Source organism: Amycolatopsis sp. NPDC114505 (genome assembly GCF_055633615.1).
In genome coordinates this window covers 278,281-393,623 of record NZ_JBVKDV010000006.1, presented here as the reverse complement: position 1 = coordinate 393,623, position 115,343 = coordinate 278,281, and the positions used below count along the sequence as shown (strand labels likewise).

The following is a 115,343-nucleotide window of genomic DNA, read 5'->3' as shown; positions in this document are numbered from 1 at the left end:
GGCGAGCAGCGCGACGGTGCCGGGCACGGCGTCGATGTTGGCGGCACCGGCGCCGACCGAGTCGGACTCCTCGGCCTGGCTGCCGAGCGGGATCAGCCCCGCGTCGTGGTTGAAGCTCGACGCGAGCCCCCGCGCACCGGCGAGCGCCACCTCACGCGTGGCTTCGCTCTTCCCGGTCAGGTGTGCGACCCCGGCGCCGTAGAAGAACAGGAACCCGCGGAACGCCGTGTCCGAGCTCGCCCGGACCGTGAGCCGCTCGGCGACGTCGTCGGCCAGCCGCGCGTACCGCCGCACGCCGGAGTCGGCGGCCGCCAGCCCGAGGAGGCCGCCCCAGAAGCCGCCGGTCCAGAATCCGTCCGCGCTGCGGGTCCACTCGCCCGTGTCCGTATTGGCGTAGTTCGGGAAGCCCGTCGCCACGTCGGCCGCGGTCTCGTCGATCCGCAGCAGCATCCGCTGCGAAGCTTCGTCCCACCGCCCGCTCACGACGGGTCTCCGCTCACCAGCACCGGCTTGAGCGTCCGGCCCGCGCGCATGTCCGCCAGCGCCTCGTCGGCGCGCTCCAGCGGATAGGCCGTGACCAGCCGCTCCAGGTCGAAGCGCGCGGCGAGATCGGGCAGGGACAGCACGTAGTCCAGGTGGTTGCGCGGCGAGAACGCCCAGCTGCCGAGCACCCGCAGCTGCTTACGGGTGATGTGGTGCGGGTTGAGCATCGTCGGCCCGTGGTCGGTGTACTGGCCGACCACCAGGTACGTGCCGCCGCGCCGGGTCATGGCCATGCCCTCGGCGACCGCGGCCGGCACGCCGGTGGCCTCGATCACGAGGTCCGCGCCCCGCCCGTCCGGCGTCTCCGCCAGCACCTTCGCGAGCCGGGTCTCCTGGTCGGTTTCGGTGAAGATGTCGAGGTGCACGTCGCCGACGCCGATCTCCCGCGCGACTTCGAGCCGGTTGGCCGGCCCGCCGACGATGATCACCTTGCTCGCGCCGGCGACGGCGGCGAACATGGCCGCCGCCATGCCGACCGGCCCGCTGCCCTGGACCACCACGACATCGCCTTCGCGGGGCTTGGCGATGTCCAGCACCGCGTGCACGACGGTCGGACCGGCACAACCGAGCGCGATCACCTGCTGCGGCCGGATGCCCTCGGGCAGCTTGACGATGGTGGAGCCGGGCTGCAGGTAGATCTGCTCCGCCCAGCCGCCGGACAGGTGCGGGGGCTGCGCACAACTCTGGTTGATGCCGTAGACCTTGCGGGTCTCGCACAGCGACGGCTCGCCCGAGGTTGTGCAGTGGAAGCAGGTGCCGCACGGGATGTTCGACGCCCAGGACACCAGGTCGCCTTCGCGCAGGGGCGCGCCGGTGGCGTCGGCCGACACCCCTTCGCCGAGCTCGCGGACCCGGCCGACCGCTTCGTGGCCCAGCACGACCGGCAGCGGGATCGCCATCCGGCCCTGCTGGAGGTGCATGTCGGTGCCGCAGACCCCGGCGTGGGTGACGTCGGCCACCACCGCGCCCGGTCCGGGCCGCACCCCGGGGAACCGGGTGACCTCCAGGTCGGCGCCGAACTCCTTCAGCACCAAGGCCTTGCGCTCGTTCATCGGGATTCTCCTCGCTGGGTTCGTTCGCTCGTCCTCATCGGACGGCTCCGCTCGCGCGCAACCGCGCGAGGTCGTCGTCGGTGAAGCCGAATTCGCGCAGTACCGGTTCGGTGTGCTCGCCGACGTCGGCGACGCCCCGCCTGGTCGTGGCCGGGGTCCGGGACAGCTTGACCGGGTTGCCGAGAATGCGGGTCGTGCGCCGCCCGCCGACCTCGACCTGGGTGATCGTGCCGTTCTCGAGCACCTGCGGGTGCGCCAGTGCCTCCTCGAGCGTCAGCAGCGGCGCGGAGAGCAGATCGGCGGCGTCGAACCGCGCGATCGCCTCGTCCGTGGTGAGCGAGCGGACGGTGTCCCGCAGGGACTCGTTGGCCTGGTCCTTGTTGCGGGCCTGCAGTTCGGCGGTGGCGAACTCGGGGCGACGGCTGAGGTCCTCCACCTCGAGCGCCTTGCACACCAGGTGCAGTGCGTTCTCCCGGAACAGCCCGAGCACGGTGACCATGCCGTCACCGGTCTCGAAGATCCCGCTGTACCAGTCGGTGACCCAGTTCGTCTCACGCTGGTACATCAGCAGTGACGCGCTTTCCAGCGTCTGCAGCGCCAGCGCGGTGTCGAGCAGGTTGACGCTCACGTGCTGGCCCCGGCCGGACCGTTCACGCTCCAGCAGGGCGGCGAGAATCCCTTGTGCCAGCGCCATTCCCGACGCGTAGTCGACCACGGGAACCGGCAGGATGTGCGCCGTCAGGTTCGGGTCGCCCACGGTGCGGGCCATGCCGCTCAGCGACTGGGCGAGCATGTCCTGTCCCGCCTTGTGCGCGTACGGTCCGCTCTCGCCGAAGCCGGAAGCCGAAGCGTAGACGAGTTTCGGGTAGCGCTCGGCGAGTTCTTCGTAGGTCAGGCCGAGCCTGCGCACCGCGGCCGGCCGGTAGCTGTGCACCAGCACGTCGGTCTGCGCCAGCAACCGGTGCAGCGCGTCCATGCCCTCGCGGGTCTTGAGGTTGAGCGAGACGCTGCGCTTGTTCCGGTTCACCGCGACGAAGTAGGAGCAGGGTTCCTCCGCCTCCGCCGACTCGCGGTCCAGCGACCGCATCATGTCGCCGCCGATCCCGCGCTCGACCTTGATCACGTCGGCGCCGAAGTCACCGAGCACCTGCGCCGCGAGCGGCCCCTGCATGATCTCGCCGAGGTCGAGGACGCGGATTCCGTCGAGTACCCGGTTCACGACCGCACCTGCCCGGCGTAGACGTCCTTCGCGATGACCAGCCGCTGGATCTGGTTGGTCCCCTCGTAGATCTGGGTGATCTTCACGTCGCGCATCATGCGTTCCACCGGGTAGTCGCGGATGAACCCGTAGCCGCCGTGCAGCTGCAGGGCGTCCGTGGTCACCGACATCGCGTTGTCGCTGCAGAGCAGCTTGGCCATGGAGACCCGGGACCGCGCCCGGGGGTCGCCCGCGGTGATGAGCGCGACCGCGTCGTGGAGCAGCGCCCGGGCGGACTCGATCTTCACCGCCATGTCGGCGACCATCCCCCGCAGCAGCTGGAACCGGGACAATGCCTGCCCGAATTGCCGGCGGTCGCACGTATAGGCGACGGCGGCGTCGAAGGCGCCCTGAGCGATTCCGAGTGCCTGCGCGGCGATCAGGGCCCGGCTGACGTTGAGCTCGCCGTTGATGTAGCGGTAGCCCTGCGTCGGATCGGCCACGACACGCCGGCCGGGGACACGGCAGTCCTCCAGGACCACGTCGGTGGTCGGGCTGCCCCGCATGCCCATCTTCTTCTCGTGCGGGCCGAAGGAGATCCCGGCGTCGTCCTTGTGGACCATGAAGACGCCGAAGTCCTTCTCCCCGGTCCGGGCGAGCACGGCGTACCACTCGGCCCACGGGGCGTTGCTGATGAACCGCTTCTGGCCGTTGAGGACCCAGTCGCCACCATCCCGGGTCGCGGCGGTCCGGATGCCGGACAGGTCGGAGCCCACGGTCGGTTCGGTCATGCACCAGGCGGCGCCCACCTCGCCACCGGCGACCTTCGGCACCACTTCGGCGCGCAGCTCGTCGGAGCCATGACTGACCACAGTGGACGTTCCCGCCCAGTTGACCAGCAGCACGAGCGCGGAGCTGGCGCAGGCCGCCGCCACCTCCTCGACGGCGATCACCTGGGAGAGCAGATCGGCGCCGGAACCGCCCAGCTTCTCGTCGTAGGGCAGGCCCGGCAGGTCCGCCGCGCGCAGCGCGGCCCAGGCCTCCTCGGGGAACCGCTCCTTGTCGTCGACGTCCGCCGCGTGGGGCGCGATCTTGTCCGCCGCCAGCCGGCGCACACTCGCCCGGAAGTCCTCGTACTCGGTGTTCATGTTCTTCCTGTTCCTCAAGGCTTTTCGAAGTACCGGTTCACATCGGTGGCCAGCGCAGGCCCGTGACGGCGCTGCCGTCGCGGGCGCCCGCCGCCTGGCCCGCTTCCTCGGCGGAGAGGCCGAACCGCGCGAGCACCCGCTCGGTCGCGTCGGCGGTGTCGGTCGGCCCGGGCGCCGCGGCGGTCCGGGAGAACACCGGCACCGCCGGCACGGACTGCGGGGCGAATCCCTCGTAACGCTCGGCGATCTGCGGGAACCCGGCCAGCTCGTGTGGTTCGAGAACCGGCGTGACGCACGCGTCGACGTCGGCGAAGAACTTCGTCCACTCCGCCATCGGGCGCTGCCGGAAGGCGTCGCTCAGCCGTGCCTCGATCGCGGCGAAGTTCGCCGGGTCGAAGTGGTCGGGCACCGCACCCAGGTCGAGTGCCTGCCAGAGGTTGGCGAAGAACGCGTTCTCCAGCGCGCCGACCGCCACGTACCGGCCGTCGGCGCACTCGTAGCAGCGATAGGCCGGCATCGCCCCGGCGAGCACACCCTCGCCGCGCCGCGGCAGCGCACCCCGGCCCCAGTCGGTGAAGTTCATGCCCATCATGGACAGCACGCCGTCGACCATGGCCGCGTCGAGGTACTGCCCGCGGCCGGAGCGCTCTCGTTCGTAGAGCGCACCGACGATGCCGAACGCGGCGAGCAGGCCGCCACCGGCGAAGTCGGCGACCAGGTTCAGCGGGGGCACCGGTGGGCTCCCGGCCGGCCCGAAGGTGCCCAGCGCACCGCCGATCGCGAGGTAGTTGATGTCGTGGCCCGCCCGCTGCGAGAGCGGGCCGGTCTGGCCGTAGCCGGTGACACTGCAGTAGACCAGGCGCGGATTGAGCGCACTGAGCTCCGCGTACCCCGCGCCGAGGCGGTCGGCCACCCCGGGCCGGAAGCCCTCCATGACCACATCGGACTCGGCGACCAGCCGGTGCAGGGCGGCACGGCCCTCGGTGGTCTTCAGGTCGAGCGTGACGAATTCCTTGCCCCGGGAAAGCGCCGGCACCGGCAGGCCGGACCGGCCGCCGCCGATCGCGATCACCTCGGCGCCGAGATCGGCCAGCAGCATGCTGCCGTACGGGCCCGGAGCGAGCCTGGTCATGTCGAGCACCCGGATTCCGGCGAGCGGTCCGGCCGCCCGGCCGGTCATCGAGCACCCCCGGCAGACCGGGAAAGAACTGCGGAATGAAGCAAAACTGTCCTCCTCAGCGAGGTCGCGGGTCGCCGCGATGGATCGATGCTCACCCGGGGCGCCACGACGCCGGTACCTCCAGCTGGAGGTACCGGTTCCGGTGGACCGCCGGTGATCGTGAGGAGCCACGGATTCCCGTGCAGCCGGAAACTTCCGGCCATTCGGCGAGCAAGAGGAGCGATGATGCCTGCCCCCGCGACCGCGGACACCCCCTGCCAGGAGTACGAAAAGGTGCTGACGGCAGCTCAGACGGCCGCCCCGGTGCTCGCGGCGATGACCCTGACCGAGCGCGCCGGGTTGCTGCGCGTCGTCGCCGGTGCGCTGCGCGCGCAGGCGGACGAGCTGGTGCCGCCGGCCGACGCGGACAGCTCCCTCGGCGTGCCGCGGCTCACCGGCGAGGTCGAACGGACCGCCGGGCAGCTCGAGATGTTCGCCGACGCCGTCGAGGAAGGCTCGTGGCTGGAGGCGATCATCGACCGCGCCGGCCCGGATCTGCGGCGCATGCTGATCCCGCTCGGCCCGGTCGCGGTGTTCGGCGCGAGCAACTTCCCGTTCGCCTTCGGGCTGGCCGGAGGCGACACCGCCGCGGCGCTGGCCGCCGGGTGCCCGGTGGTCGCGAAGGCCCACCCCGCCCAGCCCCGGCTGTCGGATGCCTACGCGCGGGTGGTCGTCGACGCCCTGCGGACCGCCGGCGCACCCGAGGGCACGTTCGCCGTGGTCCACGGCATGGAGAACGGGCGCAAGCTGGTGACCGACGCCCGGATCGCCGCCATCGCCTTCACCGGCTCCACGGCGGGCGGACGGGCACTGGCCGACCTGGCCGCGGCCCGGCCCTCCCCCATTCCGTTCTACGGGGAGCTGGGCAGCCTCAATCCCGTGTTCGTCACCCGCGAAGCCGCCCGGGTCCGCGGCAAGGAGATCGCCGACGGCTTCCTGGCGTCGATGTCGCTGGGCGCCGGCCAGTTCTGCACCAAACCGGGCGTGTTGTTCATCCCTGCGGGGTACGGGCTGGAGGACCTGATCGCCGCCAAGGCGGCCACGGCGCCGATGCGGTTGCTGCACGAGGGCATCGGCACCGCGTTCCGGGCCGAGGCCGCGCGGCTCGCCACCCACCCGGCGGTCCGGCCGCTGAGCGTCCCCGAGCAGGACGCCGCGGACGAGTCGGTCGTCCGGCCGGTCTTGGTCAACACGACCGCCACGGAGCTCGCCCGGTGTTCCGGGCAGTTGCTCGTCGAGTGTTTCGGGCCGTTCGCGCTGATCGTGACCTACACCGACGACGCCGAGCTGCCGGCCGCGGTGGACCTGCTGGAGGGCAACCTCACCGCCACCGTGCACGGTGAACCGAGCGGTGACCCGGTCGCACCGGCCCTGCTGCGCACCTTGACCACCCGGGCCGGCCGCGTCATCTGGAACGGCTGGCCGACCGGCGTGACGGTCGGCTGGGCCCAGCACCATGGCGGCCCGTACCCGGCGACGACTTCGGTGCACACCTCGGTCGGCGTCACCGCGATGCGCCGGTTCCTGCGCCCGGTCGCCTACCAATCGGTGCCCGACGCGGTGCTGCCAACCGAGTTGCGCGATGCGAACGACCTCCGCATCCCGCGGCGGGTGGACGGTGCGCTCACCGCCGCGTCGCTTACCGCGCCCCGGTAGCGGCCTGTCCTGGGTGAGCACAACCGGGGCCGCCCGGACATGTCCGGTGGTACGCACGGCAACAGCACGGGGTCGCGCCTGCTTGGGCACGACCCCGTGCCGAGTGCATCCGCCGAACACGCCTCGGCTCCCAGCGGATGTCCGGCTCGACCGGGAAGGCCATCGTTCGCGGACTCCTCAGGCGGTCCAGCCGCCATCGACGGTGAGCGTGCTCCCGGTGGTGTAGGCGGCGGCGTCCGAAGCCAGGCAGACCGCGGCGCCGCCCAGCTCGGGCGGGCTCGCGATCCGGTTCTGCGGGATGCGGGCCAGGATTCGCTCGCCCCCCTTGCTCGTCACCAGTCCTTCGGACGGGTCGGTGTGGAAGTACCCCGGGGCGAGCACGTTCACCCGCACGCCGCGAGGCGCCCATTCGACGGCGAGGACACGGCTGAGCGCCTCGACCCCTCCCTTGCTGGCGGCGTAGGCGGCGACACGGTCGAACCCGGTTCGTGCGTGCACCGACGAGACGGTGATGATGGAACCGGAGCCCTGCTCGAGCATGTGACGTCCGGCGGCCCGCGCGCAGTAGTAGTTGCCGGAGAGATTCACGTCGTGTACCTGGGCCCGTGCAGCTGCCGCTGTTCGAGATCCGGATCGTCGACGACATCGGGCGTGAACTGCCCTGGGACGGCCAAACGATCGGCGAACTCGAAGCCCGTGGCCCGTGGGTGACAGGCGCCTACCTCGGTGCGACCGGCCCGTCCGTGTCCTTCCACGGCGGCTGGCTCCGCACCGGCGACGTCGCGGTCATCTCCCCCGCCGGCGCGCTCCGGATCGAGGACCGCTCCAAGGACCTGATCAAGAGCGGCGGCGAGTGGATCTCGTCCATCGAGCTCGAGAACCACCTCATGCTGCACCCCGCCGTCGACGAGGCCGCGGTGATCGGCGTGCCGCACGAGAAGTGGCACGAACGCCCGGTGGCCTGGATCGTGCCGTCCGCCGACGTCTCCGACGACGAGCTGACGGACTACATCGGCGCGAAGTACCCGCGCTACTGGGTGCCGGACGCGTTCGTCCACGTCGAGACGATCCCGAAGACCTCGGTGGGCAAGCTCGACAAGATGACCATGCGGGCTCGGCAGGCAACGGGCAGAACAGAGCGTCAGAACACCGGCGCGCCTGCGATGCTCAGGGCGTAACCGCCGTACTGCGCCGCGACGTCGGCGGCGGACAGCTTGCCGTCGTCCCGGAACCACCGGGCGATGCTCACGCACATTTCCCGGATCGCGAACGAGGCCAGGGCCGGCGAGTCGACGCGGAAAGCTCCCGACGCGGCTCCCGAGGCGATGATCGCCCGGAAGGCGTGCTCATGCTCGCGGCGCCGGCTCTGCAGGTGGCTGCGGTGGGGCTCGTCGAGTGAATCCGTGTCGCGGTTGACCACCAAGGCCTCGCGCCGGTGGGTCGCGTGCCTGTACGCGTAGACCCGGGTGGCCTCGCGCAGCCGCGTCTCCCAGTCGCCGTCGGCGGTCGCGTGGTGGAACTCCTCGAGCACGGTCGCCGTCGTCTCGTCCACGATCGCGCGCAGCAAGTCCTGTTTGGACCGCATGTGGTTGTACAGGCTGGGGGTGCGGATGCCGAGGCACTCGGCGATCTGGCTCAAGGCGGTGCCGTGAAATCCCCGCTCGGCGAAGAGGGTCAGGGCGACATCGAGCACCACGCTCTCGCTCACGACCGGGCGGAGGTCGGTCACGGCGTCACCGCGGCGAGCCAGGCGGCCGCCTCGTCCACGGTCCGCAGCCGGTTCGTCAACGGTGTCACCACGTCGTCGGCATCCGCCACGAGCACCGGAAGCCCGGGCACCCGCGCATGCACCTCTTCGAGCACCCTTTCGGCCGCGGCCCGGTCACTGTAGGGACCGTCGCCGCCGGAAAACGGCCCTACGCCGAGGATGAAACGGCCGTCGCTGAGGTAGTCGAGGGTTTCGGCGGCATCCGCCACGAGCGGTGCGTCGCGGGAGGTGGTCAGGCAGCCGACGCGGACCCGCTCGGTCAGGACGGCCGCGGCGGCGCAGGACGTGAAGTCCTCCTCGAAGAAGATCGTGTGGCAGCCCGCTTCGTCGAGTACTTCGCAGGTGCGCCGCAGCTCGGCCGCGGGCCGGTCGCGCAGCCGCAGCACGACGCCGCGGCAGTTCACGCCGGCTCCGGACCGGTGGCCAGCTCGTTCGCCGCGGCCTCGACGGCGTCGACGATGCCCGCGTAACCGGTGCAGCGGCAGATGTTGCCCGACAGCTCTTCGCGGATCCGTGCCCGGCACGGCCGCTCCTCGCGGTTGAGCAGGTCGAGCGCGGACATCAGCATGCCCGGGGTACAGAAGCCGCACTGCAGCCCGTGGTGGGTCGAGAACGCTTCCTGCAGCGGGTGCAGGGTGCCGTCCGGGCCGGCCATGCCTTCGATCGTGGTGACCGACGATCCTTCCGCCTGGACGGCGAACATGAGGCACGCGCGAACCGGCTCGCCGTCGACCAGGACTGTGCACGCGCCGCAGACTCCGTGCTCGCACCCGACGTGGGTGCCGGTGAGCCCGAGGTCCTCGCGCAGAGCGTCGGCCAGGGTGCGCCGCGGTTCGACGTCGACGTCCTGGCGATCGCCGTTGACCGTGAATTCGACCTTCATGCTGCGACACGCTCCTTCTCCTGGACGAGGGCACGGCGGACGAACTCCGCGGTCATCGCGCGCCGGTAGTCGGCTGAGGCGTGGATGTCGGAGCTCGGTGACGTGGCGGCCGCGGCCGCCGCGGCGACCTGCTCCACGGGCGCGCCCGCGTCGAGCAGCCGTTCGGCTTCCTCGACGCGCAACGGGACGCTGCCGACCCCGCCGACCGCGATCCGCCAGTGCCCGGCGACCTCGGCGGCGGCGACCGTGACCAGGCCGAAGTCGCCGTGCCGGCGGGAGAATTCCGCGAATCCCCACCGCTGGGGTACCGGCATATCGACGGCCGTGACCAGTTCGTCCTCGGCGAGCGTGGTTTCGAGGGCGCCGGTGCAGAACTCCGCCGCGGAGCTCGTGCGGGTGCCGCGCGGGCCGGCGATGTGAATGGTGGCTTCCAGCGCCGCGGCGACCACCGGCAGCTCGGCGGCGGGGTCGGCGTGGGCGATGCTGCCGCCGCTGGTGCCCCGGGAGCGGATCGCCGTGTGCCCGATCCACCGGGCGGCTTCGGCCAGCATCGGGTGCCCGGTCTGCTCGACCAGGCGGGCGTGGCGGACCAGCGCGCCGATCCGGACGGCACCGTCGACGGGCACGATCGTGGACAGGCCGGGAATCCGGTTGATGTCCACGAGCACCTTGGGCCGGGCCATGCGCAGCGCCAGCACGGGCGCCAGGCTCTGCCCGCCGGCGATGATCTTGCCGTCGCCGGCCGCGTCGGCGAGGGCCTGCACGGCGTCCCGGACGCTGGTGGCCCGGTGGTAGTCGAACGGTGCGGGTTTCATGACGGACCTTTCAGCGCCCTCGGAACCGCGGGGCGCGCTTTTCGGCGTGGGCACGCCGGCTTTCGGCGAAATCCTCACTGCTCCAGCAGGATTCGAAGAGCTCGTCCAGTCGCGGCTCCTGCGGCCGCGGCTCGAACAGCGACTCCAGCGCGGTCTTGGCGTACCGCAGCGACAACGGCGCGAACTCCGCGATCTCGCGGGCCCACGTCATCGCGTCGGCGACCGGCCCGAGCCGGTCCGCCAGGCCGCACGCGTGCGCTCGCCGGGCGTCGAGCCGGTCGGCGCCCAGCAGCATCGCCCGCGCCGGTCCCCCGCCCGCGAGCAGCGCGAGCCGGCGGACGGTCCAGGGGTCCACGGCGAGGCCGTTGCGCGCGGTCGGGACGGCGAAGACCGCGGTGCCGTCGGCCACGCGCAGATCGCAGGCGATCGCGAGCTGCGTGCCGGCACCGATGGCGGGGCCGTTGACCGCCGCGATCACCGGCACGGGCGCGGCGGTGATCGCGCGCAGCGCGGCGTAGAGCGCTGTCCGGAAGCCGTCGCCGTAGACGCCGTGGAGGTCGGCGCCGGCGCAGAAGCTGGTGCCGGAGCCCGTCACGACGATCGCCCGGGCCGAGCCGGCGAGCTTCTCGACCGCGGCACGCAGCCCTTCGAGATGTTCGACGTCGAGCGCATTGCGCTTTCCGTGGCGGTCGAGCACGATCAGGCCGACGCCGTCCTGTTCCTCGGTGGTGATCATCGCAAGGCCTCCCAGACCGTGGCGGGTGTCAGGGGCAGGTGCGTGATCCGCACGCCGAGGGCGTCGGCGATCGCCCCGGCCAGCACGGCGTTCGGGCCGAGGGTGCCGCCCTCCCCCACTCCCCGGACCCCCAGCGGGTTGTCCGCGGGATGGGACACGTGGTCGATGACGAGGTCCGGGATCTCGGCGCTGGTGGGCATCAGGTAGTCCATCAGCGTGCCGGTGGACAGGTTCCCGGCCTCGTCGTAGATCAGGTGCTCGTACAGCGCGCCTCCGAGGCCTTGGGCGATGGAGCCGGCGATCTGTCCCTCGACGATCTGCGGGTTGATCACCGTCCCGGCGTCCTCGACGCAGACCCACTTGAGGATCTTCAGCGCACCCATCGCCCGGTCGACCTCGATGACGGCCGCCTGCGCACCGGCCGCGAACGCGCCGCGGACCGGGTCGTAGAACTCCGTGGCCTCCAGCCCGAGCTCGATGCCCTTCGGCAGCCGGTTGGACTCCAGGTAGGCGACCCGGGCCACTTCGGCCAGCGTTCCGAGCGGCTTCGGGTCGCCCGTGACCCGGATTTCGCCGGCGACGACTTCCAGGTTGGCCGGGCCGACCTCGTACAGCTCGCTCGCCAGCCTGAGGATCTTCTCGCGGACGGCGTGGCCCGCGCGGTGTGCCGCGCCGCCGCCGATGACCGCCTGCCGGGACGAGAACGCCCCGAAGCCCCACAGGGATTCGTTGGTGTCCCCGATGCGCACCTCGACGTCGTCGAACGGCACGCCCACGGCGTCCGCGACGATCTGCGCCACGGTCGTCTCCAGGCCCTGGCCCTGTGAGGTCACCCCGGACAGGACGGTCACCCGGCCGTCGGGGTCGACCCGCACCGTGCAGGCGTCGTGGCCGGTGCGGAACGGCATCCGCGGACCCGCGGACGCGGCCCGGCCGAGGCCGGTGAGCTCGTTGTAGCAAGCCATCCCGAGGCCGATCGGGTTCTCCCCCGCCGCGCGCCGGCGCCGTTGCTCGGCGAGGAAGTCTTCGTGACCGATCGTCGTGATCGCCTTTTCCAGGCACTCGCCGTACCAGCCGGAGTCGTCGACCAGCCGGGACGGCATCCGGTACGGGATCTCCTCGGGCGTGACGAGGTTGCGCCGCCGGATGTCCAAACTCGACAGTCCCAGCCGGACGGCGGCGTCGTCGAGGAGGGTCTCCATCGCGAAGACGCTCGCGGGCCGGGCCACCCCACGGTAGGGCCCGGACGGCGACGTGTTGGTCGCGACGCCGCGGACGGTGCAGCGGTAGTGCTGCAACCGGTACGGCCCGGACAGGAGCCCGCCGGCCATCAGCGGCTCGATCCCCGCCGTCCAGGGGTAGACCGAGTACGCCCCCACGTTGCAGGTCACGTCGGCGTCCAGGGCCACCAGGGCGCCGTCGGCGGCGAACCCGGCCCGCACCAGGTACCGGTGGTCACGGGCGTGGGTCGCGGCGAGCAGGTGCTCGGCACGGTCTTCGACCCACTTCACCGGGACGCCGGGCATCTGCCGGGCCACCAGGCACACGGCGACGTCCTCGGGGTAGAGGACCGCCTTCACGCCGAAGCCGCCGCCGACGTCGGGCGCGATGACGCGGATGGTGCCCTCGGGGACGCCCAGGAGTTCGGCGAGCATGTTCCGCGCGATGTGGGGCACCTGGGTCCCGGACCAGAACGTCAGGCGCTCGCCGTCCCAGACCGCCGCCCCGGCCCGGCATTCCATCGGGTTGCCGGCGTGCCGGTTGGTGATCAGCTCCCGTTCGACCACGATGTGCGCCCCCGCCAAGGCGTCCGGCACCTCGCCGGTGTCGAAGGTGCGTTCCAGCAGGACGTTGTCGGGCGCGTCGGCGTGCAACGGCGCGGCCGGCTCCGCCCAGGCCGTGACCGTGGCCGGCAACGGTTCGTAGTCGACGTCGATCAGCTCGAGCGCGTCCTCGGCCTGGTACCGGTCGTCGCCCACCACGACGGCGACCGGTTCACCGGCGAACCGCACCTTCTCCCGGGCCAGGATCGGCTGCTCGGTCTCCACATAGGACGGCAGCGCGGACTGGGCGCGCAGGCCGATCGCCGCGAAGGCGGGGTGGTCGCCGCTGAACACCGCCCGGGCCGCGCCCTCGGCGGCGGAGGTGTCGACCGCCTTGATCCGGGCGTGGCCGTACGGGCTGCGCAGGAAGGCGATGTGCCGCATTCTCGGCAGCTGCAGGTCTGAGACGTACCGGCCGCGTCCGGTGATGAGCCGGGCGTCTTCCTTGCGGCGGACGGTCCGGCCGACCGCGGGCTCGGCGTCGTGGGTCTTCTCGGGTGTCGTCATGGCATCGTGTATCCGCCGTTGACCGACACGATCTGTCCCGTGGTCCAGGACGAAAGCGGCGAGGCCAGCAGCAGGACGGTCGGGCTGATGTCCGCCGGGGTGCCCAAGCGGCGCAAGGGATACGCGGAGAGGATCTTCTTCATCTTGGCCTCGTCGGCGTTGCCGGTGTGGGCGTCGAGGCTCTCGGTCCGCACCAGCGCGATCGAGACGGCGTTCGCGCGGATCCCGTGCCGCGCCAGCTCCTTGGCCAGGGACTTGGTGAGGCCGACGGTGGTCGAGCGGGTGGTCGCGGTGACCAGCAGCCGCGATTCGCCGACCCGGCCGGAGTCGCCCATCAGGCTGACGATCGAGCCGCCGCCGTGCTCGGCCATCTGCCGGGCCACGGCCTGGGTGACGCGCAGCGTGCCCGCCACCGTGACCCCGATCTGCGGTGCCCAGTCCTCTTCGGTGGTCTCGAGGAACGGCTTGCTCTGGGTCGCGGCGGCGTTGTTGACCAGGACGTCGATCGGGCCCAGCTGCTCGGCGACCTCGGCCACGGCCCGCGTCACGGACTCGCCGTCCTGCAGGTTCGCACCCACGGCGATCGCTTTGACGCCCAGCGCGGCCGCTTCCTTGGCGCCCTGTTCCGCGCCGTCGGCCGAGGAGTTGTAGTGGAAGGCGACGTTGGCGCCTTCGCCGGCGAAGGCGAGCCCGATCGCGCGTCCCAGGCCCTGCCCGGCGCCGGTGACGAGGACGTTCTTACCGCGGAGCTGGAGATCCATGCTCATTCCTTTTCGAGTGGGGTGAAGCGGCGCTCGCCGTCCACGGTGATCAGCCGGCCGGGAGGGAAGTGCGCGGCGGCGAGGAGGTCGGGCTGGTCGGTGACGGCCCCGACGAGGTCCGCGCGAACCTTGCGCGCGGCCACCGGGTCGAGGTCGAACACCGCTTCCCAGGCGGGATCGGTCAGTTCGACCGGGGCGTGCGCGACGTCGCCGAGCAGCAGCGCCCGCTCACCCTCGCTCGACACGACGTAGACCGCGGTGCCCGGGGTGTGCCCGGGCAGGTGGCGGACGTCGAACCCCGGCGCGAGGGTGGTGTCGTGCTCGAACGTCTCCAGCCGCTCGGTGAGCGGGGAGAGCTTGCGCACCGCGCCCGGGTCGGCGTCGGGGCTCTCCACGAAGTGGGCCCAGTCGGCCCGGTGGACGCGGTAGGTCGCCTCCGGGAACACGACCTGGCCCTTCTTCGTGGCCCACCCGACGTGGTCGAAGTGCAGGTGGGTGAACACGACGTCGGTGACGTCCCAGGGATCGACGCCGAGGGCGCGCAGGCTCTCCAGGAACCGGCCACCGTGGTACTTGTCGTTGTCGATCGTCCCGACGCCGGCGTCGACCAGGATGACGCGGTCGCCGGTCCGGACGAGGAACCCGCCGAGCTCCAGGCGCAGCCGGCCCGACTCGTCGAGCAGGTGCTCGTGGCACGACCAGGCGTCGGAAACCCCGGGCCGGGTGAGCACTTCGCGGGCGGGTTCCCGGCCGTAGCCGTCGTAGACGGGTTCCACGCTCAGGGCGCCGACCTTCACCGGGCACCCTCCGGCACGACGAGGGTGCGGATTCCCTTGCCCGCGGCCATCTCCGTGAGGGCGGCCTCCACATCGGACAGTTTGCCGTGGCCGGTCACCATGGCCGCCAGGTCGAGGCGGCCGTCCCGGATGTGGTCGAAGTAGCGCGGCAGGTCCTGCTCGGCGTTCAGCGAACCCGCGACACACCCGACGAGGGTGCGCGCGAAGTGGAACAGCTCGAGTGCGCTGAAGCCGACCTGGTCGTCCTTGCCGCCGATGCCGACCACGCACGCGGTGCCGCCGCGCCGGGTCATGCCCCACGCGTCGCGGATCGTGCGGGCGGAGCCGACGCAGTCGAAGGCGAAGTCGACGCCCTGCTTGCCGGTGAGCGCGCGGACGGCCTTCTTCGTCTCGTCGTCGGCCGGCACGAAGTGGTGCGCGCCGAGCCGGGCGGCCAGGCTTGCCTTGTCGGGGTTGCGGTCGACGGCGATGATGTTCGTGGCGCCGGCGAGCCGCGCGCCTTGCACCGCGGCCAAGCCGACGCCGCCGAGGCCGACGACCAGCACCGACGAGCCGGGCGTGACCGCGGCGGTCTTGGTGACCGCGCCGACGCCGGTGGTGATGGCGCAGCCCAGCAGTGCCGCGTCGGCGGTGCTGATGTCGTCGGGAACCTTGACCGCGGCCGCGGCCGGGACGACGGTCTGCTCGGCGAAGGAGCCGACGGTCAGCCCCGGGTAGACCGGTTCCCCGGCGGAGTCGAGCGCGTAGGGCTCGGCGCCGCGGGCCGAGCCGGTGACGCACAGGTGCGGCTCGTCGCGGGCACAGCTGACGCAGTGGCCGCACGGGGTGATCCACAGCAGGATGACGCGGTCGCCTGCACGCAGATCCGTGACGCCCGAGCCGGTTTCGACCACGGTTCCGCAGGCTTCGTGTCCCAGTACCGCGGGCAGCTGCTGGGCGAGCACTCCGCGGGCGAGGGAAAGGTCCGAGTGGCACACCCCGGTCGCGTCGATGCGGACCCGGATGTCGCCCTCCCCCACGTCACGCAGCCGGATGCGTTCGACCGCCATCGGCTTGTCCGGCGAGCGCAGCACGAGCGCATCGACCTCGACCTGGTATCCGTCCGTCACAGCTGCACCGCCTTGGTCTCGAGGACGTCTTCGATGCCGAAGTCGCCGATTTCCCGGCCGATGCCGGACTGCTTGTAGCCGCCGAAGGGCGCACGCGGGTTGAACGGCGCCGCGTTGACGTCGATCTGGCCGGTGCGGATCCGGGCCGCCCAGTCGAGCGCGCGATCGCTGTCCCCGAGCCACAGCGCGCCGCCGAGCCCGTAGATCGAGTCGTTGGCCAGCTCGATCGCGTGGTCGTCGGACTCGGCCGGCAGGATCGACAGGACCGGGCCGAAGATCTCTTCCCGCGCGAGCCGCGACGCCGGGTCGACCTCGCTGAACACCGCCGGGGTGACGAAGTACCCCTTGTCGGGCAGCGGGAGGTTCTCGGTGACGAGCTTGGCGCCCTGCGGCTCGAGGAAGCTCTGGACTTCCTTGCGCTGTCCCGCGGAAATCAGGGGGCCGAGCCGCTGTCCGGGGACGTACTTCGCCGCCGCGGCGGCGGCCAGTTCCTCCACCTGCGCCAGCCGGGCGGCCGGGACGATGAGCCGGGACAGCGCCGTGCAGGTCTGCCCGCCGTTGAGGAAGCAGTTCGCGACGGTCACCTTGACCGCCTTCGCCAGCAGCTCGTCGGAGACGTCCGACAGCACGACGCTCGCCGACTTCCCGCCGAGTTCGAGGGTGACGCCCTTGACGGTCTCGGCCGCGGCCGCGGCGACCTGCCGGCCCACGGGGGTGGACCCGGTGAAGGACACGTGGTCGATGCCGGGATGGCGGGACAGCAGGTCCCCGACCACCCGGCCGCCACCGGTGACGAGGTTGAGCACGCCGGGCGGGAACCCGGCGGCCTGGAAAGCGCGCGCCAGCTCGAAAGCCGCCAGCGGGGTCAGGGCGGCGGGCTTGAGCACGACCGTGCAGCCGGCCGCGATCGCCGGGACGACCTTGACGATCACCTGGTGCAGCGGGAGGTTCCACGGCGTGATCGCGGCGACCACCCCCACCGGTTCGCGCAGGATCACCGAGTTGTCGCGGTTCTGGCGGAAGGGGAACTCTTCCAGCGCGTCGGCGGTGCGGGCGATGACCGCGACCGGTACGTCCACGTGCAGCTTCCGCGCCACCGGCGGCGGCGAGCCCTGCTCGCGGGTGATGAGGCCGGCGAAGACGTCGGCCCGCTCGGCGATGACGTCGTGCAGGCGGCGCACCGCGGCGGCGCGGTCCCGCACGGAAGTCGCGGCCCACTTCGGGAACGCGGCGCGCGCGGCCTCGATCGCCTGCTCGACGTCGGACGCCGAGCCCTGGGTCACCACGCCGGTGACCGCTTCGGTGGCCGGGTTGTCGACCTCGCTGTCCTCGCCGTGCCCGGCGACCCAGTCGCCGCCGATGTAGAGGGCGGGTTCGCGGATCAGCTCGTCGGTCATCGGACGGTCTCCTCGGGGTTGGCCCGGCCGGCCAGGACCGGGAACGACAGGTTGAGCACGACGGGCGGACCGGCCGGCGCCGGGCCCGGGCGGCCACCGCGGTTGCGGAGGAGCAGGATCCCGGCCAGCAGGGCCACCAGGCCGCCGACCACGGGCAGGGCACGCTTGGCGATGAGGCCGCCCATGCCGGAGAACACGTCGAGAGCTTCGACGTCCTCACTCGAGGGCGTCGTCCGGGCGACCGGCGGGCCGTCGGTGGACGCGGCGCCGGGGGCGAACTCGGCCTCCAGCCGCCGCACGAACTGCCCGATCAGCTTGTTGGTGACATCGGAGATGACCCCGCGGCCGAACTGGGCCACCCGGCCGGACAGGTCGAGCTGGGTGCGGACGTCGACCTTGGTGCCGGAGCCCTGCTCGGCCAGGCTCATCGTCACCGTCGCCGCGGCGTTGCCCTGACCGCCCGTGTCTTTGCCTTCGGCGCGGACCACCGCGCGGTACGCCTTGTCGTCCTTCTCCGCGAACCGCGCGGTGCCGCGGTACTGCGCCGAGACCGGACCGACCTTGATCTTCACCGAGCCGCGGTACACGTCGTCCTCGACGCCTTGGAGCGAGGCTCCCGGCAGGCAGGGCGCGACGCGCGGCAGATCGGTCAGCACCTTCCACGCGTCGTCGACGGGCAGGTTCACGGTGAAGGTGTTGGAGAGCTCCACGGGGACCACCTTACTAATTAACGTTAGTTTGTATGCTACGGGCAGCGCGATGCCGGGTCAACAGCACCCGCGTCTCACCCGGCGGGCGCCGTCAGCCGCTTCTGCAGCAGGAACCGCTGGATCTTCCCGGAACCGGTGCGGGGAATCGCCTCGATCTCGACGACCTCGGCCGGGATCTTGAACTTGGAGAGCTCCCGGGCGCAGCCGCCCAGCAGAGCGCCGACGTCCAGCTTCCCCGGCTCTTCCGCGACGACGAACGCCACCGGCACCTCGCCCAGGTCGGGGTGTTCGCGCGCCACCACGGCCGCGTCGCGGACCTGCTCGGACTTCAGCAGCACGGCCTCGACCTCCGCGGGGTAGATGTTCTCCCCGCCGCGGATGATCAGCTCCTTGGTCCGGCCGCTGATGGTCACGAACCCGTTGGGGTCACGCCGTCCGAGGTCTCCCGTCCGGTACCAGCCGTGGTCCAGCACTTCGGCGGTGGCGTCGGCGCGGTTGTGGTAGCCGCGCATGACATTCGGCCCGCTCACCCACAGCTCACCCTCTTCGTCCACGCCGACGTCCTCGCCGGTCACCGGATCCACCAGGCGCACCCCGACCCCGGGCATCGGGAGCCCGCACGAACCCAGCACGCGCCCGCCGTCGACGGTGTTCATGGTGACCATCGTCGAGGTTTCGGTGATGCCGTAACCCTCCAGCAGCTTGACCCCGAACACCGCTTCGAACTCGGCGTTGAGGGCAGCCGGCAGGATCGCGCCCGCCGAAAGGCACAGCCGCAGCCCGCCGGGGTCGACGGTGCGCTCCCGCGCGGCGTGCACGAGGTACTGGAACATGGTCGGCACCCCGGGCAGGACGGTGAACTTCTCCTCGGCCAGGAGGTCGAACACCCGAGCCGGCGAGAACCTGGTCATGATGCGCTCGGTCGCTCCCGTCGCGAACACGCCGAGCACGCACAGGACCAGCGCGTAGGAATGGAACAGCGGCAACGGGCACAGCACTTCGTCCTCTTCGGACAGACCCGCGATCGGCGCCCAGCAGGCTGCCACCACCCACAGGCACGAGCGCTGGGTCAGCAGCACGCCTTTCGGCCGGCCGGTGGTGCCGGACGTGTAGAGCATCCAGGCGACCTCGTCCAGGCCGAGGTCGTCCCGCGGCGGCCCGGCGGGCTCGGAGGTGGCCAGCTCCTCGTAGGACCGCGCGTCATCGACCCGGCCGGGGTGGACCACCAGCACCGTCGCCCCCCGGGTGCGGGCGAGCTCGCGCGCGTGCGCCACGTGGGCCCGGTCCGTGATGATCACCGACGCGCCGGAGTCGAGGAACATGTACTCGATCTCGGCGGGGGCGGCGTCGGCGTTCACGCAGACCCCGACCAGCGAGGCCCGGGTCGTCATGAGGTAGGCCTCGGCGATGTCAGCGCCGTTGTCCAGGTAGATCAGCACGCGATCGCCCCGGGCAGCTCCCCCGGCGACGAGGTGACCGGCCACCCGGCGGGTGCGTTCGGCGAGCTCCCGGTAGCCGACCGAGCGGCGGTCGTCGCGGAAAACGATCTTGTCCCCCCACCGCTCGGCCTGCTCGGCGAGCAACTGCGGCACGGGACGGATCAGCTCGACTTTGAGCATGAGCACTCCTGACGTTACTAACTAATGCTCGTTAGTTTCGTGAGACTAGCGCCAACCTCAAGCGCGCACAAGGGTCAGTCGGGACGCCTGGCCGACCGGAACGCCTCAGTCAGCTCAGGCCGGCAATGCGGAGCGCGTAGCGGCTGTAGGTTTCGGCGACCGCTTCGGCGGACTGCGGCCCGTCCTCGCGGAACCAGCTGGCGATGCTCACGCACATCTCGAGGATGCCGAAGGCGGCCAGGGTGGGCTCCTCCTCCGTGAACCGGCCCGCGGAGATACCCTCTTCGATCAGGTCCCGGATGGCGTGGGCATGACGTCGCCGCAGTTCGAGCACATCCGAGCGCACCGGCTCTTCGAGACTGGCGACGTCCCGGTTGACGATGAGCGCCTCGCGCCGGTGGGTGGCGTGCCGCAGCGCGTAGACGCGCGCTGTCCGGCGCAGGCGCTCGACGACGTCGCCGACCCCGTGCACCGCCTGCTCATGCTCCGCCCACACCTGCTCGCTGGTTTCCAGGATGATGTCGCGCAGCAGGTCCTGCTTGGCCTTCATGTGGTTGTACAAGCTCGGCGTGCGGATGCCCAGCGCCTCGGCGATCTGGCTCAGCGCGGTGCCGTGGTAGCCCCGTTCGGCGAACAGGGTCAGCGCGGCGTCCCGGACCGCGCCCGGGCTCACGGTCGTCTTGGCCTCGCCACGCGCCGACGTCTTGGAACTTGCCACCTCACGATGATAGGCACTCGCCGACCCCGTTCGGCGACGGCGTCCCCGCCGACGGTCGATGATCAGGTCGATGTCCTCGACCGTCGTGCGGCGGTTGGTGACGCATGCGCGGAGACTGTGCCGACCGTCGGGTTACGGGCGCTCACCGACCGACGCGGCCGAGACCGTCTCGCTCGACCATTGCTGACACCGGCTCAGCTCATGGCCCCCGTCAGCGTGTCCATCTTCGTGCCCACCGGCGGGATCCTCGGCAGGAAAGTTCTCGGCGGCAGCGGGCTCGGCCGCCGCGAGCCGCCTGGCGACGTCGGGCGGGACGACGAGCACTGCCAGCTCCGCCCTTTCGCTGAACCGGTGGATCACACCGCGGATCGCGTCTTCGTCGCCCCGGACCAGCCGCGCGATCGCCGGGACGGTGTTCCCGCCGGCTGACGCGAGTATCACCATCGCCCGGCGCAGCCGCACCGCGGAGCAGTTCCTCTTCGCACGATCTGCCGCAACCGCTGACCTTCATGATCGGTCAGCCTCCGCACCCGGACTGGATCTGCCATCCACCGAGCCTGACGGCCAGTCGATCACCGGCCCCGAACGCTGAACGAGTTGTACAGACTCCGGACAGCTGCTCGGCCGGGAGCGCCGGGCACGTCGCTCGATGGTGACCACCCGCTCCCCTGCAGCACCATCCGCAATACCTGTTCCTCGCGCGGCGACAACTCGACCTCAGCCGTGGTCACCGGCGCACCACGATCCGAGCTCGGACGACCGCGCGACCGGACCGGTGAGAGCCGGCGCCATACACCTGCAGAAGCAGCCAGGTCGCCGAGATCCTGTAGCCGCAGGACCGATATGAGGCTTTGCTTCACGCAACCCTTTGTGGCGCTTACCCAGGCGGCTGGTTCTTGAGACCCTGGTCAGATCACGCGTTCTCACGGCACGGGGAGGGAAAGGCGGGCATTCGTGGAATTGAGGCCGGGTTCGCGGCATCATCTGATCGTGGTGGCGGACATCGAGGGGTTCGGGCACCCGTGGGGCGTGCTATCGGGCTTGCAAGGGCGACCCACGGTCGTCGCGTCATCAGCGGCAATGTGGTTCGATGCTGAACGGGTCAACCTACTGCGATCTGGCGAGGCCGTACTTGTCCGTGGACCGGAGCTTGCCGGCGCCCGCGGCGAACTAGACAAACTGACTTCACATCATCCGATGGCGACGAAACTGACCGGCACTGCAGCGAGCGTAGAGTCGGTGTTGCATGCCATGGAAGGTGCGACGCTCGTGCACATCGCTGCCCACGGCGCCAACGAGCCGGAAAACGCTTTGTTCTCTCGGCTCGAATTGGCCGACGGCGCTTTGTTCGGACATGAAATGTCCCGCCTGCGACCGCCGCCGCAACAAAGTTGTTTTCAGCTCATGCGAGCTCTCCATGAGTCATCTCCGGCGCGGCGACGACCCAGTCGGGTTTGCCGGGGTGCTCTTGGACGCCGGGGCGCGCACAGCCATCGCGCCAGTATCCCGGGTCGGCGACATCGCCTCCGCCGTCGCGATCGACGACTACTGCCGGGCCCTCTCCGGCGGAAAGCGCCCTGCTCAGGCACTCGCCGAAGCGATCGCAATCGACCCCTTCCGTCGGTCATTCCTGTGCCTCGGAGCCGGTTAAGCCGAAATGCCCTTCGGTGGCCCTCCGAATGCTTGCACGCGGGCAACCGGGACGTCAGACACGGTGCAGCCCAGCATTCGCGTTGCCGTACCGCTACAGACACTGGCAGCTGACCATGTCGGTATTAACCCCGAAGGCATACCGTCCCTGCCGGCAGGGACGGGCGCAGGTTTACATAAGTAGTCACGCACAGTGAGCACTTTTTGTGTCGTCAAGACTCGTCGCGGTGAACTCGCAGCCCTCTAGACCCGGCGCCTGCACGCGAATCGTGTCGCAATCTGTCGTGGTTCGGCCGCTGCAGGCTTGCGGCGCAATCTGGGCGTTTCCGCAGATTCGCCCCGCGGAGCGAGTCGAGTGGCCCGAGGAGCGCCGCAGTACGGCCCGGTCCCCCTCGACAGATCAACTGCGGCAGTCTTCTGCACCATTCCCGCCGAAGGCATCGAGCCACTGCTGCGCTCGCTGCGCCGTGAGGGTCCCGGCAACCTCCGGGGTTGCCATCTCGAAGACGAACTCGGTCAGCTCGTCTTCGAAGCCCTGCTCGCGGCCGATATCGTCACGCACCTCGAGCGCTTCCGCCCAGCGCTGTGCCTCCTCAGCGCTCAGCGCGCCGGACAGGTAGTCCCGAAGCACGCGTGTTGCGTCAGTACGAGTCAGGTTGACCAGTTCGACGTCGCTGTCCCACGTGTGCCCAGCGAGTACGGCGAGCGCATCTCGGACGGGCCTGCGGCGTTGCACCAGGTCGCGAAGCGCGTCCACTCGCTGTTCCTTGGGCGTGGCGTGCTCGTTCATCTCGGCATCTTGTCCTTGACGTGGGCAATGGAGCCATCGGGCAGTCTAGTTGTTTTCGTGTACCCGACCGTCGAGCCGTCCTCGGCCACCACTTTCGTGTAGGTGGCCGACGAGCCGGGTACCCGGCCGGGAACTCGACTTTCGAACTGGATCGACCCGTCTTCGAGCTGGGTGATCTTCGTGGTCTCCGCTCCTGCCGGAAGCTTCTTCTCGTAGCGGCCGAGGTTGGCCTGCTGGCTCGGCGACAGCTCATGCGATCCGACCGGCTTCCCGCCGCCGCTCGAACCGGTTGTCGCGCCGTCTCCGTCGCCCCCGCGGCCGGTCCTGTACGGCTCGACATGATCCTCACCTGCGGCGCTGACCGCCATCGTGGCGAGGCCCTGTGCCGCGAGGCCAGCGCCGGCAGCCATGCCCGCCGCAGAGACGGCGTTGACCGGAACACCCACGACAGCACCGACACCGGTCGCGTCGAGCACAATGCCGAATCCTTCTCCGGCCGAGCTGGCGATCGTGAGCCCGATGCCCGCCACGGCCTCGATGAGATCACCGGGATGGTGGAGAATCGCCGAGCCGAAGGAGGCCAGGCCGTTGAGCAGGTGGCCGCCGACGTCGGCGACGAAGTGCCCGAGGTCGTCCAGCCAGCTGGATGACTCCGGTGCCGCTGCGGTCTGCGCACGTATCGTCTCTGCCGCACGATCACCTACTTCGGCGAGCTGAACCCGGGCGCGGCCGAGGATGTCTTGGGCTGATCGGCGGCTGCTCTCGCCCGGGTCGGTGAACGGCGGTGCTGGCTGGTTGGCGGCTGCGGCTTGGGATACAGCCGTGTCATGATCAGCCCGCGCCTGCTGGGTTGCGCTGTCGCCTTGGTCCCACAGATGGATTGCCTCCTGGGCCTGAGCTTGCGCCCACCGCAGGGTGCTGCCGTAGTCCTCCAGCACGCTCGCGCCGGACTCCAGCGCATCGCCCGCCGCGAACCATTTCCCGGGTTCGTAGGAGAATTTGTCGTGGAAGGCGCGCGCGGCGGGGCCTTCCCAAGATCCCGTGTCAATGGCCTGCAGTCCTTCTCCGGCCCAGGTCGCTCGGTCGGCTCGCGCGCGGAGTACGCGCGCGTTCTCCTCCACGGCTGCCGGTTTGCCTGGAATCAGCGCGGTCGGATCGTGGGTCTTGCCGAGTTCAGTCACCGTCGACGGCTCCGGCACCGGGATCGCCGCTCAGGGCGCGAGCGGCGTTTTCGTCGATGGCTCGGTAGGCCTCTACGGCCTTGGTCAAGGCGTCGCCGATCGCGCCAGCGTCGTCGGTGAGGGTATCCAGGCCGCCGCTCCACCTGTCGCAGTAGTCCATCAGCACGTCATGCAGGCCGGTATGGCCGTAGACGCCGGCATCGCCACATAAGCTCCGCAGCTCGAACTGGTGCTGGTCCTGCACGCTCTCCCGTACTCCACGGGCGGCTTCGTCGACCGCGTCGACATCGACGTGAAATCCTGGGCCATCCAACACCTACGTGCACTCCTCTTGACGAACGGCGGTCGGCCAGCCAACGAATGTGGTCGCGTCTTCGTTTTGCCAGTAGAGCGATTGTCCAGATTTGTCATCAATATCCGCAGCATCTGCAGCGCACAACAGCTATGCAGCACCGGACGACTTGACCAGTGCGAGCGGATCAAATCCACCGCACTTCTGCGCTCAGAAGGGCTACAGGGGGCAGCGACGATGAAGCAGACAGGCCGCTGGCTGCCCGGACGGCCAGCTCGTCGCACCGACCACCCACAGTTCTCATCGTCGCCGTTACGTCTGCTACGCACCGGTGTCACTACTCCAGTCGGTCACCTTGCCGATCAACTTCGTTTCCTGTCGAGGACAGTCGACCAACGCACCGGAGACGTTACGGTCGCACCGAATCCGCGGTAGGGGGCGCAGCGGCCAAAGGCGCGCTCGAGCGCTGCGCCAGCCGCCACCCGAACGTATGAACAAATCCGAGATTCACACCGACGACGGCTACACAACGTACCTGCAATCCAGCACGATGGTGATCATGGCAGGCAGTGCGAGCCACCCGAACATCATCGCGACCTTGGATTCCAACCGGGCGAAGTCGCGATTCGGTATCGCCTATGTCCGCGCCGTGTGCAGCCAGGCCGGAGTCGGATTCGAGGAGACCGAGGCTGACCAGGACGTCCTCGCCGTCGACGGGAGCGTGGAGTTTGAGATTGCACCCGCGCGTGTCCAGGTGAAGTGCACCGGACAGTTCCGGCTGAAGTGCCGGCAAACAGCAACCTGGCAGATCGAAGAGTCATGGCGGCAGCGTTGGACGCGCTCCTGGGTACCGGTGTACTTCGTGCTGGTGATCGTCGACCCGGTGTTGTTGCCGGTGACGGCCAGCACCCGCCCGGTGATCTTCGCGCCGGCCGGATCATGTTCGCGGTCGTCTCGTGCCCGGCTGCGAGCAGCAGAAAGCCCGTCGCCGCCAGCGAAGCTCGCCGATAGCCACCGTCCGCGCGGAGCTTGACGATCTGCCGCCCGAGCAGATCGTCCGGCGCGTGGCGGTCGTGGTCGAACCGCACTCAGTTCTCGCAAGTCAACACCGACCTGGCCAAGGGACTGGACGGCGCTCACATCATGACGCGGGCCGACGCCGACAAGCAGGTATTTGCCCTGTACTGGATCCAGAAAGGGACCTTCTGGCACATTCGTCCACGACAGCCCGACTGGACACCGGAGAGCACCGAGGACGTCGAATACGCGCTGGAGATGATCTCCGGCGACGTGCCTTTGAACGCCTGGCAGGAACTCCGCAGGGCAGGTCCTGGAGCGTTTCGAACGGAAGTTCTGGCCTCAGCCGAGCGAGCCGACCGCCGCCATCGCCTGATCGAGCGCTTCGTGCAGGGGTCCGCCACTCGCCGCGACCGAAGCGTGGGCCGCCGTCAAGCAGGCGAACGCCGAACCGACCAACGCCAGCGGGGCCGGGTCGGCGTCCTTCCACGGCCGGCCGGCTTCGTGTGCTCGTGTCCGGGCGGTGTCGGCGATCCGGGACTGGTTGCCGAGCATCCGGTCGAGGTAGGCCGCGCGCAGCGAGGCTGAGCCGTTGATGACGCGCTGCAGCTCCGCCGCCCCCGCGGCCTGCACGGGATCGGTCATGTAGTCCACGACGTCGTCGAACATCCGCCGCAGCGACGTCCACAGTGGCTCGTCCAGCGGCCTTGCCTCGAGGGCTTCGACGAACTGGTCGCCGAGACGCTCGTGCTTGCCGAGGATGACGTCTTCCTTGCTGCCGAAGTAGCGGAAGAAGCTGCGCTTGGACATCCCTGCCGCCGCGGCTATCTCGTCCACCGTCGTCTGCTCGTAACCGTGCTTCACGAACAACGCGAGCGCAGCATCGAGCAACTGCTGGCGCACGGCCAAGCGCGTGCGCTCCCGCAAGGACGGTGGTTCCACCCGCTCAGGCTAGCATCACACGCCGAACTTGACACCGAGTGACAGGTTGGGCGTACGGTGACAGCAACGGATTCGTCGAGCGTTGGAGGCACACGACTCATGCCCAAGACCTGGTTCATCACGGGCACATCCCGCGGCTTCGGGCGCAGCTGGACCAAGGCCGCCCTCGAGCGCGGCGACAAGGTCGCCGCGACCGCACGCCACACCGACACACTCAAGGACCTCGCCGAGACCTTCGGCGACGCCCTGCTGCCGATCGCGCTGGACGTGACCGACCGGGACGCCGCGTTCGCCGCTGTCAATCAGGCCCACGATCACTTCGGCCGCCTCGACGTCGTGGTGAACAACGCCGGCTACGGCCACTTCGGCTTCGTCGAGGAGATCACCGAGCAGGAGGCCCGCGCGCAGATCGAGACCAACGTCTTCGGTGCCCTGTGGGTCAGCCAGGCCGCCATTCCACTCCTGCGCGAGCAGGGAGCCGGCCACATCGTCCAGGTTTCCAGCATCGGCGGCGTCGGCGCGTTCCCCAGCCTCGGCATCTACCACGCGTCCAAGTGGGCCCTCGAAGGCTTCTCCGAGTCGCTTTCGCAGGAGGTCGCGCCGTTCGGCATCAAGGTCACCATCATCGAGCCGGGCGGCTACGCCACCGACTGGGGCACCGCCTCGGCGGTCCGTTCCGAGGCCAACCCCGCCTACCAGCCGATCCGTGACGCGATGGCCGCCCGCCGAGGCGCCGCCCAGTCCCCCGGCCCCGACGCGACCATCGCGGCGGTACTGGCGGCCGTCGACGCCGAGAACCCGCCGCTGCGCCTGCTGCTGTCCAGCACTGCCTACGACCTCGCGCAGAACGTCTACAAGGGACGCCAGAAGGTGTGGGCCGACTGGGAGTCGACCTCCCGTTCTGCCGACGCCGGCTGACTCTTTTCCGCCCGGTGGCAGGGAAACACCGCCACCGGGCACCGGGGCTGCACTACGCCATAGCGGAAACCAACTTGCCGCGTGCTCGTACCTGATCTCGACGAAACCAACAAGCGCCTGCTCTCTGTCCACGAGCGAGACTGGGACGACGCGGCTCTGGCTGTACCGCTCGGTGGCCAAGTGGCTGACAACGTCGCCGTCCTCGCGGCGAGCGCAGGCGGCACCTGCGGGACGACGACATCGGCGGCCTGTGCGGGCTGCAGGCCGGGGGTAGAGCGCCCGGACGTCTGCCCTGGCGACAGCGGCAGTCCTAGCCGCCAGACGTCACGGAACGGGTGGAACTCAGCGCCAGCAAGTTCGCGTTCCAGCAGGGCGGGGATCTCGCGGTCCACCCGCGGAATCCCCTCGAGGACTGCCAGCTGACGAGGATGGACTCGCCAGGCCCGCAAAATGCCCTGCAGCCGTGCCGCCACTGCGGCTGGTGCCGAGGTCGCGATGTCGGACTGGATGCACAGCACGAACTCCCGAGCATCCGAGGCGCGCTTCTGGTCAGGCAGGTCGAGAAAGACGTCATCGCAAATGCGCGTACCGCGGCCCAGCAACTCCATCGACAGGTCGTCGCGGACGTCGATCACGTCGAAACGGTCGACAAGCCCCCGAAGGAGGTCCGCCGCGTCGGACCTGAACGGCAGGAAGCCCTGACCGGTCATGACGGTGGGTGCACCGGACCGCTGGGCGGCGGCTTGGAGACCACCGGCCGCCAGAGCGACGCCAAGACCGCGCGGCGGGAGGCCAAGCGGATCCGCCGGGAAATCGAAGGTTGACGCGTATCCTGGCCGGACAGCCTCGACGGCGCGGAGGCAGGCGCAGCGAGACTCGCCGGTCGCGGCGCCGGGCGGGCGCCCAGTCCCCACCTCGGCGGCTGCGACTTACGGGCGGTGTCCCTAGAGATCCTTCGTCACCGAAACAGTTGCTCGCGCGGTGGTGCGGACCCTGGTCCGGCCCGGCAGCGCGGCTCATTGCCGCCGAGGCTCTGCCGTCCTCACGACCGACCCTGGCTTCGACCCGGACGGCCCAGGCCACGAGGCCAGTGCCCGCCTCACCGCAACGAGCGTCCGCAGCGTCGGGATCGCTGATCAAGCCATCGCAACGGAAGCAGGGTCTAGCGAGTTGAGGCTGTGACGGTCTGGTCGCGGCCGCGATCCTTCGCGCGGTACACAGCGTCGTCGACGGCCAGCAACACAGTGGTCAGGTCATGGCCATGGTCGGGGAACATCCCGGCGCCGACCGACGCGGTCAGTGTGACCGCCGCGTCCTGCCCGCTGCGGCGGTCAGTCGCAGTGAGGGTGATCGCGGCGATCGCGGCGCGGACCCGGTCGGCCGCAGCCCGCAGTCCTGCCGGGTCGAGGCCGGGCAACAGGACCACGAATTCCTCTCCGCCCCACCGGCCGGCCAGGTCCGGGCCGTGACCACGCACGCAGTCGCGCACGGCGTCGGCCACGGCGCGCAGCACGGTGTCACCGGCCAGATGCCCGAACCGATCGTTGATGTTCTTGAAGTGGTCCAGGTCCAGCAGCAGAACCCCGACGTGATCGCCGAGACGGCGGGCCCGGTCGAGTTCGCGCTCGGCGACCTCGTGCCACCAGGTGGGGTCGGCGAGCTGGGTACGCCGGTCGGTGCGGGCGGCATGCTGGAACTGCGGCAGCAGCAAACCGAGGTGCAGGCCGATGACGAGGACCAGCACGAACACCAGCGTCCACGGCCGGGTCACCGCGACGAGGGCATAGACGTAACCCAGGCCGATCGCGGCGGCGATGATCAGCTGGTCGCTGGCCGGGCCGAGCGCGCGGTGGGCGGGCTGGTCGCGGTTGTCCATGATGATCGCGATGACAACCAGCCCGTAGTTGACCAACCGGTAGATCGCGCCGGCCAAGACGATCGCGACCACGCCGCGAGGGCCGTCGAGCACGGTGATGTAGGGCGCCGCAGCGGCCGGGTAGAGCGCCGAGAGCGCCAGCGTCGCCCCGGTCACCCCGAGCATGACGGTGGAGGCGGAGAACACCTTCCGGTGCACGGGGGCACGGCGGGCGAACACGCGGAACCACTCGCAGGTGAAGGTGACGGCGATGAGGATGAACTGCAGCGGCAGGGGCAGCAGGAGCAGCCCGGCGACGTTCCAGGTGGACTGCAGGTGGGTGTAGGGCATGCCCTCGGGCAGCTCCCGGATCCGCTCCAGGCCCTGGGTGAATTCGAGGTGCGCGATCGTGCAGGCCAGCAGCAGCCCGAGCCACACCCAGCTCGACGCGGTGATCGGGATGGTGGCGGCGGTGACGGCCACCACGACCAGGGTCAAGCCGACGACCACGCTCACATAGGCGATCAAGCCGTGGGGAAGGGCGAGGAAGGCACGCAGCGGGGACTCTCGATCGTGTGACGATGCCCGGCCCACGATGTCCCGCCCTCCGTCCTCGGAACAGAATATTCACTGTAACCGGATGGCGACGCTCGGTCGTGAGTCATCCGGGTGACCGCATCCGGGCCGTCGTGCCCGCGCCACCAGGAGGTACCTCGTGTTCATCACCCGCACCCACGCCCAGCCGACCCGTCATCCGCGTCCCGGCCGCCCCACCGAGTGGAACCGCTGACCCATGGCGAACCTGGGGTCCGGCTCACCAAGCAGCTCTCACCGCGGGCCGGACTCCGAACTCGCCTGCTGGATCAGACTGAGGCGCGCCGGGTGATCGCTGGCTACTCTGCCGTCCGGTCAGCGCACCAGCGCACGAGGGTCAACAGTCAAGGCGAACGGCGAGATTACGCTCAGCGACCGTTCGTCGATGCCGTCAACTGTGTAGCTCTGCGCACGCAAATCTCCGACACCGGCAGCGAGCACGTTCCCGCCGCGTTGGCCGCAGCAGCCGAGCAGAGTCCGTCCAGCCGCTGCCGCGTCCGGGTCACCGGCCGATGAGCGACGACGACCTCGGCCGCGCCGTGACGCTGGTCTACCGGATCACCCTCGCCACCGGCGGCTCCCGTCGCCGCGCCGAGCGGCTCTGCGCCCGACTGGCCTTGAACCCCACCGAAACACCTCGATTTCTGGCCCGGCGGATCCACACGGCCCTCAGCCCGATGACCGACGGTGCGGTGCTCGACCAGGCCGTCGCCGACGCGCTGCTCACCGACACCGTCGAGGACACCGGCCGGACCGGCCACCAGATCCACCGGCTCCTCACCTACGCCCTGCTGTCCGTCCACAACGGCCGCCCGCACCGCCGGGAAACCGAGTCCTGCGGCGGAGAGTCCCGCGTAACCGCACGGTAAGGATCACCGCCGACGATCCGTGTGAGACTGAGGTGATCCGACGAGGAGGTCACCATGACCCGCAGTCACGCACACCGATCACCGATCACCATCCGTTGGACACGCGCGGGAATCGCCGTGGTCTTCGCACTGGTGGTCGCGGCCGGCGCGAAGGGAGCCTTCGAGCTCAGCAACACCATGATGACGAACATCGCGTTCGTCGGCGCCTGGATGATGTTCGCCCTCGGCTTGGCCTACGCCGGCGTCCGGCTCCGCCCCGACATCGGCGGCGCACTCCTGACGGGCTTCGGCATGGGTGCCGTGCTGGTCGTCGTGTTCGGCGGCATGCAGATGTTCATGTGACTACCCCGTTGACAGCAGCCGCCCCACACTGACCTTCACACCGAACTCGAACGGAGCCTACGGATCCTCTACCACGCAGGACAAAGAGCATCCGTCTGCCTCCCGTCACCACGTCCGTCAGCCGACTCACATATGCTCGGCACGCGCTCTACTGGTCCTCAGCCCGCGCCCAGGCAGCCCTGTGCTCGACAACGCCGCCGGCACCGACCAGGTCACCGTTTGTCGAGCATCTCAACGGCGTCGGCCGCCAGGTCGCCGACCTCGGACAGCCGGTCGGCGAGCTGCCATGACCTCGTTGGCCTTGGCAGTCCGCAGACCGCGACCGAGGCGAATCGTTGCGCCAGCGAAGTAACTTCGAACCCCCTCACGATTCACCAGCCGCTGTAACCCTGACGACACCGGCGACGACTCATGGCCGTGCCGTTCGTGGCGCGTGGACGAGGGATCAGGTGAACGGATGACGGAGATGGCCAGTCCGGAGCGAGATCCGGGAGGCCGGGAACTGCCGGCCCAGGTGACGATCGAGATCGCGGACCTCGCGCGGGAAGTCGTCACCCAAGTGGCTCCTGACCAGCTGCCCTATCTCGCGCTGGTGACCGCCGAATGGGCAGCGGGCAAGGATCCCCGCAAGCCTGCGGGCGGCTGGTCCGGCGGCGAGATCGGCTCGGGCACCGGCTTGTCGGTACTCAGCGACGTCATCCTGCAACTGCTGACGGGAACCGCCGCGCAGGTCCTGGGCGCAGCTGGCTTCGCGGGCTTGCAACGCCGCCGGTGGTGGCGCCGTCGTTCGCGGACGGCGAGACCGGAGCAGCTCGCCTTGAACGTCGATCAAATCGACGAGATCCGGGACGCGTGCATCGGCCACGCCCAGACGCTCGGCCTGAACACAGCTGAGGCGACCTTGCTGGCCGACGCCGTGCACGGTGTCCTGCGCCGTGCGGCGGACGGTGGGCAACGGTGAGTTCGTCCGTTCTCCCCGCCGCGGACCAGTCCCAGCCCGGGCAGCACTTGCTTGCCGTGCCCGCCCCGGCCCGCCTGTGGTGGGTCTACGTACTGGTCCTGCTCGCACTGGCCACCACCGGCGCGGGCGCCGCCGAGGCCCTGTTCGTCACCCACGACGTCGGCGACTACACAACGGCACAGGCCTGCCTGACCCGCAACGGGATATCGGTGTCCGACGCGCTGCCACCGGTTTCCGCCGGCCCGGTCTACTCCGCCTGCATGCACGACTACGACCGGCAGCTCGCGGTCATCAGTCTCGCCGGGGCCGTCGCGCTGCCCGCCGCCGCGTGGCTGCTGATGATCGTCAGCGGCCTGGCCACACGCCGGCGGCTGCGTGCACGCCGCCTCGCCGACGTACCGCGATCCGACCTCGAGCTGCTCACCGCACGTTTCAAGACCTTGTGCGCCAGCCAAGGCTTGACCGCGCACCGGCGGCCGAGGCTGGTGCTCGCGCCACCCGCCGCGGCGGTCACCGACGCGTTCACCTCCAGCCTTCCGGGCGGTCGGCCTTGGGTTGTCGTCCCGCAGGCCTACGCCCACATCGATCCGGCCGCGTTCGACGCCGTCGCGCTCCACGAACTGGGCCACGTCCGTGCCGGCGACGTACGGTGGGCTTCGGCCGCCTGGTGGGCAGGCTGGCTGGCCCTTCCCACACTCGTCGTGGCCCTGGTACCGATCCTGAAAACGCCTGCGACAGCGTGGAACTTCTACGGCGGATCGCTGATCGTCGCCGCGGTCACCGCCGTCGCGTTACTCGTGGTCCGCGCGGCACTACTGCGCCGACGCGAGCTGGCAGCCGACCAGCACGCAGCACAGGTGACGGGCGCCCCGGATGCCATGGCCATCGTCCTCGGCACCGAAAACCTCCGACGTCCGTGGGTGCGCCGGGTGTTCGCCACACACCCGCCGGCGTCGGACCGGCTCGCCCCAGGCGAGCGCGACGAACAGTGGGACAGCGGATTCGTCTTCACCACCGCCGCCGGCGTCGTGGCGATGCTGACCTATCACGTCGTCTACGCCGTGCTCGTGGACCTGGTCGGGCCCGAGGGCGTGGACCCACGGCTGTCGGCCGACGTCGCGCTGGCGGTGGCGGCATTGCTCTGGACGTCGGTCGTGCTGCCCGCGTGGACCCGTCGGGCGACGTTGCCCGAACCCGGATGGGCACTCCCCTGGGCGGGTGCAGCGCTCGGGCTGGTCGCCGGGTTCTGCCTGCAAGTGCCGGGGCGACCGCGGCGATCACCCAGTTCTTCGCGCCGGAACGACCGTTGCTGGTCCTCGCCCTGACGGCGACCGCGTTCGCGATCAGCGTGCTGACATCGGCGATCGCGACCCGTCTCGCCGCGCCCGCCGACGAGACCTGGCGCCGACGACTGAGCGGACTCGGCGCCGTCCTCGCCGTCGTTGTCGCCTTCACCGCGGCCATCAGCGGGACCGTCTCATCGCTGACCACCTATCTCCTGTTCCACGATCCGGCCCTCGCCCGCGGTCACGTGGTGGGACTCGGCAGCGATCGGGCGTGGCAGCACGCCCCGCTCCTGATCCTCGCCGGCCTCACGCTCCTCCTCGTGCGGCAACGGTGGCGCCGGCCCCGACCGGTCGTCGTTGCAGTGGCCGTGGTGACCGCGGCGGTCGGCGGCGCCGCGGCAGCACTGTCAGCTCTCCTTCGCCTGCAGAACGGGCAGAGCGCCGACCTGCGGTACGTGCTGGCCTACCAGCGGTGGTGGATCTGCGCGTTCGCCGGGCTGGTCGCGGCCGTCGCGGTGCTGCTCGCGAACAGGCGTCGCGGCGCCACCCTGGCCGGCGCGCCGACGGCCGTGGTAGCCGGGTTGTCGGTCACCACGGCCGCCGGGATCATCCAGTACACCGCCGTCCGGATCGCCGGGTACGCCAGGGAATCGACGGTCATCCAGCAGTCCGTGCAGGTGCCCGGCTGGCTCTTGCTGATCGCGCTGATCGGCACGCTCCCGCTGACCTCGCCGCTCGTTTTCGCCTGGTCACACCGAGCCCCGCGACGCCGGACGGCGCCTTGGGCCCTGGGCGCCGGCGCCGTCACCGTCCTGCTCGCGGTGACCTTGACCGGCGGTCGGCTTTCGGCGGTGACCGTCGCAGAGCACGACTACGACGCCGGGCAGGCAATCGTCGCCCTGGCCACGCCGTCGCAGGAACCGGCCACGCCGGTCGGCCCGGCAACCCCGCAGGACCACGGCCGTCCGCTGGACGAACCGGCAGCCACGGCCGCACTCGCGCATTTGCCTGCGCTCCTTCCTGCCGACGCACGGCTGGAGGAAGATGCACCATCGGCGTCGGAGACGGTCACTCCACCGGACTGCGACGACGCCCAAAAGGCGCTCGCCGCCACCGAGAAGGCCATGCCCCGGACCGCAGATGTCGAGCACAAGTACCAGTTCGCCGCGGACGGCACCGCAGGCGGCCACCTGTCGGCGTCGGTGACGTCCTACCGGGGTGTCGAGGACGTGTTCCCGGCGATGGACGCCGCCGCGCGAGTATGCGCGCGTTTCCGCACTCCGCAGAAGATCTACGACGGCGGTCACCTGGACGGCGTCCTCACACCGGGACCGTCGCTCACGCTTCCCTACCCGGCACGCACGAGCGCGCTCTCGCTGACCGGACGTTTCCACGGAAAGACCGCCACAGTGATCATCCATGACTCTTATGTCCACATCGGACACAACTTCGTCCACGTCCAGATGTTCTGGGGCTATCTCGAGACACCACCCACGCAAGAGACCCTGCAGCGATTCGACCGGCTCATGACCGACGTGGTGACCGAACTCGCCGGAACCCTGTGAGCCATGGATGTTCGATCCGCGCCGCGCTGCACTCGCCGTGACGGCCTTGAGGCACGCGGCCCGGCTCAGCGACGTCCCCGAGGACCGGTGCCCGATCCCGCCCTGCGCGGAGAGTTGGCGCTCACCGACCATTCGGGACTCGCGGTCGAGCTGGAGCTGACGGCGACCGCGCCGCTGATAACGTCCGCCCCGGCCGCGGACCGCGAGGAAACGCTCTTCTGAACCTGGGAGCTCGTGCCCGGCCGCCACCGAGCCGCCGAGCACGAGGACCCACCGGGTGACCGTCGCCAGCGAACCGGCCTTGCGAGTCGGCGCCCGCGTCCTGCTCCTCAACCGCGACGACGAGGCCCTGCTCACCCACGCGCACGACCCCGACGCCCCCGCCCATCACTGGTGGGAGCTGCCCGGCGGCGGTCAGGACCCCGGTGAGAAGCTCGAGGACACGGCCCGCCGCGAGATCGCCGAGGAAACCGGCCTGGTCTTCGACGAGATCGGGCGCAAGGCCTGGACACGCGAAAGCCGCTTCACCCACCGCGGCCGCGAGCACCACCGCCTCGACCACGTCTACCTCGCCCGCACAGACCCGACCACGCCGCAGGTCGCCGTCCGGCACACTGCCAACGAGCGCGCGGCCCCATCGAACGCCGTTGGTGGCCGATCTCGGCACTGGCAAACTGCGCGGACAAGCTGCTCCCGGCCGAGTTGCCGGAGCTGCTCGAAGCGCTTCTCGACGGTCGATTCCCCGCCTTTACTCCGGCGCTCACCGCCTGAAGTCGCCCACGCCACGGCGACTCACGATGGTATGGCGCAGCGCACGGTGATGCGACCCAGCCAGCGCGGGATGCGCTGGTCATCTGCACCTGTCCGCGACACCGAACTCGCCATGATCACGGTCGTCGATCCCGCCCTCGGCCTCGGCCACCTGTGCCGCCACAGCACCCGGTTCGTCCACGTAAGCACGTTCGGAACTCCCGCCCCTCGGAGCCTCCGGGAAAGCCGCCGTCAGCCGCGCTTCGCGGTGATCGCCGCGAAGCGCGGCTGACCTTCTTGACCGATGTCCGGCAGCCGCACCACGCTCACTGCCCCGGCCACGCCGAGCACGGCGAGGCAGGCGAACATGGCGAAGAACCCGCCTGCCGCGAGGAGCGCCGGTGCCACGAACGGCACGACCGCGACGGGCAGCGTGCTCGCGATGTTGAGCACCGCGAAGTCCTTGCCCGCAGATTCGGGATCGGGCAGCATGCGCAGGCAGAGCGCGAAGTCCGTGGCCAGGAAGGTGCCGTAGCCCAGCGACATGATCGCGGTGCCCAGGTACACCACGGGAATACCGGGCGCGAGCGCGACCAGGACCAGCCCGGCGGCGAGCACGAGACCGCCGAGGCACACGAACGGCTTCTGCCGTCGGATCCTGTCGGAGAGCCAGCCGGTCAGCCAGGCGGTGACGGCGACGCAGGCGATCCCGATCAGGGTCAAGAGGAAGATCATCCGGGGCACCTCGTCGGCCGGCACGGCGAACCGCTGGGTGAACACGAAGGCCAGGTAGCTGTTGGCGGCCCACGCCGCGGTGATGAGGAAGCGCACCGCCCACGCCCAGCCGAACGCGGGGTGCCGACGCGGGCTGACCCAGTACGAACGCAGGATGACCGCCGGGCCGAGGCGCGGTTCGTCCGCCGGTCTCCGGTGCCGGGGATCACGCACGAGCAGGACGGCCATGAGGACGCCCGCCGCGCTCAGCACGCCGACCACGCCCCACTGCAGCCGGGGGACGGCCGGCATCGCACTCACCACGGCGAAACCCACGGCGGGGCCGGCCAGTGCCACGAAAGCCACCACTCCCGACGCCGCCCCTCGCCGTGCCGGAGCCACCTGGTCCGCGGCCAGCGCGGCACTGGCGGCGAGCTGGAACATGACCAGCGTCGTGATGAGCGCCCACCCCAGCGCCACCTGCCAGACCTCGGTCGTCCAGCCCATGATCGCCAGCAGGATGGCCGCGCCGAGGCCGCCGGTGAAGATCCAGGTGCGGCGCCGGCCGAACCGGGTGACCGTGCGGTCGCTGATCCGCCCGCCGAGCGGGTTCGCCAGCAGGCCGACGAGCCCGCCGATCCCGGTCACCAGGCTGAACGCGGACGTCGCCGCGGCGCCGGCGATCGCGGTGAGGTGGGTGACCAGCAGCAGGTTCATCGGCACCGCGATGCTGATGTAGCCGGCGGCGTTCGTGCCGACCAGTGCTCCGATGAGACGCCCCTGCCCGGTGGCGCGGGTGGCCGTCCCGGCCGGATCCGCCTCGGTCCGCGGGACCACCGCGTCGGGGATCATCGCCGACCGGCCGCGGCGTCGACGATCTCCAGGATCGCCTCGCGCACCACCGCGGGATTTTCCTGCGGCATGAGGTGTCCGGTGGCTTCGACGACGTCCACGCGCCCGTCCGGCACTGCGGCCATGAGTTCGGCGGCGACCCTGTTGAGCACGGGGCGGCGCCGGGACATCCCGCGGTCGACCCGCCCCGCCTGCAGGCAGAACGTGGGAACGTCCGGAGTTCCGGCTGCCTGGAGACGGCGCATCGTCGCCAGTGCCGGAACCACCTGTGCCGCCTCGCGGCGCCCGGCGCGCATCGCGCGCACGCAGGCGTAGTCGCGGAACATCACGTCCACATCGGACGCGGCGATGGCGCGGGACACCTGCGGCACGGTCAGCTTCCGGATCAGGTTCCGGCCGCCCAGCCGCGCGAGCACCGCCAGGACCCCGAACGACCACGACAGCATCCGGGCGTCACGGCCGCTCATGACCTCGGCGACGGTCGCATCGACGAAAACCAGACCGGCGACCCGGTGGGGCCGGCGTTCGGCGAACAGCCGGATGACGGGCCCGCCCCAGCTGTGCCCGACCAGGACGACGGGCCGGATCTCCCCGAGGCCGTCGAGGAGGCCGGCGAGGTCGTCGGCGAGCCGCTCGATCGTCCGGTCTCGCGGGTCCGGGTCGCTCCCGCCGTAGCCTGCCCGGTCGTAGGCCACCGTGCGGGTGCGGGCGCCGATCTCGCGCTGGGTGTGCACCCACGACGCGGCCGGCGCACTCATGCCGGCCTCGAACACGACCAGCGGCCCGTCCTCGTCACCGGCGATGACGGCCCGCAGCCGTCGTCCGTCGGGTAGCACGACGAACTTCTCGGTCAGCCCGTCACCGGGATCGAGGTGGCCCCCGGTGAGGTGCGTGTGCGTTTTCATCAGGCGTCGCCTCTCAGTCGTCCCAGCAGGACGGATGGACGTCGTTCCACAGAGCGGAGCTTTCGAGCTGCGCGCCGAGGGCGAGCAGCGTGGCGTCGTCACGCCGGCGTCCGACGATCTGCACGCCGTACGGCAGACCGTCGCCGTCGAGATGCGACGGCAGGGACATCGCGGGCCGGCCGGTCAAGTTGGCCCACGGCGTCGGGGCCGACCAGGCCAGCATCGCGTCGGGGATTCCCGCCACCCCGTCGGCGTGGAAGTGCCCCAGCGGGACCGGCGGGCCGTTCGTCACCGGGGTCAGCGCTACGTCGAAGCTCGCCAAAACCGTCTCGAAAGCGCTTGCGTAGTGCGCCAGCACCCGTTGCGCCGCAAAGAGGTCACTGCCGGAGAGCGCTTCCCCTTCGGCGTACAGGTACCGGGTGTACGGCAGGAGCAGCTCCCGGCGACCGGGCGGAACCAGCGACTCCACGGCAGCGCGGACGGAGGCGGCGAAGTGCGTGCGCAGCGCCAGGCGCACCGGGTCGTCGCAGGCCGCCGGGATCTTCACCTCGCGCACCTCGTGTCCCAGCTCCCGAAGCAGGGTCGCGGTCCGCTCCACCGCGCGGACCACCTCCGGATGCCGGCGAACGTCGTCCAGGCCCGAATCCGTCCAGACGGCGATGCGCAGCGGCCGCCCCGGTGACCGCTTGACGGCGTCGGCGAAGCTGCCGTCCACCCGCCAGCCGTCGGGATCGCCGTTCCAGGGTTGCGCGAGGACGTCGAGCAACAGCGCGGCGTCTTCGACGGTCCTGGCGATGGGCCCTTCGATGGTGGTGCCGGTCAGCGAGGTCAACGGCACCGAGGAGCTGACCAGCCCCCGGCTGGGCTTCACGCCGACGAGGTGGCAGGTGGCCGCGGGCGTGCGGGTCGACCCGGCCCCGTCGCCCGCGTGGGCCAGCGGCACCAGCCCGGCGGCGACCGCGGCGGCGGCGCCTCCGCTGGAACCACTCGCGTAGCGCGTCCGATCGTACGGGGTGACGGTCGTCCGCCCCGTCACTTCGTTCTCGGTGTAGCAGGTGGCTCCGAACTCGGCGGTGGCGGTCTTGCCGACGAGGACCGCACCGGCTTGCCTCACCAGCCCGACCGTCCAGGTGTCGGCGGACGGGGCGAACGCCGCCGGCGCGGCGGAGCCGAACGTCGTCCGGACGCCCGCCGCCGAGTACAAATCCTTGATCGCCAAGGGAAGTCCCAGCAGGGGCGACCACTCCCCCCGTGCGATGCGCTTGTCCGCGCGAGCGGCTTCCTCGTGTGCCAGGTCCGGTGTGACGGTGGCGAAGGCGCCGAGTCCGTCGTCGAGCTTCTCGATGCGTCCCAGGTAGTGCTCCGTCAGCTCACGAGAGCTCACGTCGCCCGCGCGCAAGGCCGCCAGCTGCGCCGCGGCCGAGAGCTCGTGCGGTTCGCCGTTCACGGCGCCACCGTGGTCCCGGTCAGCACGCCGTAGGCCAGGGCGGCGAGTGCGTCGAGGTAGTCCGGCGTGAGCGGTTGGCGGCCGAGCATCCGGCGATGCATCAGCGGCCCCTCGATCAGGTCTCCCACGAGGGACAGGTCGGGGGGTTCGCCGATCTCGCCCCGTCGCACCGCCCGGGTGATGGCGTCGCGCAACGGTTTCCCCCTGCCCTCGGCCATTGTCCGGAAGGCGAGCTCGGCGTCGGGTTCGTGGTGCAGATCGGCGACGAGACCCATGAGCCCGTCGATCCAGGACGAGGACCAGGAAGCCGCGAAGTCCTCGACGATGGCCCGCAGGTCCGAGCGGAGTGTCCCGGTGTCGGGGTCCGAGACCGGCGGCAGGTGTTCGACTAGCACGTCGACGACGAGCTGCGCCTTGCTCGACCACCGCCGGTAGACATCGGTGCGGTGCGCGTGGGCTTGCGCCGCGACCTCGGTCAGCTTCAGCGCGTCGTATCCCCTGCTCTGCAGCAGCGACCACGCCGCGGCGGTGAGCCGCTGTTCGAGATCGGGATCTCGGTGACGACCTGGCATGCTCGCCTCCATTACGCTACAAGTTGTAGCTTATTGACAGGTTAGGTCGACTCGGCCACCTGCGCAAGATGTCGTCGACGCCAAGAGGCCTCCTGCCCGGCGACGGCCGAGAGGGTCAGAGCTCCCGGACGTTCAGGCGCCGTCGAACCTGGTTGCTGCTCAGCGCGTCGACCACCGTCGCGGCGCCGATCCAGGTGGCCCCGGCGTCCTCGACGAGGAGGTGGGCGCCTTCGGCCTGGCCGCCGGTCTCGCTCCAGTCGTCGACGAACAGCACGCGGTCGCCACTGTCGACCCGGGTCGCTGGAGCACGCCGGCGAGCGCCTCACCGAACATTTCTCTCGGAGACATTCCCGACCGGGTCCGTGATCGCCTCATGGCCGCGCGGTCCCGTCACCGGATCAGCCGAGTACGGGCGTCTGCTGCGCGCCATGGGGTGACCGGGTCAATGGGGCGGGTCGGTGCTTGTGGTGACAACGCTGCGATGAAGTCGTTCTTTTCGTTGCTGCAAAAGAATGTTCTCGTCGGTGGCGCACCCGGGAGGAACTAAGATTGGCGATCGCGTCCTGGATCGAGACGAAGTATCACCGCAAGCGCCGGCAACGCACCCTGGGCAAGCTCACCCCGGTCGAGTTTGAGACCATCTACACAACCGCAACAGCGGCCTGAAAATAGTCAGTCCCGGTGTCAACCGAAGTCTGCGCAGGCCCACGGCATCTCGGGCACATCCAGGTGCCCCTGAGACGGCCAGCCATGCGTCACAGAGTATGACTATCGTCGCCGTTGTCTGAGGACTCCGCGAGGACCCCGCCCGCTACTTCCGGCTACGCATCAGGCGATGGTCAACGCGACGCGCCCGTACTCGGCGACGATCGGCGACCAATTCCGCGACAGGTCGTATGGGTGAGGACATCCGTTACTCCCGCTGGTTGCGGCGGATCTACTTGCAGGCTGCAGTCTGGCCAGCCCCATAGGCGGCCTGGGCCTTCGTGAAGCCGTCACCCGCCGACGATGACAGCTGCTGCTTCAACCCCGAGCAAGAGAACGACGTGAAGCTCAAGTAGTTCTCCGCCGACTTGACCGCCTGCGCGTTCCAGTCCACCGACAGGCTGTCGACGGCCTGAGTCGCCACATCCTTCGGGAACCCGTCGCCGGCCGACGAGGACAGCTGCCGGATCAGGCCGTTGCGCGAGAACGCCGTGAAGCTCAGGTAGCTCTGGGCGGAGGCGCGGGCCTGCTCGACCTGCGGCGGGAACTTGGGTGCTTCGCTCGTGGCGGGTGCCGGCGGCTCGACCGGAGCAGTGGCCGCGGCCGAAGCGGCGGCGTCGTTCAGGTTGGGGCTGGTGGTCTGAATGTGGTCGGGCGCGGCGACCGAGCTGGTCAGGGCAGCGGCGGGCATCCCGTTGGCGGCGTCGTTGACCGCCTTGCCGAAGGCCGCGGTCCAGAGCACGCAGATGACCAGCCCGATCGCCGACAGCACGACGGCGGTGACGGCCAGCCCCTTGTTGCTCGCCTGGCCCCGGTTGGCGCGCAGCGTCCCCACGATGCCGAAGATCAGCCCGAGGATCGTCAACGGCCACGCGACGATCCCGATGATCGGGATGAACGCGAAGATCAACCCGATCAGGCCGAGCACGAACCCGGCCGTGCCGAGGCCGTTCTTGGGCTGGTTCGCCACCGGCATCGGCACCGACGGCGGCATGGGGGCGTAAGACACGGGGCTGCCTCTTTCGGTCCAGCGGCGACGCAACGGAACGCGTCACGCTCTGTGGCGTTCGTCGACATTCACATCCCGCGCGTAACAGTGCCCGAAAGCCGCTTTCGGTCACGAAAAGGACTCAGCCGACGATGTTCACGATCATTTCCGCTGGTTACCGCAGTGAGCGACTGACTCACCACCGTTACCTAGGGTAATAAATTGAAACTTCAAGTTCACTCGTTCGGAGCAAGAGGAGACGTAGGACGTCGGCCCCGAGCTGAGTTACGACATGAGCGCTGACTGTCACTGGCTGGCGGCGAGCCTGCGAGACGACGACCCACCCCCACCTCCGGAGCTGCGGAAAACGCGTGCATCGGGAGCGCCGATGACGCGTTGACTCCGCTGATCGGATGAACCGCTCAGAGCGCGCCGTCATGCCCCAACGGCCGCGACATCCGTCCAGCGTGATCCCACCGCACCCGCCCCCGCGTTACGTGACCGCACCACCCGCCGGCACGGCCGACCTGTTGGCGCAGTGGATGAACAGCAAGAAGCCGACAACCACCACTGCCCGCCCCGACCACGGCAGTGGCTTGCGGTTCGCCTTCTACGGCCGGACCTCGACCGCCCGCCATCAAGACCGCGTCCCATCACAGGGCTGGCAACGCGACATGGCCGATGAGCTGGTCGGGGGCCACGGCCAGGTCGTCGCCACCTACTTCGACGTCGGCACCTCACGCCGCGTCCCGTGGCACCAGCGACCGCAGGCTGCCCAGCTCATGACCGAGACCTCCAGCCCGGAGTCCGCAATCGATGCGATCGTGGTCGGTGAATACGAACGCGCCCTCACCGGCACCCAGTTCGCCACCCTCTACACCTGGTGCACCCGACACGGTATTCAGCTCTGGCTCCCCGAGACAGCCGGGCCGGTCGATTTAAGCAACCGCGATCACCGGGCACTGATGTCGCTGCTGGCCACCCAGTCACCGCGCGAAGTCCTCCGCGCCCGCCACCGGGTACTGGCGGCGATGCACAACCAGGCCACCCAGCAAGGCCGCTACCTCGGCGGCCGACCACCCTACGGCTACCAACTCGTCGACGCCGGCCCCCACCCCAACCCCACCGACGCCCGCTGGGGCCGACGCCTCCAACGCCTCGCACCCGACCCACGAACCGCGCCACACGTAGCCTGGATGTTCCGGCAACGCCTCGCCGGGCACAGCGTCACCAGCATCGCCCGACGCCTCAATGAGCGTGGTGTGCCCTGCCCATCGAGCGCCGACCCGGACCGCAACCGGCACCGCACCCGCGGAGCCTGGACGCTGCGCACGGTCGCCGTGATCCTGGCGAACCCGCGCTACACCGGCCGCCAGACCTGGAACCGCCGCGCCACCGACACCAGAGGCCCAGCCGCAACGCCGGCCCTGTCAGCGAAGGCCGCCCATCTAGCGCTCGTCACCGAACAGGACTTCATCACCGCGCAGCAGATCCGAGCGGCGCGACCAGCCAGTGACGGCCGGGCTCGCCGGTTCGCCTTGGCCGGCCTGATTCACTGCGGTGTCTGCGACCGGCGGCTGGACTCGCACTGGAACCACGGACGTGCGACCTACCGCTGCCGTCACGGCTACAACAGCACTCAGTGCGCGGGCCAGTCGCGGCCGAAGACGCTTTACATCCGCGAAGGCTACCTCGTCGAGGAGATCAGCATTCGACTCGGAGAAGAAGGCAACGACGGCCACGACACGCCGGAGCTTGACCGACCACGACACAGACGTGTGGCCGCGGCGCTGCGCGACTCAAAAAAGATCATCGTCTATGACCACGCCGGATGGCGCCTGAAGGAGATCGATTCGAGCTGAGCTACGATCATCCCAGCGTCAAGATCGCGTTTCGCGATCCGTGGGGTAATACTGTGTCCGAGGACTTGAACCCCCGCACGTGGGATATCTCCCGTCTTTAGGGGGATCATGTAGCCGAGGCTGCACATCCGCCGGGCACCCCGGCTCGGGACGTCGGCTGAACCCGTTGTCCCGAGCCGGTGATGTCAGTAAGGCCGCACGGCCTACGCGCCCATGGTCCACTGCTGGCTGAGGTTGCCGGGCTGCGTAGTTGCGATGACCACTGTGGTGCCGGCGGCGTTCGAGCCGATGTCCATGGCGAGTCCGTTGTAGTTGCGGATCGTGCCGTCGGGCAGCACGCGCCACTGCTGGCTGACCCAACCGCCCGGTTGGCAGGTGGCGGTCCCGATGGGCGTGCCGGGGGCGTTTGAGCCCAGGTCGAGGCATAGGCCGTTGTGGTTGCGGATCGTGCCGTCGATCGGTGCGGTCCACTCCTGGCTGGTCCAACTGGCCGGCTGGCAGGCCGCGATGACCATCCGGGTGCCGGGGGCGTTTGAGCCCAGGTCGGCGCACAGGCCGTTGTGGTTGCGGATCTTCCCGGTCACCGCATGCAGGTCGCCCACGCTCCACTGCTGGCTGGTGTTGCCAGCGACGCAGGACGCCGTGCCGACCGGTGTGCCGTTGGCGTTGGCACCGATATCCACGCAGAGGCCGTTGTGGTTACGGAGGGTGCCGTCGGCCGGCACCTGCCACTGCTGACTGGGGTTGCCCGCGGCCACCGCGGCGGTGACCACCAGTTCACCGGGGTTGTTGGAGCGGACGTCGATGGCGAGCCCGTTGTAGTTGCGGATCGTGCCGTCGGGCAGCACGCGCCACTGCTGACTGGTGGAGCCGGCCTGGCAGGTGACGGTGACGACCGTGGTGCCCGGGGCGTTGGAACCGAGGTCCAGGCACAGGCCGTTGGCGTTGCGGATGCTGGTCGTCGCGACCTGCTGCTGCCGGATCCAGTCGGTGATGTTGTCGACGCGGGCTTCGGTGCTGCCTTGACGGGTTTCGTGGTTGAGCAGGCAGCCATGTTGCCATGTCGTGCTGTGCAGCGCGACAAGTTCCAAGGCGCCCGCCCGCTGCCGGAGGGCAGGGCCGCCCGCGTCACCCTGGCACGTGTCGGCGCCGTCGGCGCCGGTCAGGGCGGCGGTGGTGTCGGTGGTGGCGTTCACCGTGAACGGCGTGACCCTGGCCTGGGCGGGGACCCAGGTGTCCGCGGTGCGCCCGTAGCCGACGGCCAGCAGCGTTTCGGCCGCGGCGGGTGCGGTGGTGCTCAGCGCGACCGGCGTGATCCCGGGAACCGGCGCGTTCAGCAGCCCCAGCGTTACATCCCGGTCGGCTTTCGGTGCCACGTAGGTCACTTGGGCGGTGTAGCCGGCGTTGGTGGCCGTGCGGCCCAGGGTGACCGTCGTCGGCTTGGGCGGGGCACCCGCTTGCAGGTCCGTGGCACCGAAACAGGACGTCGCTGTGACGATCCAGGTGCTGTCGACGAGAGCGGCACTGCACCCGCGGCCGTCGAGGCCGGGCGTCCCGACCTCCAGCCGGCCGGCGAACGCGTAGGTGCTGTCGGAAACCGGAGTACCGCCACTGAGCGCGGACGCGGGCGCGCAGGTCAGCAGGCCCGCACCCAGAAACGCGGTCAACGTAGCGGTGACAGCTCTGCCCCGATGATGAAGAAATGGCATGGGATTCCCCTCCGTGGACAAGTCGTCGAAACGGCTTTGATCAGGCGGTCGCGGTGAGCTGAAGCAGCGTGGTGGGCGGACTGCCCGGCTTCGTGGCTACGCCGACCGGTGTACTGCGGCTGGGGTTGACGTTGACGGTGGTGTGCTGTCCGGCGTCTGTGGTGAGGTCTGCCTGCACGGTGTGACCGGTGCCGTCGATCTGACCGTCGCCGCGGATTTCGTAGACGGCGGGAATCCTGAGTTCGAGACGTCCGGGTGTGGCCAGGATCTTGAAACAAATCCGTCCTTGCCCGTCGGCGCCTTCGACCGCTGTGGTGACTACGGTCAGGAGGCCGATATTTCCTTCCGGCGGCGTTGTGCAATCGGCGAACACGATGTGTCCATCACCGGAAATGAGAGTCACGTTGTAAGTAGATTGGATCGTGTCCGCGCCGGGGTATACATAATCTTCCACAGCCGACGACTGAACGTCGCCGGCGACTTGAGCGGACGGCGTCGCCGCGTTGGCTGTCCACGCGCCGACCGCGGCTGCCGCGAACACTGTTGCCGCAAGAAGCACGAGCCCTCGTCTGAGTCGCATTTCGTCCTATCTGTCCATTTTGGCGAGAGAATCGCTTGATTCGCCAAAGTTTGTCTGAATGCGCGCTCAGCTCGTTACCGCAACAGCATGTGATCCACGGCACGTTTTACGGAGGCAGGCCGTGTGACTAGTGTGTGAATTCGCACCTGTGCGGTGTTCATCAGGGGAGCTTCAAACTGTGCCGCGAGAGCTGATTCGGCGCGCGCGATTATCGTGGTGTTTTCGGGGAGGGGTTCGGTTGAGGAAAATGGCGCGCTCGTCCGGCATTCCGCGGCGAGGATTGGTTTTGCTGACAGTGGCGAGCCTGGCCGGGGGGCTGGTCGCGGCGCCGGCCGCGCTGGCTGACACCGCCCCTGCCGCGAGTGCTACCGACCGGGCGCATGTGGTGTCCTTGTGGCGCTTCGGAGGACCGACGGTCAGGGCCGACGCCGAACGTGCTCTAGTCGGGACCGACGCGGACATCCAGGCCTTCTTGACCACGCAACTCCCGCGGGATCAGAAGATCGACCAGCGGATCAGCGTCGACCGGATGGTCGCCTCCGGCGGAGAGACGGTCCAGGCCGCGGCGCAGCAGGCCCTCGACTCGACTGATGACACCGCACTGCTGTCGTTCTTGGAGACCGGCTGGAAAACACCGGCCGGCCACGACCTGCGTATCCGGGTCGACCAGATGCTGGCCTCTGCGGGCCCGGAGCTGCATAAGACCGCACAGGCCGCACTCGACGCCAACGATTCCGCTGCCTTGCAGACTTTCCTGCAGACCGGCTGGCAGCAGCCATACGCCACGGACCAGCGGGTCCGCGTCGATCAGTCGCTCGCCGCAGGTGGCCCGGAGGTGCAGAAAGCGGCGCAGCGCGCGCTGGATGCCTGGTCCGTCGACGCCTACACGCAGTTTCTCGACCATGACCGGCAGATCGCCGAGGCCCGGGACCAGGAGACGACGACGGTCGCCCAGCTGGCCGGAGCCGCCAAAGATGCGGGCGACGAAGCGGCCCGCGAGACCCAGGCCGCCAAGGACGCCTCGGACCGGGCGGTGCGCGAGGCCGAACTCGCCAAGGAAGCGGCACAGGCCGCAGAGCAAGCAAGCATCGATGCCAAGAACAACGCGGCCATCGCGGCCGGAGCTGCGGCTGCGGCGGCAGCCGCAGCGAGCAAAGCATCTGCCGCGGCGAAAGAAGCCGTGAGCGCGGCGAATGCAGCCAGTTCCGCCGCGCGCGTTGCAGCCGGAGCTGCGGCCCGGGCCGCCACCGCGGCGACCATGGCCGGTGATGCCGCGACGCGTGCTTTCACCCAGGCCGGAGCAGCGGCTGTCGATGAACACCGCGCTTCCGATGCCCGCGACGCCGCCGTCATCGCCCGTGCCGTCGCGCGACTCGCGCTGACGATCGCGGACGAGGCAGCGGTGGCCGGGGCGGCGGCGGACCGGGCCAAAGCAGCAGCGGACGCCGCGGGCTCGGCGGGCAATCACGCCGCAGCAGCAGCCACTGCGGCCGCCAACGCAAGCACCAACGCCACCAACGCCGGCGCGGACGCGCGCACCGCGCGGCAAGCGGCCGCGACCGCCCGCGCGGATGCCTCACGAGCCAGTCGCGCAGCGCAAGCAGCCAGCACTTTCGCCGCGGCCGCGGCGGCGGCCGCCTACACCGCGCGAGACGCGGCAAGCCGGGCCGCCGCGGATGCGAATACCGCTGCCGACGCCGCGGACGAGGCCGCGGCCCACGCCGGTCAGGCCGCTGATGCGGCGAACCAAGCGACCGCGCACGCCAACGCCGCGACGCAGGCCGCGCAGAACGCGATCACCACCGCGAATCAGGCCAAACAGGTCTACGACGCGGCCCGCGTCGCCGATGATCAGCGCATCGCGACCTCTGAAGCCCAGGACGACGAAGCCGCGCTGGCTCTGTCCGCCGCGGCGACCCAGTTGAAGGTCACGCACGCCTGGGAAAGCGCCCAAGCGGACTTGCGCAACACCGAGACCACCCGGCTCATCACCGAAGCTACCGCGCCGGGCACCGACCTCGCGACCGCGGTCAGCGACGCGCGCAAGGTCGCGCTCACCTTGAGCGTCACCGGCGGACCATGGACGCAGGCCGCCGCGAACTTCACGCTGGCCGGGCCGGACGCGCTGGCGATGGACTTCGTCCGGCGAGGACTCGGCGTCGCAGCCGGGCAGGATGACCGCACGACCGTGGCGAACCTGGCAGACACCGGTACCGACGGGTTCCGGACCGCGGCCAATACAGCCCTGGCCGGCACCGACGCCGACGTGCAGGCGTTCCTGCGCAGCCAGGACTACCCCGGCCGGACGACCGACGACCGGATCGCCGTCGACCAGATCCTCTACGCCGCCCAGCAGAATGGCGGCCCTGCTCTGCAGGACGCCGCGCAGCAGGCCTTGGACGCCAACACCGACCAGGCCCTGCGGCAGTTCCTGACCAGGAACCAGTACATCACCGCCGGGCACGACGAACGGATCAAGGCCGACCAGATCCTCTACGCCGACGACAGCGGTCCGGAACTGAAAGCCGCCGCCCAGGTCGCCCTCGACGGCACCACGGGCATGCTGCACCAGTTCGTGACCGTCGGGCAGTTCGCCGCAGCGCAGCGGGACCAGGACAGCGCAGCGCACAACGCGCAGATCGCCGGGTATCTGGCCCAGGCCGCCGAGACCGCGAACACCGCATCCCAGCACGCCAACGAAGCCCAGGCAGCGGCGGCGACCGCCCGGGGTGCCGCCGCGGACGCCGCAGGCTACGCCCAGCAGGCACGCAGTGATGCGGGCCAGGCGGCGACCTACGCCCAGCAGGCGCACCAGTCCGCCCTCGACGCCGAAGGCTCGGCGACCAAGGCCGCACAATCCGCATCGACCGCGCAGAACGCCGCCACCAGCGCCAATCAGTCCGCGCAGAACGCTTCCCGGTCGGCGATGTGGGCGACCTCGTCGGAGCGCCAGGCCGCCGGTTTCGCCGTCAAGGCCTACGGGTACGCGCATGACGCGTTCACCTCGGCGCAGAACGCCGGTTCCGACGCCAGTGTGGCCGCGGACGCCGCCAACGCGGTGCTCACCGACGTGCTGCACAAGGTCGCTGACGAGAAGCTGGCCGTGAAAGCGCAGCAGTACACGGACTGCGATCAGTACAAGCAATTCGGAGACAAGTACCAGGATTGCCTGCATCTGGTGTTCCAGTCGGACTACGACAACCGTATTCTGATGCTGCAGAACGGCGCGATGTGCGGCAAGATCGACGCTGTCGGCAGCGATCAGTACAAACAATGCGTCAGCGACGTGCTCAGCCCCAGTTTCAAGGAAGACCAGAATCTCAACATCATGGCCGATGCGTTCGCCAGCATCGCCAAGATCGAGACGCTCTGGGGTGGCGCCGTTCTCGGCATGCTCTGCGCCGCGGCTGAACCCTGCGGGGTGCTCCTCGCCTCGGTGGTCCCCGAGGGCACCGCATTCATGTCGTGGATGACCGCGGCCGGTGTCGATGCCCTCGTGTCGACCCGCATCGCGGCGATGTTCGAAGAGTCCTCGGTGCAAGGCGTCTCCGACGACGCGGCCTACTCCGACCTGCTCGCCGGGCTGGCCCGCATGGTGTGCCCGAACAGTTTCAGCGGGGACACGAGGGTGTTGCTCGCCGACGGTGGCACCAAGCCGATCAAGGACGTGGCGATCGGCGACCAGGTCGCCAACGCCGAACCCGACAGTGCGCGACTTGAGTCGCACGCGGTGACTGCCGTGCACGTCACCGACGATGACACCGATTTCGACGGGCTGACCGTCGGATCCGCTTCCGGGTCCGAGACCATCACCACCACCGCTCACCATCCGTTCTGGGACGCCACCACTCACGCCTGGGTCGATGCGGCAAACCTGAAACCCGGTGACCAGCTCAACACGCCCGGCGATGGCCACGTCACCGTCGTCGCCAGCCGTCGCTACGTCGACCACATCCGCACCTTCAACCTCACCGTCGACACGATTCACACCTACTACGTCCTGGCTGGTGACACACCGGTGTTGGTGCACAACACCGAGGGATGTGGTCCCGCGACGTACTATCACGGTTCGGATGTGGACTCACTCGTCGATGTCTTGAACAACGGTCTCGACGCGAGCAGGGCAGCGGCGAACTACACTGATGGGCCCGGCGGGTTCTTCGTAGCGACGCATGAGGGTGACGCCTGGTTCTTCGCGGCCAGGAACGGAGGTAAGTACGCAGTGATCAAAGTGTCCATCTCGGATAGTGCGATGAATCAGCTTCGAGACGCCGGGGCCGTAACGAGGGTGATTCCCGTCGGCGCGAAGTCGCCGACGTTCGAAGGCGATGAGTTTCACATCCCAGCGTCGGCGTTCGATCTGTTTAACCGGCTCCGAGCGGATGGTGAGATCGTTGTTTCACCCTGAGGATATTCACCTGGGTGACGTGCGTGATTACGCGCGCAGAGAACAGAGTCGCTTCTTTCGGGGTGGGCGCTACGACCCCTATGAGGCCGCATCGATGATCGCTTTGGAGGCGATGCTCGGAGGCGCCGAAGACGTGCGCATCAGAGTGTCCGACGGATGGATTTGCGTCTGCTCTGATGTCGACTGGCTGCAGGGATTCGAGGCGGAGGCTTTCAGTGGATTTGCACCGTTCAAACCAGGTGGACCGAATGGTGTCACTTCGGATTTCTTCCCTGTCGTTTTTTCGACTTCGGTTGCCACGGCGACGCACTCTGAAGTCCAGCTCATCAAAGGCGATTCTGCGGGACCGCTCGACAGTTTGGACGGCGACTGGGAGCGCGTGGTCGCTTTCGAGGTGACAACGAGTCAGTGAGCCGCCTCGGACAAGGGTAGGGCAGGGCGCCCGGAAATGCCGCGAGGCGGGTGCGTGGTGGCCGGCGCATGCCGGTGAAGAACGTCTGCGCTCGGATCCCATTGTCGCGGCGACTGGCGAACGTACCAGGAGACCGTCGACCAGTTGCCGCTCAGGGTGCGCCGATGAGTCTGCGCTCAGCCGTCCGCAAGGCAAGGACGACCAGAAATCTCAACATCGTGGCCGATGCCTTCGCCGGCATCGCCAAGATAGAGACGCTCTGGGTGGTGCCGTTCTCGGCGTGCTCTGCGCCGAAGCCGAACCCCTGCAGCTCGAGTGAGCGCCGCCGACGGGCAGACTTCGTAGCGCGAACGACAGCACCATTGCTGACCACTTCCCAAGACCCACGCGGGCCACGGCACCGATCGGTCGGTCCGGGGATCCAGCAGTTTTACTATCAGCCACAGCCTGAGGGCCAAGACCGCCGAAGTCGACTTTGAGCAGACCACTGGCGAGCTTTTACCTGCTACCAGCATCGACGCCGTTCATCGGCAAAGTGAACTCACGGAGTCGGCCGCCCTACGGCTACCGTCTCGCCGATGCCGGCCCGCACCCGAACCGGGCCCACGCGAGCTGGGGCCGCCGCCTGCACCGCCTGGAACCAGATCCGGTCACCGCACCGTGGGTACGGTGGATCTTCGAACAACGAGCCACGGGGCGCAGCGTGGCCGGGATCGCGCGGGAGCTCAACGACCGCAGTGTCCCGTGCCCGTCGAGCGCTGACCGGGACCGCAACCGCCACCGGACGAAACACGAGTGGATCGTCCGGACCGTGGTCGAGATCCTCGAGAACCCTCGATACACAGGGCGGCAGGCGTGGAACCGACACGGCACCAGAACAGCCGGTCCTGCCTGCCACGGTGCTCCAGCCCAATCGCCAGCAGCACGAAGCTGGGCCGAGTCGAAGAAGGTGACGCACCCTGCTCTCGTGGACGAGACGACGTTCCTGGCAGTCCAGGGCATGCGCGCGGCCCGGCCAACGCAGCACGGTGACACGAGGACGTACGTGCTAGCGGGACTCGTGCAATGTCAGCTGTGCAGCCGTCGGCTGGATTCTCACTGGGTGAACGGCCGCCCCGGCTACCGCTGTCGCCACGGCCACACCAGCGCCCGCAACCGACCACCAGAACTCGCGAAGAACGTCTACCTCCGCGAAGACCACTTACTTGACGATCTCCGCGTGCGATTCGCCGAGACAGTCGGTGATGATGGGGCCGCGCTCGCCCGCTACCTGAGGTCAAACGACCTGACGATCATGTGTGGCGGCCCGACTGGAGAAGTCAAGGCAAGCGGCCCACAATGCGCATTTACCGCGCCAGAAGAGATCGGCGACGACCAGTTGCTGTTACTCTGACCCAGCCGCGCCGCGCAGCTCCATGGGGCAATTGAGTGTTCGAGGACCAAGTTGATCTATAACCCCCACCCTGAAGTTCGCCACTGACCTGCAGCTCAAGTGACCCGCCTATGCGCGGGAGAGTTCCGACGCACGCGGCTTCGATGCCAGGAGAAAGAGCGGCTCATCCACCAGTCGCCGGGGGCGTCTGAGTCGGTGCTCGACCAGAACTCCACGCAGGCGCAGGTGAATTCCTCGGCGGTGAGGTGGCCGTCGCCGTCGGTGTCGGCGATGGCCAGAAGGTTCCCGGTCGGGGAAACCGGTTCCTCATTCTCGTGTGGACAGAAGGATGTGCAGGGCTCGGGGCGCGAAATGAGCCCCGCGACACCTTCGCGCGGCCGGAACTCAGTCGGATCGAGCCGGCCGCGGATGCACGGAATCCGCGACCGCGACCAGCGACTGCATCATGGCTTCCGAGGCCGGGCTCAGCCGGCGGCCGCCCGCGAGGGTGATCCCGACGCGTGCGCCGACGAGGTCGAGCGAGATCGGCAGCGCGGTGAGCCGGGGGTCGCTCGCGCCGATGAGTTCCGGGAGCGCGGCCACCATGTCGGTCTCCACGAGGAGCTGGCGGATGGTGAGGAACGCGGTCGTCTCGACGCGGTCGGGGGGCAGGGAGACGTCGTTGCGGTGGAAGAACTCCTCGAGCTCCGTGCGCAGCGCCGTCTCCACTCCCGGCAGGATCCACGGGTAGGCGATCAGCTCGTCGAGCGGGATCTCGGTGCGTGCCGCGAGCGGGTGGCCGCTGCGCGCGATCACGCGGATGGTCTCCGCGTGCAGCGTCTGCTGGATCGTCCCCTCCGGGGGGACCGTCGCGAGGCGACCGATGATGAAGTCGATCTTGCCGGCGACGAGGTCTTCGAGCAGCGCCCCAGGCGTCGCTTCGCGCACGACGATCCTCAGGGCGGGGCGGTCTCGCTTGAGATGGGCGATGGCCCGCGGCAGCAGGAGGTTGGAGCCCGCGAGATGGGTGCCGATGACCACGTGGCCGCGGGTGGCGTCGGCGATCTCCTGGAGATGCCTGCTCGCCTGGTTCATCTGGGCCAGCGCCGAGCGCGCGTACTCGGTGAAAGCGTCACCGAACTCGGTGGGCTGGATCCCCCGCGGGCCGCGTTCGTAGAGGGTGACGCCGAGGATGCGTTCGAGGTCCTGGAGGCTGCGGGTGACCACGGGCTGGGTGACGTGGAGCGCGGCCGCGGCGCCGACCACGCTCCCCTGACCGGAGAGCGCCTCGACGAGCAGGAGATGGCGGAACTTCAGCCGCCCGTCCAGCATCCGCGGTATTTCCATACGAGGACGGTAGACCGCCTTGCGTCCTAGGGCATAGCCGCACGGCCGTGTGTCCCACTATGGACATACCCGCTGGTCGGCGGGCACGTGCCCGACCCAGCGCAGCGCGTTGCCGCCGGCGATCGCCTCGCGCTCCGCGGCGCTGAGGAAGTCGGCCTTCCGGAGTACCTGGCCGACGGGCCGTTCGCCCAGCGGGTAGGGGTAGTCGCTACCCAGCATCACGTGGTCCGCGCCGAGGGTGTCGACCAGCGTGCGCAGCGCCACCGGGTCGAAGACGACGCTGTCCACGCTGAACCGGCCGACATAGGCCGAGGGCGGCCGCTGCGAGGTGGCGATGAGGTCCGGGCGGCGGTGCCAGGCGTTCTCCAGGCGCCCCAGCCAGAACGCGAACGACCCACCGCCGTGCGCGAAACAGATCCGCAGCGAGTCCGGCACCCGGTCGAACACCCCGCCGAGGATCATGGCGAGCACGGAGAGGTGGGTCTCCGCCGGCATCCCGGTCAGCCACCGCGCCATCCAGCGGTCCAGCCGCGGCGAGGTGGGCATGTCCCAGGGGTGCACGAAGACCGGCGCGCCGCGCGAGGCCGCGTGCTGGAGGAAGGTGACGACGCCGTCCGAGTCGAGGTCCTGGTCGCCGACGTGGTTGCCGATCTCCACCCCGACGTGCCCGGCGTCCAGGCAGCGGTCGAGTTCGCGGCAGGCCGCGTCGGGGTCCTGCAACGGCACCTGGGCGAACGGGATGAAGCGCTCCCGGTCGGGGGCGCAGATCTCCAGGGCGAGATCGTTGAAGATCCGGCAGACCTTGACCGCCTCGGCACCGCTCAGGTCGTACCCGAAGAACAGCGGCGTTGGCGAGACCACCTGGGCGCGCACCCCGTCGGCCGTCATGTCGGCCAGCCGGGCCGAAGCGTCCCAGCAGGTCGAATCGATGGCCCGGAACTCGGTCTCCCCCACCATGATCATCGCCTGGCGTTCGGACTCCACGCGCAGCCAGGGCTGTCCTGGGCCGAGGTCCGGCCAGCCGGCCGGGACGTAGTGGGTGTGCACGTCGATGACGTCGGACACCGGATCAGCCCTTGCCGGGGTGCAGCGCGCCGCAGTTCCCGCACGTGCGCTGCTCGACGGACGCGTGGAAGGCCTCGAACACCGGCGGCAGGTCGGCGACGATGTCCCGCACCTGCAGCTCGACCGAATGCACCTTCGTGCCGCACTCCCGGCAGAACCAGCCGAACTGCTCCGTCGTCCCCTCGGGGCGCACGCGCTCCACAACGATGCCGATGGATCCTTCCTCCGGCCGCTGCGGCGAGTGCCAGGTGCTGCCGGGCAGCAGCCACATGTCGCCTTCGCCGATGTCCACGCGCCGCGGACCGTCCTCGGTGATCACGTTGACGTGCATGGCGCCCTTGACCTGGTAGAAGTACTCCTCGAACGGCTCGAAGTGGAAGTCGAGCCGCTGGTTGGGGCCGCCGACGACCTGCACGATGAAGTCACCGCTCGTGTCCCACATCGCCTTGTTGTTGACCGGTGGCTTCAGCAGGTGCTCGTGCTCGGCGAGCCACTTCGGGAAGTTGAAGACCGGAGGCAGTGACGACGTCATGAGTTCTCCTGGGCGGTACGGCCGGACCGGCGCACGGCGACGGCCTGGATCTCGATGAGCAGGTGCGGGTGGGGCAGCTGGTGGACCGCGACGGTGGTGCGCGTGGGGCCGGAGGTGTCGAAGTACTGGTCCCAGACGCGGTTGTAGCCGCCGAAGTCGTTCATGCTGACGAGGTAGGAAGTGACCTGGACCAGGTCGTCGAGCGTGCAGTCGACGGCGGCGAGGACGTCGCGGATGTTCTCGAGCACGGCCCGGGCCTGCGCCTCGATGTCGAGATCGGTCACCCCCATCGCGTCGGCGCTGGCACCGACGAAGGTGTTGTCGGGGCGGCGGCTGCTGGTCCCGGAGACGAACACCAGGTCACCGGCGACCTTGACGTGCGGGAACCGGCCGCGGGGCGTGGCCTTCCCCTCGACCACGAGGGACTTGTCGGTCATCGCTCCTCCGCGGGGATGGTGGTGACGTGGACGGTGCCGAGACCGGGGATGGTCGCGCGGACCGTGACCCCGCCCGGGAGGGCGACCGCGGCGGTCGCCGCCCCGGCCAGCAGCACGGAACCGGCGGGCAGCACGACGCCCTGGGCGGCGGCCATGCGGGCGATCGCCGGCAGGGCGAGTACCGGGTCGCCGAGGATGTCGCTGGTGTTCCCGGTCGCCGCGACCGCGCCGTCGATCTCCAGGGTCACCGGCCGGTCGGCGAACCGGACGCCGGTGGCGGTGAGATCAGCCGGCTGCCAGGCGCCGGTCACGAAGCCCGCCGCCGAGGTGTTGTCGGCGACGACATCGGTGAGGGAGAACCGGAAGTTCGCGTAGCGGCTGTCGATGATCTCCAGCCCGGGAGCGACCGCGTCGACGGCGGCGCGCAGTTCAGCCTCGGGGTCGGCCGAGGCGCGTGCGTCGAACCGTTTACCCAGACGGAAAGCCACCTCCGGCTCGACGCGCGGGTGGATGTAGTCCGCCAGCGCGACGCTGCCACCGTCGGCGTATTCGCCGCCCGCGTGGAGCCGGCCGAAGATGACGTCGGAGACGCCCATCTGCCGTGCCTTGGCCTTGCTGGTGAACCCGAGCTTCACGCCGGCGAGGCGGTCACCGCGGGCCGCCCGCAGCTCGGAGCCCAGTGCCTGCACGCGGTAGGCGTCGTCGAGGGTTAGAGCGCCGAGCTGCGCGGTGGCCCGCTTGGAGGTGACGGCCTCGTCGAGAGCCGAGGCGTACCGGGAGAGAGTCATAGCGCCACGCACACATTCGTCGTCTCGGTGTAGAAGTGCAGCGAGTGCTTCCCGCCCTCGCGCCCGATGCCGGAGCGGCCCGTCCCGCCGAAGGGGGCGCGCAGGTCGCGCAGGTACCAGGTGTTGACCCAGGAGAGGCCGACGTTCATCGCCTGCGCCACCCGGTGGGCCCGGGTCAGGTCGCTGGTCCACACCGAGGCGGCCAGCCCGTATTCGGTGTCGTTCGCCAGGCCGATCGCCTCCTCTTCGGTGTCGAAGGGGATCAGCGCGGCGACCGGACCGAAGACTTCTTCGCGCACGGTACGACAGGAATTGTCCAGGCCGGTCCACACCGTCGGTTCGATCCAGGCGCCGCGCGCCAGGTCCTCGCCGAGATCGGGGATGCCGCCCCCGGCGAGGACCTCGGCGCCTTCCTGAACGGCGAGGTCGAGGTACGACAGCACCTTGGCCCGGTGCCCCCGGGAGATCAGCGGGCCGGTCGTCGTGCCGGGGTCGTGCGGACGGCCGAGGCTCAGTCCCCGGGCCCGCTCGGCGATCCCGGCCGCGAGCTCGTCGAAGAGGCCGCGCTGGACGTAGACCCGCTCGGTGCACAGGCAGACCTGGCCGGTGTTCAGGAACAGCGACCGGGTCAGCCCGTCGAGGGTCCGCTCCACCGGGGAGTCGTCGAAGACGACGGCCGCGTTCTTGCCGCCCAGTTCGAAGGAGACGGGCACCACGCGCGGGGCGACCTCCTTCATGATCGTCGCGCCCGTCGAGGACTCACCGGTGAAGGTGACCCCGTCGATCCCCGGGTGCTGGGTGAGGAACTCCCCCGCCGAGCCCGGGCCGAAGCCGTGGACGACGTTGTACACGCCATTCGGCGCGCCCGCCTCGGCGATGACCTCCGCCAGCAGGGTCGCCGTCGACGGAGTCTCCTCGGACGGCTTGACCACCACGGCGTTGCCACAGGCCAGCGCCGGGGCGACCTTCCAGGTCAGCAGCAGCAGCGGAAGGTTCCAGGGCACGATGACGGCCACGACGCCGAGCGGCCGGCGCACCGCGTAGTTGAGGGCACTGCGGCCCCCGCCCGTGTCGGTCAGGTACGAATCGAGACCGGCGGAGGAGATCGTGTCGGCGAAGGACCGGAAGTTCGCCGCCGCACGGGCCACGTCCAGTTCGCGGGCCAGCGCCACCGGCTTACCGGTGTCCCGGATCTCGGCGGTCACGAACTCTTCGAAACGCACCTCGATCCCGTCGGCGATCCGCCTCAGCAAGGCGGCTCTGTCCCGGTCGGTGCTGCGGCCCCAGCGGCCGTCGAAGGCCCGGCGCGCAGCGCGTACGGCGGCGTCCACCGTCTCCCGCCCGGCCTCGTGCACCACGGCGACGCGGGCCCCGTCGACCGGGCTGATCTTGTCGAACGTGTCCGCACCGTCGACGAAGCTTCCGTCGACGAAATTCCGGAGCTGAACGACTTCGGTGGGCAGATCGGCACTCATGAACGCACCGTACGATCGGACTCCCATGCCCGTCCAATGCTGATCCGGGGCTGGGTCATAGCCGAACGGGCATAGCCTCCGGTATGACCGGATGGCGATAGATGGCGACGAAGTAGGCATTACCCGAGGTGCCGCGAGGCTGGTGAAGATCACTGCACGACCGGAGCCGCGACGGCGCCGGCGATGACGAGGAGGACCCCATGGCCGCAGGCCCTGCCGTCCGTCCGGCGGACACCAGTGAGTTCTTCACTTGTCAGCACCCGGAGGACTACCACCCTGACTGGCCGGGCTTCTACCGGCAAGCCGCAAGCGCACGGCAGGAATTGCGTTCACGGGTGCCCCATGAGGTCGACCTGAAGTACGGATCCGACGCCCACCAGTTGGTGAACGTCTACCACCCAGGTTCCGGCGACCGCCCGGTCATCGTGTACTTCCACGGCGGCCGCTGGCGCGAAGGCCACCCGGCCTATTACGACCACCTCGCCGGCCCCTGGGTGGACGCCGGCGCGGTCTTCCTGTCCTTCGGCTACCGGCTCGAACCGCGCCACACCATCGCCGACGCCGTCGTGGACGCGGCCGCGGCGGTGGAGTGGGCCCGCGCGAACGCCACCCGGTACGGGGGCGACCCGGACCGCATCACCGTGGCCGGGCACTCCGCGGGCGGCCATCTCGCCGCGATGGTCACGCTGACCGACAGCTCCCCCGGCCCGGTGGCGGGCACCGTGTGCATGAGTGCTCCCACCGATCTGCGGGGCATCGTCGAAGACCCGGCCCAGGCTCTCCGGCTCAGCCCCGCACTTCGGGTGAGCCGCGCCCCCGAGCGGGTGGTGATCTCCTTCGGGGATCCCGAGCCCAACCGCAAGGCGGACGACGACTTCTGGCTGACGCGCCAGGGACGGCTGCTCGCCGACGCCCTGACCGACGCGGGCAGGCCGCCGGTGACCGTGACGCTGACCGGGACCGATCACATCGGCACCGCCACCGCCTTCGCCGACCCGACGTCGGAGCTGTTCGAAGCCGCACACCAGGTGGTTTTCGGAGGCACCCGATGACCAGCCACGAGAACACGGGTTTTCGCGGGATGCGGTTCGGCGTGGTGGGCCTCGCCTTCTTGGCAGTGCTGCTCGACGGTTTCGACTCCGCGTCGCTCTCCTTCGTCCTGCCCTCCCTGGCGCGGCAGTGGGGCGTCGCCTCGGCCGGCTTCACCCCGGCGGTGGTACTGACCAACATCGGCGTGGTGCTCGGCTACCTGGCCTCGGGCCGGCTCGCGGCGCGGTTGGGCCTGCGGCGGATGCTGATCACCGGGACCGTGCTGTTCGCCGCGGGCTCGCTGGCCACCGCCCTGGTGCTTCCCCTGCAGTCACTGACCGCCCTGAGCGCGGTCCGGCTGGGCACCGGGCTCGGGCTCGGCGTGGTCCTGCCCGGCGCCGTCTCCCTCGCCACCGCGCACCACCCGGACAGGCAACGCCAGACGGTCTCCGTCACGGTCACCCTCGGACTCGCCTTCGGCGGCACGGTCGCCGGTGTCTTCGGCGGCAGCCTGCTGGCGTCGGTCGGGGCCACCGGGGTGTTCTGGATCGGCGGCGGACTGCCGCTGCTGCTGGCCGTGGTGATGGGCCGGTGGCTGCCGGCGGCGCCGGTGTCCGTGACCACGGACAGCACGGCGGCCGCGGCGCGCGTCGGCGCGCTGTTCGCCCCCGGACTGCGCGCCGCCACCCTGCTGCTGTGGACCTTCGCCTTCCTGGTCTTCATCGCCAGCTACACCCTCCAGTCCTGGGTGCCCACATTGCTTACGGGGTACGGCTTCTCCCCGTCGCAGGCCCCGATCGGCCTCGCCTTCCTGAGCTTCGGCGGAGTCATCGGTGGAGTCGTGCTCCTCCTGCTGGCCGCCCGTAAGGGAATCACGTTCGCCCTGATGGTGATGCCGGCGATCGGCGCGGTGTCGATGGTCGTCGCGGCCACGGTCGGAACGGACCACACCGCGCTGCTGCTCGCCCTCGCCGGTTCCGGTGCGGGCGTCACGGCCGGTCAGATCGGTCAGCTGACCCTCGCGGTGGCGATGTACTCGCCGGCCACCAGGACCGCCGGAGTGGGCTGGGCCGCGGCCCTGGGCCGAGTCGGCTCGATCGTGGGCCCGGCCACGGCGGGGGTTCTGCTCGCGCTTTCGCTTCCTGGCGACGACATCGTGTTGCTGACCGCCATTCCGGTGGTGGTGGCGGCCGTGAGCGCGGCGGTGCTGTGGCGCCTGCCCCGCGCGGCCGGGGACGTGGCGAGGAAAGAGCAGGACGTGGTGGGGCGATGAGCGGCTGGTTCGATCTCGGTGACGTCGCGGTGGTTCCGATCGTGGAGACACCGCGGCTGCTCATCGATCCGGCGGAGTTCTTCCCCGGCCACCCCGGCGTGCCCACCGGCTGGGCCGCCGAGGCGCCCTGGTCCGAGTCAGGGCGGCTGGTCTTCACCATGCAGGCCTTCCTGGTCGTCACGCCGCACGAGCGGATCCTCGTCGACGCCTGCGTCGGCGACGGGAAGCACCGAGCCAGGCCGGAGTTCGACCGCCTGGACAGTGGCTGGTGGCAACGGTTCTCGGCGACCGGACTGTCCGCCGGCGACGTGTCCACAGTGGTCTTCAGCCACCTGCACGTGGACCACGTCGGCTGGGCGACGCGGTGGTCGGACGGGCACTGGCGACCGGCCTTCCCGAAGGCCCGGCACGTTCTGACCGCACCGGAGTACGACTACTGGCGATCCCCGGCGGGCGCCGCGGCGATGACCCGGACCGGCGACTACCTGGCCGACAGCATCGAACCGGTCGCCGAAGCAGGACTGCTGGATCTGACGCCCCCGGACGCCAAGCTCGGCCCCCACGTGCGGCTGTGCCCGGCACCGGTCACACCCCGGGCAACACGGCCGTCCTCGTCACCGGCTCCCGGGCCCGGCTGCTGCTCACCGGCGACATCCTGCACCACCCGCTCCAGCTGATGGACCCGGACACCAGCACCCGGTACTGCGTCGACCCCGAGCTCTCGGCGCGCACCCGCAGGCGGACGCTGGACTGGTTGGCCGACACCGGAACCGCGATGATCCCTGCGCACTTCGCCGCTCCTTCGGCCGGCCGCGTCGACCGCCACGGCTCCGGGTTCACCTTCGCCCCCGCGGTCGATCTCCATCGCCCGGGTCGTTATCCGGCGGCGGGCGCGCCCGCCGCCGGGTAACGAGCACCGGCGCACCGAGCACGCGCTACTCGCGTACTCCGGCGGGCGGCAGCTTCAGGTCCGGCGTAGACACGGCGTCGCGCTGCACCGTCTCGCGGGCGAAGTAAACCGAGATAAGCGTGATACAGCCGAGGAAGACGAGGTACAGGGAGATGGGCCAGGAGGCGCCGGTGGCCGCCAGGAGTGCGGTCGCGATGAGCGGAGAGAGGCCGCCCGCGAACACCGAGGCGAACTCGTGGCCGAGGGCGATGGCGCTGTAGCGCGACGTCTTGCCGAACAGCTCGGTGAAGAAGCTCGGCTGGGTGCCGATCATGGCTCCGTGGCCGATGCCGATGGCGATGATGAAGGCGAGCCAGACGAGCGCGGGGGTTCCGGTGTCCAGCAGCCAGAAGAAGGGGAACGCCACCACGATGAGGGTGGCCGCTCCGGCCATGTAGACCGGGCGACGGCCGATGCGGTCGGACAGGGCGCCGAATCCCACCATCGAGGCGGCTTCCACGACGTTCGCGACGATGATCCCGGTCAGCAGCAGGCCGTTACCGACCCCGATGTGCTTGCCGTAGGCGAGGGAGAAGACCAGGAAGATGTACGAAGAGCCGTTCTCCGCCAGGCGGGCGCCCATCGTGATCAGGATGGCACGGGGATGGGTTCGCAGGGCGTGCAGGATCGGCAGCCGTTGCTTGCCGCCCTTGTGCTGGACGCTCCGGAACTCCGGTGTTTCCTCGATCTTCAGGCGGATGACGAGGCCGGCCAGCGCGGGAACGGCTCCGAGGAGGAAGGGCACCCGCCATCCCCAGGACAGGAACGCCTCGTCGGACAGGCTCTGGACCGCGGCGAAGACCGCGGCGGAGGTGACGAAGCCGAGGTTGATGCCGACCTGGCTCCAGGCCGAGTAGAAGCCGCGTCGTCCCGCGGGGGCGTGCTCGGTGATCATGAGGACGCTTCCGCCCCACTCGCCGCCGACCGCGATGCCCTGCAGCACGCGCAGCACGATGAGCAGGACCGGCGCCCACACACCGATCTGCGCGTAGGTGGGCAGGAGGCCGATGAGGAAAGTGGTGAAGCCCATGACCATCAGCGTGATCACGAGCATGGGTTTGCGGCCCAGCCGGTCTCCGAAGTGACCGAAGATGATCCCGCCGAGAGGGCGGGCCGCGAAGCCGACGGCGAAGGTGCCGAAGGAGGCCAAGGTGCCGGCGAGGGAGCTGGCGTGGGGGAAGAAGAGGGTGCCGAGCACCAGGGCGGATGCGGTGCCGTAGAGGAAGAAGTCGTACCACTCGAGTGCGGTTCCGGTCAGGCTGGCGATGGCGATCTTGCGGATCGACTGCGGCCCGGCTGCCGGTTGGTTCGGTGCGGTGGGGCTCATCTCGTCACCTCTGGATGAGGACGGTGGCCATCGGGACGTCCCGGTGGCCGGGGAAGGGGATGTGCCAAAGCGGGTCAGGTTCGGTGATTGCCGCCGACGGTCAGGCGGACCGGTTTCGCCGCAGGACTACGCCGGCCGCCTCGCGGTCCCAGTCGGCGCGCTCGGCTCCCCACTCCCTCAGCAAGGTCTTGCGCACCTTGCCGTTCTCGGTCAGCGGCAGTTCCGGGCACAGCGTCACGAAGCGGGGAATCGCGTAGTAGGCCAGCCGGGGTTCGCAGAAGGACACCAAGTCGACGAAGTCGATCTCTTGTCCCTCGACCGGGACCACGGCGGCCATCACCTCGTCCTCACCGAGCTCGGAGTCCACCGCGTACACCGCGACGTCACGGACACCGGGGTGCTGCGCGAGAACGCTTTCGACCTCGACGGAGGAGATGTTCTCGCCGCGACGGCGGATCACGTCCTTGATGCGGTCGACGAACCTGATCCACCCGTCCGCTTCGAGCACCATCCGGTCGCCGGTGTGGAACCACAGGTCCTGCCACGCGGCGACGGTGGCGTCGGGCATGCGGTAGTAGCCGGAGGCGAAGGCGAAGGGCTGCTCGCTGCGCAGCAGCAGTTCGCCCGGTGTGCCAGGAGGAACGTCGAGTCCGTTCTCGTCGACGATCCGGGCGGAGAACCCCTCTTGAAGGCGTCCGATGAATCCCGGCCGCTGTTCGGTCCGGCTCGCGGAGATCACCGCGTTGGTTTCGGTCGAGCCGTAGCCGTCGATGAGGACGACACCGAACCGCTCCTCGAACTGCCGGAGCAGCCCGGCGGGGGTGGCCGGCGCCAGTGCCGCGGTCACCCGGTGCGCCCGGTCGTGCGCTCCGGGCGGGCGGCCGGCCAGGATGCTGATCATGGCGCCCAGCAGGTAGGTGAAGGTCGCCCCGCTGGCCGCCACGTCCGACCAGAAGGCGGAGGCGGAGAAGCGCGGGCCGATGACGTACTGGGCTCCGCTGACCAGCGCCTGGCTGAAGGCGTTGAGCGCGTTCGTGTGGAACAGCGGCAGGCAGGTGTGCAGCACGTCGGCCGAGGTGATGCCGAGCTGCGCGGTGACGTTGCGGCCCCACCAGGAGAACTGGGCGTGCGGGCAGACGACTCCCTTGGAGACCCCGGTGGTGCCTGAGGTGTAGAGGATCACCGCGGGATCGCCCGGGCCGACCACCGCCGGCTCCACGGCGCGGCCGCCGTCCGGGATCAGGTCGACGGGGACCGGCAGCACCGAGCCGGCCTCGCCCTCGTCCAGCAGCCAGATCTGGCGCAGCTCCGCGGTGCTCGGCAGCGCCTCCACCTGGGCGAGGAAGGGGTTTTCCAGAACCAGCAGCTCCGCTTGCGAGTTGCTCAGGATGTGGTGGAGCTGCTCGCCCCGCGCGGCGGTGTTGATCGGCACCGCGACGGCACCGATCCACGCGCAGCCCAGGATGAGGTCCAGCAGCTCGACCCGGTTGGACGCCATCAGCGCCACCCGGTCTCCCCGCTCCACCCCGTGTTCGCTCAGCAGGCCTCCCGCGACGGCGACCCGGTCCAGCATCTCGGCGGCGGTCCTTCGCGTCTCCCCGCAGCGCAGCAGCGTGCTCTCCGGGGTGGTCTCCGCGCGCCATCGCAGCAGTCCGGAGACGCTCGCACGGGAAAGGTCGAGCTCGGCGCTCATGACAACTCCTCTCGGGGCAGGCTGATCGGCGGTACGAAGGCGACGGGACGGCCGGACGCACCGGGGTCGTCGGTGAGTTCCACGACGTCCCCGGGCTCGACCGGGCCGTGCAGCCTGGCCACGAGCAGCGGTTCGGGGTCACACGCCACCGACGCGATGACGACGTCGCCGAGGTGGGTCAGCTGTTCGACCACCCCGCGCTCGACACTGACGGGCGCCAGCTCGTCACCCCCGCAGCGGGGACACATCAGCCGGGCGGGGAACCATCGGCCACCGCACGTCCGGCAGTTCTGCACGGTCACACTCATCCGGCTGCCTCCAGGAGCCCGGCGGTGGCACACGCGCCGTAGCGGTAGAGCACCATCCCGTATCCGCTGAACAGGCCGAGCCGGGCATCGACCTGCCGCTCCCCCGCCTGGCCGCGCAACTGCCGGACGACCTCCACGAGTCCGTGCATGCCGCCGGCGGAACCCGGCTGGCCCGCCGAGAGCTGTCCGCCGGAGGTGTTGACCGGGAGCTCGCGGGTGGCGAGCCGCTCGGCGATGAAGGCCGGCAGCTCACCCCCGGCGACCAGACCGAGATCCTTGAGCTGGGCCAGCGCCATGGCCGGGTAGTCGTCGTACACGCTGACCACGTCGACGTCGGCGGGCCCGTGGCCGGCCGCCTCCCACAGCTCGGGCGCGCAGTCGGCCAAGCCGGTGACCAGTCCGTCGCCCGTCTGGTCATCGGTGTTGTAGCGGGCCGAGACGGCGAGCACCCTGGCTCGGCGCGTGCCCGCGGCCCGTTCGTCGGCCGCGACCACCACGGCATCGGCGCCCGTGACCGGCGGCACGCAGTCGTACCGGCCGAGGGGTTCGGCGACCACGGGAGCGTTCAGGTAGTCGTCGAGCGTCAGTGGCGCGCGGTAGACGGCCCCGGGGTTGAGCGAGGCCCATGCCCGTTGAGCCACCGCGAGTCGCCCGTAGTCGGTACGAGTGAGCCCCTCGGCTGCCATCTGACGCTGGGTCAGGAGCGCGAAGAGGGCGTTCGGTCCGAGCATGTCCAGCGGAACCAGCTGCTCGGCGGTCGCCCGGTTGTATTCGGCCACCATCTTGAGGTGCACCTGCTGGTCCATCCGGTCGCCGGCCACGAGCACCACGACCGAGGCGTCGCCGGACTCGACGGCCCGCACGGCGTGCTGCAGCATCGTGCCCGCGCTCGCGCCGCCGTTGGTGTCCTGCATCAGCCAGCGCAGCCGCAGCCCGAGCCGCCAGGCCAGGTCGACGGCGTGGTCCGGACCGAGGGTGAAGCTGCAGGCACCGAAGCCGTCGACTTCGGCGGGCTGGAGGTTCGCGTCGGCGAGAGCGCGGCGGACGGCGTCGGCGAGCACCCCTTCCGTGGTCGTGCCGGCTGCCGGATGCCGTGTGTAGGGCGACTCACCGGCGCCGATGACGGAGACGCCGCTGGGGCGCCTCAGTGCCCGAAAGCTTCCTGCAGCCACCAGGACCCCCCATCCGAGGTGATCTTGGCGTCCAGCACCAAGGGACGGACGGGGCCGGCCGACAGCCACTCCTTCACCGCGTGCACGTCCTCGGGCCGCCGGACGGTCAGCGCCTCGCACCCGTGTCCCCGTGCGAGCGCCGCGATGTCCACGTCGGGGAAGGTCACCGCGTCGAGGCCGCTCGCGCCGGCCCCGAAGTGGTGCACCTCGGCGCCGTACATGGCGTCGTTGTAGACGACGATCACCATGGGCAGACCCAGCCGTACGACGGTCTCGAGCTCCGACAGGCCCATCAGGAAGCCGCCGTCACCGCAGCCGGCCACGGGCAGCCGGTCGGGGCGCGCCAGTGCGGCACCGATAGCGGTCGCCAGGCCCAGGCCGACGGACTGGAACGCCTGGGTGAAACAGAACCCGTACTCGTCCGGCACGTCGAGGTACATGCTCGGGTAACCCAGGAAGTTGCCCGAGTCCACGGAAACGATCCGCTCGGCGGGCAGGAGGTCGTTGAGCGCGACGGTCAAGCTGCGCGGATCGACCCGCCCGTCCCCCGACGCGTCCTCGAACCCGACCTGGTTCCAGCGCAGGCCGGACCGGATCCGCTCGGCCACGTCCGGAGTGCGGTAACCCGTGCGCCCGCCGGGCGAGTTCGCGCGCAGCCACGCGGCCGCGGCCCTGGCCGTTCCCGCGACACCGCCCCACAGACCGAGGTCCACGTCACGGTGCACGCCGATGGCCTCCGGGTCGATGTCGACCTGGACGACGGTCGCGTCCGGCGCGATGAGCCGGCCGTGCCGCATGGTCCACATGTTCAGCGCGCAGCCGAATCCCACCAGCAGGTCGGCGCCGGAGATGAGTTCGGCCGTCAATGGCGAGGAGAAGCCACCGGAGACGTCGATGTTCCAGTCGTCGCCGGCGAACATCCCGCGGGAGACGGCGGAGGTGGCGAGGAGCGCGCCCGCCTCGGCGGCAAGTTCGCGGACGGCGTCCCGGGAGCCCGGGGAACGGCCTCCGCGTCCGACGACGAACACCGGCCGCTCGGCGCGTTCCAGCAGGCGGCCGAACGTGGCTATCTCGCTGTCGTCGGGCCGCGGTTCGGCGACCCGGCGGTGCTCCCGGGCCGGGGCCTCCGCCTCCAGGAGCGCGTCCTGCACGTCGATCGGAACATTGAGGACGACCGTGCGCCGCTGGTCGCGGCAGATCGCGAAGGCCTGTGCCACATCGTCGAGGGCGGTGCGGGGAGACCGGACGCGGAGGGCGAGCGCCCCGACCCCGACGGCGATCGCCGCCTGGTCGAGCGCGAAGTTCGAGGTGGGATCGGCGGCTTCGGCGGTCAGCACCAGCAGCGACGTCCGGCTCTTCGCGGCCTCGGTGATGCCGGTGAGGGCGTTCGTGTAGCCGCAGCCCTGGTGCAGGGAGAGCACGGCGACCTCGTCGGACATCCGGGCGTACGCGTCCGCCATGGTGGCCGCGCCACCTTCGTGACGAGCGGCGACGAAGCGGGCACCGCCGCGCACCATCGCGTCGGTGAAGTGGAAGTTGCCGCTGCCCACCACACCGAAGACCGCGCGGACTCCGAGATCGGTGAGCTGCCTGCCGATGGCCTCGTGGACGAGCATGGTCACTGGGCTTCTCCGTTCTCAACGAGGGCCAGGATCCGCGCCGGGCTGCCGGACCCACCGGCGATGCGGAGCGGAGCGACGATCAGGACGGCGCCGGTGACGGGCAGCCGGTCGAGGTTCTGCAACTGGGTGACGCCGTACTTGCCCGCGCCCAGCAGGTAGTGGTGCGCCGGGAACTGCGGAGTGAAGGTGAACGCCTGCCCGGCGTCGGTCCCGACCGTCTCCACGCCGAGCCCGACGATCGGTGACTCGTCGGCCAGCCAGCGGGCGCAGCCGGCCGTGATGCCGGGCGTGTGCGGCCCGCTCTCGTCGGCGTTGAGGAACAGCTGCTGGTCGTGCGAGCGCGCGGCCCAGCCGGTCCGGTAGAGCAGCCAACCGCCCTCCGGAAGCGGGCCGTTGTGGTGCTGCCACTCCTCGAGGTGCTCGACCGTCAGCAGGAAGTCCGGGTCGGCGGCGCACTCGGCGGACTTGTCGATCACGACGGCGGGAGCGGCCAGGTGCCGGACCGGTACGTGGGCGACATCCCCCTGCTCGGCGCCGGTGACCCAGTGGCACGGCGCGTCGAAGTGGGTGCCCACGTGCTCACCGGTGTGGATCGCGTTCTGGTAGGACGTGCGCCCACGCTCGTCGTACCGGGCCAGCTCCTCCAGCTCGAAGCGTGGGATCGGCGCCATGTCCGGTGGGAGGTCGAGCACGGGCGTTGACGGCGACAGGAGGGCGGTCAGGTCGACCACCTCGACGCCGCCGGACGCCAGCGCGGACGTCAGGCCGCCCAGCGGGCTCTCTGCGGTGGGTGTCCAAGACATGGCCACATCATTTGGCAGAGATCCGGCCTTGACTAATGCTTCTCCGGTCGTCGCTATGCATGATTGGGTATACCGGGGCCCAACGCTATGTTACAGAGAGATGTCGAGACATGAACGTGGACCACATCCTGGACGGCCGGCTGAAACTGCGTCACCTCGTTCTCGTGACCGTTGTGGCCGACGAGGGCACCCTGGTCGGCGCCGCCAAGGCGATGCACGTCACCCAGCCGGCCGTGACCCGGAGCCTGCAGGAGATCGAGGCGATCATCGGCGTCGAACTCTTCGCCAGGGGACCCCGCGGCGTCCGCCCGACCCAGTACGGCGACATCCTCATCGAGCACGCCCGCGCGGTGGTGGGCAATTTGCAAGCCGCGGCCGGACGCATCCACGGGCTCCAGCGTCTCGGCATGGAGCCGGTACGGGTCGGAACCATCCTCGCCGGCGCGTACTCCCTGCTGCCGCAGACCCTGATCCGGCTCAAAAAGGCCCACCCGCACCTCACCGTCTCGGTCGTCGAGGCGATGCCCGAGGAACTCGGCCTGCAACTCTCCCGAGGCGAAGTGGACGTACTGGTCGGCAGGCTCCAGCCGTCGACCTCGCGCGCCACTCTGCGTCACGTACGGCTCTACGAGGAACCGGTCCGCCTCGTCGTCCGGCACGAGCACCCCTGCCTCGACACACCCACCAGCGGCATCGAGGACCTCATGGACCTGCCGTGGATCCTGCCGGGCCGGAACAGCCAGCTGCGTCAGGAGATCGACGAACTCTTCGACCGCCGGGGTCTGCCCCTCCCCGCGAACATCATCGAGTGCTCGACGATCCTCACGCTGCGGACGGTCCTGGTGGAAACCGACGCCGTCGCCCCGCTCCCCATGCTGATCGGCGCACGGGACCCGCAACTCGCCGTGCTGCCCGTGGGGCTCGACACGGTGCCGCGCGAGATCGGGATCACCACGATCGCCGACCGGCAGCCGTCCGCGAGCACCCGGCTCCTGATCAAGGAGATCGTCGCAGTCGCCCGGGGGACCGACCCCGTGCTACTGGAAGCACAGCGATGACGGGGGATTCGCACGCCAACTGATCACCACAGCCGCCACCGGCGCGGTCGTCGGGACGGTGGACCGCCTCGTTGACGCTGGTCCGCACCCCAACCCCGCGAACGCCCCGCCGGGGTCGGCGGCTGCAACGGCTCGCACCCGGTCCCCGAACCGTGCCGAGCGTGAGCTGGATGTTCCGGCAACGTCTCGCCGGGCACGGCGTCGCGCGACGCTTCAACGAGCGTGGTGTCTCATGCTCGTCAAGCGCCGACCCGGACCGCGGCAAAACCAGCCGCACGGCCAGACCGAAGGGAAATGCGGATTCTGTCTTGCCGAGGAAGGCTTGGACGCCTGCTGCGAAGTCGTCGGTGCCCGGCGACATCTCCGTCGCCGGGTTCGACGACTTCGTGGCGTGTTGTGGTGGAGCCGGGAAATGTTCAGGGTGCGGGAGGCGCCGTCGGCCGGAAGCTGGACGCGACCTCGGCGCGCCGGTCGGGTGGGCTTGCCGCGGTCAGCAGCGCGAGCGCGGCGCGGAAGGTGGTGCCCTGGCCGAGTCCGGCGAGGGCTGTGGCGACGAGCAGGAGCGTGAGCGACCCGAACGCGAGAGCTCCCGCGAGCACCAGCACCCGAAGGTCAGGGTGGCCGACCCCACCGGCAGGGCGCGCTCGTGCAGCCGCGGGACCAGGACGGCCAGGCCGACGGTCGAGGCCATGAACAGCCAGCAGGCCCGGCCGGCCGGCGCGGGCCGGGACGGCGAGCAGGGTGCGCAGGAACAGCGTTGTCACGGCGGTGAACAGGGGCCGGGGCGCCGACTTCGGTGCGGTGCAAGTGGAACAACGCAGGTGTCGAGAACGCTCCGGTGCCGCAGACACGCCAGGGGTTCGCCTTCAGGGACGACCTCAGCTCTTCGCTGCCCCCAAGTGAGCCGACGACGCCTGCTCCAGGTGAGTGAGGTCGCTGGCCACGGTCGCGAGGGTGTAGCCCTCCCCCAGCCGCCGGGCCGCTGTCGCGCCGTCGCTCGTGTGGATCCCCGCGGCCACCCCGGCTTCGGCCGCGGCGCGGGCGACGCGGGCGATGGCGGCCTCGAACTCGTCGGCGACCGCGGGGTCGCCCGGATAGGCGCCACCGACGGCGAGGCACAAGTCCGAGGGACCGACGTAGACGCCGTCGAGGCCCGGGGTCGCACAGATCTCCTCGACGTTGCGCAACCCTTCCGGTGTCTCGATCATCGCAAGGACCACCGTGTTCGCGTCCGCGTCGGCGGGGCGCGGGCCGATTCGGAGAGCCGAGCGCATCGGCCCGTACGAACGGATTCCACCCGACGGCGGGTAGCGGGCCGCGCGGACGGCGGCCGCGGCCTGCTCCGCGGTGTCGACGAGCGGGACGATGATGCCGCGGGCTCCGGCGTCGAGGGCGCGGCCGATCGGCGTCGGGTCGTTCGCCTCGACGCGCACCATGCCCGCGCTGCCGCCCGCGTCGACGGCCATCAGGTTGTGCAGCAAGTCGCTGTAGCCCAGCAGGCCGTGCTGGCCGTCGAGGCAGACGTAGTCCCAGCCGAGGCGGGCCAGCCGCTCGGTGGAGACGGGCGAGGCGAGCACCACCCAGTAGCCGAGGATGCGCTCCCGCGCGCGGACGCGGCGGGCGAAGTCGGTCGGGTCCACCATTTGATCTCCTGGGCTCATCGGTTGTAGGCGGGCATCGGGCCGCGCAGTGCGTCGCCGACTTCGTCGCACGCCGCGATGACGTCGTCGGGCAGTGGCCCGCGGGCGACCGCGTCGATGTTGGCTTGCAACTGCTCGACGCGCGAGCCGCCCAGGAGCAGCGCGTCGGAGCCGGGGCGCCCGCACAGCCACCGCAGGCTCAGCTCGACGAGGCCGATCCCGGCGTCGCGGGCGATCGCCGACAGCCGCCCGACGGCGTCGAACAGAGCGCGATTCCAGTAGCGGTCGGTGTACATGGCGGCCACGCGCGAGGTGTCGAAACGCCCGCCCCGCGCGGGCTGGTCGAAGGAGTACTTGCCGGTGAGCAGCCCGCCACCGAGGGGGTTGTAGACGATGGTCGGCAGCCCGGTGGTGCGGGCGAACTCGACGTACTCCTCCTCGATCCGCCGCGAGAGCAGGTTGTAGAGCTGCTGGCCGACGGACGGTCCGGGGACCCCGGCGGCCGCGGCGGCGTGGTTGAGCTCTGCCACCTGCCACGCGGCGTAGTTGGAGATGCCCCAGGCGCCGATGCGGCCCTCGCGCAGAAGCTCGCCGAGTGTCTCGATGGTCTCGCCGATGGGGGCATCGCGGTCGGGCTGGTGCAAGTAGAGGAGGTCGACGTGCTCGGTGCCGAGCCTGCGCAGGCTGCCCGCGACGGCGGCGCGAAGCCCGGCGGCCGACAGCGGGGAGTGCTCGCCGATGTCGGGGTGCGGCATTCCGGCCTTGGTCGCGAGCACGACGCGGTCGCGGCGCCCGCGCAGGAGGTCGCACAGGATCTCCTCGGTGGTGCCGCCCGCATAGGCGTTGGCGGTGTCGATGCCGGTGACGCCCGCGTCGAGCGCGGTGTCGACCATCCGGGCGGCAGCGGCGACGTCGGCGGTGTCGCCGAACGTCATCGTGCCGAGCACCAGCCGCGTCGGCCCGACCAGCCTGTCGAGCGTCGTCGCGGCGGTATCGGACGCGGTCATCGGTTCCTCCTGCGGATGGACTCACTGTGTCGGGTAACTCTGGCATTTTTGCGCGATCTGCGCAAGAATCACCGCGTACTGCACATTATGCGCGACTTGAGGAGGGTACCTGGTGGCTACGACCGCGCCGCGGGTCCTGCTGCTCGCGGACGACGTGTCCGGCGCCGCCGAGGCCGCCGCGGCGCACGGCGGCCCCACGCTCCTCCGGCTGTCCGCCGGCTCCGATTCCGCCGCGCGGGCCGCCGCGGTCCTCGCCCTCGACCTCGACTCGCGGGCGGACGACGCAACGGTCGCGGCGGCGGGACTGCGAGAAGCACTGGCCACACACGCTGCCGACCGCGAGGTGCTGGTCAAGATCGACTCACTGTTGCGCGGGCACGTCGGCGCTGTCGTCGGCGAGGTGCGCTCGCTGGGGCGGCCCGTGGTCGTCGCTCCCGCCTTGCCGGTCGCCGGGCGGACCGTCCGAAGTGGAGTAGTACACGTCGACGGCGTCCCGCTGCACCACACCTCGGCCTGGGCCGCGGAATCACGCGAAGCCCCTGAGTCGGTCGCCGCGGCCGTCGGCCTTCCGGCGCGGGTGCTCGGCCTGCCGGTGGTGCGCGGTCCCCGCTTGGCCGACGAAATGCTGACCGCGCACCGTGCCGGCCGCGTCATAGTCGGCGACGCGGAGCGCGAAGACGACCTGGATGCTCTCGTCGCCGCGGCAAGGGTGGCCGGGGCGACCCTCGTCGGCGCGGCCGGTCTCGCCGCCGCGGCGGGACGGGCCGCAGCGTGGCCCGACCCGGGTGGCGAGGCGGGCGAGAACTGCGGTGCGCCGTTGCTCGTGGTGGTCGGCACGGCGGCTCCGTCGGCGCGCGAGCAGGTCCGCAGGTTGCACGACTCGGGTGCGCGGGTGGTGGCCGTGGACGCCGACGCGTCATCCGTCGCACCGGCTCGCGATGAGCTGGCCGCGGCGCTGCGCACCGGAACGGCCGTGCTCGCGGTGTCGCCTCGTTTCGTGGGCGAGGCCCGGGTGTCCGAGCTGCTGGCCGCGCTGGTGTTTCAAGCGCTGCAGGACAGTCCCGCACCGGTCGACCTCGTGCTCACCGGCGGGGAAACCGCCCGCCGGACCCTGGATGTCCTCGGCATCTCCGAGCTCCGCCCGCTGCGCCAGGTGCACCATGGCGCGGTGGTCAACCGGGCTCCCGACGGGCGCACCGTCGTGACGCGCCCGGGCAGCTTCGGCGATCCGGACTCGCTCGTCGCCATCGCGCGCACCCTGCGCGCAGGTCACCTACAAGACATGAACCAGGACGGCCCGTCCGAATCGGGCCGCGCCGGACAAGGAGGACGATGAGTACCGCTGGACTCGGCCCTGTGGTCGCGGTGACGATGGGAGACGGGGCAGGTATCGGCGCCGAGGTGGTCGTCGGCGCGCTCCTGGCCCCGGAAACGTACGCGATGTGCCGGCCCGTGGTGATCGGGGACGCGGCCAGGCTGCGCCGCGCGGCCGCGGTGCTGGAGCGCGACGCCGACGTCGTGGCGGTCGGCGAGGTGGCGGACGCGGTGTTCACGCCGGGCCGGATCAACGTGATCGACCTGGGGCTGCTGCCCGAAGACCTGCCTTGGGGTCGGATCTCGCCGGTAGCGGGGAACGCGGCCTACCAGTACGTCGCCGCCGCCGCCCGGCTCGCCGTCGCCGGGGAGGTGCACGCGATCTGCACCGCCCCGCTGAACAAAGAGGCACTGCACGCGGGCGGCCACGTCTACGCCGGGCACACCGAGATGCTCGCCGACCTCACCGGCACCGACGAGGTGTCGATGATGCTGACGACGCCGACGCTGCGCGTCATCCACGTGACCACCCACCTCGGGCTGGTCGACGCGATCCGGGTGATCGAGCCGGGGCTGGTGGAGCGCACCGTGCGGCGCGGCTATGACGCGTTGCGCCGCGCCGGCGTCGACGCGCCGAAGATCGGGGTGTGCGCGATCAACCCGCACGCGGGTGAGAACGGGCTGTTCGGCTACGGCGAGGAAGAGGAAAAGATCATCCCTGCGCTCGAGGTGCTGCGCAGCGACGGGATCGACGCCGAGGGTCCGCTGCCCGCCGACACGGCCTTCTTCCTGGCCGGGCGCGGTGACTACGATCTGATCGTGGCGATGTACCACGATCAAGGGCACGGGCCGGTCAAGGTCCTGGGCATCGAGGCGGGCGTCAACATCACCGTGGGGCTGCCGGTGATCCGGACGTCGGTGGACCACGGCACGGCGTTCGATATCGCCGGGACCGGGCGCGCGGACCCGCGCAGTATGGTCGAGGCGCTGCGCCAGGCCGCCGCGCTGGCCACCCGCCGGTCCGCCACGGGCCCGGCGGCCTGACCGGCTGCGGGATGGGAAGGTAATCCATGGCTGTGAGTACGCGCCGTCGTCGTGAGCAGATCGTCCGCATGGCGCGCACCACCGGCTTGGCGAGCGTCGACGAACTCTCCACGGTCTTCGGGGTGACGCCCTCCACGATCCGGCGCGACCTCGCCCTGCTCACCGAGCAGGGCGAGGTCGCCCGGACCTACGGCGGGGCGATGGCGGTCGCCGCGCACCCCGAGGAGCCGCTGCGCCAGCGCACCGGTGAGGCGTTCGAAGCCAAGCTCGGCATGGCCCGGTGGGCCGCGGCACAGATCCGCGCGGGCGAGACGGTGCTGCTGGACGCGGGATCGAGCGTCGCCGCGCTGGCGCACGAGCTGCGCGAGCGCTCGCCGCTCACGGTCGCGACCACCGGCATGACCGTGGTCGAGGCACTGGGCGGCGCGGAAGGCGTGCGCGTGGAATGCCTCGGCGGCACCTTCCGGCCGATGTCCGGCGGCTTCGTCGGGCCCCTCGCCGAAGCCTCGCTGGAACGGCTGAGCTTCGACCGGGTGTTCCTGGGCGCGGACGGCGTCAGCGCCCAGGACGGAATCTGCGAAGCCGAGCTGGCGCAGACCCGGCTCAAGGAGCTGATGATGGCCCGCGCGACGCGGGTTTACGTGCTGGCCCACGCCGCGAAGCTGGGCCGCCGGCCGTTCCACGCCTGGGCGCGGCTGCCCGACAGCTGGACACTGGTGACCGACGACAAGGCCGACCCGGCCGCCGTGGCGCCGTTCGTGGCGCGCGGCGTCGAAGTGATCACCACGCGCCCGAACGGAACCGCCGCCAGCCCGGTCAGCCCAGGAGCGTGACCGGCAGGGTCACGGCGCGGATGGCGCGCCGGGCCCAGGTGTAGGCGATCTCCAGCTCGTCGCCGCGGCGCACGACCGTGGGGTAGGACATCTCCCGGTCACCCGGCGTGCCGTCGTAGAGCACCGCCGGACCGCCGGCCGCCCCCGGATCCTCCCGGGACGCCTCGAGCACGCAGGCCCGCCGCCAGGTGCGCCCGGCGTCCTCGGACACCGACACGGTGAGCGGCACCCGCCGCACGCCCCACACCGCGTCGCGGTCCAGCTCGACCGGCGCGCCTTCGGCCACTCGCTTGATCATGTCGTCCGAGACCGCCTCCGGCGGCGCCGTCACGGCGTCGACGTCGTTGTGCACCAGCGCGATCGCCCCGGACGCCAGCGTCACGGCCTGGATCGAGGAGTTGTTGTTGGGCAGCTCGGTCGGCATCGGCGCGGACCAGGTCCGGCCGTCGTCGCGGGACTCGCTGCGGTACACGCGGTCGGCCCAGCGGCTGCGGAACAGCCCGATCAGCAGGTTTTCGCCCAGGTCGAGGATGTCCATGTGGACGCAGCCGGTGCTGTCGGGCACGGGGTGCTCGGTCCAGGTCCGCCCGCCGTCGGTGGAGCGCAGGACAAGGCTCACGTCCGCGTCGCCCTTCCAGGACCGTCCGGGCACCACCCGGCAGTCGAACGCGGGAAGCAGCTGCGTGCCCGCCGCGGTCGTCACCACCGGCTGGCGGATGAACAGGCCCTCCCGCGGGCTCAGCTGGGTGACCGGCCCCCAGGTGCGCCCGCCGTCGGCGGAGGTGCGCGAGCGGACGACGGATGTGTCCTGGCTGCCGTACTCCTGTGCGGTGTAGAGCAGCCGCAGAGTCTCGCCGTCGTGGTGCAGCACGGGGTTCTGCTCCGAGCGTGACGGGTCGTCGGACACCTGCTGCGGAGCCGACCACCGGTCGCTGCCGGCGGGGCGGCGGGCCAGGTGGATCGAGACGTCAGGGTTTCCCTCGCTGCTGCCGCCGAACCAGGCGCACAGCAGGTCGCCGCCGGGCAGCGCGCACAGGAACGAGGCGTGGCTCTGCGGGCCGGGCGGCGGCAGGAACGCCGAGCTGACCCCCGGCAGGTGCGGGTGCGCCCGTACGAGGCCGTCGAGGGGCACGTCAGGCAGGTCGTCGGTCATCAAGGTCCTCCGAATCAGTTCTGCTCGAGACGGCGAGCCGCGCGCAGGCGGCGCTTCTCCGCCTGCGCGGCGGGGTCGGGCACCGGCGCCGCGGCCAGGAGCTGGGCGGTGTAGTCGTCGCTGGGGTCGGACAGCACCTGAGCGGTGGTGCCGTGCTCGACGAGCCTGCCGCCGCGCAGCACCGCCACGTGGTCGGCGAGCGACTCGACGACCGCGAGGTCGTGGGTGACGAACAGGCACGCGAACCCGCGCTCGCGCTGCAGCTCGCGCAGCAGTTCCAGCACGGTCCGCTGCACCGACACGTCCAGGGCCGAGGTCGGCTCGTCGGCGATCAGCAGCTCGGGATCGAGCGCGAGCGCGCGGGCAATGCTGACCCGCTGCCGCTGCCCGCCCGAGAGCTCCCGCGGGTAGCGGTCGAGGAAGGCGCGGTCGAGCCGCACGTCGTTCAGCAGCCGGGTCACGCGTGACCGCGCGTCGCGCGCGCTCACCGTTCCCCGGCTGCGGACGCTCTCCACCAGCGTGTCACGCACGGTCTGGCGTGGGTTGAGCGACGCGGCCGGGTCCTGGAACACGATGCCGTAGCGCCGTCGCACCGACCGCAGTTCGCGCTCGCGCAGCCGCGTGACGTCCTGGCCCGCGATCAGCACCCGTCCCGCACTGGCCCGATTCAGGCCTACGACGGTGCGGGCGATCGTGGACTTGCCCGAGCCGGACTCACCGACCAAGCCGAGCACGCTCCCGGCGGGCAGCGTAAGGCTCACGCCATCGACGGCCCGGAACGCGGGCGAGGTGAGGCGGCGGCGGTAGGTGACCGACAGCTCTTCGAGCTCCAGCGCGGGAGGCGCGTCCGGGACCGCCGCGGTTTCCCGTGCCGCGACCGACCGACCGGTGCCCAGCCGCGGCACAGCTCCGAGCAGCTCGCGCGTGTAGGGCTGCGAGGGGGTCGCGAACAGGTCCACGGCACCGGCCTGCTCGACGACCTCGCCGCCACGCATCACGGTGACATCGTGGGCGAGGTCGGCGACGACGCCCATGTCGTGGGTGATGAGCAGGACCCCGCTGTCGAACGCCGCGCTCACGTCGCGCAGCAGGTCGAGAATCTCCGCCTGAACGGTGACGTCGAGCGCGGTGGTGGGCTCGTCGGCCACCAACAGCGACGGGCGGCACGCGAGTGCCGACGCGATCATCACGCGCTGGCGCATGCCGCCGGAGAACTCGTGCGGGTACTGGTCGACGCGGCGACGCGCGTCGGGCACGCGCACGAGGTCGAGCAGCTCGATCGCCCGCGCGCGGGCGTCGGCCCGGGACAGGTGCTCGTGGTGCTGCAGCGGCTCGGCGATCTGCCTGCCGACGCGCTGCAGCGGGTCGAGGTAGAGGCTCGGGTCCTGGAAGATCATCCCGATGTCGCGGCCGCGGACCGCGGTCAGTTCCCGCTCCCCCAGCCCGACCAGCTCGCGCCCGTCGAGCCGGATCGACCCTTCGACGGTCGCGGTCCGCGGCAGCAAGCCGAGCACGGCCAGCGCGGTGGCGCTCTTGCCGCACCCGGACTCGCCGACCAGGGCCCGCACCCGCCCGCGCCGGACGGTCAGGTCGACGCCGCGCACGGCCTGTACCGGCCCGCCCGTCGCGCCCGGCCGTGGGGTGTAGCCGACGCGCAGGTCCGTGACCGCCAGCAGGTCACCGGTGTCCTCTGTGGACGCACGCAGCGCGTCCGGTACCGCTCTGGTCATGATTGCCCCTTGTAGGCCCGGGTGATGTCCTGTCCACCCCAGATCTCGCGGATGCCGCCGACGGCACCGCGCTGCAACACGTACGGCGACTGGCGCAGCACGACGCCGTACACCGCGTCCTGCATCACGGCCGAGAGCGCCTTCCCGTAGCGGTCCGCCTGCCCGGTCTCGCCACCGGCGCCGGAAGCCTGAGCGAACAAGTCGTTGACCGCCGGGTTGTCGTAGTGGACCCAGTTCTGCCGCCCACCGGCCTGCAGGTACTCGGCGGCGAGGTCCGGCGTGAGGGGCGTGCCCCAGTTCCACGTCGCGACGTCGAAGTCCCCCGCGGCCAGCCGGGACTCGAAGACCGTCTCCTCCAGCGGCGTCGTGATCAGGTCGATGCCGATCTCGGCCCACATCTGTTTCCAGACCTGCGCGATGGTGGCGTCCGGCTCGCGGGACTGGTAGATCAGCGTGGCGCGGGTGCCCGGAGCCAGCCTGGCCTCGCCGGCGAGGCGCTTGGCCTTGGCGAGGTCGAAGTCGTAGACGTGGTCGAGCCCCTCGGACCAGCCGGGCATCGAGTCGTTCCACAGCGGCAGCTGGGCGGGCTCGGAGCTGTTCGGGTAGACGACCTTGACCAGGGTCCGGCGGTCGATCGCCAGCTGCGCGGCCTGCCGGACCCGCACGTCGTCGAACGGCGCACGGGTCGCGTTGAACCCGAAAGTGCCCGGATAGCTGTTGGAGGTGGTCAGCTCGACCGCGCGCACCGTCTTCGACCGGGCGGCCTGGTCGAGCATCGCCTTGGTCGGGCCGGCGACGACGTCGACCGAGCCCGCCTGCAGGCCCAGCATCGCGGCGCTGGTGTCGCGCAGCAGCTCGTAGGCGATGCCGTCGACGTAAGGCAGCTTCGCGCCGTCCGCGCCGGTGTCCCAATACCCGCGGTAAGCCACGACGTCGGTGCGGGTGTCGGGCACGAACTTCTTCAAAGTGAACGGGCCGGTGCCCGCCTCGTTGCGGGCCAGCCATTCCCGGCCGTGAGCCTGCACCGCGGTGGGCGACACCATCGCCCGCCCCGGCCCGGCCGACGACGAGAGGCGGACGAAGATCGAGGGGCTGGGCGCTTTGAGCGTCAGCGCGATCGTGTCGGCGTTCACGACTTCGACGCCGGTGACGTCACCGAGTGTCCGGGCCGCTGTGGAGCCCGGCAGGTGCCGCATCTGCTCGATGTTCCAGGCCGCGGCCTGTGCGTCGAAGGGCGTGCCGTCGTGGAAGGTGACGCCGGTCCGCAGATGGATCACCGGCCGCAGCGGGTCGTCGAGGTTCCCGGAGACGGCCAGCTTCGGCGCGACCGCGGACTTGCCCGCGCCGTCGGGCCGGTACTCGAACAGCGGCTCGTACATCGACCAGTACGGGCCGATCGAGGTGTTGGTCGTGAGCGGGTCGAGCGTCGTCCAGTTGTTGCCGACGCTGCCGACCACCAGCGTCCCGCCACGCACGGGCTGGGCGGGGGCCTGCACGGGCTCGCCGGCCGGGGTGATCGCGGAGCAGCCCACGAGCGCGACGGCGAGACCGGCCGCGACGGCGGCGCGCGGCCACCGGTGAAGCCAAGGACGGGACAAGACAAGTTCTCCTTTGAACATGCGGTGGCGCGGCGGGTCAGGCGTCGACGAGGCTCTCCCGCAGCCCTTCGCCGACGAAGTTGATCGCGAGCACGCTGACGAGCACGGCCAGGCCGGACGCGGTCGAGATCCACGGCGCCGCGGCGAGCGAGTCGTAGCCGTCGCGCAGCAGACCGCCCCAGCTCGGCTCGGGTGGCTGCACACCGAGGCCGAGGAAGCTCAGCGCCGCCTCGGTGAGGATCGCCGAGGACAGCAGGACGATGCCCTGCACGATGGCGGGACCGACCGCGTTGGGCAGCACGTGGCGCGCGAGGATGCGCGTTTTGCGCAGTCCCAGCACGCGCGCGGCGGAGACGTAGTCGAGCTCGCGCACGACCAGCACCTGCCCCCGCACGACCCGGGCGACCGCGGGGATCGCGACGACCCCGACGCTGAAGGCCACCGTGGTGGCGCTGGGGCCCAGCGCCGCGGTCAGCGCGAACGCGAGGATCAGGCCGGGGAAGGCCTGCCCCGCGTCCATCACGCGCATCAGCGCCTCGTCGACCCAGCGGCCGGTGTAGCCGGCGAGCAGGCCGATGACCAGCCCGCCCGCGAACGCCACGAGCACGGCGCCCAGCCCGACGACGAGCGAGACGCGGGCCCCGAACACCGCGCGGGAGAGCACGTCGCGCCCGAGTGCGTCGGTGCCGAACAGGTGGTGCCCCGACGGCGCTTCCAAGATCCGGTCGAACTGCCCCGCGTTGGGGTCGTAGGGCGCGATCAGGGGCGCGGCCACCGCCACGAGGAGGAACAGCGCGAGCACCACCGCCGACGGCACGGCGAGCCGGGAGTGCCGGAAGCGCAGCCAGGTGCGGCGCAGCGTTCCTGAGCCGGCGACCGGGTCGTCCGGTTCCGGCACGGGCACGAACTGGGGCGGGTCAGTCATAGCGGATCCTCGGGTCGACGAGCGCGTACACCACATCGGTCAGCAGGTTCACCAGCAGCACCAGCGCACTGAGCACGACGAGCAGGCCGAGGATCACCGGGTAGTCCCGTGCGGCGATCGAGTCGACCAGCAGCAACCCGACCCCGGGCACGGAGAAGATCGTCTCGGCCAGGATCGCGCCGCCCAGCACGCCGCCGACCTGCAGGCCCGCCGCGCTGACGACGGGCACCGCGGCGTTCTTCAGCACGTGCCGCCGCAGCACCTGGCGGCTGCCGCCACCCCGCGCGCGGGCCGCGAGCACGTACTCCTGGCCGAGCGCGTCCAGCACCGCGGCCCTGGTCTGCCGGGCGAGGATGGCGGCGGGCGCGACGGCGACCGTGATGACCGGCAGGATCAGCAGCGCGAAGTGCTGTGCGGGATCTTCGGAGAACGGCACGAACCCCGCGGGCGGCAGCAATCCCCACACCAGCGAGACGACCAGCACCAGCAGCGCGCCGAGCCAGAACGGCGGGATCGCGATGCCGCCGAAGCTGACCACGGTCAGCAGGACATCGGACGCGCGGCCGGCGCGCAGAGCCATCACCACCCCGGCGGCGCAGCCCAGCACCACGGCAAGCGCGATGGCGAGCAGGCCGACCTCCAGGGTGACCGGCAACCGCGCGAACACCGAGTCGGCCACGGAGGAGTCGGTGCGGAAGGACCGGCCGAAATCACCGGTGAACACGTGGCCCAGCCAGGAGAGGTAGCGGGTCAAGGGCGGCTGGTCGAGCCCCATTTCCGCACGCAGGGTCGCGAGCTGTTCCGCGCTGATGCCGTTCTGCTGGATGCCGGCGTTGGCCAGTGCCGCGTCGCCCGGCATGACCGCGACGAGCGCGAAGGACAACGCCGTGACGATCAGGACGACGGGCACCAGCGACAGCACGCGACGCATCAGGAAGGGCCCCACGGTCCATCCCTCCTCCGGTTCAGGTCTGTGCGGTGACACTGCCACATGTTGCGCACTTCGCGCAATGTTAGACACAAACTGCGCGATACGTGCGGTTCACACGGCCGTACACCCCTCGGACACGTGGATCCGACCGATCCGGCAAACCCGCGAAGGCCAGTTGATGCCGGCGAACCGCAGAACGGGGTCTGCCCCACACCTCGGCGACCGGCGTGCCTCCACGTCATTCCGACGACCCAGCCGTTGCCGCACGCAACGTGCAGTCGCCATCGACGAAGACCGGATTGACGTGCCGACGGGACTTTCGATGGCCGTCGTGGCGGCTGGCGAGGTCGTTCAGGCGGCGGCGTGCGGCTTCGGCCAGAGCGGCGTCGAGGGCGGACAGCGGGCGGACGCAGAGCTCGCGGGGCTTCGGCGGTGGTCAGGCCGAGCATGCGCAGCAGGTCTTCGGTCACCGGGTTGACGGTTCGACGTCGTCGCGTTCGGGACGATTGATGCAGACCTGATACGGCGCGGAGCAGGAACGCTGGCATGTCGTCGACGCACAAGCGATCCGGACAAGAAACGACTGCACCGCCGGACCATCCGGCGACGGAGCCGTCCGCCGGTACGACGGGGCCCGATCCACGGCGGCCGCGACCAGCATGCTGCCAAAGCCGAGCCCCGATAGCCGGCGGCGACGTGGACTTAATCCAGAGTCACCATCCGACAGCTCATGCACAGCGTGGCGGTCACCGCGCCGGCCTCCGCGCCATCGAGACGAAGTTCGATCCGACCGGCCAGCGTTCCCCACGGCCGGCGGCTGGGTGACCAGTGCGAGCCCGTCGTCCGGCGCTGTGCCGAGCGGGTGCTGGACCGTGACGTCGAGGCGCCCACTCCGTAAGGCGCCGGGCCGCAGGCTCGCAGCCTTCCTGCACGCGGCACACCTCGCACAGCATGCCGTGCAGCCGGTAGCAATGACTGAAGAGCTTGAGCTGGCCGTAGAGATCAGCCGGTGACCTCGCAAGCAGACGACGAGCGTGCCGGCCGCCGACGGAACCGGAATCAGCCCGCCGAGCTCACCGCGCACCCCGACCGGACAGTGCTACCGACGTGGTCGCCGGCCACGGGCCGACTCACGATGGTCCCTGCCGGTGCGGGCGCCAACCGTGGCGTCGTGCGGATCATCCAGCGACCTCCGACAGCCGACGGTAGCGACCCGGCCGATCCCGCTGGTCAGCGACCACATGCCCGCCAGGATGTCGCCGCCCCGCCGCGTCGGGCGGTTCGGGAGCCATCTCGAGTTCATCCGAGCTCCCGGAGGCCGCGGTGGGCACACAGCCCGGCCATTCCCGCCCGCACCGGTTGGCCGGCCACCCGTACCACCGCTGGATCGCCGATCCGACGAGCCGGCCACGGCTTCAGGACCGAACTGCGGTGGTCGACTCCGGGAACCTGGTCGCGCGAGTGCTGGAGGTCCAGGAACACCGGGCAGGGTGCCGGCGCGTTGCGAAGCTACTCCGGCAGGGCAAAGCCGTGCCGGCCGACGCCCCCGAGCTGAGGTCCGCCGACCCGGAGACCAGCCCGGAGACTTGGGAGCTGGAGGCGGCCGTCTGTGAACGGGTCGATCGTCAGCTGCGGTCGGTCGCTGACGGCCTGGCTTGGCGGGTGTTCAGTCGACGAAAGATGATCCATTCGAGGTCGCCGACAGCGTCATTTCTGACGATGACCCGGTCGCGGATGATGTCCCGAGTGCCGCCCTTGGTCCACAACCGCAGCCGTTCATGCGTGGTATCCAGCTAGCGTTCGCCTTCGTCACGCGACCGGAGCGGGGCCTGCGGGGGACGTTCGCGGGCGCGGGCCCGCTGCGACTACCGACCAAGTCCGCACCCTCGATCAAGCTTCGAGTGAAAAGCGGTGTCCGGCGAGCGTCGCCCCCCTGCGCAAGAGTTCAGCTTCGCAATATCCACCTGTCGAGGAGTCATCCAGACATGCCCGCACTGGGTTCGCCAGCGACTTCACTCACGAAATCTTCCGACCTTCCAGCGTCCTCACCCATGTGCTGATCGCATCAGCCTCGCCGCATAGGTCGTTATACGGCCTCCGTGCACCCCCGATCCGCTGCGCCGAACGGGCGAACGAACTCGAGCACGCCGTCATAAGACGTCAGCCTCGTCATCGATCCAGCGTGCATCCGCATCAACCACACCCGGCTCAGCTCCCTCCAGCAGACGACCCTGCGGACTTGCTCGCGCAGTGGATGAACAGAAAGAACCAGACCGGCGCAGCATCCACAGACCTTCAGGTCAACGGCCTACGGTTCGCCTTCTACGGCCGCACGTCGACCACCCGACATCAAGATCGTGTGTCGTCACAGGGCTGGCAGCGCGACATGGCTGAAAACCTCATCGCCGACCATGGCCAGATTGTCGTCGCCTACTTCGATGCGGCACCTCACGCCGAGTCCCATGGCGACAGCGACCGCAGGCCGCCCGGCTCATGGCCGAGGCCTCCGGGCAGGCGCCCGTCGTCGATGCGATCGTGATTGGCGAGTACGAGCGAGCCTTCACCGGCACCCAGTTCGCCACTCTCTACACCTGGTGCACCCGGCACGGCATCCAGCTCTGGCTGCCCGAAACAAGCGGTCCCGTCGATCTCGCCAACCGCGACCACCGCACGCTGCTGGCACTGCTGGCCACTCAGTCCCAACGCGAAGTACTCCGCGCCCGCCACCGCGTCCTGGCCGCGATGCATAATCAGGCCTCCCAGCAAGGCCGCTACCGCGGCGGACGACCACCCTACGGCTACCGTCTCGTCGACGCCGGCCCGCACCCCAACGCTGCCCAATGCCCGCTGGGGACGGCGGTTGCAACGGCTCGCTCCTGACCCGCGCACCGCGCCGCACGTGGCATGGATGTTCCGGCAACGGCTCGCCGGGCACAGCGTCGCCAGCATCGCGCGGCACCTCAACGAGCGTGGTATCCCCTGCCCGTCCGGCGCCGATCCAGACCGCAACCGCCACCGAACCTGCGGAGCCTGGACACTGCGCACGGTCGCCGTGATCCTGGCGAACCCACGCTACACCGGACGGCAGATCTGGAATCGCCGCGCCACCGGCACCTGCGGCCCAGCGTCAATGCCGGCGCTGTCGGCGAAGGTTGCGCATCCGGCGCTGGTCGCGGAGCAGGACTTCGTCGCCGCTCAGCAGATCAGGGCGGCCCGGCCAACCTGTGCCTCGCTCGACCTCGGCGGCGGGTCCTTCATGATCATCCCGGCGACCACGGCCGAGCTTGTCGGACGCATCGCCGAGCCGATCGTCTGCTGCAACGGATTCAAAACCCGTGTAGTGAGAGTTCGAATCTCTCCGGGGGCACCACCTCTGACCTGCGAAGACAGGCTCCTGAGCAGGCTTGTTTGGAACGGCGATCTAGTCCGGGATGTCCGGTTGTGTACGGCTGAAACCGGTGACGTGCGGCCAGTCGCGGTCTATTCGCGGTCTCCTTTTTGGCGGATGCCGGGCCCTGGACGGGGGCTGACGGCCTGCCGCCCGGGAGTGCCCGAGACGGTAGCGGGAGCGGTGTCATGGCCGGCGCGGAGGTGACTCTGGCCCGTTGGCGGCCCGGACCACCTCGCGGCAGCACCAACTCCAGCGCACGAGTGAAACGGGGCAATCACGCGGTTCGTTCGCCGCCGCCGCGTTCCTGAACAGCCAGTGCTGCACGCTCCCGGATGCCGGTGTCCATGGTCCGGGCCATCCAAGTGGACCGACCTAAGCCCCGACCCATCAGGCCTGGATAGCGCCCGCAGGTCGCTGCATTGAGGTCTGCATCGGAACATAGGCTGGTGCGATGACTCGCCCACTGACCTCCGTCACCGGTGACAACGGGTCCAACGGCGTCGGTACCTTGTTCAACTACGAGCTCCAGTGGATCTTCCGTGCGCTGAAGGAGTCCGATTTCGGCATCGATGGCCAGGTTGAGCCGGTGTTCGGAGGACAGCCAAGCGGTCGGGTGATGGCGGTCCAGATCAAGGCTGGCGCCAGTTGGTTCACCAAGGAGACCCCCGCCAAGGATGGATGGGTGTTCCGCGAGGACACCCTGCGATTGCGCGAGTACTGGCTGAACTACGCCGACCCTGTGCTGCTGGTGCTCTACAACCCGGCACTTCATACCGCGTACTGGCAGCACGTCACCCAAGAGACGGCTGTTGTGACGGGCAAGGGGTTCAAGGTCTCGGTGCCGGCCTGCCAACGTGTCCATGCCTCGTCGTACCGCGCACTCGCCAAGCTGGCGCGCCAGGCACCCCCGGACGGGTTGACCGAACTCCTGCGTGGTCTACCCACGGGGTGCGGGAACTGGCTACTGGTATGCGATGAGACCAATCCAGCGCTGGCGCGACACCTGGCCGCCGCCCTTCTGGAGGGCCGTGACGACCCCGAACGCGTGGTTACCGCGCTCACCGATGGGTGGAGCGAGGAACAACAGCAGGCGGCATGGCTGGCCGTCGGGGAGTACGCCATCGCCTACGGCGCAACCCGTGCCAGCGGAGAGTGCTTCTTGGCGGCGGACCGAGCGAAGGACAGGAAGCCTGGCTCGGGTCGGTTGCGGGCGTTCGCGGGTGCGATGATGGCGGGCACTGACCCCGACCGTGCTCGTGCGTTGCTGACCGAGTCGCTCGCCGTGGCTGACAGCCGCTTGCTCGCGGCTGTTGGTCTGGCCTCCCTCGATCACGGCGCCAACCCTGGGCCGGTTCCCGTGCCTGCCGAGGTACTGGAGGACCCAGACGGAGCAGCCCGCGAACCCACTGTCCAGCGGTTTCTCGCTGACCAGCGGATGCGGGTTGGCGACTGGGACAACGCGATCGACCATCACGAACAGGCACTGGCGCGCGCATCGAACTCGCCTGATCAGCAAATCGCGCTGGCCGATGCTCTCGTCAAACGGGCGCCCACCACATCGACGACACTCGCTGGTTCTGACTATCGGCGCGCTGCGGGCTTGGCCGAGGCGGCTCGAGCGGAGCTGCGGCGGTGGCGGGGTGACAGCGTCCGAGCAGCGCATCTTCTGATGCAGATCAAAATCATGGCCGCTGACGAGGCATCGGCCTTCCGCGTGGCAACTGCACAACCGGACGGTGAGGCAACCGTGGGTGAGGCCGCGTCGCCGCAACTGGCACTCGGCGCCGCCCGCATTGCTTACGGACACGGCGACATCGAGAGGGGCGACACGTTCGCCGCAGGAGTTGACGCCAGCAGCGATTCGGTGTGGCGCACCAACCTGGCCGCCCATCGAGCGAATGCGGTCGGGGCGCCTCCGGCCGATCGCGAAGCGGCGTGGCGCGAGGTTCTCAATGTCGATCAAGACCTCGGTCGGCGTATTGCGGCCTGCTCGCAACTGGCTGGGCTGGGTTGCTGGCCGCTGCCCGCACTGGACGAAATCAACGACGCGGGCTTGCTGTCTCCAGGTATCCGCGACGTCTTGCACGCCCGCGCACTGGCCGCGTCGGGCGGCGAAGCATCTGCCATGGCGCTGCTCCGCCGGCTGCGCGACACCAGTCTGCCAGCCGCCGAACAGTACGTCCAAGGTCTGGAGGCCCTTGGACGCGTGGACGATGCTGTCCAGGCATGCGAGGACGCCAGCGTTCGATTCGGCTATGCCCGGCTGGAATTCCTTGCCCTGGACGTTCTCACTCGAGCTGGACGCACCGATGACTTCGTCACCAAGGCCACCGAACTGCTCAGTCGCTCGGATCTACCTTACCGGCTAAGACACGCCATCCGAACGAAGTTGATCGACGTGTACACCGTTCGACACGAGTGGGCCCGATGTGAACGACTCGCTCAAGACGGGCTCCGAGAGATCACGAACCTCCAGACCGACCTCAACATGGGGCACGCAGACGCGCTGATGGCTCCTGTCTCTGCGGCCAAAGATCTGGCTGAACTGCAGCGACGGTACGCGTGGATGATCATCATCAATCAGTTCAACCAAGGCCAGTACCACCGGGCGTACCAGACGTTGGACGAGTTGAGGCCGGACCCGCAGTCCGCGGTCGAGGTGACGACATGGTTTGACTTGCACCAGCTGCAGGACTGGACGGCCGATCGTGTCGACGCAGCGCTGCAACTGGCCGCGCGACCGGAGCAGCCCGCCGAGCTGGTCCGGCGAATCCTGTTCACCCTCAAGCAGTCATTACCTGCCGGTGACGATGCCGCACTGGAGGATGTCAGAGAGCGTCTTCAGCAGGCGTGGCAGCTGCATGCTGATCAGCACGAACCGCCGCCCGCGCTGATCAGCTCCGATCAGTACACGGCGCTGTTACACGCAAGTACCGCCAGGGCCGCACCGGCCTTGCATCGGGTCTGGCAAGGCACAGCACCTGTTGGCGCGATCACTGCCGCGACCGGTCGCCCCTATCTGCTCAGTCTCGCTCAGCGGACCGCCGGTTTCCTACCGGCAGTGGATGCCGACCCCGAGGTATCTCGGCAGGAGGTCGAGGCTGCGGCTGCTGCGCTCGACCATTCCGTGGTCGTGGAGACGACCGCGTTGTTCGTCGCGGCCGGCGTCCTCGATCTCTGGCCACTGATCGCCCCTGAGTTCAGCAATCTGTTGATCGCCGCGCCAGCCTTGTACGACGTGCTACTCAGTCAGGTTCATGCTCGCGGACTCGGCCAGGGTGCCATCACGGTCAGCATGACCGCGGACGGCGATCAACCCCATGTCGAACCAGTCCCAGAAGACGACCGTCGCCAGATGACCGCGCAGTGTCGCGCGGTCGGAGACGCCGTGCAGTCATGCCGCGCGATCTCTGTCGCGAAATCGGCGAACATCGACGACGGGAACCAGATCGGGGCGGTGGGGCCGTGGTGGACCGGAGCCGCTGTTGCCGCCGCGCGCACGATCGCGCTCTACAGCGATGACGTGGTCGTGCGCGCGAGGGCTCGGGCCCACGGAGTCACCGCGTTCGGAACGCTCGCGTTGCTGGAAGCACTGACTAAGAACGGCCGCCTGGAGCAAGTCCGGACCGCCGACGTGTTGTCGACGTTGTTCGAGCACAACGTCGTTGACCTACCGCATGCCGCTGCTTTGGTGACGTCCGCCGCCAACCGACAAGCTCAACTCGGCGAGACCGTGATGATGACCTTGGCTCGGCCAGCGACTTGGAAGACGTTAGAGGACCAGGGCATGACCCTGCTCGTCACGCTGGCCAATCACCCCAGTAGTCACGCCGATCCGCGCAGCCTCGCGTCCCTGGTGTACGCCTGCGCGAGTGGGTGGGCCGCCACGTTCAGCCCAACGGACGTGGTGATCGCTAAGCTCGTCACCGTCATCCTCACCTACGGAGTAGGCGTTACCGCCGAAGCCGCCCGTAATGTCGTGCCGGCGGCACAGAAAGTCGCGGCAGCGTACGGAGTTGACTTCATGCCACACCTTCGTACGGTCCTCATCGGGGTACTGACTGACCCTACTGATCAATTCCAGATGACCGCGGAAGCCGCCACACAGACCGTGCAGGACACGCTCAGCGACTACGAGTAGCCACCGTGATTGCACGGCTGCTCCGCAGGTTCCGGCATTTCGAGGCGCGATACCGATGAATCAGTCATGTTACTCATGACGACTGGTCCCGACCTCGGTAGGAGTAACGGCACCCGATTCGGTTGGAATCTCTGACGGCGCGCGACAGTCCCGTCAGAGCAGCGCGGATGCCGGCGGAGCGAAAGGAGACGAGCGGGCACCGAAGGCTCAAGCCGCCGAAGCGGCGGCGGCACCCTGGCCCGGGGCGGAGGTGACGTCCGGCCAACCGGCGTGGCCCGGCATTGGCTGCCCGATACCCGGCACGGGCGGTGTCCGGCGCGCAGGCGGGTCGATGTCCCCCGGTCTGGGGAGCCGGAGACGGCCCGAAACAGGGCGATGGCGGCCTGGCACGCTCGGCGTCGATGACGGGACGTAAGACGCTACGAGAGCGCAAGCTCAACTGTTCCGCGTCAGCCTGTATCAGCGACGACCTCAGTACCGACTTGTCTGACGTGACCACTCAGAACGGCCCCGAGGGCATGGAACCGGCAAAGCTGCAGAGGCCCGCCGAGGACCCGGATGAGGCGGACGAACTCACCGAAGCTCGGGAGCGCATGTTCGCGAGGTTCGCGTCGTTCGTTCCCGGACTTGCCAGGTACCTGTTGTTCACGGCGATGATGAGACCGCAGGAACGTCGGTACTTACGCCGGGTTGGAGTTACGTCACCTGACCTATCTCGAATTCAGTCAGCCATCTCGAGGCAGAACATCGCCCTCTTGCTTTGGGGGGTCGCACTGTCTTTCGGCTCGGTCGGCTTCAACGCACCTGGACTGAGACATACCCCGCTCCCGCAGACCATGGCATCCATAGTGGTAATCGCAGCACTACTGGCGACGATCATAAGTTGGACGCCCTACGATCGACTGTTGGCATCGGCTGCGAGGTGCACGCGGCTAATATGCGCTCTTGCGCCAATCACTTCTGCAGCGGGCCTTGACTTGGAATTCGCTCGATGTCTGAAAAGACCGATATATCGTCGACGTCGCGTGGCGGCTGTTGCGTGGGCACTGACCCGCGACACGGCGCACCTTACCGGACAACCGGTGTCGGCAGGCGCAACAGTCGGCGAGCTACTCCTGTGGTTCGGCGAGAACCCGGCAGACCAACGTCGCCGTCCAATTCTTGGCGCCTACCTTGCAGAATTGGTAACTGCTGCAGCTCGCGAAACGGCGATACCGCACGCGCAGTTTGCGGCCGCCGCACGGTTTCGGACCCGTTCGCCTCGCGACGCGGCCGCACGACGACTTCGCACGGCTGCGACAAACCCCCTTGCGACGGGTGTAGTCCTAGCTGTTGTTGCCGCTTTGCTGAGACTATGGCTCGCACCCTGAACGGCTTCATCGACCGTCTGTGTCGTCCTCGTCGTCGGCGGGCAGGCCGAGGATGCGGGCGATCTTGCCCAGCGATTCTTCTTCGAGCCCGGACAGGACCTTGGCGTACACCTCGTGCAGCACCGCCACCGAGTGCCCAGCCCACAACGCCACCTGAGCTGAGATCACGCCACCCGCCAGCCACGTCGATACGCACGCGTGCCGCAGGTCGTAGGGCCGGCGAGCCAGCGGTGACCGGTACTCCTCCGGCGTCAGCGCGGCCTTGCCGGCCTTGCGGGCCTTGTCCCACACCCGCGCCAGGGTCGACTCGGCGACGTCACCGCCGTCCATGCTCCGGAACAACCGGCCATCCTCGGCGACGCCGTACTGCTCGAGGTGCTGCTGCAGCAGCGCGGTCAGCGGCGGCGGGCACGGCACCGGCCGCACCTCCCCCTTCGCGCGCTGCTTGAGCTGACGGCGGTCGCGCCGCTGCCCGCTATCGGTCCAGGCCGCACCGGCGATCGGCGCGGTCTCCGACACCAGCAACTCGCCCCAGCCCTTCCGCGGCAGCTTCAGGTCGATGTCGCGCAGCATCACTGCTTCCTCGGGGCGCAGGGCCGAGTAGTACATCGTCGCGAAGCACGCGACCAGCCGCGGCCCGGACGAGCGCCGCGCCACGATCACCGGCTCGGACGCACCAGGCGGTACCCGCATCACCGTCTGAGCGGCCACCGCGGCGAGCAGCTGCGGGCCCTGCTTAGTGTTGACCACCACGCGCGTGTCGATCGCCCGGACTCGCTTCGGTGCCGTCCACTTCACCTCCGGCAACCGGTTCGCCGGCAGCAGGTCCCGCTCCACCGCGTATTCCAGCGCGTTGAACACCACCGCGCGTTTGCGGAACACCGTCTTCGCCGCGGCAGCCGTCCCGTCCATCTTCAGCGCCAGCTGGTCCAGCACACCTCGCAGCGTCGTGAGGTCCCCCAGCCGCGACACGGCGACCGTGTTCGACTCCAGCCACGCCAGCGCGGCCTCGATGTCCGCCGGCTTGTCCGTGTCGCGCCGGACAGTGTTGAACGCCCAGCCCGTCATGGCCCGCCGCAGCACCGCATCGTCGGGCTTTCCGCGGCGGCCCGTCAGCAGCGCCAGCGTCGCCGTCGCCAGCGCGTCCGCGTTGCCGGACCGGGACTTCGCCGCAGCGCGGCGCCACTTCATGTCCACATACGCCTGCGCGAAGCTGAACCAGGTCTGGTCGTTGCGCTTCCGTGCCATCGACACCGGCAGACCGTCGACAACCCGAAACGCCTCGCCGTTGCGCTGGGCCACGATCAGCTTGGAACGGAAGCTCTCCGCCAACGTCGCGTTCGCGTAGGTCTCCGGGAACACCGTGCCCGCGACCACCCACCGGACGATGTAGGACTTCTTGGCCGGCTTGCCGTCCTTGCGCGGACGCCCGGTCTTGACCCGCACGTCCCAGATCCGGACATCGAAGGTCGTGTCCGTCACGCAGAAGCCTCCTCGTGCGAGGTCAGCCAGCGCTCCAGGCGGACCGCCGGAACCGCAACTGCCGGTTCGGCAACCGCACACAGGGCGGCGCACACTGCTTCGCACGCCAATCGTTGAACGTCGAGCGGGTGATGCGCAGTTCAGCGCAGACCTCGTCGACAGTCAGGAGATCCTCGGGAACCGGTGACTCCGCCGTGGCAGGCGCATTCGAGGACTCGCGCTGTGGCAGACGTGCGGAACGGTGGGCGGGCATCGGAGACCTCTCCCGGTATCGAAGAGCTGTCTCGTTCCATCCCGCGCTGCGCGCGGCGAGCCCCGTCCGAGTCCGTCCCTCGTCCCGCACAGCCCGTAAGGTCTGCTGCGGTCTGGCGTCTGCCCGGATCGGCCGGTGTCATCCGGACACCGCCTTACCTCCAGACTATCCAACCGCAGTGCGATCGCAACACTGAATTCGAGCGCGTGATGTGATTTCAGCACGACCAGTCAGGCGGCAATACAGCCCCCGTGTTCACGCAGCGGCCCGCTTGACCCCCGTTCCGGCTGCGGGGAGCCGCCGGGCGGATAGCAGCCAGCATCGAGCGCCTCAGGCCTCGGCAAGCCAGCGTCGCCATGCGGCGGGATTCGTGCCGGCGTCGAGCGGGATGCCGAGCTGAGCTAACGCACCGGGGTAACGGTCTTCGTAGACGGCGTTGACAGCGGTGGCGTACTCGGCTCGGTGCAGCAGCCACGCCGCCGGCAGCCGACGACACAGCAGGGTCTCACCCCGCTCCCCCGCGAGCTCGCCGTCGATCACCCCGCGGCGCAACAACCCGGTGACAAGCTCGACCCGCTCCCGCATGCGGCGCTCGAAAGAACGGATCTTCGTCCCGTCGTCGGGGTCCATGGCCAGCAGATCAATGATCCTCCACGACGGCGGGACGGCTTTGACCTCGACTGCTGCGGCCAGCCAGGGCAGTTCGAGCATCCGGGCCATGTGGACGCGGTGATTGCCGTTATAGCCGACGCGGTAGAGCGGGCCGGCCCAGCCGGGGGCCATCATCAGGACGATCTTCGGGGTGAAGAGCTTGAGGGTGAACGCGTCCACGTCGTCGGCGCCCAAGAGCCCGACTGCGATGTCCAGCGGTGTCTCATCTCGGTGCCCTCCGAAGTCGCCCCACGCGGGGTGGCGGGTGCCGACAACCAGCCGGGTCGGTACCCACATCACGGTGTTGGCGCAGCCAAGATGATCACGATTGTCGCCTGGCGGGAGGGCGGTGAGCACGCTCTGGTGACGCAGCCGCTGCGGATCGGCGGCATTGAGCTCCGCGGCGCGTTCGGCGAGGAACCCCTCGACATCTCCGGCGCGGCGGCGAAGAGCGTCACGGGCTTCCTGAACCGCAGCTACGTGCTCGGCATACGCCGCACCGCGACGGGCCAGCAGCTCCGCCACCGAGGGGCCCTCGGGGGAACGGTCAGCATCCGCGACATTCGAGACGACCGGCATAGGGGAAGCCGGTGGATCGAAGACGATCTTCGGCGGCCGATCATGGAAGAACCAGGCCAGGGTGTGCGCCGCCGATGCGGCAGTCGCCGCGCTCCCCCAGAACTTCCACGGCGCCACTTCGGCGGCCTGGGCGCTGGTGGTGGCGACGAAACCGCCGTGCTCATCGATGTCGACCGTCCACACTGGCGTCTCGGACGAAGGGGCGCGGCGCATCGATGCGAGATCCGCGTCGACCAGGGCGGCCCGGTGCAACGTGGATTTTATCCGGATTTCCTCCATGGTGGTTCCGGCTTCCAGGATGAGCCCGTCCAGGCTGTGGGCGTCGGCAATCAGCTCGTAAGCTGCGTTGATCTGCGAGCGCAATTCCCGTGCCGACTCGGTGATAGCCGAGACATCGAAGTAGATCCGTTCGGACTCGAGCAGGGCCAGAGTCCGGTGCGCGTGATCGGACGCGCTCAGCAGCGCATGCCACAGGTAGCTCCAGTCCGGCTCGTCACCGGCCTGTTCCTCGGGCGCTGCGTCCGCTTCGTCGATGCCGTGCACGCTTTCGGCCAGAAAGTGGCCGATTTGCGCGCGCTCGTTCTCCTCCAGCAGCTGTCCCAGTAGGAGGACCAGCCGTCCGATGGCCGTCATGAGACGCCCCCTGCGCGTCGTCGGATACCTCGCTTCCGGTCCGGGTTGGCAACGCGTTGATGCGGGAGTGCGGTCCATGACCGGACCCGACACGCGTATGCTCTGCCCCCAGCCTCGTCACGGATGACAGGGTCGGCGACGCGGACCGGGCCAAGGTCGGCGGTGGCCAGCTGCAGCGTCATCGTGTCCCCGGCAGGGGGCGCGATCCCGCGGATCGCTGGCAGACAGGCCCCCGTCACGAGTTCGAGCCGTCCGTCTCGCCGTCCGCTTCCCCGCCCGGGAATGACCGGCGCACCTCCGCCGTGGGCTCGTCTGGGTACATGGCGGCCGACACCGCGGCCTCGTAGGCATCATCGAGTCCGGTTCCGCTTGCGTCGAGGATGCTTTCCCAGTCGAATCCCATGGACGGACCTTAACCCGCATCCCAGGTTGGCCCGGGCCAGCATGCATCCCTCCGGTGTGCAGCTGCTCCCCTGAGCGGTCTCCTTTTCAGCTCTGGAAGCCCTTGAGGAACACGGCGAAGTTCGCCACGGCATCGCCGACCAGCTCACCACGGCTCACCACGCCTGCGGCGTCGTCAGCCTCCACGGCTTTGGCCATCACATCCAATGCGTTGATCACCGAGTCCCGGATCGTCGTGAAGGCGCCGACGCTCTCGGCGGGGACCTCAACCAGTCTCGCAGCCTCCATGACAGCCTCGGTCGCGAGCGCCGACCACCGCGCAATCTCGGCGGTCCGGCCGTCCCTGATCGCATCCCTAAGACTCGCCAACGCCTGTTCCGTCGCGAACTGCGCGGTGAGCAAGGCCATCCCCTTCTTCAGCAGCCGCCCGGAAGCAGCAGGCCGGTCTGGTGTCGACATGCGCGGAGGGTACCGACCACCACCGACAACTTCGCCGCACGAGGCCGACACGTGCCCGGCTCCGTCTGTCCGGCCGGGAGCCGGATGGATCGTGGCCAGCGCACGCGTCCGAGACGTACCCGAACCAGACCCTCATGAGTCCTGATGGGCCGATGCCGCCCAGTGGCGGGCCATGGCTCCAAGGGATGCGCTGGTCCGGAGCTGGGCCTCTCCAGGTCTCCCGCAGGTCTGCAACGAGACCCGATCTTGGATGTGGACTGTGCGAGGTCTTATTCGGGGCGCAATCGCGTCATCGTAAGGACCGCAACTGGGTCATGACCAGCTGTAGGACTAGTAGAGGTCTCCGGCCGGTGCGCTCCAGGTCCGTCGTCGGACATTGGGCAGATCCAGCTGCGGTGAAGTGCCACGATCTACGGCCAGGTCGAGCTGTCTCTGTGCCCGGTCGACCGGCGTAACGCATTGCTCGGCCTTCACCTCGCCACCTGCGCCGCACGATCGAACGGTGCTGGTTCACTTGACAGCGCCGAACGCCGTGTCTGGACCTGCGTCGGCGCACCACCGGCGCCGGCCAGCCCGTGCCCGCATCAGGGATGCCGCCAGGCTACGCTTCGAACCCCGCTGGCCGAGATGGTGATGGACCGCTAGGCCCGCAGTGGGGTCGTCAGCCGGTCGCAAGACGCGCAACTTCTACGGCGTACCTCCTTGAGGGTCGGGAGGCGCCTCGTCAGGTGGCGGTGCGGCATGCGTAGTCGGGTCGAAAGAGAGCCGGTTTCGGGTCGCCCCGTCGAACCGGGCGTCGCCGTCGAACACCGTCCCGTCGAACATCGCCTCCCTAGTGAACATTGCCCTGTTGAATCGGGCGTTCCCGGTGAACGCCGCCCTGACGAACTCGGCGTCGCCAACGAACATGGCCTCGTCGAACCGGGCGCCACCAACGAACGTCGCTCTGTCGAACCGGGCGCCACCGGCGAACGTCGCTCTGTCGAACCGGACGTGGCCGGTGAACGCCGCCCTGATGAACTCGGCGTCGCCGGCGAACGTCGCCTCGTCGAACCGAGCGTGCCCGGCGAACGCCGCACCTACGAACCAGGCAGAGCCTGAAAATGCTGCCCCATCAAACCAGACGTCACTGTTGAACGTCGCATCGGCGAACGCGGCGTCGCCAACGAAGCTTGAGTTCCTGAAGCTGGCTCCGGCGATTGTGCAGTTGGCGAGGGAGAAATTGATGAGAGTTGCCCCGGTGAGGTCCAAGGCGATTCCGGGCCAAAAGCTGGGGTGAGGGTGATCGCGGTCTTTGCCAGGTTGGAGATGATTTCGTAGCACGCCTTGTGTGGTAAGGCGCAATTCGCTTCCCTGCAACTGACCTTGTCCGGACTGGATATCGGGACGCACTACCGGCCCGCGCGGGAGCGGGGTTGATCGCAGCAGCGGGCGCCGTACACCCAATGGACGGCGCCCGCCGGGCACGGGAGGTGGTGGGTAAGGGCTGCGGAGGTATGCACAGATCACGTTGACCACTATCTGGCGTTGATCGGGGTTGTTCTGCGCGATGCGCTCCAGCGCGTAGAGGCCACTGTGGCTGACTGTGGTCTGAGGTGACCCGAATTGCTCGACGGCCTTGAAGTACAGCTCGTTTAGTCGTCGCTGAGCAGCGTCGTCCTCGGTTGCCTCCGCGACCCGTTCCTGGTGAGCCATAGTGGCAGTGTGGACGTCCTGCTGATGGGCAAGGGCGCGTTCAGTCGAGTCCTGCCGTCGCCAGGACAGGTACAGCGCCACGACACCGCCACTGCCCACCGCAACGCTCAGCCCGACCTTCAGCGCATCCAGCCGAGCGGACACCAGGTCGGCGCCGTTGAGCCCGGCGGTGGCCGGCCACCACAGCACCACCACCGCTGCCGCGGTCACCACGGCGATCACGATCGCGGTCAGCCACATCGTTCTGGGCGACAGCTCACGCAGCCGCGCACGCGGCGCCGCGGGGGCGGACGGCGACGAAAGAGAGGCACCAGGGCTCGAGGGCGGCGTTGGCGTGGCGTCGTCTGTCATGCTCATCTACGTCGCTGAGGCCGGCGCCGATGTTGCAGACCGCCACGGCGGCCGAGGGCCGAGGTTCGGTCACGACCGCTGGTCGCCGTGGTCATGAGCTTCGTGCCAATAGCCCTGGACCGCGCAGGATGCGGCCCGAGAGAATGACCGGTCCCTGTCCATGATCCAGGCCGCACACCGCCGCATCCCCCACCTGGCCGCAGCAAGATTCCGACGGGCCGCCTCAACGGCCGGTCTCCGGCTGAGGGGTCAGTTCGGAATGAGTTTGCGGAAGCAGAGGACCGCGCAGACGAGGCTGAGGGTGGCTTGATGCACGTCGGCTCGGCGTTCGGTGCAGATGCGCAAGCGGCGGACGTTCTTCAGCCACCGGACGAACGGAGAGGCCGCCCGGTTGCTGATGCAGCGATGCCCGGCTCGCCGGCCGCCACCGGCGCTCTTTCGTTCGCGCCGACAGCGGCGTTCTCCGCGATCCGGGTCGTGGCCTGCTCCGCCACCCCGCGCCGCAACGAGCTCATGCGGGGGAGGCGGCGGAACGCACAGTCCCGCTGTCCCGAGCTCGTGGTGTACCAGCACTATCCCGACTGCGACGCAAGGTTGTTCGAGCCGGTCATCGCCGCGGTCGAGGCCCAGGCGGTCGGAGTGGAGGTGGTGCGACCCGGCATCGTCGCAGTCACCGGCGCGGCCGGGTCCTTCGGCGCCGAGACCGCTCTCGGCAAACCGCTCATCGACGAGGTCGACGCGAACGCCGGGGTCAAATGCCAGGTCAGGACCTCCGGCGGTCTGTTCGCTGCGACCCTCACCGCCCGCCGCGCGACCCTGGTTCCTGCCGTCGGGTCGGCGGAGTTCCTGGCGCCGCTGCCCGTCACCTAGCCGAACCGGCCAGGCGACGACCGCGGCGAGTTCGTCGACTTGCTACGGCGGTTGGGCCTGCGCTCCTCGCCGCGTTCGCCGCGCTGACCGAGCGCGACGTCACCGGCCGGTTCCCCGCGACGCGATCATCGCCCACCAGCTCGCTCGCGGCATGTCCGAACGGCCGCCGCTGCGGCGTGCACTTCTGCCGGAATTGTCGATCACCGGGGAGTTCGAGTACCCGCTTGCTCGGGTCGACGAGGCCGCGTTCATCGCGAAGACCTCGACGAGCGGTTCTCGCCGAGGTCGCCCGCCACGGCCGGCCTCGCGGAGCCGGTCGTACCCGACCCGCGGAAGACCGAGGTCGACGAGTTCGGCGTTGCTTCGTCGGTGCGCTGGCCGTTACCGAGGTCGATGACGCCGAGCGTGATGCCCGCTGGAGCGCGATTTTGATGTTCGCTTCCGTCTGCGCATACGTCGGCCGCTTGGTGATCTCGGCGTCTTCGCTGTAGTAGCTGGTCGCCAACGAGACACCGGGCTGCTGGAACAGCCCACACATCGCTCCGGTGACGTGGACGAGGTTCGAGAAGACCTCGACGTCGAGGGTGCGGCTGAGTGCGTGGTTGATCAGGTCGGGCAGGCCGGGTGCAGCGCGTCGGCGGGTCCGACGACCAGATCACCGACCACCCGCGCATGGAGATCATCTGCTACGGCGCCGACCGCGCCGATGCCTGGCAGTTGGCCGAGAAGTGCCGCCAGCTCCTACTCGGCGGTATCAGGACACGGGTCGCCGGCGTGCTGATCGATGCCGCACGCACCGACAACCCGCCGACGCAGGTTCCGTACGCCAACACGACAGACACGCGTCGGGTTGTCAGCTACTTCCGTCTCGGTTGGCGGAGGCCCTTCGCTCAACGTCTTCCTTCAACGCGACTGCACCCTCATGCTTCTTCTTGAACTCTTCCAATGGGATATCGGGTGCTCGCACGACCGTGCCATTGCCGAGGTGGACATTGACTTCAATTCGATCTCTCACGGCGAATCCAGATTTTGGCTCAATTGCTCGAACCCAAGAGCTAAGGTCGAAGGCGTATTGTCGTGTCGAAAGCGCCTCTAGCTTACAGTCTTCGCTTTCGCTCAACTCGGGGGCATAGAACGAAAAGTTCGAATGTCCTATGGTGTCTAGCTTAATATCCAAGGCGTCTAGCTTAACTTCCACCTTGAATATATGAATGGCAAGTCTGCCCTTATTGACAACTTTCAGGTTTGCGACAATGCAGTTCATTTGGCGCTGGTCGAAGAATTCGACTACTTGCCAGTCCTGTACACCGTCAGCCTCGCGAGGCCAAGGGCGTGACTCCAAATTTATTTTCGCTTCGACTTGAACAAGTGGACCACTCCGACGAAATGACGTCATGTTCCAAGTCAAAGAACCAATTGAAGCTGCCATGGAGGCACCAGAGACGATGAGAGCCCAGTGGGCAACATCCATGTCGTTTCCTTCCTCGAAGACGAACAGCCTAACGGCTCGACCGCAAGGAGACTGAGTCCTAGCTGACTGCACCAACCACGACGACCTACGACCAGCTCAAGAAGAAGCAGCGCGATCTCATCCGTAAGGCGTTGGAAGGCTCCATCTTCATCGCTGACCGCTCCGCGGACTTGCCGACAGCGCGCACCTCCGGCGCTGGCGGGGACCTGCTTGCCCTGCCGTGCGGGCACGAGGACATCGGCTGGGTGGACAAGGGCGACGGGGCGACCTGGAGCCGGTCGGTCGACACCTCGGAGGTCGACTCCTGGGGCGCGGTCGAGCCGACCCGGACCGACATCACCAAGCAGACCGACGGCCTGGAGTTCACCGCGCAGGAGACCAAGCGCAAGACGCTGGAGCTGTACGAGGGCACCAACCTCTCCGGCGTGGTACCGGACGCGACCAGCGGCGAGGTGCGCTTCGACCGCCCGTCCCGACCGAGCACGCGGTACTTCCGCGCCTTCGGCCTGTTCGTCGACGGCGCTGGCGCGGACGCGACGCGCCGCCGAGCTCGAGCGGGAGGAAATGGTCCTCCTCATAGTCGGACATGCTGGTGTCGGCGTAGCCGTAGTCGATGATGCCCTGCTTCTTCAAGCCGTTCGTGTAGGTGGTGGACGGGCGGATCGTCGCGGTCCAGCCGGACACGCAGATCGTCGACCCGATCGTGGACTGAGTGACGTCCGGGTTCTCCACGCCCGGCGTGCAGGCCGGGTCCGGCAGCGGCAGGTAGGCTTGGGAGCACGACGCAGCGGTGAACTGGGGACCAGCTGCGCCGCCGCCAGCAGCATAGGCCGGGACAGCGATCAGGCCGGCTGTGACGGTAACCGCGGCTGCGGTGAGGCAGACGCGAAGTACATGGCGGCTCATCCTGGGGTCCTTTCGCAGAACGACAGCGAATCTGCCGAGGGCTCGGCGTTCGGTGGTCATCACCATGCGCAGCATCCGGCGACGACACGGCGACAGTGAAGAAGCCACCAGATGACGACGCCACAGCGAAACTGTTCACCACGTCGGGTTGCTGTCACACCGTCCGGAACATCCCGACCTTCGACGGGCCGGGCCGCCGGCGGGTACGGCGTGGCGGTGAGGTCAACGCCCACGGAGCCGGTAGAAGTTGAACAGCTGTCAGATCTCGGTCCACTCCAAGACGGGATCTCACTCCCCCCCACCGCAGTCGCTCACGCAGGAGATCTCCGTGCCCTTTTCCCGGTCCGGCATAGGCCAGTGGGCCGTTGTCGTGCTCGCCGCCGCAATGGCTGTCGCCGGCTGCCATGCATCCGACGCGGCGACTCCAGCCCCGACGACAACGACGGCGGCGGCTTCGGGTGACCTGCCGGTCGGGGACTCCGCTGCGGCGATGCCCGGGCCGGGCACCTGCAAGCTGGGCAGCCGGGACGGGCCAGCCGCTGCCCGACCCGCACTGCACCCCCGGCGCCGTGAACCTTGCGGTGCGGCAGGACACCATCAAGGACACGATCTGCAAAACCGGGTGGACCAAGACCGTCCGCCCGTCGACCTCGAAAACCAGCACGATGAAGGCCGCCTCCGCCCGCTCCTACGACCTGGCCCTCGGCGACAAGGGCGAGTACGACCACCCGGTCAGCCTCGAACTCGGCGGCGCCCCCGACGATCCCCGCAACCTCTGGGTCGAACCCGGCACGATCCCGAACCCCAAGGACGCCGTGGAGAACAAGCTGCACGCGGCCGTGTGCTCCGGCCTGATCCAGCTCGCCCCCGCACAGAAAGCGATCGCCGCCGATTGGGTGATCGCGTTCGACATCGTCGGCCTGCGGGTCGCGGGCGGGAAGGTGTGCCTGCGCGACAAACCCACCAGCTGCGTGAACGGTCACCGCGGTGACGAGGACGGCAACTGATCTCACGCGAAGGTCGGCAGCGCGAGCCGCCGCCCGTGAGCGACCCTGCCAAGCCGCCAGTCCGAGCGCCTGCGGAGTCCCGGGTGTCACAATGCAAGACCACAACCGTAGCCATGGCAAAATAGGCGCCATCGCGGTCGAGCGCTGTCATCCACGCCGCCGCTCCGACCGCGACGGGTACAAGCCTCGAAGGCTGACGGTGGTCGGTCCGGCCACGACCATCGATCAAGGGAGATAGTTGTTGATCAATACGGGCGCGGCACCCCAGGTGCCGATGAGGCTGGTTTGAACGATGACAAAGCCATTCAGCACAGCCACTGACGATCTCGAACCGAACTGGTCGACTTGCGGAGCCAATGCCTCTCCGGCCTGCCGAGGAATTCGCGTCGCCGAGTTCAACTGCTGCCTTGCACACCTTGAACGCGACGAACTCGGGCACGCCCTCAGCGCCCTTCACCCTGGAGCCGATTTCGACGCTCGCGGCACTCCATTCTCCCGCGAACTTCTCGACAAAGTACTCGGGGCCGTCACACCGACAAGCCCTGAAACAGCAGAAGGTCCCCAATTTGGCCTACTGTGTCTCGATGGCGCCCATTTCACGACAGAAGTCGACTTCAGCAAGGCGCGGCTCAACAGTGAGGCGAGCTTCGCGGAAGCCCAGTTCGACTACTACGTAGACTTTCACAAAGCAGCCTTCCGCGCGAGTGCAAACTTTGACATGACCCAGTTCGCCGAAGCAGCCAGCTTTGACTCCGCATATTTTGACGACTCAGCTTGGTTCAATTGCTCTAAATTTACTGGGGCCGCGGTCTTTAATGGCGTCGAGTTCTGCAAGGACGTCAACTTTGAACGAGTACAGTTCGACAGTTACGTGTCATTCATGCACACCGGATTCAGTGGCAACTGCAGTTTCGAGCGTGTGCGATTTAGCGAGGCCACCGAATTCCTCTACCCCATATTTGAACAAGAGGTCAGCTTCAGAAAAGCTTGCTTTGATGACACGATCGCGCTCGGAACGCTGACAGCGCGACACGTGTCACTAGAAGAGGCAGCGTTCGCCCGTTCGGTGACGTTGAGGCTTGAAGCCGGGGAGGTGTCATGCGATCTCGCGCGATTTGAGGGTGGGGTATCGCTGCAAGTTCAGTACGCGACCGTGAGCCTGCGGCATGTCAGCTTTGGCCAACCGTCGTCACTTTCGGGACGTTCACCCGAACAGATTTTTGGTAGCGACGATGTCCCAGGCCTAGTGCGTAGCTGGACGGAGCGTGCGGCCACGCGTCGCGGCGCTGACGACTCACGGTCTACCCGCGGAGAATTGGAGGAGTGGATCCCCGGGCTCACGACTCTAGAGGGCACCGATGTGACCGAACTAGTGCTCATGGACGTTGACCTGCAATGGTGCCGATTTGCGGGGGCGCACCATTTGGACAAGCTTCGGATCGAAGGGCGCAGCATTTTCCACGCCCCACCCAGTGGCTGGCACGCTGCATTGACATGGCCACCTGTGTGGCGCTGGACGTACCGCCAGGTGATCTCTGAGGAGCATGGGTGGCGGTGCAGAAGGTCCGACGGTAAAAGGGGTGGCTGGCAGGCGCATCCAGATGGCGACGCAACTGAACAGGTCGGACCGGAGCGGCTGGCAGTGCTGTATCGGTCGCTACGCAAAGCCTTGGAGGATGGCAAGGACGAAGCTGGCGCCGGCGACTTCTACTACGGCGAGATGGAAGCTCGTCGCCACGCTGGCCCAAGTCGTGATCGCGTGGTATTAGCCGTCTACTGGTTGCTCTCTGGGTACGGGCAGCGCGCCCTGCGCGCGGTGGCATGCCTAGCTGCACTCATCGCTGTCTTGACCATGCTGCTAACGGCCTGGGGAGTGCCCGCCGACAACACGCCACAGCTCGCAACCGGCAGCATTACGCCCGGCTCAGCCCGCACGTCCCAATCAGTCACCCTTCAGGTCCAAGAAGCCCCGGTCGTTTTGCCGCCGTCTGGGCAACGATGGACGGCCGGTCGGCTTGGAAAGGCGTTCCAGTTGGCGCTCGGGTCGGTGGTGTTCCGTGATGCCGCTCAGAAGCTCAGCCCTGCCGGAATGTGGACAACCATGGCAGGACGCTTCCTCGGCCCGATCCTGCTTGCTCTCGTAATCCTGGCCATTCGTGCCCGCGTCAAGCGATGACTTAGCGTGAGACTCCGCCCTATTCCTCAGAGGACTCGGGGACCTGCACTGCCACCCTGTTGATCTTGAGCATGTGCGCGGCATCGTCGCCTTGCTCCGCAGGAACGTGCGGCGCCGCGCAAGCCGGCTCTTGTACGAGTCAATCTCCGAGTCAGCACAGATGGCCTCAAGCGTAGGTCGGAGACGATGTGTTCCTCGCGTCGATCCTCGGTCGGAATCTCCTCAAGGTAAAGTTGACTGTCGAGCCCTCCGTCGAGGATGTCGCGACGTGGCTGCGTCTTCTGCATGGTTACCACTGCGGGACCAGCACGACCCGTTCGCCCTTAACACGGTCGCGACGCACTGCGGCTGGTCCGGTTAGTTGCTAGCCTTTCCCCTGCCGAGCTGCTCACCTCATCAGACCATGGTTGGCTGGCCGCACTCACGCGTCCCCGCGCCGATTTTGGTGGGGTCTTTGTCGACGAGCTGGATCTCCACGCTGCATTGCGAACGCCGGCCGTTACCACTGGTGCACGGGGCCGCCGCACCGCTGGTCGGAGGCAGCGTTGCGGTTGATCAGGACGCCGCACGGGCGCCAGGCTCGGGCAGGACGAACAGGGCGTGTTGAGCTGGATCGTCGGGTTCGCCGGCCAGCCGCAGGCAATTGCGGCAGCTGACCTGCTGGTGGGTGGGGGTGAACTCGCCGTCGGCGCCGAGCCCAGACCAGCCTTGATGGCAGGCGGGCGCGGGCACGGTGAGGCTGTTGATCCAGGGCACCCAGGCGACCTGGTGGGCGACGTCGGAGCACCCGATATGCAACCGCATCCCGGTAAACAGCCGGTGCTGCGCCGCGGCGAACTGCACCGGGTCGACCCGGGTGACCCGGAACAGCGGGATCGGCTCGCTCACCCAGCCATTATGGCCAGCGGAGCGGGCCGGGGTTCGTGGATTCAGCTGGCGCAAGGCCACTATCTCGGCGCTGGCATGACTCGGCTGTTCACGGGCCCGGCGGCAAGGCGGGGGGGGTTCCCTGCCGCCGGGGCCGATTGCGGCGCGATGGCGCCGCACATGAGAAGACGTTTCGCACCGTGGGGGCGTTACTGGCCATCGGCCAACGGCTCCTCCGGGGTGAGCCCGGCTTGAGGCCAGCCTTACCGGCGCCGCAACCGCGCGGGACGCGGGACGATCGTTGATGGTGGCGGCAGGTGATTAGATGGGTAACACCGCCTTCGGATTCCACGACCGATTAGCAACGACTGTCGAGGGAAGCGTCACACGATGAGCACATCTGGCCGGCACCTACAAGTCGGCCCGCCGTCACCATCAGGCGGGACGACGGGAGTTTCGGGACGTCCGAACGGGTGATTCTCGTCGCGACGACCGGTGATAACGCCACGGGACATGCGCAAGAAGTGAGACTCGGCTTCTCCTCTCTTCACGACCGAAGCCATCCTGACGCCATGCAGCCACCGCGATTAATCGAAAAAGAACCGCGGAACGTTTGGTGTCACGACGTGCGCACGCCACCCTCCTCTCATGACCTGCCGTAAACGGTCGCCGGGCTCAAGACCCGGCGCAACTCCCAGCGATCCGCCTGCCTGGCGGCTGGCCTTCCACCTTCTACCCGGCCCGGCTTGGGGCGTCGCGTACGCCGTTCTGGGGATCGCCGCGCTCGTCACGTTCGCATGCCTCGCACCGTCAGCGCTCGGCATCGCGGCCCTGACCGCCACCCCAGTAGGAGTCGCCGCGAGAGTCAGGTCCAGCTTGCTCCAGCGCCGCCGAGCAACCACCGAAAAGGCTGAGCACTTTCCGGACCGCTCGAAGAAGTCCGGAGCAGGACCGTTCACTTCACCTCCGACCTCCACATCGGACAGCGACGCGTCGCCGAGATCCGCGGCTTCGCCTCCCCTGACGAACACGACGAGCGCCTGGCCGCGAACTGGCGAGCCACCGTAAAGCCGCCGACTCGCCAACCCGTGCCTTGGAGGTCCTAGCCGACCTGCACGGCGAGAAGAACCTCATCTTCGGCAACCACGACACGGCACGCCCGATGAACCGGGACACCCACCGCCACCTGCGGACCTACCTGGAAGTCTTCGCCCATGCCGTTCGGTCCAGTCGCGTCATAGCGCGATCCGATACGGGCTGTCAGGTCCGGCAGGACCTGAACCGGCCCGACCTGCTCCGCGCGCGATGATCTCCTCCCATCGTGCACGAGGGCCAACTGCGTCCAGAGCCGGCGGCCGAGCCGGACGCCCGCGAGTAGATCTTGTCCACGTCACGGTGTGCGGGCTACCCGCGACGGAAACGCGCGAGCAGTTTCATGATCGGTGCAATTCAGGTTGGGGCATCACCCATTATGGGAACAGCTGATGGGTGAGCGCCGGATTGGGCGGGTGCGTGTAACGCGGCCTGGCTGACGGGAGATATTGCTGTCCGTGGGCGACAGCACGAGCAGCCGGCAGGCCACGGCGAGGTCGCGTGGCTGACCTGCGTGGAGCGCGCACACGGGCGGTCCTGATCGGGACCGGATGCGCCACCGGAGGCCCCGGTGCTGACGGGCTGGCCGGCATCCCGTCCGTGGGCGCGACGATCGCCGATCTGGCCACGGTGCTGGTGGAGCGGTGCGGGATGGCTGCCGGGAACGTCCGCGTCGTGCTCGACCCGGCGCTGCCGTTCGACGTCGGGGAGGCGCTCGCGCAGGAGGCTGCGGCCGCGGAAGACGCGCTGCTGATCTACTTCTGCGGCCACGGGCTGGTCAGCCTCGACGGGGACCTCTACCTGGCCACGGCCGCGACCGACCAGCGCGCCGGATACCTGACGCACACCGCGGCGGCCTACGGCCAGCTGCGCAACGCGGTGCTGGACAGCCCGGCCCGGGTGAAGATCGTCGTCCTGGACTGCTGCTACTCCGGGCGGGCGTTCGAGACCCTGGGGGACACGGCGGGCACCGCGGCGACCGGGTTGTCGCGGATCCACGGCGGGTACGTGCTGACGGCGGCCGGCGCGAACGAGGCCGCGCTGGCGCCGACCGGCGAGCGACACACCGCGTTCGGCGGGGCACTGATCCGCCTGCTCACCGAAGGCGACCCGGACGGCCCCCCGGACCTAACGCTGCAACACGTGCACTCCTACCTCCGCGAAATGCTGCCCGCGCGAGGCTTTCCCCGCCCGCGCCGCTTGGCGACCGAAGCTGCCGACAGGTTCGTGCTCGCCCCCAACCCGGCCTACCACCTCAGCGAGGACGAGAACGAGAACGCGGACTCCGTCGCCGGAACCGGTGACGGTGACGTGTGCCCCTACCGCGGGCTGGCCGCGTTCGACGTCGGCGACACGGCCTGGTTCTTCGGCCGCACCCGCGAGACGCGCGAAGTGCTCGACCGGATCGGCAAGGCACAGCCCGGCGATCCGCCGCTGGTGCTGGTCGGGCCGTCGGGCGTGGGCAAGTCGTCGCTGATCCGCGCCGGTGTGGTGGCCGGCGTCGCGCGGGGTGACGACTCGTCCGGGGTACGGCGCACGCCGGTCGTGATGACCCCGGGCCCCCGGCCGCTGCCGTCGCTGTACGCAGCGCTCGGCGAGCACCGCGGGAAAGAGCCAGTGCTGCTGGTCGTCGACCAGTTCGAAGAAATCTTCACCGAGTGCGCCGACCCCGAGGACCGCGACAGCTTCGTCGCGGCCCTCACCGACGGGCTGGACGACGCCGTGGTGCTGCTCGGGCTCCGAGCCGACTTCTACCGGCACTGCCTGGCGTTCCCCGCGCTGCGGCAGGCCCTGGAGCGCAACCAGGTCCTCCTCGGCCCCCTCACAGGCGACGAACTCGGTACGGCGGTCCAGGCACCGGCCGCAGCCGCCGGGCTGACCCTGCAGGCCGGGCTCGTCTCGATCGTGCTGGACGACGTCCACGACCAGGCCAAAGCCCTCGCGACGGACCGCGGCGACGGGCTCGACCTGCAGCAGGCGGAAGTGCTGCCGCTGCTGGCCCACGCCCTGCGGGAGACATGGGCGCGCCGCCAGGGGCGCCTGCTCACCGTCACCGGATACGTCGGCTCCGGCCGCGTGGCCCGGGCCGTGGAGAACTCGGCCGAACGGGTCCACGACGGCCTCGATGAGCAGGGGCGTGCGGTGCTGCGCACGCTGGTGCTGCGGCTGGCGGCGGTGCGCGAGGGAATGGCCATCACCCGCCAGCTGGTGCCGCGGGACACACTTGCCGAGGACGCCGGGCCGGACGCCGAGCGGGTGCTGGACGCCCTCATCGCGGCCGGGCTGGTCGTCGCGGACGGCGACGCGCTCGGCTTGGCGCACAGCGCGGTTCTCCGGGCGTGGCCACGACTGCGGACGTGGCTCGAGGAAAGCCGTCAGTCGGTGCTGGTCCGGCGGAGCCTGGCAACCGCGGCGGACCGCTGGGACCGGGCGAACCGGCGAGCCGGCCTGCTGTACCGGGGCACGGAGCTGACGGTCGCCGGGGCGCTGGCCGGCCAGGACGACGTGCCGCTGCCGGAGCTGCCGCGGCAATTCCTCGACGCGAGCACGGCGCGCCGTCGCCGTAAGCGCCGCAGGCTGGGCGCCCTCGCCGCCGCGGCCGTCCTCGTGCTGGGCACCTCGGTGGCGGTTTTCGCCAGGGACCTGTGGTCCGGGCCGTCCGGGCCGTGCCCGGCGGGCCTGCAACCCTCGAGCAGCGTGTCCTTCGGCGACGAGTGCGTGGGCGTGACCGACGGCAGCTACGTGTTTAGACCGGAACTGGCCGACGTGGAGCACCGGATCGCCGGGGAGAACCAGCGCGTCCTCGAGGAGCACCTTGCCGACCCGGGAGTTTTGTTCGTGACCGTGGTGTTCCTAGCTCCATTCCCCGTGGCGGGCAGCGGCGCCCTCACCGTGGACTCGGTGCGGCACCAGCTGGAGGGAGCGCACGCGGCCCAGGCCGAGGCCAACCGGTCCGGCCGACTGATCAGGCTGCTCCTGGCCAACACCGGTGCCTCGGGAGCGGCATGGGAACCGGTGGCCGGGCAGCTCGCGGCGGCGAGTGACCCCGTCGGTGTGGTCGGCATGGGCCCCAGCACGACCGCGACACTCGACGCGGTCCGCGCGCTGAACAACCGAGGAATGCCCGTGGTCGCCGGAATCGCGACCGCGGATGATTTCGACACCCTTCCCCTCTCGAATGTGCTGCGCATGCGGCCCGCCAACCGGCAGCTCGTCGCCGTGATGAGTCGGTATGTGGCCGCCCAGGGGCAGCCGCGGCCGACAGTGCTGGTCGCCCAAGCGGACTCCGGCAACCTGTACGCCCAGTCGTTGCGGAACGACATCCTCGATCAGATCGGTTCCCGGCAGGGAAAAGTGGATACACTCGCCTATCTCCCCTCGAACACCGCGGTGACGGGGTTCACGGTCGTCATCCGCGGAATCTGCGCGGCCGGCGCCGAATCTGTATTCTTCGCCGGGGGCAAGGCGGACCTTCCGCCGTTCCTGGAGTCGCTCGCCGCCCGGTCGTGCCCCGATCCGATCGAGGTATACGTCCCGGAATCCGTCGACGAGCAGCTCGGATCCGATCTGCGAGCCAAGCTCGCCGCCGGGAAGGTCTCAGTCACCGCGTTCGTCCCGGTCGGCTGGTCGGCGCCGCCGGGCCCGGATGGTGAAACCTCGCACCGCTACCGGCTCTACCGCGAAGAGTTCGTCCACGCCGGTTTCGACCAGGCCGGAGCGGCCGCCGCGGACGCGATCTCGCTGCACGACGCGGTGACCACGATGGCCACCGCCGCCGACGCGGCCGCGTCGACAGGCCAGCCCGTCGACGCCGCGGCAGTGCGCACCCAGCTGGGCAATCTCCGCGGGCCGCTGTCCGTGCCGGGCGCCGAAGAGGATCTCCGGTTCACCGGCCACGGCACCCCTGCCCGGCAGACGGTCGGGATCATCCGCTACACCGACGGGAAACCGGGCCAGCGCATCGCCATCGACCACACCGACTAGGAGTCCTCCATGGACATGACGATCCGGATCGCCGACGACAGCACCGGCACGGAACTGGGTTCGCTGAGTCGGTGGCTGAAGGCCGACGACCGGTTCGCCCGCCGTATCCGCGTCCTTCGCGCGGCCACGACCCAGGAGACCCTGTCCGGCGGGCTGCCGGAAGCGATCGCAGTGGCGCTCGCCCCCGGCGGCGTCGCCACGGCGGCCGCCACGGTGCTGATCACCTGGCTCCGGCACCGGACCGGAACGGTCAAAGTCACCGGCACCCGCCCGGATGGCACCACGTTCGAGCTCGAAGCCACCCGGGTCCGGAACCTCGACGCGGCCGGGATCCGCGCGCTGGCCGAGGACGTCGCCGGGACCGGACAGGACCCGGCGGCGACCGCCGAAAAGCCCCGGGAATAAGCCCCTCGCGGACCTGCGCCGCGCCCGCGACATCGCGTACGCGCTCAACGTGCCGTGCCTCAGCGACGACGCACGCGCCGTGATCCTGCCCCGGACGCTCTCCGCGCGGTCGACGACGGCTGGCCAAGCTCGACCCAACGGCCGATCCAGTCCCGGCGCGCGATCGCCTCGGCACGCCCGCACCGACGCCAGCCCCGAGCACATCGCCGACGTCATCGACCGGCACCTGTCTATCGGTTCACGACTCTGAACTATCAGCCTTTGAGCTATCAGGCTTTTTGCTCGACTTCCGTCCCTCCACAGCCCGAAGGGTCGACTTTTCAGCGTATTGATAGCTAGCCCGGATGATCTCCAGGACGGCGTCAGCACGTTTCGAATCGTCCGTTATCTGACTCAGGAGTCGTTCCGCTGCAAGATTTCTGGAGAAGTCCAGTGGTTGGTCAAAGTACGACCGCAATTGCTCCGATGTCGATTTGAACATCTGCATAAACGTTCGAGTCAGGTAGCCAGTTAGAGCCGCACCCACGGCCGCAATTCCACCGGCAGTCAGCACGCCGGCCGGGGACGCCGTCAGTGCTGTAAATCCTACACAAATAAGCAGAACAGTAAAGCCGGCAATGATTGCCAGTTGACTATATCTGTAGCTCTTCGCGGACTGCCCCGTCGCCATCTTATGGTAGATACTCAGCCTCTCCTGAGTTTCCTGCCAGAGCGATTCAAAACTAATTTCAGACGCAGACTTTTTTGCATCATTGTCGTCACCTTCTCGTCTGCGCCTCCTTGCGTCGATCCTCTCCAGCTCATATTCAAGCGTCACTCGGTCCTTGAAATCCAGGACTGAAGAACGCCAAACGCGATGAATTATCTTCAGGGAAGCCGAAGATGAAGTCGCCGTAACCACAACCCCAATAAGTGCCCCACCAGAAACCCCCATTCTGACTGGGCCAGGCTCCGCCAACAACCAGGTGGAAATGTTCAATGCTAACCAAATCGCGAGCACGATCCAGGTTGTCCAAGCGGCGAAGCGCAGCTCCGCCGAGATCTGCCACTTGCCCCGTCGAGTGTCGTCTTTATCAGGCAGGTACAGGTGCAGCGGGCGCCGCGACCACAGCAAGGCCATCAGCTTCAGCAGGCTAGGCATCCCCCTTTGTCGCGACTCGCGTCCCTGACGTTACCGCACGCGCGCCCGTCATTCGATCACGTCAACCGCCTCAAGGAGGTCAACCAGTAACGAGAGCAATGATGCTGGGCGGACAGGTCTGGACGCATACAAAGAGTTCAGGCGAAGGAACGATACGCAGGTTATTGAACCATTCATTTTGTCTCATTTTTGCGTTCAAGCTGACTTTTAATGAAAGTCCAAGTAAGAAGAATCGGTACGCACAACATAAAGAGGACTGCGAGGATTGCCCATCTTATGGGCTTCACGATTCGGGCGAACAACAGCGTTCGATCTGAATGTCTGACATCCCCTTCTCTTACGTTAAGAAAAAGTCCCAAGAGGAATGCGAGCCGTCTATCACGCCTCGGGTGTCCACCCCCACTCGGGCGCATGATCCAACGCCTGCCGGCATTGTCAATCGCGTAAACGCGAGTGATGCGAGTGGATTGATGCCGCATCTCACGACGAGATAGTTCCGGCTTGTCAAACGGTCCCGATAGGTCGATTCGCTGGACGCGACGTGCGACATCGAAGTTGCAATTCACATCATCGATAAGCGTCACAGTTTCTGTCGGGGGGACAACCTGGTCGTAAACGGTCACTTTGCCATCAACTCTAACCAGCTCGGGTATATCGCGCATGACAAGGCTGTAGAATGCAGAATAGTCGACGCGCATTACCCTAACTGGCAGTTGACTCGCGTTCTTTAGCTGAATACGTGGCGCCTGAATAGGCGACCCCATTTTAGGGTCCGAGGTGTGGTCGAACGTATTCCAAACGCCCAGCTCGTCGATTTGCTTACGACGGCGCTCTTGTCGATCTCGACTGAAAATAACAAACGCCAGAATGAGCGAACCTGCACTCGCCCAGGCAGGCACCGTGCCCCAATCCCAGTGGTCTACCCACGTCCACAGATTCAAGCTCGCACTCCTCGCTCAGTTGATATCGCAATATACCCACCGCTGGCGCCTATCTCAATTGTAGAGCGGAGGCACGCATGACTAGGGCAAAATCGCCGGACGATCGTTCTGGCATCCCCCGCTTTGCCCGTAGCGCCGGTTTCAGCTGGCCATCAACACGCATACGGGATCAAGGCCGTCGACGTCGTATTCGTCATCGTTGTCCAGGTCGCAGCCGACCAGGTCAACCCGCTCGTGCCGCGAGACGGCATAGACAGCGATCGGCGAGCCGGCAGTCGTGTAGTGCGGGCATACCGCGGCGGTCAGCCGCGCACACCGCAGCGAGCTTATCCGGACTACGGATACTTTGGCCGGTGAAGGCATCCGCCGGTGCCGGAGTGCCCGGTCGTGGGCGCTGGCCAGGTCCTCCTGCTGCCGCGGGTGCTCCGGGCGCTGATGGCCGACCTCACCGACACCGAGGCGCTCGAGGTCAGCACGTGGCGCTTCCTAGCCGGCGAACCTGCACCTGGCTACAGCGAGCACCTCCGGGTGCCTGGCGTCTCCCCGCTTCCCGACGACACGATCGCCGCGGTAGCCGGATCATTCAGCCACCCGGGACTGCTGACGCTGGCCCACCGCGGCGTCCTGACCGTCGAGGACCTCCCCGAGTTCTCCGCCCGCATCGTCGAGGTCCTGCGCCCAGCGCTGGAGAACGGCACGATCGGCATCACCGCCGCGGCAGGTGCCGAATCCCGCCAGGCCGGGGCGCGCATGGTGTTCACCGCCAGGGACTGCCTGTGCGGCAGCGTCCGCACCACGAAGTGCCGCTGCACCCCGACGCAGCGTGCCCGCTACCTCGCCCGGATGCCGCAGTCCATCTGCGTGGCGCTACGCACATTGCAAGCCAAGATCCCGCGACAGTTGCTGGTTCTCGAACTGTCCACAGTGGAACAAGAGCAGGCGGTCGGGTGGCTCCATGCCGCAATGCTGGTCGAAGGCCATCAGGTCGTCACGTCCTGGTCCGCGCTCAGCGTCACCCAGGACAGCACCACTCGGATCTCCCTGCCGTGTTGGGTCCGTGTGACCTGGCATCTCACGGTCGAGATCGACGGTGCCGAGTGGAACCTCGGCTACATTCACCAAACTTGCAAAGCCGAGCACTGGACTCCCACAGACGAGGCCGGCGGCGGGATCCTGACCCCCGGCGAAGACGACCAGCTCATCCTCACCATCGCTGGAGGAAGCGACGAGGACAACCAAGCCCAACTCGGCCGAGTCCACACCAGGCCGATAGATGAGCCGTAGCTCGCCTTCGGCAACCGACTTCCAGCCGATCACCTAAGCCTGTTCTCCGGCCGCCTGGGAACAACCCAGTCGGACGCACTGAATGAGTCCGCATCGCCCGTCCAGGTAAACTTCACGGCCGCGGCACGTGGGCGGGGGTTCCGCCAGGCAGAATGACCAGCGCGTCGACCAGATAGATCATGCGACGTCTGTTTGCGACCGGTCGAGGGCTCGACACCTGAACACCGGGCGACCGGGTGTTCCCTACGCGTCTGAGGCCATGTCCGCGTGGAACCGCCTCTCGCGATGAAGGTCGGCGCGGCTGAGAACGGCGCGGACGGGCACCAGAACTCCAGTATCCTAGAGGGCTATGGAAGCTGAGAGGTTCCCTTCGCCGCCGTTCCCTGCTCCGGACTCACCAGTTCTGGGCATGATCATCGAAGGTGCCTTGGCGGCGTATGAGTCGGGCGAAGCGACGTCCGGGTAGCCGTGACGCATGCAGCGGTGCATGCCTGGTACGAAGGCCACATCCAGGGCGAGGACGTTTGCCCAGGATGCAACTTCCGCGGCGACTTACCCAAGCAGCACTGGAAAGGCGCAGACAACCGCGACGACTTCGCCGACCAACATTGGAGCCGGAAGGCGCCTCTGCCGCGCAACCACACGCAACCGCCGGTAGATCACCAGGAGGACTAAAGAGTCCAGTTGCCCAGCTTCCACTTCGACAGGAGCACCAGTTCGCACGTCCGGACATGTTCCCACAGATACGACGCTGATCACGCCAGTTTCAAGCGAGCCTGACACGCCAAGAAATCGCAGGCATGCTGTTCCTGCTTCTGCTTAACTACTCGCTCATGAACGAGGGCCACCCCGACGAGGGCACCGCCACCGGGTACGTACACGATCCGACCAAGGTCGAGGTGCTCGCGCAGCTGGTCGACACCGCCTGCGAAGGTGTTAACGACATCCACGACGTCGGCCAGACGATCGAAAACCTTACTGCTGCTGGCCTGAATGATGTCGGCTCGTCGGTTGTGCGAGCTCTGGCCAGCACGTTCCATTACATGCTGTCGGCGAGCGAACTCGGTTCGCCCCAGCCAGGTGCGACCCTGTCACCTCTGGATGACGAACACTCCGTCTATCCGCCAGCGTTGAAAACGACCAACGACCAAGCCCGCGCGCTGTGGCTTGACCTTGCTCGGGCAGTGACCCACCCGATCGCGCTGGCACGCTGCCGCGACATCGCCTTCACACTCCGGCTCGACGGCAGAAACAGCAAGGACCACGCTGAAACCGCCGCTCGCGCCTACCTCGCATGCGTCGGCGGGAGCCTACGTTCCCGCGACCAGAGCTACGGTCTCTTGCGAGCACTGACTATCGCTCGATCGGTGGGATTGACCGACCTAGAGGCTGAACTCACCGCACGGTGCCTGGACAAAGCCGATGAGGTGGTCACTGCGCGGGATGACCTGCACGCCGCACTACCGCTTCTGGACGCTATCCTCCTGCGACGGAGGAAGAACTCGGGCCCGGCACCCGACCCGCGCGCCGCCACCCTGCTCATCACCACGATCGACGTCTACCCGCAGCCCCACCTGGTTTCGGAGACTGCCACTGTCGTACGAGCCAGGCTGACCAACGATCAAACAGCCATCGACAAAGCCAACCGGGCAGAGATCAACGGGTTCATCGCCCAGGCAGACGGCCAGACCGACGGCATGGCCATCCGGTACAACCTCTCGCAGGCGGCTTCGCTGGCCCGCAAGTTCGGCGTACACGACCTCGAGCGTGATGCGACGGCGCGGCTGCAAGCAGCGCCGCCACCCGAGTGGACCACGGTCACCGGCCCCTGGTTCTCGCCGCCCGAGCACCAGATAGCCACCTTCATGCGTCCCTATCGGTACGCCCCGACCTGGCAACAGGCGCTGAGGGCGTGGCTTGCGACGGGCTCACCGGCCGGCTCCCACGAGGTCAACCAGAAGTCGGCCAAAGAGGCATTCGACGTGTCTGTCATCAGCAGGCTCATGACGCACGTCTCCTTCGGCAACAACGATCTTCCGAAACAGGTCCGCACCGGTGACGACGACGCCCTCGCAGCCGAGCTGGTCCACGCCGAATCTCTGGAAATGTCCGCGCAAGGCGAGTTTCTGGCCAGAGGACTCGATCTGATCGTCCAACGCTTCGGCATCCCCAATCAGGACGAACTCGCCGAGTTCCTGGCCACGTACCAGTGCCGCCCACAGTGGGCGGCTGTCCTGGCGACAGCGTTGCGCTTGTACTGGGTGCGCGAATTTACCGCCAGCACGCACCTGGCCGTGCCCAAAGTCGAAGCCGCGGCGCGCGCACTGCTACTCGAACTCAACGAACCCGTCTACCGCGCCTACGTCGGAGACAGCATCGGACAGTTCGGCGGACTCGGCGTGCTCCTCGACCCGTTGGTCGAAAACAACTTCGACCGAGACTGGGAAAGATTCCTCCGAACGTTCCTGCTCAGCGACGGCAAGAACGTCCGCAACAACATCGCCCACGGCTTCACCGACGACGTCGACCGCAGAACTGCCGCGCTCGCGCTGCGCGCAGCCGCAGTGCTGATCACCATCACCTCCACCGAACCCGCCGAACGGGACCGGGCAGCCGTGATCGCCGCGCTGACACACCCCACAGGGCCACCTCCGCGACTCGGCTTGCTGCGGCGCACGCGGCGGGCCATACACGCCGCCGTGCATGAACTGCGTCGCTAACTCAGGCGCGAACCCCGACACG

At 69.1% G+C, this 115,343-nt stretch carries 97 protein-coding genes and 5 pseudogenes (1 of these 102 running past the window's edge); 38 read left to right on the top strand and 64 right to left on the bottom strand.

Translation table 11 applies throughout. From position 1 onward, the window contains the following. The 5 genes in view from ACZ7OU_RS48320 to ACZ7OU_RS48300 are tightly spaced (at most 37 nt apart) and all read right to left on the bottom strand, a layout consistent with a single transcriptional unit that may run on beyond the window. A protein-coding gene (locus ACZ7OU_RS48320) for a glucuronyl hydrolase (RefSeq protein WP_470260469.1) crosses the window boundary here: on the bottom strand, positions 1–483 show its 5' portion. Its footprint begins 633 nt before the window's first position; the window shows 483 of its 1,116 coding nt (coding positions 1–483); the start codon lies at positions 481–483; its stop codon lies off the left edge, out of view. Continuing rightward, positions 480–1,595 carry a zinc-binding dehydrogenase gene (locus ACZ7OU_RS48315; protein ID WP_470260468.1) on the bottom strand — a complete coding sequence of 372 codons (1,116 nt, stop codon included), beginning with the start codon at positions 1,593–1,595 and terminating at the stop codon, positions 480–482. The genes ACZ7OU_RS48320 and ACZ7OU_RS48315 overlap by 4 nt, the downstream gene beginning before the upstream one ends. 34 nt (positions 1,596–1,629) lie before the next feature. Beyond that, positions 1,630–2,814 carry a CaiB/BaiF CoA transferase family protein gene (locus ACZ7OU_RS48310; RefSeq protein WP_470260467.1) on the bottom strand — a complete coding sequence of 395 codons (1,185 nt, stop codon included), beginning with the start codon at positions 2,812–2,814 and terminating at the stop codon, positions 1,630–1,632. Continuing rightward, positions 2,811–3,941, bottom strand: coding sequence for an acyl-CoA dehydrogenase family protein (locus ACZ7OU_RS48305; protein ID WP_470260466.1), 1,131 nt, complete (start codon positions 3,939–3,941; stop codon positions 2,811–2,813). The genes ACZ7OU_RS48310 and ACZ7OU_RS48305 overlap by 4 nt, the downstream gene beginning before the upstream one ends. A gap of 37 nt (positions 3,942–3,978) precedes the next feature. Then, positions 3,979–5,121 (bottom strand): CaiB/BaiF CoA transferase family protein, encoded by a 1,143-nt coding sequence (locus ACZ7OU_RS48300; RefSeq protein ID WP_470260465.1) that lies wholly within the window; start codon positions 5,119–5,121, stop codon positions 3,979–3,981. A gap of 225 nt (positions 5,122–5,346) precedes the next feature. Here ACZ7OU_RS48300 and ACZ7OU_RS48295 point away from each other — a divergent pair, with 225 nt between their 5' ends. Further along, positions 5,347–6,816, top strand: a complete 1,470-nt coding sequence (locus ACZ7OU_RS48295) for an aldehyde dehydrogenase (NADP(+)) (protein ID WP_470260464.1) — start codon at positions 5,347–5,349, stop codon at positions 6,814–6,816. 177 nt (positions 6,817–6,993) lie between these two features. On the opposite strand, the gene ACZ7OU_RS48290 is transcribed toward ACZ7OU_RS48295, so the two are convergent. Continuing rightward, the gene (locus ACZ7OU_RS48290; protein ID WP_470260463.1) at positions 6,994–7,404 is read right to left on the bottom strand and encodes an SDR family NAD(P)-dependent oxidoreductase; all 411 of its coding nucleotides are present in this window, start codon (positions 7,402–7,404) and stop codon (positions 6,994–6,996) included. A gap of 17 nt (positions 7,405–7,421) precedes the next feature. Between ACZ7OU_RS48290 and ACZ7OU_RS48285 the strand changes: the two genes are divergently transcribed. Then, positions 7,422–7,994, top strand: coding sequence for an AMP-binding enzyme (locus tag ACZ7OU_RS48285; RefSeq protein WP_470260462.1), 573 nt, complete (start codon positions 7,422–7,424; stop codon positions 7,992–7,994). On the opposite strand, the gene ACZ7OU_RS48280 is transcribed toward ACZ7OU_RS48285, so the two are convergent. The 14 genes from ACZ7OU_RS48280 to ACZ7OU_RS48215 all read right to left on the bottom strand — a co-directional run bounded on the left by ACZ7OU_RS48280 (position 7,958) and on the right by ACZ7OU_RS48215 (position 20,921). Continuing rightward, on the bottom strand, positions 7,958–8,545 hold the full coding sequence (locus tag ACZ7OU_RS48280; protein ID WP_470260461.1) for a TetR/AcrR family transcriptional regulator: 588 nt from the start codon (positions 8,543–8,545) through the stop codon (positions 7,958–7,960). The genes ACZ7OU_RS48285 and ACZ7OU_RS48280 overlap by 37 nt on opposite strands. Beyond that, positions 8,542–8,988: an LLM class flavin-dependent oxidoreductase gene (locus tag ACZ7OU_RS48275; protein ID WP_470260460.1), complete on the bottom strand. Its 447-nt coding sequence runs from the start codon at positions 8,986–8,988 to the stop codon at positions 8,542–8,544. Before ACZ7OU_RS48275 ends, ACZ7OU_RS48280 begins: the two co-directional genes overlap by 4 nt. After that, entirely contained in the window at positions 8,985–9,467 is a 483-nt protein-coding gene (locus ACZ7OU_RS48270; protein ID WP_470260459.1) for a (2Fe-2S)-binding protein, read from the bottom strand. The genes ACZ7OU_RS48275 and ACZ7OU_RS48270 overlap by 4 nt, the downstream gene beginning before the upstream one ends. After that, on the bottom strand, positions 9,464–10,282 hold the full coding sequence (locus ACZ7OU_RS48265) for an FAD binding domain-containing protein (protein ID WP_470260458.1): 819 nt from the start codon (positions 10,280–10,282) through the stop codon (positions 9,464–9,466). The genes ACZ7OU_RS48270 and ACZ7OU_RS48265 overlap by 4 nt, the downstream gene beginning before the upstream one ends. Before the next feature lie 10 nt (positions 10,283–10,292). Next, positions 10,293–11,018, bottom strand: coding sequence for an enoyl-CoA hydratase (locus ACZ7OU_RS48260; protein ID WP_470260457.1), 726 nt, complete (start codon positions 11,016–11,018; stop codon positions 10,293–10,295). Beyond that, positions 11,015–13,348, bottom strand: a complete 2,334-nt coding sequence (locus tag ACZ7OU_RS48255; protein ID WP_470260456.1) for a xanthine dehydrogenase family protein molybdopterin-binding subunit — start codon at positions 13,346–13,348, stop codon at positions 11,015–11,017. The genes ACZ7OU_RS48260 and ACZ7OU_RS48255 overlap by 4 nt, the downstream gene beginning before the upstream one ends. Next, positions 13,345–14,109 (bottom strand): SDR family NAD(P)-dependent oxidoreductase, encoded by a 765-nt coding sequence (locus ACZ7OU_RS48250; RefSeq protein WP_470260455.1) that lies wholly within the window; start codon positions 14,107–14,109, stop codon positions 13,345–13,347. Before ACZ7OU_RS48250 ends, ACZ7OU_RS48255 begins: the two co-directional genes overlap by 4 nt. Positions 14,110–14,111: 2 nt before the next feature. Continuing rightward, on the bottom strand, positions 14,112–14,906 hold the full coding sequence (locus ACZ7OU_RS48245) for an MBL fold metallo-hydrolase (RefSeq protein WP_470260454.1): 795 nt from the start codon (positions 14,904–14,906) through the stop codon (positions 14,112–14,114). Then, positions 14,903–16,015, bottom strand: a complete 1,113-nt coding sequence (locus tag ACZ7OU_RS48240; RefSeq protein ID WP_470260453.1) for a zinc-binding dehydrogenase — start codon at positions 16,013–16,015, stop codon at positions 14,903–14,905. The genes ACZ7OU_RS48245 and ACZ7OU_RS48240 overlap by 4 nt, the downstream gene beginning before the upstream one ends. Further along, positions 16,012–17,412 (bottom strand): aldehyde dehydrogenase family protein, encoded by a 1,401-nt coding sequence (locus ACZ7OU_RS48235; protein WP_470260452.1) that lies wholly within the window; start codon positions 17,410–17,412, stop codon positions 16,012–16,014. The genes ACZ7OU_RS48240 and ACZ7OU_RS48235 overlap by 4 nt, the downstream gene beginning before the upstream one ends. Beyond that, positions 17,409–18,122 (bottom strand): SRPBCC family protein, encoded by a 714-nt coding sequence (locus ACZ7OU_RS48230; RefSeq protein WP_470260451.1) that lies wholly within the window; start codon positions 18,120–18,122, stop codon positions 17,409–17,411. Before ACZ7OU_RS48230 ends, ACZ7OU_RS48235 begins: the two co-directional genes overlap by 4 nt. A 74-nt stretch (positions 18,123–18,196) precedes the next feature. After that, entirely contained in the window at positions 18,197–19,741 is a 1,545-nt protein-coding gene (locus ACZ7OU_RS48225) for a class I adenylate-forming enzyme family protein (RefSeq protein ID WP_470260450.1), read from the bottom strand. Between the two features lie 109 nt (positions 19,742–19,850). Continuing rightward, positions 19,851–20,459: a TetR/AcrR family transcriptional regulator gene (locus ACZ7OU_RS48220; RefSeq protein ID WP_470260449.1), complete on the bottom strand. Its 609-nt coding sequence runs from the start codon at positions 20,457–20,459 to the stop codon at positions 19,851–19,853. 132 nt (positions 20,460–20,591) lie between these two features. Beyond that, a complete protein-coding gene (locus ACZ7OU_RS48215) occupies positions 20,592–20,921 on the bottom strand; it encodes a hypothetical protein (RefSeq protein ID WP_470260448.1) in 330 nt (109 codons plus the stop codon). A gap of 618 nt (positions 20,922–21,539) precedes the next feature. On the opposite strand from ACZ7OU_RS48215, the pseudogene ACZ7OU_RS48210 reads away from it, so the two are divergent. Continuing rightward, positions 21,540–21,770: pseudogene (locus ACZ7OU_RS48210) on the top strand (hypothetical protein); the annotation flags it as partial. After that, positions 21,706–22,110, top strand: coding sequence for a CHAT domain-containing protein (locus ACZ7OU_RS48205; protein ID WP_470260447.1), 405 nt, complete (start codon positions 21,706–21,708; stop codon positions 22,108–22,110). The pseudogene ACZ7OU_RS48210 and the gene ACZ7OU_RS48205, both read left to right, overlap by 65 nt. A gap of 399 nt (positions 22,111–22,509) precedes the next feature. Here the strand turns inward: ACZ7OU_RS48205 and ACZ7OU_RS48200 are convergent, their stop codons facing one another. Genes ACZ7OU_RS48200 through ACZ7OU_RS48190 form a run of 3 tightly spaced genes read right to left on the bottom strand, consistent with a single transcriptional unit; the run spans position 22,510 to position 24,396 of the window. Further along, on the bottom strand, positions 22,510–22,899 hold the full coding sequence (locus tag ACZ7OU_RS48200) for a hypothetical protein (RefSeq protein WP_470260446.1): 390 nt from the start codon (positions 22,897–22,899) through the stop codon (positions 22,510–22,512). Then, positions 22,896–24,080 carry a putative T7SS-secreted protein gene (locus ACZ7OU_RS48195; RefSeq protein ID WP_470260445.1) on the bottom strand — a complete coding sequence of 395 codons (1,185 nt, stop codon included), beginning with the start codon at positions 24,078–24,080 and terminating at the stop codon, positions 22,896–22,898. The genes ACZ7OU_RS48200 and ACZ7OU_RS48195 overlap by 4 nt, the downstream gene beginning before the upstream one ends. Beyond that, the gene (locus tag ACZ7OU_RS48190; RefSeq protein WP_470260444.1) at positions 24,073–24,396 is read right to left on the bottom strand and encodes a hypothetical protein; all 324 of its coding nucleotides are present in this window, start codon (positions 24,394–24,396) and stop codon (positions 24,073–24,075) included. Before ACZ7OU_RS48190 ends, ACZ7OU_RS48195 begins: the two co-directional genes overlap by 8 nt. Before the next feature lie 466 nt (positions 24,397–24,862). Here ACZ7OU_RS48190 and ACZ7OU_RS48185 point away from each other — a divergent pair. Then, positions 24,863–25,240, top strand: a pseudogene (locus tag ACZ7OU_RS48185) (DUF4365 domain-containing protein); the annotation flags it as partial. A gap of 67 nt (positions 25,241–25,307) precedes the next feature. Here the strand turns inward: ACZ7OU_RS48185 and ACZ7OU_RS48180 are convergent. Both ACZ7OU_RS48180 and ACZ7OU_RS48175 read right to left on the bottom strand, forming a co-directional pair. Next, a pseudogene (locus ACZ7OU_RS48180) lies at positions 25,308–25,436 on the bottom strand (cytochrome P450); the annotation flags it as partial. A 295-nt stretch (positions 25,437–25,731) separates the two neighbouring features. Continuing rightward, the gene (locus ACZ7OU_RS48175) at positions 25,732–26,331 is read right to left on the bottom strand and encodes a TetR/AcrR family transcriptional regulator (protein WP_470260443.1); all 600 of its coding nucleotides are present in this window, start codon (positions 26,329–26,331) and stop codon (positions 25,732–25,734) included. A 99-nt stretch (positions 26,332–26,430) separates the two neighbouring features. On the opposite strand from ACZ7OU_RS48175, the gene ACZ7OU_RS48170 reads away from it, so the two are divergent. Then, the gene (locus tag ACZ7OU_RS48170; RefSeq protein ID WP_470260442.1) at positions 26,431–27,249 is read left to right on the top strand and encodes an SDR family oxidoreductase; all 819 of its coding nucleotides are present in this window, start codon (positions 26,431–26,433) and stop codon (positions 27,247–27,249) included. On the opposite strand, the gene ACZ7OU_RS48165 is transcribed toward ACZ7OU_RS48170, so the two are convergent. Next, the gene (locus ACZ7OU_RS48165; RefSeq protein WP_470260441.1) at positions 27,183–27,959 is read right to left on the bottom strand and encodes a hypothetical protein; all 777 of its coding nucleotides are present in this window, start codon (positions 27,957–27,959) and stop codon (positions 27,183–27,185) included. The genes ACZ7OU_RS48170 and ACZ7OU_RS48165 overlap by 67 nt on opposite strands. A gap of 452 nt (positions 27,960–28,411) precedes the next feature. Beyond that, a complete protein-coding gene (locus tag ACZ7OU_RS48160) occupies positions 28,412–29,620 on the bottom strand; it encodes a GGDEF domain-containing protein (RefSeq protein WP_470260440.1) in 1,209 nt (402 codons plus the stop codon). 590 nt (positions 29,621–30,210) lie between these two features. Between ACZ7OU_RS48160 and ACZ7OU_RS48155 the strand changes: the two genes are divergently transcribed. The 6 genes from ACZ7OU_RS48155 to ACZ7OU_RS48130 all read left to right on the top strand — a co-directional run bounded on the left by ACZ7OU_RS48155 (position 30,211) and on the right by ACZ7OU_RS48130 (position 35,763). After that, complete coding sequence (locus ACZ7OU_RS48155; RefSeq protein WP_470260439.1) at positions 30,211–30,567, top strand: hypothetical protein; 357 nt, start codon at positions 30,211–30,213, stop codon at positions 30,565–30,567. A 117-nt stretch (positions 30,568–30,684) separates the two neighbouring features. Next, positions 30,685–30,909: a hypothetical protein gene (locus ACZ7OU_RS48150; protein WP_470260438.1), complete on the top strand. Its 225-nt coding sequence runs from the start codon at positions 30,685–30,687 to the stop codon at positions 30,907–30,909. Positions 30,910–31,366: 457 nt separating this feature from the next. Beyond that, positions 31,367–31,870, top strand: coding sequence for a hypothetical protein (locus ACZ7OU_RS48145; RefSeq protein ID WP_470260437.1), 504 nt, complete (start codon positions 31,367–31,369; stop codon positions 31,868–31,870). Positions 31,871–31,926: 56 nt separating this feature from the next. After that, positions 31,927–33,195 (top strand): M48 family metallopeptidase, encoded by a 1,269-nt coding sequence (locus tag ACZ7OU_RS48140; protein ID WP_470260436.1) that lies wholly within the window; start codon positions 31,927–31,929, stop codon positions 33,193–33,195. A 1,613-nt stretch (positions 33,196–34,808) separates the two neighbouring features. Then, entirely contained in the window at positions 34,809–34,943 is a 135-nt protein-coding gene (locus ACZ7OU_RS48135) for a hypothetical protein (protein ID WP_470260435.1), read from the top strand. A gap of 55 nt (positions 34,944–34,998) precedes the next feature. Continuing rightward, entirely contained in the window at positions 34,999–35,763 is a 765-nt protein-coding gene (locus ACZ7OU_RS48130; RefSeq protein WP_470260434.1) for an NUDIX domain-containing protein, read from the top strand. Here ACZ7OU_RS48130 and ACZ7OU_RS48125 read toward each other — a convergent pair. From ACZ7OU_RS48125 to ACZ7OU_RS48105, 5 genes are all read right to left on the bottom strand, one after another. Further along, positions 35,724–37,037, bottom strand: coding sequence for an MFS transporter (locus tag ACZ7OU_RS48125; RefSeq protein WP_470260433.1), 1,314 nt, complete (start codon positions 37,035–37,037; stop codon positions 35,724–35,726). The genes ACZ7OU_RS48130 and ACZ7OU_RS48125 overlap by 40 nt on opposite strands. After that, positions 37,034–37,942 carry an alpha/beta fold hydrolase gene (locus ACZ7OU_RS48120; RefSeq protein WP_470260432.1) on the bottom strand — a complete coding sequence of 303 codons (909 nt, stop codon included), beginning with the start codon at positions 37,940–37,942 and terminating at the stop codon, positions 37,034–37,036. Before ACZ7OU_RS48120 ends, ACZ7OU_RS48125 begins: the two co-directional genes overlap by 4 nt. Before the next feature lie 13 nt (positions 37,943–37,955). Next, positions 37,956–39,389, bottom strand: coding sequence for an amidase (locus ACZ7OU_RS48115; protein WP_470260431.1), 1,434 nt, complete (start codon positions 39,387–39,389; stop codon positions 37,956–37,958). Next, the gene (locus ACZ7OU_RS48110; protein ID WP_470260430.1) at positions 39,386–39,961 is read right to left on the bottom strand and encodes a TetR/AcrR family transcriptional regulator; all 576 of its coding nucleotides are present in this window, start codon (positions 39,959–39,961) and stop codon (positions 39,386–39,388) included. Before ACZ7OU_RS48110 ends, ACZ7OU_RS48115 begins: the two co-directional genes overlap by 4 nt. A gap of 115 nt (positions 39,962–40,076) precedes the next feature. Then, positions 40,077–40,235, bottom strand: a complete 159-nt coding sequence (locus ACZ7OU_RS48105) for a hypothetical protein (protein WP_470260429.1) — start codon at positions 40,233–40,235, stop codon at positions 40,077–40,079. Between the two features lie 111 nt (positions 40,236–40,346). Here ACZ7OU_RS48105 and ACZ7OU_RS48100 point away from each other — a divergent pair. After that, positions 40,347–40,627, top strand: a pseudogene (locus tag ACZ7OU_RS48100) (integrase core domain-containing protein); the annotation flags it as partial. Between the two features lie 271 nt (positions 40,628–40,898). Here ACZ7OU_RS48100 and ACZ7OU_RS48095 read toward each other — a convergent pair. Beyond that, the gene (locus ACZ7OU_RS48095; protein ID WP_470260428.1) at positions 40,899–41,675 is read right to left on the bottom strand and encodes an Ltp family lipoprotein; all 777 of its coding nucleotides are present in this window, start codon (positions 41,673–41,675) and stop codon (positions 40,899–40,901) included. A gap of 476 nt (positions 41,676–42,151) precedes the next feature. Here ACZ7OU_RS48095 and ACZ7OU_RS48090 point away from each other — a divergent pair, with 476 nt between their 5' ends. Further along, on the top strand, positions 42,152–43,516 hold the full coding sequence (locus tag ACZ7OU_RS48090; RefSeq protein WP_470260427.1) for a recombinase family protein: 1,365 nt from the start codon (positions 42,152–42,154) through the stop codon (positions 43,514–43,516). 203 nt (positions 43,517–43,719) lie between these two features. Here the strand turns inward: ACZ7OU_RS48090 and ACZ7OU_RS48085 are convergent, their stop codons facing one another. Continuing rightward, on the bottom strand, positions 43,720–45,246 hold the full coding sequence (locus ACZ7OU_RS48085; RefSeq protein ID WP_470260426.1) for a ricin-type beta-trefoil lectin domain protein: 1,527 nt from the start codon (positions 45,244–45,246) through the stop codon (positions 43,720–43,722). 19 nt (positions 45,247–45,265) lie between these two features. Then, a complete protein-coding gene (locus ACZ7OU_RS48080; protein WP_470260425.1) occupies positions 45,266–45,784 on the bottom strand; it encodes a hypothetical protein in 519 nt (172 codons plus the stop codon). 268 nt (positions 45,785–46,052) lie between these two features. Here ACZ7OU_RS48080 and ACZ7OU_RS48075 point away from each other — a divergent pair, with 268 nt between their 5' ends. The 3 genes from ACZ7OU_RS48075 (at position 46,053) to ACZ7OU_RS48065 (ending at position 52,018) form a co-directional block, all read left to right on the top strand. Then, the gene (locus tag ACZ7OU_RS48075; protein WP_470260424.1) at positions 46,053–50,213 is read left to right on the top strand and encodes a polymorphic toxin-type HINT domain-containing protein; all 4,161 of its coding nucleotides are present in this window, start codon (positions 46,053–46,055) and stop codon (positions 50,211–50,213) included. A 19-nt stretch (positions 50,214–50,232) separates the two neighbouring features. Further along, a complete protein-coding gene (locus tag ACZ7OU_RS48070) occupies positions 50,233–50,625 on the top strand; it encodes a hypothetical protein (RefSeq protein WP_470260423.1) in 393 nt (130 codons plus the stop codon). Between the two features lie 535 nt (positions 50,626–51,160). Continuing rightward, positions 51,161–52,018 carry a recombinase family protein gene (locus ACZ7OU_RS48065; RefSeq protein ID WP_470260583.1) on the top strand — a complete coding sequence of 286 codons (858 nt, stop codon included), beginning with the start codon at positions 51,161–51,163 and terminating at the stop codon, positions 52,016–52,018. Positions 52,019–52,402: 384 nt separating this feature from the next. On the opposite strand, the gene ACZ7OU_RS48060 is transcribed toward ACZ7OU_RS48065, so the two are convergent. The 6 genes from ACZ7OU_RS48060 to ACZ7OU_RS48035 are packed head-to-tail and all read right to left on the bottom strand — an operon-like array spanning position 52,403 to position 57,641. Beyond that, positions 52,403–53,344 (bottom strand): LysR substrate-binding domain-containing protein, encoded by a 942-nt coding sequence (locus ACZ7OU_RS48060; RefSeq protein WP_470260422.1) that lies wholly within the window; start codon positions 53,342–53,344, stop codon positions 52,403–52,405. Between the two features lie 57 nt (positions 53,345–53,401). Beyond that, the gene (locus ACZ7OU_RS48055; RefSeq protein WP_470260421.1) at positions 53,402–54,409 is read right to left on the bottom strand and encodes an amidohydrolase family protein; all 1,008 of its coding nucleotides are present in this window, start codon (positions 54,407–54,409) and stop codon (positions 53,402–53,404) included. 4 nt (positions 54,410–54,413) lie between these two features. Beyond that, entirely contained in the window at positions 54,414–54,941 is a 528-nt protein-coding gene (locus tag ACZ7OU_RS48050) for a 3-hydroxyanthranilate 3,4-dioxygenase (protein ID WP_470260420.1), read from the bottom strand. Then, positions 54,938–55,378, bottom strand: a complete 441-nt coding sequence (locus ACZ7OU_RS48045) for a RidA family protein (protein ID WP_470260419.1) — start codon at positions 55,376–55,378, stop codon at positions 54,938–54,940. Before ACZ7OU_RS48045 ends, ACZ7OU_RS48050 begins: the two co-directional genes overlap by 4 nt. Beyond that, on the bottom strand, positions 55,375–56,166 hold the full coding sequence (locus ACZ7OU_RS48040) for a 2-keto-4-pentenoate hydratase (RefSeq protein ID WP_470260418.1): 792 nt from the start codon (positions 56,164–56,166) through the stop codon (positions 55,375–55,377). The genes ACZ7OU_RS48045 and ACZ7OU_RS48040 overlap by 4 nt, the downstream gene beginning before the upstream one ends. Beyond that, positions 56,163–57,641: a 2-hydroxymuconic semialdehyde dehydrogenase gene (locus tag ACZ7OU_RS48035; RefSeq protein ID WP_470260417.1), complete on the bottom strand. Its 1,479-nt coding sequence runs from the start codon at positions 57,639–57,641 to the stop codon at positions 56,163–56,165. Before ACZ7OU_RS48035 ends, ACZ7OU_RS48040 begins: the two co-directional genes overlap by 4 nt. A 335-nt stretch (positions 57,642–57,976) precedes the next feature. On the opposite strand from ACZ7OU_RS48035, the gene ACZ7OU_RS48030 reads away from it, so the two are divergent. From ACZ7OU_RS48030 to ACZ7OU_RS48015, 4 genes are read left to right on the top strand one after another with little or no spacing between them, the layout of a single operon-like run. Next, entirely contained in the window at positions 57,977–58,693 is a 717-nt protein-coding gene (locus tag ACZ7OU_RS48030; protein ID WP_470260416.1) for an alpha/beta hydrolase, read from the top strand. Next, positions 58,690–59,943: an MFS transporter gene (locus ACZ7OU_RS48025; RefSeq protein WP_470260415.1), complete on the top strand. Its 1,254-nt coding sequence runs from the start codon at positions 58,690–58,692 to the stop codon at positions 59,941–59,943. Before ACZ7OU_RS48030 ends, ACZ7OU_RS48025 begins: the two co-directional genes overlap by 4 nt. Then, a complete protein-coding gene (locus tag ACZ7OU_RS48020) occupies positions 59,940–60,620 on the top strand; it encodes an MBL fold metallo-hydrolase (protein WP_470260414.1) in 681 nt (226 codons plus the stop codon). The genes ACZ7OU_RS48025 and ACZ7OU_RS48020 overlap by 4 nt, the downstream gene beginning before the upstream one ends. Next, positions 60,620–60,853 carry a hypothetical protein gene (locus tag ACZ7OU_RS48015; RefSeq protein ID WP_470260413.1) on the top strand — a complete coding sequence of 78 codons (234 nt, stop codon included), beginning with the start codon at positions 60,620–60,622 and terminating at the stop codon, positions 60,851–60,853. The genes ACZ7OU_RS48020 and ACZ7OU_RS48015 overlap by 1 nt, the downstream gene beginning before the upstream one ends. Before the next feature lie 25 nt (positions 60,854–60,878). Here the strand turns inward: ACZ7OU_RS48015 and ACZ7OU_RS48010 are convergent, their stop codons facing one another. The 6 genes from ACZ7OU_RS48010 to ACZ7OU_RS47985 form a co-directional block, all read right to left on the bottom strand. Continuing rightward, a complete protein-coding gene (locus ACZ7OU_RS48010; protein WP_470260412.1) occupies positions 60,879–62,219 on the bottom strand; it encodes an MFS transporter in 1,341 nt (446 codons plus the stop codon). A 100-nt stretch (positions 62,220–62,319) separates the two neighbouring features. Continuing rightward, complete coding sequence (locus ACZ7OU_RS48005) at positions 62,320–63,912, bottom strand: ATP-dependent acyl-CoA ligase (protein ID WP_470260411.1); 1,593 nt, start codon at positions 63,910–63,912, stop codon at positions 62,320–62,322. Further along, positions 63,909–64,220: a zinc ribbon domain-containing protein gene (locus ACZ7OU_RS48000; protein ID WP_470260410.1), complete on the bottom strand. Its 312-nt coding sequence runs from the start codon at positions 64,218–64,220 to the stop codon at positions 63,909–63,911. The genes ACZ7OU_RS48005 and ACZ7OU_RS48000 overlap by 4 nt, the downstream gene beginning before the upstream one ends. Further along, the gene (locus ACZ7OU_RS47995) at positions 64,217–65,281 is read right to left on the bottom strand and encodes a thiolase family protein (RefSeq protein WP_470260409.1); all 1,065 of its coding nucleotides are present in this window, start codon (positions 65,279–65,281) and stop codon (positions 64,217–64,219) included. The genes ACZ7OU_RS48000 and ACZ7OU_RS47995 overlap by 4 nt, the downstream gene beginning before the upstream one ends. A gap of 83 nt (positions 65,282–65,364) precedes the next feature. Next, positions 65,365–67,008 carry a thiamine pyrophosphate-binding protein gene (locus ACZ7OU_RS47990; protein WP_470260582.1) on the bottom strand — a complete coding sequence of 548 codons (1,644 nt, stop codon included), beginning with the start codon at positions 67,006–67,008 and terminating at the stop codon, positions 65,365–65,367. 2 nt (positions 67,009–67,010) lie between these two features. Next, positions 67,011–67,817, bottom strand: a complete 807-nt coding sequence (locus tag ACZ7OU_RS47985) for a cyclase family protein (protein WP_470260408.1) — start codon at positions 67,815–67,817, stop codon at positions 67,011–67,013. Positions 67,818–67,927: 110 nt separating this feature from the next. On the opposite strand from ACZ7OU_RS47985, the gene ACZ7OU_RS47980 reads away from it, so the two are divergent. Beyond that, entirely contained in the window at positions 67,928–68,875 is a 948-nt protein-coding gene (locus tag ACZ7OU_RS47980; RefSeq protein WP_470260407.1) for a LysR substrate-binding domain-containing protein, read from the top strand. Positions 68,876–69,291: 416 nt separating this feature from the next. Here ACZ7OU_RS47980 and ACZ7OU_RS47975 read toward each other — a convergent pair whose 3' ends face one another. The 3 genes from ACZ7OU_RS47975 to ACZ7OU_RS47965 all read right to left on the bottom strand — a co-directional run bounded on the left by ACZ7OU_RS47975 (position 69,292) and on the right by ACZ7OU_RS47965 (position 71,522). Further along, positions 69,292–69,480, bottom strand: coding sequence for a hypothetical protein (locus ACZ7OU_RS47975; protein WP_470260406.1), 189 nt, complete (start codon positions 69,478–69,480; stop codon positions 69,292–69,294). Between the two features lie 273 nt (positions 69,481–69,753). Further along, entirely contained in the window at positions 69,754–70,518 is a 765-nt protein-coding gene (locus ACZ7OU_RS47970; RefSeq protein ID WP_470260405.1) for an HpcH/HpaI aldolase family protein, read from the bottom strand. A gap of 14 nt (positions 70,519–70,532) precedes the next feature. Continuing rightward, on the bottom strand, positions 70,533–71,522 hold the full coding sequence (locus tag ACZ7OU_RS47965; protein WP_470260404.1) for an aldo/keto reductase: 990 nt from the start codon (positions 71,520–71,522) through the stop codon (positions 70,533–70,535). A gap of 112 nt (positions 71,523–71,634) precedes the next feature. Here ACZ7OU_RS47965 and ACZ7OU_RS47960 point away from each other — a divergent pair, with 112 nt between their 5' ends. Genes ACZ7OU_RS47960 through ACZ7OU_RS47950 form a run of 3 tightly spaced genes read left to right on the top strand, consistent with a single transcriptional unit; the run spans position 71,635 to position 74,713 of the window. Beyond that, positions 71,635–72,858, top strand: a complete 1,224-nt coding sequence (locus tag ACZ7OU_RS47960; protein ID WP_470260403.1) for a four-carbon acid sugar kinase family protein — start codon at positions 71,635–71,637, stop codon at positions 72,856–72,858. Beyond that, a complete protein-coding gene (pdxA, locus tag ACZ7OU_RS47955; protein ID WP_470260402.1) occupies positions 72,855–73,880 on the top strand; it encodes a 4-hydroxythreonine-4-phosphate dehydrogenase PdxA in 1,026 nt (341 codons plus the stop codon). The genes ACZ7OU_RS47960 and pdxA overlap by 4 nt, the downstream gene beginning before the upstream one ends. Before the next feature lie 26 nt (positions 73,881–73,906). Then, on the top strand, positions 73,907–74,713 hold the full coding sequence (locus ACZ7OU_RS47950) for a DeoR/GlpR family DNA-binding transcription regulator (RefSeq protein ID WP_470260401.1): 807 nt from the start codon (positions 73,907–73,909) through the stop codon (positions 74,711–74,713). On the opposite strand, the gene ACZ7OU_RS47945 is transcribed toward ACZ7OU_RS47950, so the two are convergent. Genes ACZ7OU_RS47945 through ACZ7OU_RS47925 form a run of 5 tightly spaced genes read right to left on the bottom strand, consistent with a single transcriptional unit; the run spans position 74,697 to position 81,065 of the window. After that, positions 74,697–75,866 (bottom strand): sialidase family protein, encoded by a 1,170-nt coding sequence (locus tag ACZ7OU_RS47945; protein ID WP_470260400.1) that lies wholly within the window; start codon positions 75,864–75,866, stop codon positions 74,697–74,699. The genes ACZ7OU_RS47950 and ACZ7OU_RS47945 overlap by 17 nt on opposite strands. A gap of 14 nt (positions 75,867–75,880) precedes the next feature. Further along, the gene (locus tag ACZ7OU_RS47940; RefSeq protein ID WP_470260399.1) at positions 75,881–77,596 is read right to left on the bottom strand and encodes a dipeptide ABC transporter ATP-binding protein; all 1,716 of its coding nucleotides are present in this window, start codon (positions 77,594–77,596) and stop codon (positions 75,881–75,883) included. After that, on the bottom strand, positions 77,593–79,194 hold the full coding sequence (locus tag ACZ7OU_RS47935; protein ID WP_470260398.1) for an ABC transporter substrate-binding protein: 1,602 nt from the start codon (positions 79,192–79,194) through the stop codon (positions 77,593–77,595). The genes ACZ7OU_RS47940 and ACZ7OU_RS47935 overlap by 4 nt, the downstream gene beginning before the upstream one ends. A gap of 37 nt (positions 79,195–79,231) precedes the next feature. Further along, complete coding sequence (locus ACZ7OU_RS47930) at positions 79,232–80,119, bottom strand: ABC transporter permease (RefSeq protein WP_470260397.1); 888 nt, start codon at positions 80,117–80,119, stop codon at positions 79,232–79,234. Further along, a complete protein-coding gene (locus ACZ7OU_RS47925) occupies positions 80,112–81,065 on the bottom strand; it encodes an ABC transporter permease (RefSeq protein WP_470260396.1) in 954 nt (317 codons plus the stop codon). Before ACZ7OU_RS47925 ends, ACZ7OU_RS47930 begins: the two co-directional genes overlap by 8 nt. A 2,224-nt stretch (positions 81,066–83,289) precedes the next feature. Between ACZ7OU_RS47925 and ACZ7OU_RS47920 the strand changes: the two genes are divergently transcribed. From ACZ7OU_RS47920 to ACZ7OU_RS47905, 4 genes are all read left to right on the top strand, one after another. Beyond that, positions 83,290–83,589 carry a hypothetical protein gene (locus ACZ7OU_RS47920; protein ID WP_470260395.1) on the top strand — a complete coding sequence of 100 codons (300 nt, stop codon included), beginning with the start codon at positions 83,290–83,292 and terminating at the stop codon, positions 83,587–83,589. Continuing rightward, complete coding sequence (locus ACZ7OU_RS47915) at positions 83,544–83,930, top strand: hypothetical protein (protein WP_470260394.1); 387 nt, start codon at positions 83,544–83,546, stop codon at positions 83,928–83,930. The genes ACZ7OU_RS47920 and ACZ7OU_RS47915 overlap by 46 nt, the downstream gene beginning before the upstream one ends. A 28-nt stretch (positions 83,931–83,958) precedes the next feature. After that, a complete protein-coding gene (locus ACZ7OU_RS47910) occupies positions 83,959–84,645 on the top strand; it encodes a recombinase family protein (RefSeq protein ID WP_470260581.1) in 687 nt (228 codons plus the stop codon). Between the two features lie 247 nt (positions 84,646–84,892). Continuing rightward, positions 84,893–88,582, top strand: a complete 3,690-nt coding sequence (locus ACZ7OU_RS47905) for a DUF4365 domain-containing protein (RefSeq protein ID WP_470260393.1) — start codon at positions 84,893–84,895, stop codon at positions 88,580–88,582. Positions 88,583–89,958: 1,376 nt separating this feature from the next. Here the strand turns inward: ACZ7OU_RS47905 and ACZ7OU_RS47900 are convergent. The 5 genes from ACZ7OU_RS47900 to ACZ7OU_RS47880 all read right to left on the bottom strand — a co-directional run bounded on the left by ACZ7OU_RS47900 (position 89,959) and on the right by ACZ7OU_RS47880 (position 96,346). Then, on the bottom strand, positions 89,959–91,434 hold the full coding sequence (locus ACZ7OU_RS47900; RefSeq protein WP_470260392.1) for a tyrosine-type recombinase/integrase: 1,476 nt from the start codon (positions 91,432–91,434) through the stop codon (positions 89,959–89,961). Between the two features lie 583 nt (positions 91,435–92,017). Next, entirely contained in the window at positions 92,018–93,550 is a 1,533-nt protein-coding gene (locus ACZ7OU_RS47895) for a hypothetical protein (protein ID WP_470260391.1), read from the bottom strand. Between the two features lie 235 nt (positions 93,551–93,785). Continuing rightward, entirely contained in the window at positions 93,786–93,953 is a 168-nt protein-coding gene (locus ACZ7OU_RS47890; RefSeq protein WP_470260390.1) for a hypothetical protein, read from the bottom strand. Between the two features lie 86 nt (positions 93,954–94,039). Beyond that, a complete protein-coding gene (locus ACZ7OU_RS47885; protein ID WP_470260389.1) occupies positions 94,040–94,411 on the bottom strand; it encodes a hypothetical protein in 372 nt (123 codons plus the stop codon). 687 nt (positions 94,412–95,098) lie between these two features. Continuing rightward, positions 95,099–96,346, bottom strand: coding sequence for a pentapeptide repeat-containing protein (locus ACZ7OU_RS47880; RefSeq protein WP_470260388.1), 1,248 nt, complete (start codon positions 96,344–96,346; stop codon positions 95,099–95,101). A 420-nt stretch (positions 96,347–96,766) separates the two neighbouring features. On the opposite strand from ACZ7OU_RS47880, the gene ACZ7OU_RS47875 reads away from it, so the two are divergent. Next, positions 96,767–97,327, top strand: coding sequence for a hypothetical protein (locus ACZ7OU_RS47875; RefSeq protein WP_470260387.1), 561 nt, complete (start codon positions 96,767–96,769; stop codon positions 97,325–97,327). A 621-nt stretch (positions 97,328–97,948) separates the two neighbouring features. Further along, positions 97,949–98,263, top strand: a pseudogene (locus ACZ7OU_RS47870) (hypothetical protein); the annotation flags it as partial. Here the strand turns inward: ACZ7OU_RS47870 and ACZ7OU_RS47865 are convergent. Next, complete coding sequence (locus tag ACZ7OU_RS47865) at positions 98,181–98,798, bottom strand: hypothetical protein (RefSeq protein ID WP_470260386.1); 618 nt, start codon at positions 98,796–98,798, stop codon at positions 98,181–98,183. The pseudogene ACZ7OU_RS47870 and the gene ACZ7OU_RS47865 overlap by 83 nt on opposite strands. A gap of 62 nt (positions 98,799–98,860) precedes the next feature. On the opposite strand from ACZ7OU_RS47865, the gene ACZ7OU_RS47860 reads away from it, so the two are divergent. The 3 genes from ACZ7OU_RS47860 to ACZ7OU_RS47850 all read left to right on the top strand — a co-directional run bounded on the left by ACZ7OU_RS47860 (position 98,861) and on the right by ACZ7OU_RS47850 (position 102,887). Next, positions 98,861–99,415, top strand: coding sequence for a phage tail tube protein (locus ACZ7OU_RS47860; RefSeq protein WP_470260580.1), 555 nt, complete (start codon positions 98,861–98,863; stop codon positions 99,413–99,415). Positions 99,416–100,273: 858 nt separating this feature from the next. Continuing rightward, the gene (locus tag ACZ7OU_RS47855) at positions 100,274–100,711 is read left to right on the top strand and encodes a hypothetical protein (protein WP_470260385.1); all 438 of its coding nucleotides are present in this window, start codon (positions 100,274–100,276) and stop codon (positions 100,709–100,711) included. A 292-nt stretch (positions 100,712–101,003) separates the two neighbouring features. Beyond that, positions 101,004–102,887 carry a pentapeptide repeat-containing protein gene (locus tag ACZ7OU_RS47850; protein ID WP_470260384.1) on the top strand — a complete coding sequence of 628 codons (1,884 nt, stop codon included), beginning with the start codon at positions 101,004–101,006 and terminating at the stop codon, positions 102,885–102,887. A 555-nt stretch (positions 102,888–103,442) separates the two neighbouring features. Here ACZ7OU_RS47850 and ACZ7OU_RS47845 read toward each other — a convergent pair. Further along, complete coding sequence (locus tag ACZ7OU_RS47845) at positions 103,443–103,775, bottom strand: hypothetical protein (RefSeq protein WP_470260383.1); 333 nt, start codon at positions 103,773–103,775, stop codon at positions 103,443–103,445. 1,572 nt (positions 103,776–105,347) lie between these two features. On the opposite strand from ACZ7OU_RS47845, the gene ACZ7OU_RS47840 reads away from it, so the two are divergent. Beyond that, entirely contained in the window at positions 105,348–108,830 is a 3,483-nt protein-coding gene (locus ACZ7OU_RS47840; protein ID WP_470260382.1) for a caspase, EACC1-associated type, read from the top strand. A 9-nt stretch (positions 108,831–108,839) separates the two neighbouring features. Further along, entirely contained in the window at positions 108,840–109,235 is a 396-nt protein-coding gene (locus ACZ7OU_RS47835) for an effector-associated constant component EACC1 (RefSeq protein WP_470260381.1), read from the top strand. Positions 109,236–109,473: 238 nt separating this feature from the next. Here ACZ7OU_RS47835 and ACZ7OU_RS47830 read toward each other — a convergent pair whose 3' ends face one another. After that, positions 109,474–110,355, bottom strand: coding sequence for a TRADD-N-associated membrane domain-containing protein (locus ACZ7OU_RS47830; protein WP_470260380.1), 882 nt, complete (start codon positions 110,353–110,355; stop codon positions 109,474–109,476). Between the two features lie 194 nt (positions 110,356–110,549). Beyond that, complete coding sequence (locus ACZ7OU_RS47825; RefSeq protein WP_470260379.1) at positions 110,550–111,317, bottom strand: hypothetical protein; 768 nt, start codon at positions 111,315–111,317, stop codon at positions 110,550–110,552. A gap of 387 nt (positions 111,318–111,704) precedes the next feature. On the opposite strand from ACZ7OU_RS47825, the gene ACZ7OU_RS47820 reads away from it, so the two are divergent. Together ACZ7OU_RS47820 and ACZ7OU_RS47815 are read left to right on the top strand one after the other, a co-directional pair. Beyond that, a complete protein-coding gene (locus ACZ7OU_RS47820; RefSeq protein ID WP_470260378.1) occupies positions 111,705–112,601 on the top strand; it encodes an ATP-binding protein in 897 nt (298 codons plus the stop codon). A gap of 800 nt (positions 112,602–113,401) precedes the next feature. Then, entirely contained in the window at positions 113,402–115,321 is a 1,920-nt protein-coding gene (locus tag ACZ7OU_RS47815; RefSeq protein WP_470260377.1) for a DUF7380 domain-containing protein, read from the top strand. Positions 115,322–115,343 lie beyond the last annotated feature (22 nt).

Coding starts and splice junctions, on each gene's coding strand:
- ACZ7OU_RS48315 (WP_470260468.1), bottom strand. CDS start 1,595: ATGAACGAGCGCAAGGCCTTGGTGCTGAAGGAGTTCGGCGCCGACCTG.
- ACZ7OU_RS48305 (WP_470260466.1), bottom strand. CDS start 3,941: ATGAACACCGAGTACGAGGACTTCCGGGCGAGTGTGCGCCGGCTGGCG.
- ACZ7OU_RS48300 (WP_470260465.1), bottom strand. CDS start 5,121: ATGACCGGCCGGGCGGCCGGACCGCTCGCCGGAATCCGGGTGCTCGAC.
- ACZ7OU_RS48295 (WP_470260464.1), top strand. CDS start 5,347: ATGCCTGCCCCCGCGACCGCGGACACCCCCTGCCAGGAGTACGAAAAG.
- ACZ7OU_RS48270 (WP_470260459.1), bottom strand. CDS start 9,467: ATGAAGGTCGAATTCACGGTCAACGGCGATCGCCAGGACGTCGACGTC.
- ACZ7OU_RS48265 (WP_470260458.1), bottom strand. CDS start 10,282: ATGAAACCCGCACCGTTCGACTACCACCGGGCCACCAGCGTCCGGGAC.
- ACZ7OU_RS48260 (WP_470260457.1), bottom strand. CDS start 11,018: ATGATCACCACCGAGGAACAGGACGGCGTCGGCCTGATCGTGCTCGAC.
- ACZ7OU_RS48255 (WP_470260456.1), bottom strand. CDS start 13,348: ATGACGACACCCGAGAAGACCCACGACGCCGAGCCCGCGGTCGGCCGG.
- ACZ7OU_RS48250 (WP_470260455.1), bottom strand. CDS start 14,109: ATGGATCTCCAGCTCCGCGGTAAGAACGTCCTCGTCACCGGCGCCGGG.
- ACZ7OU_RS48235 (WP_470260452.1), bottom strand. CDS start 17,412: ATGACCGACGAGCTGATCCGCGAACCCGCCCTCTACATCGGCGGCGAC.
- ACZ7OU_RS48225 (WP_470260450.1), bottom strand. CDS start 19,741: ATGCTCAAAGTCGAGCTGATCCGTCCCGTGCCGCAGTTGCTCGCCGAG.
- ACZ7OU_RS48205 (WP_470260447.1), top strand. CDS start 21,706: ATGCCATGGAAGGTGCGACGCTCGTGCACATCGCTGCCCACGGCGCCA.
- ACZ7OU_RS48200 (WP_470260446.1), bottom strand. CDS start 22,899: ATGAACGAGCACGCCACGCCCAAGGAACAGCGAGTGGACGCGCTTCGC.
- ACZ7OU_RS48170 (WP_470260442.1), top strand. CDS start 26,431: ATGCCCAAGACCTGGTTCATCACGGGCACATCCCGCGGCTTCGGGCGC.
- ACZ7OU_RS48165 (WP_470260441.1), bottom strand. CDS start 27,959: ATGACCGGTCAGGGCTTCCTGCCGTTCAGGTCCGACGCGGCGGACCTC.
- ACZ7OU_RS48155 (WP_470260439.1), top strand. CDS start 30,211: ATGAGCGACGACGACCTCGGCCGCGCCGTGACGCTGGTCTACCGGATC.
- ACZ7OU_RS48145 (WP_470260437.1), top strand. CDS start 31,367: ATGACGGAGATGGCCAGTCCGGAGCGAGATCCGGGAGGCCGGGAACTG.
- ACZ7OU_RS48125 (WP_470260433.1), bottom strand. CDS start 37,037: ATGATCCCCGACGCGGTGGTCCCGCGGACCGAGGCGGATCCGGCCGGG.
- ACZ7OU_RS48120 (WP_470260432.1), bottom strand. CDS start 37,942: ATGAAAACGCACACGCACCTCACCGGGGGCCACCTCGATCCCGGTGAC.
- ACZ7OU_RS48110 (WP_470260430.1), bottom strand. CDS start 39,961: ATGCCAGGTCGTCACCGAGATCCCGATCTCGAACAGCGGCTCACCGCC.
- ACZ7OU_RS48075 (WP_470260424.1), top strand. CDS start 46,053: ATGGCGCGCTCGTCCGGCATTCCGCGGCGAGGATTGGTTTTGCTGACA.
- ACZ7OU_RS48060 (WP_470260422.1), bottom strand. CDS start 53,344: ATGGAAATACCGCGGATGCTGGACGGGCGGCTGAAGTTCCGCCATCTC.
- ACZ7OU_RS48050 (WP_470260420.1), bottom strand. CDS start 54,941: ATGACGTCGTCACTGCCTCCGGTCTTCAACTTCCCGAAGTGGCTCGCC.
- ACZ7OU_RS48045 (WP_470260419.1), bottom strand. CDS start 55,378: ATGACCGACAAGTCCCTCGTGGTCGAGGGGAAGGCCACGCCCCGCGGC.
- ACZ7OU_RS48040 (WP_470260418.1), bottom strand. CDS start 56,166: ATGACTCTCTCCCGGTACGCCTCGGCTCTCGACGAGGCCGTCACCTCC.
- ACZ7OU_RS48035 (WP_470260417.1), bottom strand. CDS start 57,641: ATGAGTGCCGATCTGCCCACCGAAGTCGTTCAGCTCCGGAATTTCGTC.
- ACZ7OU_RS48025 (WP_470260415.1), top strand. CDS start 58,690: ATGACCAGCCACGAGAACACGGGTTTTCGCGGGATGCGGTTCGGCGTG.
- ACZ7OU_RS48020 (WP_470260414.1), top strand. CDS start 59,940: ATGAGCGGCTGGTTCGATCTCGGTGACGTCGCGGTGGTTCCGATCGTG.
- ACZ7OU_RS48015 (WP_470260413.1), top strand. CDS start 60,620: ATGGACCCGGACACCAGCACCCGGTACTGCGTCGACCCCGAGCTCTCG.
- ACZ7OU_RS48010 (WP_470260412.1), bottom strand. CDS start 62,219: ATGAGCCCCACCGCACCGAACCAACCGGCAGCCGGGCCGCAGTCGATC.
- ACZ7OU_RS48005 (WP_470260411.1), bottom strand. CDS start 63,912: ATGAGCGCCGAGCTCGACCTTTCCCGTGCGAGCGTCTCCGGACTGCTG.
- ACZ7OU_RS48000 (WP_470260410.1), bottom strand. CDS start 64,220: ATGAGTGTGACCGTGCAGAACTGCCGGACGTGCGGTGGCCGATGGTTC.
- ACZ7OU_RS47990 (WP_470260582.1), bottom strand. CDS start 67,008: ATGCTCGTCCACGAGGCCATCGGCAGGCAGCTCACCGATCTCGGAGTC.
- ACZ7OU_RS47985 (WP_470260408.1), bottom strand. CDS start 67,817: ATGTCTTGGACACCCACCGCAGAGAGCCCGCTGGGCGGCCTGACGTCC.
- ACZ7OU_RS47980 (WP_470260407.1), top strand. CDS start 67,928: ATGAACGTGGACCACATCCTGGACGGCCGGCTGAAACTGCGTCACCTC.
- ACZ7OU_RS47970 (WP_470260405.1), bottom strand. CDS start 70,518: ATGGTGGACCCGACCGACTTCGCCCGCCGCGTCCGCGCGCGGGAGCGC.
- ACZ7OU_RS47965 (WP_470260404.1), bottom strand. CDS start 71,522: ATGACCGCGTCCGATACCGCCGCGACGACGCTCGACAGGCTGGTCGGG.
- pdxA (WP_470260402.1), top strand. CDS start 72,855: ATGAGTACCGCTGGACTCGGCCCTGTGGTCGCGGTGACGATGGGAGAC.
- ACZ7OU_RS47950 (WP_470260401.1), top strand. CDS start 73,907: ATGGCTGTGAGTACGCGCCGTCGTCGTGAGCAGATCGTCCGCATGGCG.
- ACZ7OU_RS47945 (WP_470260400.1), bottom strand. CDS start 75,866: ATGACCGACGACCTGCCTGACGTGCCCCTCGACGGCCTCGTACGGGCG.
- ACZ7OU_RS47940 (WP_470260399.1), bottom strand. CDS start 77,596: ATGACCAGAGCGGTACCGGACGCGCTGCGTGCGTCCACAGAGGACACC.
- ACZ7OU_RS47930 (WP_470260397.1), bottom strand. CDS start 80,119: ATGACTGACCCGCCCCAGTTCGTGCCCGTGCCGGAACCGGACGACCCG.
- ACZ7OU_RS47915 (WP_470260394.1), top strand. CDS start 83,544: ATGGCCGAGGCCTCCGGGCAGGCGCCCGTCGTCGATGCGATCGTGATT.
- ACZ7OU_RS47910 (WP_470260581.1), top strand. CDS start 83,959: ATGTTCCGGCAACGGCTCGCCGGGCACAGCGTCGCCAGCATCGCGCGG.
- ACZ7OU_RS47905 (WP_470260393.1), top strand. CDS start 84,893: ATGACTCGCCCACTGACCTCCGTCACCGGTGACAACGGGTCCAACGGC.
- ACZ7OU_RS47895 (WP_470260391.1), bottom strand. CDS start 93,550: ATGACGGCCATCGGACGGCTGGTCCTCCTACTGGGACAGCTGCTGGAG.
- ACZ7OU_RS47890 (WP_470260390.1), bottom strand. CDS start 93,953: ATGGGATTCGACTGGGAAAGCATCCTCGACGCAAGCGGAACCGGACTC.
- ACZ7OU_RS47885 (WP_470260389.1), bottom strand. CDS start 94,411: ATGTCGACACCAGACCGGCCTGCTGCTTCCGGGCGGCTGCTGAAGAAG.
- ACZ7OU_RS47880 (WP_470260388.1), bottom strand. CDS start 96,346: ATGTGGCTGACCGCGATCGTGATCGCCGTGGTGACCGCGGCAGCGGTG.
- ACZ7OU_RS47875 (WP_470260387.1), top strand. CDS start 96,767: ATGCACGTCGGCTCGGCGTTCGGTGCAGATGCGCAAGCGGCGGACGTT.
- ACZ7OU_RS47865 (WP_470260386.1), bottom strand. CDS start 98,798: ATGGATGTTGCCCACTGGGCTCTCATCGTCTCTGGTGCCTCCATGGCA.
- ACZ7OU_RS47850 (WP_470260384.1), top strand. CDS start 101,004: ATGACAAAGCCATTCAGCACAGCCACTGACGATCTCGAACCGAACTGG.
- ACZ7OU_RS47835 (WP_470260381.1), top strand. CDS start 108,840: ATGGACATGACGATCCGGATCGCCGACGACAGCACCGGCACGGAACTG.
- ACZ7OU_RS47830 (WP_470260380.1), bottom strand. CDS start 110,355: ATGGCCTTGCTGTGGTCGCGGCGCCCGCTGCACCTGTACCTGCCTGAT.
- ACZ7OU_RS47815 (WP_470260377.1), top strand. CDS start 113,402: ATGCTGTTCCTGCTTCTGCTTAACTACTCGCTCATGAACGAGGGCCAC.